Source organism: Arcobacter suis CECT 7833 (assembly GCF_003544815.1).
GTDB lineage: Bacteria > Campylobacterota > Campylobacteria > Campylobacterales > Arcobacteraceae > Aliarcobacter > Aliarcobacter suis.
Map to the genome: position 1 here is coordinate 1,784,608 of NZ_CP032100.1, position 115,343 is coordinate 1,899,950.

Consider the following 115,343-nt stretch of genomic DNA (forward strand, 5'->3'; position numbering starts at 1 on the left):
TCGTATTTTGTAGCTATTTCATTAGCTTCAACTATTTTATTTTTAAAACTATAAATAAAATTAGAGATTTCGTTGATTAGTTCTATTTGGAATCCTTTTTCACAATTATTCTATTATATCTATTATATAATGTAAATCTAAAAATTACAAAAAATATTAGGAAAAATTATGAAAAAATCACTTATCGTTTCAACTCTACTTTTAACTTCAACATTAACTTTTGCCCTAGATTTAGGAAGTATTACAAAAAGTGTTGTTGATACAGTTTCAAAAGACACAGGAATTGCCCAACAAGTAAACAATGCTACGTCATCAACTACAAATAGTAATCTTGATAATGCAACAGTTTCAAATGGGCTAAAAGAGGCTTTAAAAACAGGAGTAACATATGCTACAACTCAGCTGGGAAGTAATAATGGTTATTTAAACAATAAAGCCGTAAAAATTCCTCTTCCAAATAATCTATCAAGTGCTGAAAAATTAATCAGATCAGCAGGTGGCGATAAAATGGCTGATGATTTAATAAACTCAATGAATACAGCAGCTTCAAAAGCAGCTCCAAAAACAGCTGAAATTTTTATCTCTGCAATTGATAAAATGAGTTTAACTGATGCTCAAAAAATTCTATCAGGTGGAAACAATGCAGCAACAGAATATTTCAAAGCAAATACAACTGAATCATTAAAAAAATCAATAGCACCAATTATTCAAGAAACAATGAAAGAAAACCAAGTTGCAGGTTATTATGAAAGTGTTAATAACTTATACAAATCAAATGTAAAAGGTTTAGTTGATAATAGTGGAGTTATGGGAATGGCAAAAAGTTTTGGAGTTGATTCTTATATTCCTGGAAATTCAAATGAAAGTTTAGATGAATTTGTTACAAACAAAGCAATCGAAGGATTATTTACAATGATTGCTCAAAAAGAAGCATCAATTAGAACAAATCCTACTGAACAAACAAGTTCAATTTTAAAACAAGTTTTTGGGAAATAAGATTTTTTCTTAATCCCCACTATGAAGAGCAAAATAGCTTTTCATAGCGTTGTTTTTTACTAAACTAAGATTTAAATCTATAAAATCAATTTGATTTTTTTCAAATTTATAAATATAAGTTTTATCAAAATTCTTCAATAAATTTTCATAAAGCTCACCTTTTGTATCCACAATAAAAACTTCTTTGTTTATTTCATAAATATAAATAACATTTAAAATATATTGTCCATTTATTTTGTAAACCAAAAATTCATAATGCGCAAACTCTTTTTTTTCTAATAAATCCATAGAATAAGCTTTTATATTCTCTTTTAATAAATCTTTAAAAAAAGACAAAGCTTGACCATTCCATGAAACATCATCATCAGTATGAATATACTCCACATGAATATTATCAGCTTTCAAAGTATAAGCTTCAAGAACATAAGAATCATATCTTGTTTTTGTTTCGATATTTAAAACTGGAAATTTATAAAAATTATCTGAATCTATTTTGAATTTTAATTCATTTTCATCAAGGCTAAAATAAGGTCTTGATAGTTTTTTTATTGTTTTAAAAAATGAGTTGAAAGCATCAATAATCATGCCCATTTTGGAACCTTTTATTTTAGTATACTATAGTTTAGTAAGTAATTGTAAAAGAATTATGTAATAGTAAAAAATTATTCTAACTATTTGCAAACTTTTCTAAAGAAACACCCTCAAGTCTATAACCAATCCATTCAGTTTTTGCAACTGCCCCAAAACTTTCATAAAATTCTCGAGAAGGAGTATTCCAATCCAAACAAGACCATTCAAATCGCCCACAATTTTCTTCAATAGCTTTTTGTGCCAGATATTTTAAAAGAGCTTTTCCAGCACCTCTTTTTCTTTTTGATTCACTAACATATAAATCCTCAAGATAAATACCTTTTTTGCCAAGCCAAGTTGAGTAATTGTAAAAATAAACAGCAAAACCAATAGCAATTCCGTCTTCTTCACAAATCAAAGCATATGCTGTTGCATTTGAAGAAAAAAGTGATTCTTCAATCTCTTCTGCTGTTGTTTTTACTTCATTTGGTGCTTTTTCGTAAATGGCTAGTTCCATTATGAAATTGAAGATTATTTTGGAGTCTTTTGGGGTTGCATTTCTTATTTTTAGGGGCATTTTTATTTCACTTTTATATTTTATCTTTATATTCTGCACACATTTCAATACTTTTATATTCAGGGAACTCTTTTTCATATCCTTTTTTCAAATATATTAAAATATTAGTTATTAATTTTATTGAATCATCAAGCTTTAAAATCTTTAAAGGATTAGGTACAACATTACCATCTATATATTTATCAGGTCTTTTTGTATTCTTAGTCATTGCAGTAAAAGAATTTGAATATAAAGCAAGATTTAATTGTAGGAAATGCAAATCTTGTAATATTTTATTATGCATGATGGATACTAAATCTTGGGTGGAAATTTTAGATAACGAATTATTAATTTCAAATAATGTTTCTATAAACCTATCATAATCAAGATAAGAAATTTTTTCATTTCCTTCTTCATTTTTTAAAGAAATCAATTTCATTTTTATTAAGCATAATTGAAAAAAGACACTTCTAACTTTATTTGAATGTTCAACATTTTTCATTTTTATGTTTATATCAATATTTAATATAACAGAATAAGATGCTAAAAGAGCAGAAACTAATATGCCAAGTGCGCCAACAAGATTATTATTTTTTTCCCAATTATTAGTAACTAAAACAATTACTACTATTAATAAAATAAATGCAAATGTTCTCAAAAACATAACCATATACTCAGATGGTATCATATATGAAGTAATTTTTTTCATAGTTTTCCAATAATAAATTTAAAAGTATTGTATTCTTTATGAACTATGAAGATAATTAAATTAGATATTAAAAAACTAGCCCTCTAAATATTTAAAAGAGCTAGTTGTATGAGGATTCATCAAGGCGCATAACAGAAGATTTATGCAAATAGCTCTTTTAAAGAGCTTTTGCTGTAATTCTTGATAATCTTTTCGCAAACGCAACTGTATCAGTAATTTCCATACCTTCACTTAGTTTTGCTTGGTCTAATAAAATCCAAGAAACATCTTCGATTGTTGATTCATCTGCACAACCGTTTAATTTTTTTACGATTTCATGCTCTGGGTTGATTTCTAAGATTGGAGCTGATTCTGGCATTGCTTGTCCCATTGCTCTGAACATATGAGCCATTGCTGCCATTTGAGCATCTGCTGCATCTTTTACTACGCATGATGGAGACTCTGAAAGTCTATTTGTAACTTTTACATCTTTAACTGCATCACCTAATTTATCTTTGATTTTTTTAGTGATGTCTTGGAATTTTTCTTCAACTTCTTTTTTTGCTTCTTCTGATTGTTCTACTTTTGGAGGTTCACAAGCTGTGATGTCTTTGAATTCCCAATCTTTGTAAGCACCAATTGTTGGAGTGATGATTTCGTCAATTTCTTTATCATCTAAGATTAAAACTTCGATATTATTTTTGTTATAAGACTCTAATAATGGTGAACTTCTTAAGATTTTTTCATTATCTCCAACGATATAGAAAATTGCTTTTTGTTCACTATCAGCTCTTTCTTTGTAAGCTTCCAATGAAGTCATTTTTCCAGCTTCTGCTTTTGATGATTTGTATCTTAACAACTCTAAAATTGTCTCTTTATTCATATGGTCTTGATATACACCCTCTTTTAAAGGTCTAATATATTGAGCTACAAACTCAGCATATTTTTCTTCATCTTTTGATAATTTTTTGATTTCAGCAAGGATTTTTTTAACACTTCCTTGTTTGATGTTTGCTAAGATTCTATTTTCTTGTAAAATCTCTCTTGAAACATTTAATGGTAAATCTTCAGAGTCAATAATTCCTCTTACGAATCTTAAATAAGTTGGTAATAACTCTTTTTCATCATCAGTAATAAACACTCTTTTAACATATAGTTTAACACCACTTTGAAAATCTGCTCTGTACATATCCATAGGAGCTGTTTTTGGGATGTAGAAAAGTGTTGTATATTCGTTTACACCTTCTGTTTTTGTGTGAATTGTAAGCATTGGCTCAGATGAGTCATGAGAAATTGATTTATAAAATTGATTATAATCATCTTCTTTTAATTTTGCTTTTGGTTGCATCCATAAAGCTGTTGCTTCATTGATTTTTTCATGTTTTCTCTCAGTTGTTTTTGATGGTTCTTTGCCTGCTTTTTTGTCTTCTTCACTTAAAGTTTCAGTCACTTCTTCGTTGTAATTTAAGAAAATTGGATATGCAATATGATTTGAATATTTTCCAACAATATTTTGAATTCTGTGTTTTGAAGCAAACTCAGATACTTCATCATCTTTTAATTTGATATAAATAACTGTACCATTTGACTCTTTTAGTGCAGGTGCTAAATCAAACTCACCTGTTCCATCACTTGACCATTTATACGCAGTTTCTTCACCAGCTTTTTTAGAGATAACATCTACTTTATCTGCTACCATAAATACTGAATAAAAACCAACCCCAAATTGACCGATTAAGTTTGAATCTTTTTTTGCATCACCAGTTAGTGCTTCAACAAATGATTTTGTACCTGATTTTGCGATTGTTCCAATAGAAGCTATTAAATCAGCTTCATTCATACCAATACCATTGTCTGAAATTGTTAAAGATTTATCAGCTTCATCAAAAGAGATATTAATCTCACCTTTCCAATCTGCAAATGATTCTTTTAAAGACTCATCAGTTAGTCTAACATAGTTTAGTTTGTCGATTGCATCACTTGAATTTGATACAAGCTCTCTTATAAAAATCTCTTTATTTGAATATAAAGAGTGTGTCATTAAATGTAATAATTGTCCTACTTCTGTTTGAAATTGATGTTTTGCCATTTCTAATTTCTCCTATAATTTATTTAATTTTAGAAGAGAATTTTATCGCAACTTTATAAAAGTAAGCTAAAGTTTTTGTTTAGATTAGCACTTTTTTGTATTGAGTGCTAATTTAACTAAAAAAAAGTTCAAAAAAGATAAACTCTATTTTTAAAATCAAGGATTAAAAAATGAATAAAGATACCTTTTTAAACGACTTACAAAAAATATATGACTTTTTAAACGATGAAAAAACACAAACTAATAAATTAATAGCCCATCTTGAAAATGAAGAGTTTGATAAACTAGGACTCATTGATGATTTTGCAAAGGCTTTAAAACTTGAAATGACAAGTGATTTAAGATTTGCACTTGTTACTAGACTTGTGAATCTAAGGGATGATTCTTTGGTTCAAGTTTTAAAAAAACTTGAAAAAAATGAAAAAGAAATTATAGATTTACAAGAGAAAGCTTATGGTTTTGTAAAAGAGTATTGGCACGAAAAACATACAAAATTAATAGATTTAATAGTTCAAAATAATCTTTTAACTCCTTTTTATAGGGAAGTTTTTATAGGTGTTTATAATGTTGGACTTCAAATGACAGCATGGCAAACTTCTTGGACAGCACATATTATAAATGGTGTAAATAAAGATTTAATGGCTAAATTTGAAGGTGATGAATCAAAAATTATGAAATATCTTGAAGATGAAAAACTTTTTGATTTAGGACATGGAGGAATCACTGCTGATAGATGTTACTCTGCTTTAGTTAAAGATGGTGACAAATACAAATCTCAAGCATATATAAAAGCTTTCAAAAAAGAAACAACTGAAGTTGTAGATGCACTTGAAGAATTTGCAGATAAACTAATCGAACTTGAAGATGAAATCTATAATCAAAAATGGGATTATGTTTTATATATTCAAGCACTTATTAAAGCCTTTAGTGAAGACCGAACTGATGAACTTGTGAGTAAATGGGCAGATGTAGATAGAGCTTGGATGAAAATAAAAACTCCAATTCAAATCGGACATCCCTTAGAATATTATGAAGACCACTTTAGAAAAGCAGTTGCGCTTGAATGGGATATTAGACTTACAAATCCAAAATTTGCACAAAATGACCATAGAGTAAATAAAATAAAATCAGCATTTGCAAAAATCTATTCTAGTTTTGAGTCAAATGAGAAAAGTGAACAATATAAAAAAACTTATGATTTTTCTTTAAAATCACTTGATAAAGTGCAACTTTATGTTGGACGACCAGCGCTATTTTTTGGGGCTGAATTTAATGGTATGTTTTCAGCTCAAGTTGTTCCAAATGATGAAATTGTAAGTTTAGAAGAAGGTAAAAAAATCTTTGCATTTTCAGATGAGATTTTACAAACAAGCCGTGCAAAACCATTTTTAAAACTAAGTTCTGAAATCTTTGGACAAGAAATCTTAACAAAAGATAGAACATTCCTTTTTAATGAAACTGCATCTTGGCATCAAGTTTATGACATTAGCACAGTTGGGCATGAATATGGACATATTTTATGGTGTGATGATGAAACAGAATCAGTTATGAATAAAACTGGAAACTTCAAAAATATTGAAGAATTCAAAGCAACAACAGGTGGATTAATTTCATACTTTTTAGACCAAGATACAGATGAACTTCACTTAAAATCACAAGTTTTAATTGACCTTGTAAAAAGAAGTGTTGGACTTATTGGTTGGATGGAAGTTGATGAAGTTCAACCTTATTATTGTGAAGGGTTAATTCACTTAAATGGACTATTTGACACAGCTGTTTTAGCTTGGGATGAAGAGAATAAAAAATTAAACATTGATTTAAGTGATGAAAAATATGAAGCTTTAAAAGCTTGGTATATAAAAAATTATACAGCGTTAGCAAAACACTATTTAGACAAAATTGATGCAACGCAATTTTTAAATAAATATGCTTCTAAAACAGAAAAATATTTTATGCCAAATAATCCAACAATAAACTCATTTGTAAAACATTATTTCAAAAGATACCAAGAGATTGGGCAAGAGTTAGATACAGTTGATAAAAAAAGTAATTATATAAAATAAGAGATTTTCTCTTATTTTAACTTCTTTGTTATTTTTTGAATAATCCTTTGACAATAGCAAATATTTTTGAAATTCCTAAATATATTTTAGATTTAAAACTACTATCTTGATTATTTAGATATTTTACTATTTCATAGTTTCCAAACATTGAAGCAAACATTATAGGTGTTGTTCCCATTCCATTATTTTCATAGATATTTGCACCTGCTTTTACCAAAACTTTCACAATATCTATATAACCTTTAAAACAAACACCTGCAAGTGGTGTTTGTCCTCTATCATTTTTTTTATCAACATCTGCTCCAAAAAGAACCAATAATTCAGTTGTTTCAATATTTCCATTATAAGAAGCTAACATTAGTAAGCTATTTCCTTTATGGTCGCATAAATTTACAGGCATTCCTGAACCTAACATCATTCTTAAGTCTTCTGTCATTCCTTGTCTTGCAAAATCTAAAGCCACAATTTGAAGTTCTTCATATCTTTTTAACTCTTGTTCTGTTGCTTCCATATTAGATTCCTAAAGCTTTTTTAACTCCGCTCGCATAATCAGGATGAACTTGCTCAAAAAGTGAAATTTGTCTATCAACAATATTTCTTGGAACTCCATCCATAGCAGCTGCAATATTACTAAATAATTGTTCTTTTTGACTTACACTCATAAGATTAAACAATGCAGTTACTTGTGAAAAATCATCATTTCCAATTCTGTGATTATATCTATCAGCTACATTTCCAGTTTCAAATGCAGGTTCTGCAAAACTTGCATCTTCAATAGGTCCACCAAAACTATTTGGCTCATAATAAACATCTGTTGGTTCTTTTATTTCATAATTCATACTTCCATCTGCATGATAAGTATTAACTTCAACGATTGGTCTATTTACTGGCAACATTTCATAGTGTGTTCCAACTCTATATCTGTGAGCATCTGGATATGAGAAAATTCTTGCTTGTAACATTTTATCAGGTGAAAAACTGATTCCAGGAACTACATTTGATGGTGAAAATGAAGCTTGTTCTATTTCATTAAAGTAGTTTTTTGGATTTTCATTTAAAGTCATAACTCCCACTTTTATCATTGGATAATCTTTATGAGGCCAAACTTTTGTTAAATCAAATGGATTAAAACTACACTCTTTTGCTTCTTCATTTGTCATAATTTGAATTTCAAAACTCCATTTTGGAAAATTCCCAGCTTGAATATTTTCAAATAAATCCCTTTGATTTGATTCTCTATCTTTTGCAACAATTGCTTCAGCTTCGGCATTTGTAATAGTTTCAATTCCTTGAAGAGTTTTAAAATGGAACTTAACCCAAAATCTTTCACCACTAGCATTTATCAAACTATAAGTGTGAGAACCATATCCATTTACATGTCTATATGATTTTGGAATTCCCCTATCTGACATTAAAATAGTAACTTGATGAAGTGATTCAGGGCTTAAAGACCAAAAATCCCACATTGCAGTATTGCTTCTCATATTTGAGTGGGGATGTCTTTTTTGAGTGTGAATAAAATCAGGAAATTTATAGGCATCTCTTATGAAAAATACAGGAGTATTATTTCCCACTAAATCCCAATTTCCCTCTTTTGTATAAAATTTAAGCGCATATCCTCTTACATCTCTTTCGGCATCAGCAGCACCTCTCTCACCTGCAACTGTCGAGAATCTAAGTAACATCTTAGTTTTTTCGCCCTTTTGTAGAACTTTTGCTTTTGTGTATTTTGAAATATCTTCTGTAATTTCTAAAACTCCAAAAGCTCCGCTTCCTTTTGCATGAACTACTCTTTCAGGGATTCTTTCCCTATTTTGGTGAGCTAATTTTTCTATTAGTTGATAATCTTGTAAAAGAACAGGACCTCTCTCTCCTGCTGTTAGAGAATTTTGATTATCCGAAATTGGATTTCCAGCCGTTGTAGTCATAGTTTTTTGCATAGTTTTTTGCATAGTTTTCTCCTTAGTTTATTTGAGGATAATTATTTTCCTCTAATAAACTTATTCTATACCTAAGAAACTTAAACTCTGATTAAAAAATATACATTTACTTGATACTAGGACTTATGCTTTTCCAATCTTCTCTTAACTCTTTTACAAGACTAAATCTATCATTTGGGTTTGCTAATTCACCATATTCATAAGGAGTTACCACAACTAAACCACCTTTTAACAGACTTGTAAAAGTATTTGATTCAATTTTTGAACCAGAAAAAATTGAGAACTTCATTTCAAATCCACTTATGTCATAAAACTGTGAATTTTTTCTTATGAATTTTGTATATTTATCAAAAATCAAACAATCAACTACAACTTTTGAGCCATCTTCACTTAAATCTATTTTACTAACTTTTCCAATTTGTACATTTTTATAATAAACAGGAGCATCTACATTTACACTTGAAGCTGTAATATCATCTACTTTAAATACTGTTCCAAAGTGAGATTTATCAACTGATGGTTGTCCTTCTAATCCTTCAAATTTTGTTTGAACAATTTGATTATCACTTTTTATAACTCCAATATTTACAGCCATAATTGTAGAACCAGCATTTGCAACTTCTTGAAGTGAAATTCTTGGTTTTTTCAAATAATAAACAGTTCCAGCTTTTGCAAAAGAAGCAAAATCACTATAAATCAAAGCTTTTACTTCAACTTGTTGTTTTTCATTTAATCTTACATTTGTTACTTTTCCAACATTTACACCTTTATAAGTAAGTTGAGAAAAGTTTGCTTGTAGACCTTCAACGTCATTGAAAACTATAGTTATACTATTTGTAGAATTTTTCATTTGATCTTCAGAAGCAAATATTTGTGGTTTTTCAAATGATACAGTTGAATCAGTATTAAGTTCAATTGAACCATCAATTAATGAAGAAAAATTATCAACTTCAAATAAAACTCCACTTAAACTAGCATTTAAATTTACTGCTGCTTTTTTATAAAATCTACTTTTATCAGTTATATACTTTTTAAAAGGAGAATAGATAAATAAACTAACTTTTGATTTTCTATCATCAAATTTTATATCTTTTACAAAACCTATTTCTTGATTTTTGTACATAATTGCCATATCTGGTTTTATTTCAAAATCATTATAAAAATCAGCATTTATTACAATTCCACTATTACTAAATCTATTTAATTTCTCCACATCTTTAAAAGAACTATATAATTTAAACTCTTTTTTTGTAAGTTTATCATCTATTTTTTCTGATATAAGACCAATTGCTCCATTTAATAAAGGTTCTATTCCACTATAATTTATATTTAAATTTAGACTTTTCATCTCAAAAAGTTTTGAACTCATATCATAAAAAAGATTATTATCATTTACTAAATCTTTATATTTTTCATCTATTGAAATAGAAATCTTTACATTTTTTAAATCAGCTGTTAAAGCATAATTTTCAACTCTTCCTATTTCAATATTTTTATAATAAACCTTTGATTTATTGGTAATTGAATTTAGATTTTCACTTAAAAGTTCTATTTTTATATTGTTATTACTACTATTTATATCTTTTTTATTAATTGCTGTAAAATTACTTTTAAAATCACCTTTTTTATACTCTAAAGATACAAAATTTCCTTTTATTATATTTCCTAAATTTTTAACTCCATCCAAAGAAAAAGTTGGCTCTTCCACGAAAAATTTAGTTTTATCTGTCAATAAATATTTATACTCTTGATAAATAAATGCTTTAGTATTTAAAATATCTTTGCTTAATTTTACTTCACTAATTTTTCCTATTTCAATACCTTTAAAAATAATTGGAGTATTTTCTTCTATCCCATTTACATCAATAAAATTTATATTAAAAAACTCTTTACTTTTTAAATCATCTTTTTTTCCATATAAAATATACGCTTCATCTTTTGAAATTTTTTCATCCTCTTTATTTGGAGTAACAACAGTAACTCCTCCAACTAAAGCAGAATATAAAGAACCAACTTCGATATTTAATCCACTAGCGCCATAACTAACTTTTAAAGCTTCATTTATTACAAACTGTGAACTTCTATTTACCAAATAATTAAATTTATCATAAATATAGGCTGTAAAATAAACTTTCTCAAAAATAAACTCTTTAGCAATAATCTCACCTATTTGAAATTTATTATAAAAAACAGGAGTTCCAACTTCCACATTATCTTTGTCATTTGCAATTAAGGAAATATAATATCCATCATCGTCAAATTCATCATTTGGTTGAGTATCTAAAGCATTAAAAAAATATTTAGAAGTTCCTTTATCATACTCTTCTTGAGTTTTAAAAGTTGGTGATAATTCTATTTTATAACCACTAATTAAAGTATTTAATCCTGAAATTTTTGTAAGAGAAACTGTAGGTTTTTTTATCCAAAAAGAAGAACCTTCACTTGCCACATATTTTGAAACTTCATTATCAACTAAAATATTTACTTTTACACTTTTTAAGTCTTCATGCATAGAAATTTTTGTTACTTTTCCAAGTTGTAAACCTTTGTATTCTAAAGTAGTAACATTCTCTTTTAAACCTTCTGCACTTTTGAAAATAACACTAATATTAGTACCTTTTTTCATATAAGATTCATAAGCAATCCAACCTAAAATTGCCAAAATAATTAATGGTAAAATCCAAATAAATGAAACTGGTTTTTTATCTTCAATTTTTGGCTCGTATACTTGTTGTTCTATTATTTCCTTACTCATCCCAAATAATCCTTGTGTCAAATCTATTTGCTGCTATCATTGTTAAAATTACCATTAAAGCAAAAGAGGTTGCAGCGATTCCTCCTTTTATATTAAAAATCTCATCAAGTTGTACTATTGAAGCTAATAATGCAACCACATAAATATCAATCATTGACCATTTTCCAATGGCTTCGATAAATTTAAATATTAATATTTTTCTATTATTTTGCATTTTTACATTTATTTTTAAACTTATAAAAATAAAAAGTAAACCAACAAGTTTAATCATAGGAATTACAACACTTGCAGTAAAAATTACAATTGCAATAAAATAACTCTCCATATCCAAAAAACTAATAACACCTTCTAAAATTGTACTTTCAACTTTTACTCCAAGTCTTGTTACTTCCATTATTGGATAAACCATAGCAGGAATATAAAGTAAAATTGCACAAATAGTAAGTGCTAGAGAAACTTGTAAAGAATTTTTTATTCGTTTTCGTACCATATGATTACATCTTGTACAAACAAAATCATTAAAATTCTCTTTTTCATACATTTTATGACAATTTTTACAAGATATTAAAACCATTTATTCACCAAATACACTTTCGCCTACAAATTTTCTGTTTGACATATAAAAACAAAAAATATAAGCCAACATAATATAAAAACCAATATCAAATTTTGTAGAACTTACCATTCCTATTAGTTTTATATATGTAACAATAATACTTATTATAAAAACTTCTATAAATCCCCAATGTTTGAAGAAATGAAAACTATCATGAAGTAAAGTATCAGTAAAAAGTCTTATTTTTGTTTTTTCTTGAATAAAAGCAAATATAATAACTAAAGAGTTCAAAATAGGTGCAAGGATGATTGTAAAAAAAACTACAAAGGCTACAAAAAAGAAATTTTGTTCTAAAAGAATAGAAACTGTTCCAATTAAAGTAGCTTTTAGTTCATTTTCATTTATATTCAAAGTTATTATTGGATAAACATTTAAAATTCCAAAAAGTAAAAGTGCTGAAATTGCATAATATAAAGAGTCAAATGAGTGTTTATTTTGAGTTTTTAGTTTACTATTACATCTTGGACATCGTTGAGTTGTACTTATGTTATTGTGTGTTTTTATAAATAATCCACAGTTATAACACTCTATAATCTCTTCAATATTTTTATCCATAAAATCCTAACTCTTTTTGTTTCCGCATTCTAACATAGTAAACTTTTTTTCATTCTAAAAACTCTTTAAAATTAAATATATTGTATTATTGCAACGCAATTATGCAAATAAATAATATTTTTTTAAAGGTTAATAAAAATGCAATTTACTATAACTCAAGCACAATTAGGACAAAGACCTCCTGTTGTAAAACCACTACCTGAAGTTTTAAAATTTTTAGGTGAAGAAAAAATGAGAAAACTAATCTCTGACCACTATGATTTGTTAAGAGTTAGTAATATAAAAGGATTATTTCCACCAAGTGATGAAGGCTTTGAATTAGCAAAAAAGCATTCGGCTGATTTTTTTATTCAAATCTGTGGTGGACCTGATTATTTTAATCAAAGTAGAGGAGCTCCTATGATGGCAGGACGACATGCTGCTTTCAAAATCACTCCAGAAGCGAGAATGATTTGGCTTGAATCCTATATCAAAGTGTTAGAACCTATTGATATGCCTGATGATTTAAAACAATCTTTTTGGAACTATTTAGATATTTTTTCAATTTGGATGGTTAATACTGCTCAAAATTGATAAAAATGGGCAAATCCCATTTTTATCAATTAATAATTTTTTTCATTCAACTTTTTCGCAACTTTTTATACATTAATAATATTAAATTAACTTTTTTTTGCTAATATTTTGAAATACACTTTTCTAGGATTCATTATGAAAAAAACTTTTAAAAATTATATCTTTTCAAGACAAATAATTTTAGTTTCATTAATTTTTTTAATCTGCTTTATCTTTAGTACTTATTTACATACAACGCTCACAAAACAAGAAGCCTTAAAACATTCAAAAGCAATATCGAATCAAGTTTTTTCTTCAATGTACCAAGTAATGAGAAAAGGTTGGAGTAAAGATGATATAAAATTGTTCACTAAATCTTTAGAGAAAAATTTTGAAAGTAGTAATTATGAAATAAATCTTTATAGAGGAGAAAAAGTTAGCCAACTTTTTGGAGATATTGAAGAAAAAGCAAAAGATGCAACTTTAGTTGATGTATTAAATGGGAAAATAGAAAAACTTGATAGTTTTGAAAATAATATTGTAAGAAATATATTGCCATTAAAAGCTACTACTGATTGTAAATCTTGTCATGTGAATGCACAAGTTGGTGATGTTTTAGGAGTTTTAGAAGTAAAACAAGATTTAAACTCTATCTTTTTAGAATCTAAATATCAATATATTGCATTTTTCTTAATCATTGTTCCTATATTTTATATTCTTGCTTTCTTTTCATCAAGATATACAACAAAACCTATAATACAAAATTTAAGTCTGTTTAATAATAAAGTTAAAAATATAAATTCTGTACAAGATTTTAAAGCTTTTGATTCAAAAAATATTGATTTATATTTTGAAGAATTTAATCAAATAGTTCATAATGTAGATTTAATGGCTGACAAATTAAAAGGTGTTGCCGTTGATAAAGAGTTATTAGAGTTTGAAATAAAACTTTTAGACAAATTTATTATTACTTCTGATGTTGTAAAAGATTGGAAAGAGTATATTTGTGATTTATTAATTGAAATAAATAAAATCATGGAAACATACACTTTAATGACTATTTTTAGAGTTGGTGAAGATCAGTTCGAAGTTGATATTTTTTGGTTGGGAACGCCCCAAGACCATCAAAAAGAAGTTTTTGAAGCTTATATAAATAGAACAATAAAAGACTCTGAATATTTCAAAGAAATGACTGATTTTACAATAAAACATGTAGTTGCAGATAGAAATAGATGTTTAAATGAATTAGTTGAAGATGAAATAGAATATCGTTCAAAATCTCTATTTTTAGATAGTCCAAAAATTGGAGGAATTGTTGGAATTGGATTACAATCAGTTTTTGCAAGCGATCCTGTTAGATATATTGTAATTGACTCTATTTTAACAACAATGGCAAATCTTGTGGGTTCAGTAAAAGCAATCCACAAATATACTCAAGATTTAGAATATTACGCAGCACGTGATCCCTTAACTGATTTATTTAATCAAAGAGTATTTAATGACATGATGAGTTATGAAATAAAAAGAGCAGCACGTCATGAATATCCTTTTGCTTTAATGGTTATTGATTGTGATAATTTTAAACCAATTAATGATAATTTTGGTCATGCCTTTGGAGATAAATTTTTACAAACAGTTGCAAATATTCTTGAAGAAGAGAAAAGAGATGAAGATATAGTTGCAAGATACGGAGGAGATGAATTTACAATTATTCTTCCTGAATGTGATGAAAATGGAGCGCAAACAGTTGCAAGTAGAATCTCAAAAAGAATAGAAAGTGAGAAATTAATTGCTCCTGATGGATCAAAAGTTGGAATAACTATTTCTGTTGGAATTTGCGTTTATCCAATGCATACTTTATCTCAAAAAGACATGTTTATAATTGCTGATTATATGATGTATCAAGCAAAAGAAGAAGGAAAAAATGGTATTAAAATTCCAAATGAAAAAGATATTTCTAATATCTTAAAAACAAATCAAGAAAAATCTTCATTACTAATTAGAGCTATAGAAAATGATGAAATTTATCCATATTTTCAACCAATACAACCAGCTTCTTCAAATAATGATTTGGTGATACATGAACTTCTAATGAGAATTCATCAAGATGGAAAAATAGTTTCAGCTTATGAATTTATAGAAATTGCAGAAGCAAGAGGATTAATAAATACTATGGATTTAATGGTAATTGAAAAAGCTTTTAAAGAAATTCAAAGAACTCAATATGAAGGAATTTTATTTATCAATTTATCTCCAAAATCTTTGATTGTTGGTGACTTTATCAATAAAATAAATAACTTTGTTAATAAATATAATATCAAAAAAGAAAAAATTGTATTTGAAATTACTGAACGTGAAACTGTTAAAAACTTCTCTTTATTAGAAAAATTTGTACATAATTTAAAAGCTGATGGTTATAAATTTGCAATTGATGATTTTGGTTCAGGATTTTCATCGTTTCACTATATTAAAAAATTTCCTATTGATTATGTAAAAATTGATGGAGATTTTATTATAAATATTAATAAAGATGAGAAAGATAGAGCTTTTGTAAATAGTATTGTAACTTTAGCTAAAGAGTTGAAAATACATACAATTGCAGAATTTGTAGAAAACCAAGAAATAGTTGAAATTTTAGATGAACTAGAAATCGATTATTATCAAGGTTATCATATTGGAAAACCAAGTGACAAGTTTATCTCTTTAAAATAAGAGATAAACTTTAGTTTCCAATAGCTAAAGCATATAAAATCATAGTTTGTTCTTCAATAAATTCACAAACTTCATCATCATAATAAGCCCCTATTCCACTACATCCAATATCTAAATAGTTTGAAGCTAAATATAATCTATGACCAATAATTCCAGCTTTTTGATAAGCTTCTTGATAATTTCTACTTTTTGATGTTAAAAAAAATGTAACTGCACTAGATTTTCCTAAATCTTGCTCTAAACATAAATATCCAGCCTTAGAGTTAAAATCTCCAGTTTTTATAAGTTCACCATTTTTATAAAGACCTAAAACTAAACCTTCAACCCTATTTACAGTATAAAAAATATCAACATCTTCATCACAATCACTTTTTATAGCTTGATTTATAACATTCATTATTGATTCAAATTGAAGTTTAGAAATACTTTGTTTAGAAAATTCCCTAATAGATCTTCTTTTAAAAATCGTATCTTGAAATCTTTGTTTTTGAAAATTAAAAACAGCACTTTTTTCTTGAGCTTTTTTATCTATTATTTTTAGACTATATTTATAAGCATTCTCAACTAAGTCATTTTTTTCAAAAAAACTAATATTCTCTTCTATATAACTTGCCCCATCAAGAGTTGCAATATCCAAAATAAAATCTATTTTTTCATTTTGAATTTTATCTCCCACAATCACTATTGAAGTAAAAAATTCTTTTTCATCAAAATGAAAAAATTCATTTAACTCTTGTTTTGAAAAATCATATAAAATCTCAAATTTCTTATCAAATAAATAAGAGCTAGCTTCCATTGTTCCAAGTAAATGTCCAGCATCTAATAAACAATATCTAAATGCCCTATTTTTGTATTTCCAAGAAGATCTAAAATATATTGATGAAATAAAAAAAATAAAACCATCTACACTGTAAGTTAATCCTAAAAGTTTTTCTATCCCTTCATTGTTTTCAAATGTTTTTAATAACACAGCACTTGAAGAACCAACTTCTAAATGATAAATTCCATCTTCAAAACCATCAACATTTCGTACTTGAAAATAGACTTCATTTGGATATAAAGCTCCAGCACTTGGATTGATTCTTAAATAATATTCACCTGATGGATAACTTTTTTTTGCACTAATCCCAGAAATTAAATACAAAAAATTATAGTTTTGTGTTGAAGAGGTTAAAGGAACTCTTTTATAATCTTTTGAATAAAATTTAAACTTATTTGGAGGATTATTCCAATCTACTCTATTTGGATTTGTTCGTATTGAGTTGTATGAGTGTTTTGTGTTTTGGTGGTAGCTATTTAGAGCTATTAGCATAAATAAAATTCAACTTTTAAAAGTTGAATTTTATTGCAAGATTTGATATATCATAATCATAATCTCTTGGTGAATCATTCATAGTAACTGTTCTATAACTTCCCTCAAGTGCTACATTTGAAGTAAGTCTATATTCTAACGAACCACCATAACCAAGACCTGTTGCAGAATTATTATCAACAGTTTGAGCAACACCTGTTCCTAAAATAAATCCTGTTAAATTTTCTGCTATTTCATAACCTGCTCTTAAATCCATATCAACGCTGATAGCTTCAACTCCACTTCTAACATTTCCATAAGATAAGCTATTTCCAAAACCTAAAATAATTCCATTATTTAAAGTAGTATTTGATGTATATCCAATTCCATATTGTGTATATCTATCACTTTTAATTTTTGCAGAACTTGCTCCAACTGATACTTTTGTATCAAATCCTTCTGCATTTAGTAATGATGTTAAACCAGCAATTAATGTAATAGCTAATAATCTTTTTTTCATTATTTTTTCCTTTTTTACTCTATTTATCATTTTGATATTTCTTATAGTATATATTATATGAACTTAATAATAGTTGGTATTGCTTATTTTTAGGCTATTTTTTTGAGATTTCTAATAGCCCTAGAAAAATCTAGCGCTATTATTATTTAGTTTTTAGTAGCGTTTATTCCTGATTGTTCTTGTGTTCCTACATAATCAGCTGAAGTAGAAGTTGATTTTAAATAAGCAAAAATTCCACCAACAATTAAACAAAAAATCACTACAAGTCTTACTGTATTTCTTTTTTGTTTTGATTCATTTCCATTATAATCATCAATCTTGTCTAAGCTAGGTTCACCATTATTTAATTTACTCATAATAACTCCTTTTTTTATACATTAAACACATAATACTCTCTTAATGTTAACTTTTAGTTAATACAATATTAAACAGTAATTTTAAAGATTTTTGCTCGTAATAATTTTTCTAAATCCAAAGGTTTAACTTCTATATCAAGTCCCCTTTTACCACCACTTATAAATATAGTTTCAAAGTTTTTTACGCTTTCATCTAAAACTGTTTTAAGAAGTTTTTTTTGTCCCAAAGGTGAAATTCCACCAAGTAAATATCCAGTTACTTTTTGAGCTTCGTCTTTGTTTGCCATCACTGCTTTTTTTACACCAAAAGCAGATGCAACATCTTTTAAAGAAAGTTGATTTGCAACAGGTAAAACACAAACAGCTAACTCTTTTGGAGCGAGTTCCACAAGTAAAGTTTTATAAACCTGATTAGCATTTAATCCTAGTTTAACGACAGCTTCATCACCAAAATTTGTACAAGCTGGGTCGTGGTCATATTTATGTATTTTAAAATCACATTTATTTTTTTTGAGTAGATCAATTGCAGGTGTCATTTAAGTAAAATCTCCTTTTTATTATAAGAGTTGTTTTATATAAAAAAGGAGATAAACTTATACTTAATTATCAATAATTATTTATAAAATTTGAGCTTTTATACTCTCACACCATTGGGCTATTCTACCTTTACTTAAATCAGATTGGTTGTCTTCATCAAGTGCAAGCCCCACAAATTCATCATCAACTACAGCTTTTGAAGAGTCAAAATCATATCCCTCAGTTAGGGTATGTCCAATTATATTTACACCTTTATTTATTAGTTCTTCGTAAATCAAACCCATTGCATCAAGAAAAGTATCAGCATAACTATCTTGATCACCTAGTCCAAAAAGGGCAACTGTTTTACCTGAAAAATCGATTTTACAAAATTCTTTCCATTTTTCATCCCAATCATCTTGAAGTTCACCATCACCCCAAGTTGAACTTCCTAAAATAATTTTGTCATATTGTTCAATATTCTCAAAACCATCATTTGAAATATTTACTAATTTAATATCTTTACTTAAATTCTTTCGAATTCTTCCTGCACTTTTTTCTGTGTTTCCTGTACTACTTGAATAATAAATTACCGTTGCCATTTTTTTCCCTTTATTTTAAAATTGAACCCAATGAATATGGTATTAATTTAATCGTATAATCACCACCTAAATCAAGCTCTTTAACTTTTATACTTATATGTTTATCAAAATTCTCATGTCGTGGATATACTAAATAAACTTGTCTGCATTCATCACTTTTTATGCATTTTATTGCTCGATTTATATGTGATGTGATACCTTGAATATTATCCTTATCTAAGAACTTCCAATAAGGATAAACTTTAGTTGCACTACTTCCTTGTGGGTAAATAGTGATTTCATCTTGAAGAATTTTTACTTTTCTATCTGATTTTAAGTCTTTGATTTTTTTTCCAACAAATTTATGAAATACATCTTCTCCATTTAAAAATATTTTAAAATCTTCACCTTCAAAGTTTTCAATAATTTTTATTGCTAAATCTAAATTACTTTTCTCATTCAATTTTAAATAAGAGATATTTTTATCTGCTTTTTCTATAAAATTGTTGATGATATTTGTTTTGTAAGTGTCAATTTTGAATATTCTTGAAGAGTTAAATTTTTTTGGTAGTAAAGAGTATATTTTTGCTCTAAAGATTGAGAAAATATTTTCAGTTTTTGTATAGGACAACTCTTTTGATGTAAATTGTTCTTTACAACATACTTTCATGTTATAAAATCTCAAAAACATAATTCTTTGTTTTTCAATAGAACCAAATTTGTCAAATGATGGTAAAAATTCATCAAGTATAGAAAATCCAAAAGTAGACATCATCTCTCCTTGTATATTATTGATAATCAATATCAATAATATTAGGATAAAGAAGTTTAATAATTACTTAATATTGATAATCTATATCAATTTATATTAAAGGCTTTTTCGATTATAATTATTCCGTTTATGACTACACTTAACTTATGTTCTCCTACAATATGTTTTCTTGTAGTCATATTTCTAAAACTCTGCTTTTTTATAAACTTTTTTGAATTTTCTTTAAAATTATTTTGACTTATCATAAATATCTTTTTACTATATTTTTCTTTTTGTTTTAAATAATCTATCATGTATTCAACTCTTAGATTTCCTAAACTATTTTTTGATATAAGTTCAAATGAAAAATTCAAATCTTCACCTATTTTTACCTCTTCATCACAAATAAAATTTATAATATTAATATGATTTTGTTCTTCGTAATCAAATAGCTTTAAAACCTCTTTATCACCTTTTTTCAAAAGTGTTCGAGAACCATGTTTACAAATCCAATCAAGTTCTTTTGAAACTCCAAGATTTTGTTTTATAAACTCAATAACTAAATGTGGGTTATCTTTTGAAATATCATTTAGATTATTTGCAACGGACTTTCGTACATATAAACTTTTATCATTTTTCAAAAGTTCAATTATTTCAAGTGGTTTTGTTGGATTTTGTTTAAATAAGGGAAGTGCAATAGCCCAAGGAAGCCTTGGGCGACAACCTTCGCTGGCAAGCCTTCTTAAATGTTCATTTGAACTTTGACTCCAAAGTTTCATTTGATTTATAGTTTCATTTTCATACTTTAAAATAAATTGCCTAATTGCAAACTCACTACTTGAATTTATAGTAAAAACTTCCAAAGCTTTCATAGACTCAGAAAAATTATTTAGCCCAAAAACCTCAACAAAATCTTGAAAAACCATAGCTTCAAGACCAGTAAAATCATCTTTTACTTTTTTTAATATTTCAAGTTGTTTATCGTATGAAAAAGGCAAATATTTATTTAAAGTAAAAGAAATATGTCTCATTCTTTGCTTTAGTTCTAAATCTTGCCAAGTGTTATCAAAAATAGAGTTTATAAAATCTTCTTTTTCAAAATCTGAGTAAATTAAAAAAAGTTTGTTTGCAAGTTTTTCAATAAACTCTTTTGAATATAAGTTTTTTAGTTGTTCTGCCATATTTTGTCCTAATTTAATTTTTTTATTACTTCATCAATATCTAAGTTCATCTTTGAAAATGCGAACCATTTTTTATCCAAATCTTTAAGACTTACTCCTATATGAGAAATCTCTTTTTTATCAATTGTCAAATTGAAGTTAATTGATTTTGAACTATATCTAAAAAGATAATTTTGGATTTAAAATATTGCAGATTGTTATGTTTTATTAAATCTTTTATTCTATTTTAATTCTTTTGAAATATATTCTTGTATTATTATTTTAATCGAAAACCTTTATGGTTTTCAAGAAAAAATTAAACATCCTAAAACACTATTTTTCTCTTATTCTCAATCATATACGGATACTCCATATGCTTCGCTGTTGCTTTTGCAATTTCTTCTCCAAAATATCGTTTCACAATATGTAAAGCCATATCAATACCCGCTGAAATTCCTGCACTTGTGATAATATTCCCATCTTCTACAAAATGTTTATCTTTGCATACTTTTACATTTTTAAATTCATTTTCCATTCGTTCCAAACTTTTCCAATGAGTTGTAGACTTTACTCCATCAAGTAGTTTCGCATTTGCTAAAATCAATGAACCTGTACAAACAGAAGTTAAAAGTTCAACCTCTTTTGCTTTTTTTAATACAAAATCTAAAACATTTTTTTCATACATCAATTTTCTTGTTCCCATTCCACCAGGAACTATTAAAATATCAAGTTTTGGACATGATTCAAAATCATAATCAGAAATAACTTTCATCTTACCAGTTGTAGTTATTGGTTCTTTTGTTTGTGCTATTAATTTTACATCAAAAGGTGAAATCGTCTCTGTTCTTTTTGATTCATCAACTCTTGTCACACTTAACACTTCAAAAGGACCACAAAAATCTAAAACCTCAATATCATTGAATATAAAAATTCCTACTGTTTTTTGCATAAGTTTTCCTTGATGTATATAAATATTAAAAGCATTATATTATTTTTTATTTGATTATAACTTTTCAATTAAATCCTCATTATTCTATAAAGAATTTTCGAATTTTGAAAATATATTTTAATTTATATGGAAAAGTTTGAAATATCCATAGCCTGTGGATTTAGAGTGAGAGACTAATTCATTCATAATTATTTATATGACAAGGAAACAAACACATAAATATAAATCCACAGCGCTATGAAGTTAAGTTTATAAGAGTTTATAAACTTACGCATGAATTTAATTCTTGGAGGAAAATAAAATCCATGCGTAAATATATAAAGAGAGAAAACTCTCTTTATATTTTAAAATTTTATATTCATAGATATAGCAGCACTTCTAGGATCACCTAAATTAGTACTACTTCCCCAATACTCTTTATCTGTTAAATTTTGAACATTTAAATTAAATATTGTAGGGTATTTATCGAATTTTGTTTTATATCTTAATCCTGCATCATATAATGTATAACTTGGTAGAACATCTGTATTCTCTTCATTTGCATATTTCTTACCAGTATAATATGCTCCTGCTGTTAGTGCTAAACCTTTGATTTGTTGTATTTCATACTCAGTATAAATTTTTGCCATTTTTGAAGCAGCATCTGTCGGTTTTTTACCTTCTAATGTAGGATCTGTTGCTTTTTCTACACTTAAATCCATTAATGTTCCACCTGCAACTACTGTAAAATTATCTGTTACTTTTCCCGTAATTCCAAGTTCTATTCCTTCATGACTTTGTTCACCATCTTCAGAATAATTTATTTTTCCATTTGAATCTGTTTTTTCATACCAATTTGCTTTTTCAATTCTAAATAATGCTCCTGTTAATAATACTTTTTCATTTAAACTATATTTTGCACCAATTTCATACTGTTTACTTTTATATGGGTCTAAAATACTTCCAGGATTATTATAACTCTGGTCATTTGGAACTTGATCTCCTTGTTCTAAATTTTCTATATAAGTAATATAAGTTGTCAAATCTTCAAAAGGTTTATACATAAGGGATAGGGTTGGTGTTAATTCCGATTTATCATATGCATAATTTGAAGGATAAAATATACTTTTTATAGTTGCATAGTTTGCCCCTACTAAAGCACTCCATTGATCATTAAAAACTATATCATCTCCTATTAAAACATTATTAAATTCTAGTTTTTGTCTTGGTTTTAATGGTTCTGCACCTACAATTCCATTATTATCCCAATCAATAGAAGAAGGTTCTGATAAATTCTTAAGTTCATCTAATGTCATATCTCTATTAATTGTATAAAATGTCCAGTTATCAGCTCTTCTATGATATTTAGAACTTTCTGATGAGTAACCCATTGTTAAATTATGATTAATATCTAAAGTTTCAAATTTTGAATCTAAATAAACGCTTCCACCATATGTAGTTGTTTCTTGCCAAGCATTTTTAGTATAACTAGTTCCTCTCCAATAGTTTGTTGGGTTTTGTAAAGCTATATTATCTTGTAGTACAATATCAAGACTATCTCCTCTATGCTTTGTTTTTTCATAAGATAGATTTGTTCTTAAAGTAAAAATATCATTGATATTCCAATTTACACTATTTTCAACAATATCTGCTTTTACTTCATTTTCTATCCAATCGGGAGAATAACTTTGATTTTTTATAGTAGGACGATTTATTACTGAGTTAAAAACAGTATTAGCACCTTTTTCAAATAAAGCTTTATGAGAATATTTTATATCCGTATAAAAATTGTCAGTTGTTTTCAAATCAAACACAAAACTAATTGCTTTTTGTTCAGTATTAGTAGTTGAAGGAAGTTCTCCATTTTGATAAAGAGCATTTATTCTATATCCAAAAGTATGATTATCATCAAATTGTCCACCTAAATCTATATGTGAAAAATATGATTCATCACCATAACTACCAATTGTAACAGTTCTTAAATCTTCTGTTGTAGGTTTTTTAGTTATATAATTAACTGCACCACCAACTCTTCCTCCTCCATATAAAAAGCCAGTTGCTCCATTTATTATTTCTACTTTTTCAATATTTTGCATCATTGGAGTAGATCTATAAGCCATAGAATGAGGGACACCATTTACAAGAATACGAGGATTAAATCCTCTAATTACAGGAAGAAATGAATCACTAGCTGGAGCTGATTTTGTCGCTGTTTCTTGAGTCGTTGGATTCATTTTAAATATTTGATTCATATCTTTTGCAAGTGAATTTGATATAAGTTCTTGAGAAACTACACTCATTGAGTAAGGTGTATCTTGTAAACTTCTTTCTCCCCAGAGTCCAATACCTGTTATATTTTCTACTAAATATCCATTTTCTGCACTTCCACTTTTATATACTCCATCAGTTACAGAAATTTCTTCTAAAACTGTTCCAGTACCAACTATTATTTTCTTTTTTATAATAATCGCACCATCTTCTATAACAGCTTCTAAACCACTATTTTCTAGTATTTTATCTAAAGCATTTTTTGTTCCATTTACATCTTTTATAGCATTCGAAGTTTTGCCATCTAAAAGCGAACTGTTTGCAATATATGGGGTGTTTGATTTTTTTGATATTAATTCAATTGCCTCTTTTAAAGACTGTTTTTCAATCGAATATGAAATATCATCAGCATAAACAGTTGTGCAGATAAGTAAAGCAACTACTGGACTTAACAAACTTTTCTTAAACAAATTCATCTAATCTTTTCTCCTTGTGTATTATAAAAACAATTTCGATAATCATTCTTAATTACATAAGACAAAAAAACTATTAAAAAGCGGACATCATTTTTAATTTTTTTTAGAAATTTTTATATTTTTATCATTTTTATCAATTTTTAGAGGATAAATTTTGCTAATTGTTTTTAAAAATATTTCCAATTGAGTTGAAGAAAACTCTGCAGTTATAAGATAATTTTCCACTTCTTTTGAGGAAAATGAAGTTGAAATATCATTATATTTTGAAAATTCATCAAAAGCATCTTTTAAACTTACTTTATTTAAACTAATTAAATTTTCTCTCCAAAGAGCTATCTTTTCTGGATTGATTTTTTCTTGATTATTTATATTTCCTTGAAAATTTGAATAGGTTATACTATTTTCTTTAGTAAGCAGTTTTTCATTTTGTTTATCAAAAAAATATGAAGAAAAATAGGTTTTTACAATACCCTCTTCCACATTTATAGTTGTAATATCTTTTTTATGTATTACTTCAAACTTTGTTCCAACTACTTCTATATTTATATCACCACTTTTTATGATAAATACTCTATTTTCATCTTTTGCCACTTCAAACATAACTCTTCCATTATTTAAAGTTACTTCTCTTTTTCCTTTATAAAACTCTATATTTAGATTTGTTTTTGCATCAATAAAGATACTTGAACCATCGGGAAGTTGTTGATTTGCTAGATTTGTTTTATCAGTTTGAAAAGTTTTTGAATATTGAACAGCAAAATTATTATCATAAATTTTAAAAGCTGAAAAACAAACTATTAGTAAAATTGCAGCTGCACTTGAAAAATATCTTGTTTTTTCTAAAAATCTAATTTTTCTAGCTTCTTTATGGGCTTGCTCACTTAAAATCTGGGCATTTTCTTTTGATATTGATTTAGCCATTTGATGTACTAACTTCATTCGATTATATGCTTTTTGGTGTTCTTGATTTGATTCAAGCCAATGTTTTAATTCTTGTTTTTCAAGCTCATTTAAGCCCTCTTTCTCACAGGCAAGCCAATAAATTGCTTCTTCTTTGATTTTAGTTTTGATATTCACTTAAAATCCTCTCTTTTCTAGTTCTTCTTCAACTTTTATGGTGGCTCTTTTTATGAGTTTTTCAACTGCATTTGAGCTTATTCCTAGGATTTGGGCTATTTCTTTTCTACTGTAACCATCAATAGTATATAAAATAAAAGCTTCTTTTGCTCTTTGTGGTAAGTCGTTTATTATTTGCATAAAAATCTTTTCTTGGTCTTCTTGAATTAAAATTTCTTCTGGTTGTTCATATATAGGTGAAAGATGAATGTTTTCTTCATATATTGTAGTTTGAAGTTTTTGATTTTCTAAAGCTTGATTTATAACTATATTTTTTGCTATTTTATACAAATATGCTCGTTCATTATTTATCTTAAATTTCTCTTTTATTTCAAGAACTTTACTATAGGTTTCTTGGATAATATCTTTAGCTTTTTCTTTATCACCTACTTGTTTTAGGGCAAAGTATATAAGTTCATCGTAATATTTGAGCATCAACATACCTGAAGTTTTTTGAGAAACATTATCATAATGTTTCTTAAAAATATTTTTGCAAATATACTACCATGACAAGTAAACTCAAAATTAACTTTACTATTTCCATATTTATCCTATAATTCAAAATAAAATAACAGAATAATATTAGGGAAAATAATGACTTATAGAACTTTAGAAGAAGAGATAAAAGTATTAGAATTAGGTTTGCCACCACTTGAGGGTGATGGTTTTATTGGTGGAAGGTTAGATCCAAAGGAAGCTAGTTTAGTTTTAGTTCCTGTTCCTTGGGAAGCAACTGTTTCATTTGGACAAGGAACAGCAAAAGCTCCTGATGCTATGAGAATCACAAGCCATCAACTTGATGTAGAAACTTTTCATTATATTAAGCCATACACAGCTGGTATTGCGATGCTTGAAACAGATAAAAGTTTATTAAAACTAAGTCACAAAGCTAGAAAAAAAGCTTTAAAAGTAATTGTTGCTCTTGAAGAGGGGAAAACAAATAAAAAAGCTTTAAACTTTGTAAATGAAGCTTCGGTTACTTTAAACTCTTCAGTTTACGAAAAATCTCTTGAACAAATCAAAAATGGAAAATTTGTAGCTGTTGTTGGTGGAGATCATTCCTCTCCTCTTGGACTTATAAAAGCTTTAAGTGACACACAAACTGAATCTTTTGGGATTTTACATGTGGATGCTCATCACGATTTAAGAGAGGCTTATGAGGGTTTTACTTATTCTCATGCTTCTATTTTTTTTAATACTATGAATGAGTGTGAAAAAGTAAGTAATTTAGTTCAAGTTGGAATCAGGGATTATAGTAAAGAAGAAGCTACTAGAATGGCAAATTATGGGCAAAAAGGTGCTTGTTTATATGATACAGATATGCAAGCACAATTGGCAAGTGGTAAATCTTTAGAAGAAGTTTTTGCACCATACATAAACCAACTTCCACAAAATGTTTATTTATCAATTGATATTGATGGTTTAGAGCCATTAAACTGTCCAAATACAGGAACTCCTGTTCCTAGTGGTTTAAGATATGGGGAGTTAGAACATCTTATATTTATGATTGTAAAAAGTGGGAAAAATATCATAGGTTTTGATTTATGTGAAGTTGGAGATAGTGCTGATGGTTGGGATGCAAATGTTGGTTCTAGAGTTTTATACCAACTTTGTGGGGCATTATTGGCAAGTCAAGGGAAAATCCAATACAAATAAAAGTAAGTTTTAAAACTTACTTTTAAACGTCTTTTGATAGTTTTTTATATAATTCAATTATCTCATTTTTTTCTAATTCTCTTTTTAATTTATCAGTTTCTTCTTTGATAATATGTCCAAATTTTATAGCTTCATCTTTATTCATTTCAACACCCAAAAACTCGCTTATAATAAAACTAGCTCCGCCTTTTCCTGATTGAGAATTAATTCGTATGATTTTTTCATAATCTCGATTTATATCTTTTGGGTCAATTGGTAAATATGGCACATTCCAATATTTATGTTCTTTACTTCTATAAAAATCCATTCCTTTTTTGATTGCATCTTGATGACCACCACTAAAAGCTGTAAATATCATTTCACCAACATAAGGATGTCTAATATGTGTTTTTATTTGTGTTGTTTTTTCAAAAAACTCTTTTACCTCATCTATAAATGCTAAATTTAATTTTGGCTCTATTCCTTGTGAATAAATATTAAAAGCAAAAGTTATCAAATCCAAATTTCCAGCTCTTTCACCATTTCCAAATAATGTTCCCTCAACCCTATTTGCACCAGCAAGTACAGCCATTTCTGCACTTGCCACAGCGGTTCCTCTATCATTGTGTGGATGAACACTAACTATCAAATTTTCTCTATCTTTTAAATTCTTACACATCCATTCTATTCTATCAGCATAAATATTTGGCATACAAGCTTCTAGGGTATTTGGTAAATTTATTATCATTTTATTTTTTTGAGTTGGTTTTACTACATTTATCACTTCATTACAAATTTTAACTGCAAATTCTAAATCCGTTTGAGAAAAACTTTCAGGCGTATATTCATAAATAACCTCACCTTCAAAATCTTTTGTTAATTCAATTAAATACTTCATTCCTTCAACTGCCATAGAGATAATCTCTTCATCAGTTTTTTGAAAAACTACTCTTTTTTGAAATTCATTTGTTGGATTATAAAGATGAAAAATTCCTTTTTTCACCCCTTTCATAGCTTCAACACTTTTTTTAATCCACTCTTTTTTAGCAGGAATTAGTACTTGAATAAATACATCATTTGGGATTAAATCTTCTTCTATTAATTTTCTAGTGAAATTAAAATCCGTATCACTTGCACTTGGATAACTAACTTCTATATTTTTAAATCCCATTTTAACAAGCCAATTAAAATACTCTATTTTTTGCTCGATAGTCAAAGGATTTATTAATGCTTGATTTCCATCTCTTAAATCAACACTACAATAAATTGGTGCTTGTGTGATTTGTTTATCTGCCCATTCTCTGGTGATATTTTGGACAATAGGATATTGTTTATATTTTTTAAAACTCATGGTTTTGCTCCGATTATTTATTTTATTTTTTAGATTATATTTGATTGAATGATTAGAAGTTTAAGAGGAAGAGGAAAGAAAAAGAGATAAATTGTTTTGAAATATTTACACTCATACTAGACTCCTTTTTTTGATTTTGCAAATTATAACAACAAAAAAAATTTAAATCTTGTACAAAATTAACATTTTGAAAAAATATGTTTTTGATACTCTTTTGGGGTGATTTGAAAGATTCTTTTAAAACTTCTATTTAAGTGGCTTTGGTCGAAAAAACCGCTGTTTTGTGCAACTTCAATAATCGGCATATTTGAAGATAAAAGTTCTTTTGCCTTATGAACTTTTTTATTTAAAATATATGAGTGAATAGGAAGTCCGAATTCTTTTTTAAATACTCTTATCAAATGAACAACACTTAAATCAAATTTTTTTGCTAAATCTTCCAAAATAAACTCTTCAAGATAGTTTTCATCTAAATATTTTTTAATTTTTAGGGGTAAAGTTGATTCGATTTGTTCATTATTTGATTTTGATTCAAATGGAAAAAGTATCAAACAAAAAGATAAAAACAACTCTTCTTTTTCAATCAAAGATATTTTATTATCCAATAAACAATCACACAAATTTATAAAACTTTTGTAAATATTTTTTTGTTTGATTATTTCATAAGAAAAACTAAAATTGATATTTATATTTTTTAAATACTCTTTTTGCAAATACAAAACATATCCATCTTTTGACTCTTTATTTATAGTAGCACAATGGGGAATATTGTTGTTTATAATACCTATTTCATTTGGTAAAAGCTCAAGAAAAGTATCATTAAAAATCAAGTTTAATGAACCTTTTTTAATAGCAGTAATTGTCAATTCTTCATGCAAATGCATTTTTGTACAATCAGGAATATTTTGTACATATCGTAATTCTAGGAAGTTAAGTTTTGGGTTTTTAAAAATATCTGATTTCATATATTAAAAAGTATGGAAAGTTCCATACTTTTTCTCTTCTTATGCTAAATTTTCTTCTACAAAATTCCAGTTTACAAGTTTCCAGAAATTTTCTAAATATGCAGGTCTTGCATTTCGAACATCAATATAATAAGCATGTTCCCACACATCACATACTAAAATAGGTTTTAGATTTTGAGTTAATGGATTTGCTGCATTTGAAGTTGTAACTATTTTTAAGTTCTGATTTTCATCTTCAACTAACCAAGCCCAACCTGAACCAAATTGTCCAATAGCTTTTGTTGTAAACTCTTTTTTAAACTCTTCAACTGAACCAAAAGCTTTAACTAAAGCTGCTTCAACAATTGCGGGAATTGCACCTTGAGTTGGTGTTAAACCTTTCCAAAAAAAGTCATGGTTATAAACCTGAGCTGAATTGTTAAAAAGTCCGCCATCTGATTCTAAAATGATTTCAACTAAAGTTGAATTCTCAAATTTTGTACCAGTAATTAAATTGTTTAAGTTATTTACATAAGTTTGGTGATGTTTTCCATAGTGAAACTCTAAAGTTTCCTTTGACATAAGCGGTTCTAGCGCATCTAAAGTATAAGGTAAAGTCATTAATTCGTGTTTCATTTTATATCCTTTAATAATATTTTTCCAACTATTGAGGATACTATCTTTTTGATTTTATTTGACTTAGAATAATATATTTATAAAAACTCCCAAACCTCAACACCCATAAATTTAGTCCTAACTTTTACAAGTCTTAAAACATCTTTCTCTTTTAATTTTGAAGTATATGACTCTTCAAAAAATTCATCTAAAATATGATTTAGACTATGTGCTAAAACATTGTCATTTATTGAAGTGTTTTTGTGGGTAAAAAAATACTCTTTATAGATTTTTATTGCAGTTATTTGGCAACTTTCAAAAAGATGTTTATCATCACAAAAGATTGCTAATTGGGAAGTTTGCTTAAGTGAAGAATTTTTATAATCTGAATTATTAAGTTCTTCATATCTTTGAATGAGAGTTTTATAAACACAAAGCATATCCATTAGTTTATACATTTTATAAAAATATCTTACATTTTTAAACTCATTGATTTGGTCAAAATATGATAAGTATTTAAAAGAAGCAATTGTAGGAATAAATTCAAAATCATAAGGACAAGCATCAATAATTCTATAAATTAACGCTTCTAAATCGTCATTTTGGTTTATATCTTCTAAAATCAACTCTTCGTTTATATAAGAAGTTTTGTTTATAATTTGATTCATTTTTGCTCCTACAAGTTTTGTAGTGCAATTGAGGTTCCGCTAAAAAAAAGATAGCTAAAAAGCTATCTTTTTTATTTTGAAGTGTTAAGCAAATGCAGGTTCTAAGAAAGGAATAATTTGTTTTTTTCTTGATAAACAACCATCTAACCAAACTTTATTATCTTCAAGTTTACAGTTAAATGCTTTTTCAAAAATTGAATTATCATCACTAGCTACAAGAACTTCTGAACCCTCTTTGATAATGTCAGTTAATAAAAGAGCAACTGTGTGAAGATTGTTTTCTTCTTTTACTTTTTTAATATCTGCCATTAATTCATCTTTGATATCATCAAATACGCTCCCATCAACAACTTCAAGTTGTCCAACACCTACTTTTGTTCCGTGCATATCAAAGTTTTTATAATCTCTCATAACAAGATCTCTAATTGGAGTTCCTGCAACTTGTGATTTTACTTTGAACATTTCCATACCAACAGCACCAAAATCTTCGATTTCACAGATTTTTGCTAATTCTCTAACAGCTTTAATGTCTGTATCTGTACATGTTGGTGATTTAAAAATAACTGTATCAGATAAAATCGCACACATCATAATTCCAGCTATATCTTTTGGTATCTCAACTTTATGAAAATCATACATCTCTTTTACGATTGTATTTGTACAACCAACTGGTCTTATCCAACACTCTAATGGAGCTGAAGTTGTAATATCACCTAGTTTGTGGTGGTCAACGATCCCCACGATTGTAGTTTTATCAAGCTCTTGTGGAGCTTGAGCTACATCTGAATAATCAGTTATAAATAACTCTTCACCAGCAAATGAAGTTTTAAGAACAGGTGCTTCAAATTCAAATCTATTTAAAATATATTGAGTTTCTGGATTTAATTCGCCTTGTCTTGCAGGAGTTGCTGGTCTTCCTATTTTATTTAGTAAATATGATAATGAGATTGCTGAACAAATAGAGTCAGAATCTGGAATAATATGTCCACATGTATATAAAGCCATTTTATAAAGTCCTAGTTTAAATTTTTCCCATTTTATCTAAAGTTAGGTTATTTTAATTTTAAATAAAATAATTAGTCTTTATCTTTATTGTGTACTAATTACCACTTCATTTCGCCTTTTGCCACTTTTGCACCTAAACTTAAATCAAAACTATCTTTATCAAAAGATGGATATTCTTTTTCCATAATTTCAATCAACTCTTTTGAATCTTTAGATTTAAGAACAGCATTATTAAACGAAGTAATATAATTTTTTGTAAATTCTATTGCACTTTTATCATTTTTACTTCCTGATGCAGAATGGCTTGGAATTACAATTTTTGCATCAAGTTTATCCATATCATTTAATATATCTAACCATCTTAATCTATCTTCTTTTGTTGGATTATCAGCCATCCAAACATGTTGTTTATCTACTACATTAATACCACCAAAAATTGCTTTTATTGATGGAACCCATACATAACTTTTTTCAGGAGCATTTGAATCTAAACCAACAATTTTCAACTCTTTATCTTCTAATTTAATAGTATCGCCTTTTAAAAGCTCAGGCAAAATCACAAAATCAGGAGCATTTTTTCCTAATTTTGGTCTCCAAGTTTCAAGTTTGTTTTGATAAGTTGCAACAATATGTTCTATTGTTGGTTTTGTTGCATAAATTTTTGCATTTGGAAAAGCTTGAGCAATAACTGGAAGACCAAAATAGAAATCTGGGTCTCCATGACTTATATATATAGCTTTTAACTCTTTTTTGCTTTTTAAAATTTGTTCAACTACTTTTTTTGCATCTTTTTTTGTGAAATGTGTATCTATTAAAACAGCATCCTTTTTTCCCATAACTAAAATAGAAGCTAAAGAAAAACCATCTTCTCCCGCTCTATAAATCTTATATTCTAATTGTTCACTTGCATATGAAAGAGTGCTTAACAAAAACAATAAACTTACTAATTTGATAAATGCTTTCATTATTTTTCCTTAATACCTTCGATTTCAATATTTAATTTCACCATTTCACCAACAGCAACTCCACCTGCTTCTAAAACAGAATTATATTTTAATCCATAATCAAATCTATTGATTTTTCCACTTAATGCTAAACCAACTCTTGTATTTCCCCATGGATCTTTTATTGTTCCATTATTTTCAAAATCTAATTCAACATCTTTTGTAATTCCATGAATAGTAAGTTTTCCAAAGGCTTTGTTATCTTTGATTTTTTCTAATTTAAAAGTAATATTTTCATATTTTGTTATATCAAAAAAATCATCACCTTTTAAATGATCATCTCTTTTTTTATCATCTGTATTAATTGAAGCAACTTCAATAGTTCCAACTAAAGACTTGATAGTATTTGTTTTTTCATCGTATTCAAATGTTCCAGTAAAATTATCAAATTTTCCTTTCAAATTTGAAATCATCATATGTTTAACTTCAAATCCTACATTTGAGTGTGATTTATCAACAGTATATGTTCCTGCAAATAGTGTTGAAGCTAAAAGTGAACTTGTAATAACTAATTTTCTAAAATTCATATTAATCCTTTTTTATTTTATATTTGAAATCCTATCAAACAAAAACTCAAATTTAGTTTACTAGTAAAATACTTTTAAATTAAATGTAAAGTTCTTGCATAATTAATTTTATTTAACTATAATTCTTTTATGAATATAAATGAATTAGAAATAGATATACAAAAAAATAAAGAGCGCTCACCAGAAACATTTAATGAAATAGTAAATATTACTCTTCCATTTTATATGTTTTATAGAAAAATGTTTGGTGGTGTATCAAGGTTAGAAGAAGATAATTATCAAATAACACACAGCGAGATAGATGTTTTGTCTTCTTTAAAAATATCAGGAAATGAAGAATATATATTAAGTCCTACTAGATTAAATGAAAGATTACTATTCACAGCAGGAGCTATTACAAAGGTCTTAAAAAAACTTGAAGAAAAAGAATACATCGAAAGATTGGATAATAAATTTGATAAAAGAGGAAAACTTGTAAAACTTACTCCATTAGGTAGAGAAGTTCACGATAAAGTTATGAAAGATATTTTAGAATTTGAAGAAAAATGTTTCTCTTCTTTAAATGAAGAAGAGAAACAAACTATGAAAAATCTTTTTATTAAATTATTAAAATCTTAATATCCTAACTCTTCATCAACTAAAATGATGATAATTCTATCTTTATCATCAGCTTTTACCCATGAAAATTTATTTGCGATATTATCAATATTATGTTTTGGTTCTTTTCCAAATGAAATTGCTTTTTTATTCATTCTATCTATATTTTTAATAGCAGCAACTTCCATAACTCTTTTAAAACCAAGTTCTAAATTTTCAACAATTTTATTAACACCAACAATTAATAAAACATTTGTAGGTCCATAAGAAAAAGCAGCAACTCTGTTTCCACTACCATCAGCATTTACAAGCTTTCCATCTTTTGTCAAAGCATTTGTACTTGTAACAAAAATATCAGAAACTAAACCTTGTTTTCTTCTTTTTATATTTTCATCCATAGAAATACCATCTTCATATTGGTTAAACAAAGTAATATCTTTTTTATTAAGTAAATAATCCAATAATCCAATTTCAACAACACTAACTGAACCACCTAAACCTACACTCATTCCTGATTTTATATATGTTTTTGATAATTCCAACGCCTCTTCTTTTGTTTTTACAAAATGTGCGTCATATCCACATGATTTTAAAATTTGAATCAATTCTTTCATGGTAAGTATCCTATTTTTAAATTGGCATATTATTCAATTATTAAGCTTAATCTTTTAGTAAAAATTGTCCTATACTTTTATCTTTTTTAAGTTTTGAATGATCAATAACAACTCCATGCATAGATAAATAAATTCCATTTTCAATAGGTGCATTTAAAAATCCAATAGCTTGTGAAAAATTCATAGTAGCTTCAACTTCATCAATACTCATAGGAACCATCGCACCTGTAAAAACTATCTTTTTACTTTCAACTTTACCATCAATAAATTGGGCTGTTAAATCAACTGTATCCGTTCCATGAATAATGATTATTTTATCACTTGTACTATTTTGTATCTCTTTTAGAATAGTTTCTCTATCTTCTTGTGTAAACTCCAAACTATCTTTTGAAACTATATTTTTAATGTCAAATTTCACATTAAAACAAGATTTTACAATCTTGTCTAAAGCGATATTATCATTTGGAACTTCAAGTTGTCCCTTGATTGGGTTATATCTTTTGTTAAAAGTTCCACCTGTATTTAATACAGTTATTTTCATTTTGTTTCCTTAATAAAATTATTTACCATATTTTCAGGTTTTAATAACTCATCTAATTCCTCTTTTGTAAATAACTTTTGTTCTAAAATAATGTCATAAACTCTTTTATTTGTTTTAAGAGCCTCTTTTGCCAAACTAGAACATTTTTCATATCCAATAATTGGATTTAAACAAGTTACTATAGTTACAGAATTTAAGATATTTGCCATACAAACATCTTCATTTGCTGTGATTCCTTTGATACATTTTTCACCCAAAGAATAAAATGCTCGTCTCATCATATTAATTGAAGTAAAAAGTTTATAAGCAATCAATGGTTCAAATACATTTAATTGTAATTGACCATGTTCACTTGCCATCGCAATAGTCATATCAGCGCCAATTACTTCAAAAGCTACTTGATTTACAACTTCAGGAATTACTGGATTTACTTTTCCAGGCATAATAGAACTTCCTGGTTGTAATGGTGGAAGATTTATTTCATTAAATCCAGCCCTTGGTCCTGAACTTAAAAGTCTTAAATCATTACAAATTTTTGATATTTTTATTGCAACACTTTTTAACATTCCTGAAATATGAACAAATGAACCTGTATCTTGAGTAGCTTCAATTAAATCTCCAGCACTTATATAATCAACACCTGTAACTTCTCTCAAGTTTGAAATAACTTTTCTTTGGTACGAAGCTTTTGTATTAATTCCCGTTCCAATAGCAGTTGCACCTAAATTTACCTCTTTTAAAAGAGCTTGAACATTTCTTAATCTATAAATATCATCATCAATCATAACCGCAAAAGTTTTAAACTCTTGACCTAAAGTCATAGGAACAGCATCTTGAAGTTGTGTTCTTCCCATTTTTAAAACATCTTTAAACTCAATAGCTTTTTCTTCAAAACAATCCCTTAGAAATCTCAAAGCATCTTTTAATTTATAAATTAATTCATGAAGAGTAAGTTTTATTGCCGTTGGATAAACATCATTTGTAGATTGGCTCATATTTATATGATTATTTGGATGAATAAATTCATAAGAACTTTTTGGTTTACCCAAAATCTCTAAAGCACGATTTGCAATAACTTCATTTGCATTCATATTTGTAGAAGTTCCAGCTCCACCTTGAATTGGGTCAACAATAAATTGATCATGAAATTTTCCATCAATTATTTCATTACAAGCTTGAACTATTGCATCTTTTTGAATATCAGTTAAATCACCTAATTCAAAGTTTGTCAAAGCACAAGCTTTTTTAACTTTTGCAAGGGATTTTATAAAATTTGGAAACAAAGAAATATCTGTTTTTGTAATATTAAAATTCTCTTTTGCTCTTAAAGTTTGAATTCCATAATATTTATTTAATTCAATTCTTTTTTCACCTAAAAAATCTTTTTCTATTCTGTATAATTTTTCCATAATAATCCTCTTATTTAATAATTTTCAATTCATCTTAAAATAATATACAACTAAAGTGTATAAAAAGTAGTTTTTTTAATTTTGTAAAGTATACCCCTCTTGAGGTATATTTTTGATTACATTTATTGGTATTTTATGTCTTAATTCTTTAATAAATGATTTTAAAGCATGGGTTGTCATTTCTTTGTCATTCCAAAGTTGAAATTCTATTTCTTCATATTTTAAAAGTGAACCTTTTTTTTTGTATAAAAGCTCCAAAAAATCTTTTTCTCTTTTTCTCAAAGGAATAATTTCACTTCCTTTATAAATCAATTCTCTTTTTTGTAAATCTAAAATTAAATTCTCGCATAATGAAATTGGTTTTATAGCTTTTATTAAATATTTTTCTAAAGCCTCATTTAGTTTTTTTGTATTTAAAGGTTTTAAAATAAAGTGATTAATATTTAAATTAATTAGTTCCATCAAATACTCTTCATTTGAATAAGCTGTTAACATTATTATCATAGTTTCTGTATCTGTTTCTCTAATTCTTTTTACAAAATCTAAACCATTACAATTTTTCATTTGTATATCAGTTAAGATAATTTTGGGTTTATAATAATCATATAATTCATAAGCTTCATATCCATCTCTTGCTTCATAAACCTCATTAAAATAGTATTTTAAAGTACTAACAATCATTTCTCGAATACCATCTTCATCTTCGACACATAATATTGAAATATTTTTTAACTCTTTTAATAACTCTTGTTGCATAATTTATCCTGCAATTATGATTTTGAAAACTGCACCTTCTTCATCATTATAAACACTAAGTTCTCCACCCATATTTCGCTCAATTATAAGTTTTGAAATATAAAGCCCAAGTCCCGTTCCTTTTGATGAATCTTTTGTACTATAATATGGATCAAAAATCAATTCTTGATTTTTTTCATCTATCCCACCTGCATTATCTTTTATAGTTATGATTGATAAAACTCCTTTAGAATCTATACTCATATCTATTCGTGGATTTTTAATCTCTTTTTCAACTAATATATCTTTTGCATTACTAAGTAAATTTAAAATAACTTGTGCAAATTCCGTTGGATAACCGTAAACTTTTTTATCATTTTTTATATTAACATTTAACTTTATTCCAAAATTTTTTAAAGTTGCATCTATAATATTTATAGCTTTTGAACAAGCCTGAGAAACTAAAAATTCCTCTTTTATTTTATCTGGTTTATAAAAATTCCTAAAATCATCAATTGTATTTGACATAAATTCAATCATTTTATCGCTTTTTTCAATAGCGCTATAAATATGATTTTCATCAACTTTCTTAAATCTTGTTGCAGTTTCTAATTCCATTAAAATACTCGATAACTGAGTAAGTGGTTGTCTCCATTGATGGGCAATCATACTAATCATTGAACCAATTCTTGCAAGTTTTGCTTGTTCTAATATCTTTTTATCTTTTTGTTTAGCCTCTTGAATTCCACATTGAACTTTCATAAACAAACTATCATTTAAAGCTTTTAAATCATCTTCCCTATTTTGAACCTGCTTTTTATATTTTTTTATGACATCTTTTATAATTGAAATCATAAGAAAAGAAAAAAATGTCATAAAAATAAGAACAACAAAAGAAACAACAATTATAAAATCTGAAAATAACTCTTCTCTTTTTTTTTGTTCCTCAATTTTTTCTTTAACTAACAAATCTAATGTTTGATTATCAATATTTGTTTTAATATAAAGTTTTTTATACTCATCTAAATCTAATTGGAAATTACTTTGCGAAAGTTTTAAATTATATGAAATTGAAAGAAAAGAGATAAATAAGATGCAAAAGAGAGGCATAATAACAGTAAAAAAAGGTATTCCTTCTTTATTAAACATAAAAAACCTTCCGTAATAATTCTAAATCTATAATGTCTAAATATTACTTAAAAGTGTTAGGAGAAATATTAAATATTCCTCCTAAAAATATATAAAAACTAAATTTAATTAATCTTTTGACTTCTTGTCATTAATATTATCAACAATCTCTTTCCACATCTCTTTTTCAAAATTAAACTCTTCATAATCGTTATATCTAAGAACAGGTGTTTTGCCCTCTTTTATTTGTCTTTCATAACCTTTAATTAATTTTAATACTGGTTTATATAATAAAGTAATAACTATCATATTAATAATTGCTAATAATCCCATAGTTAAATCTGCAAAGGCGAAAATAGAACTTAAATCTTGGAATGAACCCCATACAACAAGTAAAATACAAGAAATTCTAAAAATATTAAACACTGTAATATTTCCTTTGCTAAAGAAATTTAAACTATTTTCAGCTAAATAGTAGTTATAAATCATTGAAGAAAAACCAAATAAAAATAGTGCAAATGTAATAAAATATCCACCCAATGGTCCAATATGTTCTATTAAAGCATTTTGAGTTAATAAAATTCCTTGAACACCAGTTACTCCTGGCGTATAAACACCTGATAGAAGAATAATAAAGGCTGTACAAGAGCATAAGATGATTGTATCGATAAATACTGAGAATGATTGAACTATTCCTTGTTGAACAGGATGTGCAACATAAGCAACAGCTGCAACATTTGGTGCACTTCCAAGTCCAGCTTCATTTGAGAACATACCTCTTTTTGCACCTTGTAAAATAACTGCTCCAATTCCCCCTGCTATTGCAGAACTTGGATTAAATGCCTCAGTAACTATCATTGTTATTAACGATGGGATTTCACTTAAATTTAAGGCAATAACAACAAGTGCAATTAATAAATATCCTAAAGCCATTATTGGAACAATAACTTCTGACATTTTAACAATTCCCCTTACTCCACCAAAAATTGTAATTCCAAAAACAATACTTAATACAATTCCACTTACCCAAGTTGGTAAATTAAATGATGCTTCAAATGAAGTAGAAATAACAAATGATTGAGTTGCATTAAATGCAAGTCCAAAAGTAATTAAAATTAAAATAGAAATTACTATACCTAACCATCTTTGACCTAAACCTTTAGTGGCATAATACGCAGGACCACCTCTATAAACACATGAATCTAATCCATCTTTTTCTTTGTATAATTGAGCTAATGAACACTCAAAGAAGCTTGTAGCCATTCCAACTAAAGCAATAACCCACATCCAAAATACAGCACCTGCTCCACCAAGAGTAATAGCAACTGCAACACCAGCGATATTTCCAACTCCAACACGACCAGAAACACTTAGCATTAATGCTTGGAATGAACTAATATGTCCATCTTTATCATGCACAGTACCTTTTAAAATATTGAACATTTTAAAAAAATATCTAAATTGAACAAATCTAGAACTAATAGTAAAAAAAACTCCAAGAGCTGGTAGTAAATATATTAAAATATTTCCCCAGATAAGATCATTTAGAAATGTGTTAATTTCTGCAAACATTTTATCTCCTTAATTTATATATAGAAAACTTTATCATCTCTTAGAGTGTTAAAAGTGTGTTTTATAAACTTACAGAGAAAATTTGAAGAAAAAAAAACTGAAACAAAAAAGTTTCAGTTTTATTAAGATTTTAAAAGAGATTATTTTTTTAATTCTTTAACTATTTTTATTAAATAATCAGCAGAGTTTTTAGCACTTGATTTTAAAAATTCATCAAAATCAAATCCAGCATCCATATCAGCACTATCAGAAATAGCTCTTAAAATAAAAAATGGAATATTTAAAGCATCACAAACAACTGCAACACTTGCCCCTTCCATTTCTAGTGCATCTGCTTTAAAAGTATTTTGAATAAAATCTTTTCGTTCACTTGAGTGAACAAACTGATCACCAGTTGCAATAGTTCCCTCAATCACTTTTAAATTATTTTCATTTGCAACTTTTATTGCTATTTCTCTTAAATATTTAGTAGTTTCAATAAATACTTTTCCTCCTGGCACATATCCATTTGGATGACCAAAAGCTGTAATATCTAAATCATGTTGACAAAGTTTATCAGCAATTATTAAATCACCAATTTGAAGTTCAGAATTAATTCCACCAGCAACTCCTGAAAAAAGTAATGTATCACACCCAAATTTTTCAATCATTGTAGCAGCTGTTAAACTTGCAAATACTTTTCCAATTTTTGAATAAGCAATTACAATATCTAAATCATTATATGAAACTTCGTAATATTTATTATTAGCAAATTCAACAACATTTACTTTTTCAAAGTAAGCTAAAAGAGGTTCTATTTCCTCTTCCATTGCACCCATAATTGCTAATTTAGTCATTTAATTCACCTATCACTGCTTCTAATGTTTTCATATCTGAAACATTTAAAGTAGGTTTATCTGTAATTTTTTTGTTTAAACCTTTTAAAACTATTCCATTTCCAAATTCAATAAACAAATCAACTTCATCACTATGAGCTGTAATTGATTGTTTATATTTTACAGGTTTTGTAAGTTGAGAAGCTAATAAATCAATTGCTTCATCTTTTGTTGAGTATGCTTTTGTACTTACATTTGAAATAACTGGCATAAACTCTTCTTTTAAGAATTCTTCTAAATAAGGTTTTAAATTTTCAACAGCACTTCTTAATAATTCACAATGTGATGCAACTGACATATCTAGAACTATTGCTCTTTTTGCACCAGCTGCTTTAAATACATCAACTAAAGACTCTAAATCAGCCTTAATACCTGCAAGTACAAGTTGTCCATCCATATTATAGTTTGCTGGCCAAACTTGTTTCCCAAGCTCTCTTTGTTCAAGACATACTTTTTCAACAGTTTCATCATCAATTCCTACTAGTGCCATCATACCAGCACCTCCACCAGAACAAGCTTGAGTCATAAATAAACCTCTTTTATGAACTAATTCGATAGCATCTAAATAATCAATTGCACCAGCAGCTACTAAAGCTGAAAATTCACCCAAAGAATGACCTAAAACAAACTCTGGTGTAATATTACACTTTTCTTTAAAAATTGCATTTGCTATTGAACTAACTAATAAAATAGCAGGTTGAGTAAATTCTGTTTTTCCTAAATTTTCATTTTCTTCAAATAAAAGTTTTTCAAAATTAATACCTAATCTTGTACTTGCTTTTGAAATCATATCTTTAGCAATATCACTATTTTCAAAGAAATCTTTTCCCATCCCTATAGTTTGACTTCCTTGACCAGGAAAAATAAAAGCTATTTTTTTCATGTTGAGTACCTCTTTGTATATAAATTAAATAAATTAGTTCAAACTAAAACCATTTTTTAAAGTTAAAAATTAACCCTAAAAAATAGTTTTGCCCAAATGTAAAGATACACTTGGGCAAATAATTTATATTTTGATTATATAAAAAGTAATTAGTGACAACCACATCCACCATGAGAATGTCCGTGTTCTTTTTCTTCTGTTCCACAAGAACCACCACCATGAGAATGAGAGTGACCTCCGCCACCACAACATCCACCACCCATAGCAGCCATACCACCAACAACACCTGTTTGAACTTCTTCTTCAGTTGCATCTCTTAAAGATAAAATTGCAACAGAGAACATTAAAGTTCTTCCAGCCATTGGATGATTATAATCAATTGTAACTTCTGCATCACTAAATGATTTAACTACAACTTGTACAGTTTCACCATGTTCTCCTGTTCCATATAAAGACATACCTGCAACTAATTCAATACCAGCAAATTGCTCTTTTGGTAAAGTTTGAACAGCTTCCTCATTATATTCACCATAAGCATCAACAGGTTGAACTAAAACATCTGCTTCTTCATTTGCTGACATTTCAATTAATTTTGATTCAAGTCCTGGAATAATTTGCCCTTTTCCTGAAATAAATTCTAAAGGAGCTTGACCAACATTTGTATCTAATTGCTCACCAGTTTTTGCATCTTTTAATGTATATTCAATACCTATAACTTTTGACATAATTTTTCCTTATTTAATATTTTATAATTTTGATAAATTTTGTTTTGCTGTTTTTGCTTCATTTGAACTTGGATAAAGATCAATTAAAGTACTATAAAAGCTTTTTGCGTTATCTTTATCTTTTGTTTTCTCAAATGAAATAGCGCTATGCAATAATAATGTTGGCATATAAGCTGCTTTGTCGTTCAATATAGCAGATTTTTTGTAATGACTTATTGCAAGGTCATATTTTTTTCTCATATACCAATTTTGTGCTAAATAAAAATTTACTTCAGCTGGTTTGTAATTTGTCTCAAGAAGTTTTTCATATTTTGGTGTTGATGCACTATAATTTTTTGAATCGAAATCTTGTTTTGCTTCTTTCATTAAATTTAGCTTATCTTCTGGAGTTGTTAATTTTTTAGCAGATACTTCACTACTTGCTGTTGAATCTACAGCTGTTGTATTAGCATCTAATTTTGTTGTAGGAGAAACTTGAGAAGTTTTTATTCCTGCAGCTTTTTTTAAAGCTTCAAACTCTTCTCTTGTTATAAATTGTTGCATATTTTTTTCTAATTCGTTAGAAGAAACATACTCTGAATTGATTTTATTAACAGCCGCTGTTAATTTTGTTAGCGCAGCTTTCAATCCGTTAACTGTTTCAGCCAACTGGGCATCACCACCTTGTGAAGATGCAGGAATATTACTATTAGAACCTAAATCTGAAGACGTACCAACTCTTTGCATTAATTCATCAACTTTTCTTGAAGTTGTATTTAATTTTGCTGAATCACCTTCATATGTAGATTCTAAGCCTTCTAATCTATTTTTAATAGAATCAAGTAAAGAATTAATATCACCAACTTTTGATGTCAATGAGTTTATACTTGCTTGATTTTTTAAAATGTGTTTTTCAGATGAATTTAGTCCATAAGAACCATTTTCACTAGAATCATTCGATCCATAAACCGAAACCTCTTCGGCTACGGTTAATGAACTTACTATTAAAAAAGATAGAAGATACTTAGTCATCGAAATTATTTACTTAATTCGTGTTCAACTCTTCTGTTTTTTGCCCAACAATCTTTAGTTTTCTCAGTACAAACTGGAGAACTTTCACCTAAAGAAACTAAAGCAACATTAGCAGTAACACCATTAGCAACTAATACATCTTTAACAGAGTTAGCTCTTTTTAAACCTAATGCATAGTTATACTCATCTGATCCCCACTCATCTGTGTTACCAGATACAGTTACAGTTGTATCAGCAGTTAATGCAGATAATTTAGTAGCATTTGAAGTTGCTTTATCTTTGTTTTCTGAAGTTAAGTTATATTTGTCAAATGCAAAATATACATGCTCAATTAAAACTTTTTGACCATTGATCATATAATAATTACCATTTGCAGCTTTTTCTAAAGCTGAAAAACCACCATCAGAAAGGTTAGCATCTGCATTTGTATTTACAGATTCTTGAGCTCCGTTATCAACATTCATATCAGCATTTTTTTCACTACAACCTGTAGAGAATAACATTGCCGCAACTAGTAAAGAATAAACACCTAATTTTTTCATAATTTTGTCCTTGAAATAAAATTTGCTGAAATAATACAAGAGTGAACCTTAATTATTGTTTATAAAATAAAAATCTAGAAAAACAAAAATAAATAAATGGAATTAATCTAATCTCATTTATTTATTTTTATTTTTAATTGTTAGATTTATTCTATATAAATAACTTTATAAACACTATAAAATAGTACATATTTATAATAAATAATATTTTAAAATAATTTTATAAATAGAATATATATTAAAAATCAATTATCATACTTCTACTATTTCTAATATATTAAAATTAGAAAAAATCATTAACAACTCTAATATTATTTGATAAAATCTTTATTTAGTCGATTATTTGTTCTATGCTACAATCACTAATTATAAAAAGATTTTTTTTATTTTAATTTTTAAGTATATTAATTGTAACTTATTGATACATTATCATATGTTAACAAATGAATAATTTATGAAAGGAATTTATAAAAATAGTAAATTGATTGTATTAGGAAATATATAAGTTAAGAGAAATATTGATTATTAACTGTAAAGCTTTATAATTTATATAAAGCTTTACAGAACTATAGAAATTACCAATCTATAGATTGAATTCTTTTACCTTTTAATGGGAATAAAAATGATTTACTATACGACAATCTTATGATTCCTATAGAACTAGATCCACCAGAAGTTTTTATAAACAATAATGTTTCTCCATCTGTAGAAAACTTAGGAAACTGATTAATACCACTTGAAGTTAATCTTTTCATACTATCTGTTTTTGTAGAAATTAAATATAAATTAAAGCTTTTATCACCCATTTCATTAGAAGAGTCTTTACTACTATATACAATATTATTACCAAAAGCCGTAGCTGAAGAGTTATTATTACTATGATAAACTAATCGCTCTACAGAACTTGAATTAATACCTTGTGCAAAAATATTAGGATTTCCTAATCTATCAGAAACGAATACTATTCGTGTATCATTTTCAATAAAATGACCACCAACATCAATTCCTCCAAACTTAGTTACCTGAGTTTGTTTTTTTGTTCGAGTATCATATACGAAAATATCTGGTTGTCCAGTAGGAGAAGCTGTAACTAAAAGCTTTGTACCATCTGCATTAACATCTGAACAAGCTAACATACCATCTGATTCCATAATAATTTCTTTACTTCTATTATAAATATTTAATTTAACCAAAGTTGGTTTTTTATAATTATAAGTTGTGTAATAAATAGTTTTTTGTTCTTTATCCGCCCATTTAGGGAAAATATTTAAACCACCAGTAACAACAGTTTTCTTATAAGTTAAAGTATAATCTCCTATCATAATATCAGCAGAACCCGAAGCTGTATATGTAGAAAATACTACAAATTTTTCCATCCAATCAATACTTGGAGCTTTAAAAAATGCATTAGTTGAAATAGCTGCTTTATGAGCTAAAAAAACATATCTATCTTCTTGTGTAGTTGCGAAATTTTTTTCCAAAAGTAGTGTTCTAGAATTTATATCATATAATTTTGTCATCAAAGTATAAGAATCAGCTTCTTTTTTAGCAGACAAATTTAAATATAAATTTATTCCTTGATTAGATAAACCTATAACATCAGGCATATTTTCATATGAAGTTACGCTATTTACAGAAACAACTTCAAAATGACCACTTACAGATAAATCATCTGCTAAACTCTTTTTAATTTTGTTTAAAGTTTCAATTTCCAATGTATCACTTGCAACTGAAACTAAAATTTTTGGTAAAGCATTAGTTTTTTTTACTACTTCCAAATTTGCATCTACTTGTGCAAAAACAGAATTAATCACTAATGATAACAATAATAATATTTTATACATATATTCTATCCTTCTGATTTAAAATCAACATTAATTCTTATATCTTTATCTTTTGTAGGCTTAGGATAAGCCAAATTCTTTTGTTCTTCTAAAAAAGCTTTTAAAGATGAATCAAAACCTTCATCTCCTGAATTTGTAACAACACGATAATCAAATCTTCCATCTAAATCTATCATAATTAAAACTACAGCTTTAAGTCCTGTACCAACTGGGTTCCAAACAGATAATAATTCATGTACTTTCGAGAAATATTCATCAGTTTCTTGACCTTTGTTAGAATTACTACTTTTTACATTTGTTGCTGTTTTTTCATCTTCGAGTAATTTATCAATTTTAATATTATTTGATTTTTTCTCTTTTTCAAATTTTGATTTAAATCTTTTTGGATCAATAGATTTTTCAATATTATTAACTTCTTCTTTTGTCACAGTTTTAGCTGTTTCTTTTACGTTAGCAAACAAAGATTTTAAGTCTGGTTTTTTTTCATTTGAAACAGAAGCTTCTTTTTCTTTAACAGCTTCTTTTTCAATTATTTTTTCAGTTTTTTTCTCAACCATCTTTTTTTCTGCTTTTTCAGTTATCATATCAAGTTCTATCGTAGTCGATGTAGGTTTGATATCATAAGTCTTTGGAACAGGACTGAATAAGTAAAACATTAGCAAAGCACAAATGAAAATATAAAATGAAAATGCAATTATACCAGAAAGTATAAACGAAAAATTATTTTGCATCAATTATCCATCAGTTACTAATGAAACTTTAAAAAAACCAGCTTCTTTTACTGATTTTAAAACAAACATAATATCATCATATTTTAATTCTTTATCCGCTCTAATATGAATAGGAGTATTTTGATCTTTTCCATTTGCAAATAAAAGAAAACTATCTGTAAAATTTGCTATATCAACTTTATTTTTATTAAGTGTAACTATTCTATCTTTAGTAATAATAATATCAATTTTTTGTACGTCTTGTGCTTGTTGAGATTTACTTCCTGTTGGAAGATTTATTTGTTCTTCAAATTCTATTACAGGAGCTGTAACCATTAATATTGCTAATAAAACTAGCATAATATCAACTAAGGGTGTAATATTTAATTCTGGTTTATCATTAAAATCATACACTGGATTAACCCTTAGCAATTAAAATTTGCGCTTGTGCCTTAAGATAAATATTTAACTCATATATCTTTCTTGAAAGTATTTGATGGAAAGTATAAGCAAATATAGCAACAAAAATACCAGCTGCTGTAGCAACTAATGCTTCACTAATTGCAGGTGCAATAATAGAAAAAGCAACTTTTGATTGATTAGCAAACTTAGCAAAAGACTCTAATATTCCAATAACTGTTCCAAATAGACCAATAAAAGGAGATGTAGAAGATATGATTGCTAACCATGAAATTCCAGAACTTGCATCTTTAATTATATTAATTTCGCAAGCGTATAATAGTTCTTTCGAACTAGTATTATTTGTACACTTATTTAGTGCAGACAACGATGAAAATCTAGCTTCTCTTGATGTTAATGCTTCTAATGACTTCACTTCATTTTTAATTAATGCAGTCACTGCAAAGTATCGATAAAAGAAAATCCAGATTGTAACGATTAGATAAATTGACAAAAGTGCTAAAACTATATAAGTTATAGCACCACTATTTGCCAAATAATTTAGTATTGTAGTAATCATTTTTTATGCGAATGAATTAATTTTTGCTTCAACAGAAGCAACAGAGATATTCGAATCTTTTACAGAATTAACTAATGCTTTTGCAGCTTCAATATTTTTAGCTATTTCTGAATCTTTTCCTGATGTTAATGCAATAGCGCCATCTGCTAAAACATCAACTGATTTTTCATCTACTTTAACATGTCCCCAGTTAATAGCAACTGCTTCAGTAGAATTTGCTTTCTCAATAACAATTACACCAACTGTTAATGAAGAAATCAATGATGAATGTCCTGGTAAAACACCGAACTCTCCCTCTTTTCCAGGGAGAGTTACAGTTTTAACATCATCATTGAAAATTTCTCCATTAGGTGTAACTATTGATAATTTAATTGTATCCATGTTATGCCTTAACGGTTTTGTTATTTCATTTTCTCAGCTTTAGCAAGAACCTCGTCGATTCCACCAACCATATAGAATGCCATTTCAGGAATGTTATCATATTTACCAGCTAAAATTCCTTGGAATCCAGCAATAGTATCTTTTAATTCAACATATTTTCCTGGGCTTCCAGTAAATACTTCTGCAACGAAGAATGGTTGAGATAAAAATCTTTCAATTTTTCTTGCTCTTGAAACAACAAGTTTATCAGATTCTGATAACTCATCCATACCAAGAATTGCAATAATATCTTGTAAATCTTTATATTTTTGTAATACAGATTGAACACCTCTAGCTGTATTATAATGCTCAAGACCAATAATATCTGCATTTAAAATTCTTGAAGTTGAATCTAATGGATCAACTGCAGGATAAATACCTTTTTCAGCAATTTTTCTGTTAAGAACTGTTGTTGCATCTAAGTGAGCAAATACAGAAGCTGGAGCTGGATCTGTTAAGTCATCAGCTGGAACGTAAACTGCTTGAACAGAAGTAATAGAACCTTTAGAAGTAGAAGTAATTCTTTCTTGTAATTTTCCCATTTCTGATGCAAGTGTAGGTTGATATCCAACAGCTGAAGGAATTCTTCCTAATAATGCTGACATTTCAGAACCTGATTGTGCAAATCTAAAGATATTATCAACGAACATTAATACGTCAAGACCTTTTTCATCCCTAAAGTATTCTGCCATTGTAAGACCAGTTAATGCAATTCTATTTCTAGCACCTGGTGGTTCACTCATTTGACCATAGCATAATGCAACTTTATCAAGTACGTTTGAGTCTTTCATCTCATGGTAAAGGTCATTACCTTCTCTTGTTCTTTCACCAACACCAGCAAATACTGAGTATCCTGAGTGTTTAAATGCAACGTTGTGGATTAATTCCATGATGATAACTGTTTTACCAACACCAGCACCACCAAATAGTCCAACTTTTCCACCTTTTGAATATGGTGCTAAAAGGTCAACAACTTTGATACCTGTTTCAAACATTTCAGTTTTTGTTGATTGCTCTTCAAATGAAGGAGCAGATCTATGAATTGACCATCTTTCAGTGTCAGCAGGAATTGCTTCACCTTCATCTACTGGATCACCAATAACATTGAAAATTCTTCCTAAAACTGCTTCACCAACTGGAACTTTAATTGGTCCACCAGTAGCAATACACTCTTGACCTCTAGTTAAACCTTCTGTCATATCCATAGCGATAGTTCTAACTCTACCATCACCAATATGCGCAGCAACTTCTAATACTAATCTGTCTTTATTAGCATCTGCTAATACTACATCAATAGCTTCATTAATTTCTGGTAAGTATCCGTCGAACTCTACGTCAACAACCGGACCCATTACCTGAATAATTTTACCTTTCATACGGGCAGCTCCTTTATTAAATTATTTTAATGCTTCAACACCACTGATAATTTCTATCAGCTCTGTTGTAATTGCAGCTTGTCTAGCTTTATTATATTCAACTGTTAAACTATTAACTTTCTCTTTTGCATTCTTAGTTGCAGCTTCCATTGCTTGCATTCTAGCACTATGTTCTGCAGCTAAAGAATCAATCAAAGCATAATACATATTGAAATCAATATATTTATCAGTTAATTCATTTAATACTTCTTCATCATCATCTGGCTCAATATCTAACATAGATTCTGAATCTTTTACTTCTGCAAGATCTAAGCTAATTGGTAATAAATCTCTAACTCTAATTTCTTGAGTTAACATATTTAAAAAACCATTATAAACAACTATTACTTTATCAGTAACTTCATTTCTAAAATCTTCAACAACAGCATGAATAAACTCAGCAGCTCTATCATACTCAGGAGCAGAAGATAAATCAGAAACTCTTTGCTCTAAAGCAACACCTTGGAAAGAAAAGAAATCAACACCTTTTCTTCCAGCAGCTCTTAATCTAACTTTTGTACCTTTTGCTTCATATTCAGCAATTAATTTACTAACTGTTTTAATTGTTGCCATATTAAAACCACCGCAAAGTCCTTTATCAGCAGTTACAAAAACAATATCAATTGTTTTTGGTGCATCATTTTGTACAAATGCTCTGCCAATATTTCCTTCGTCTTGAACTTTGCTAACTCTAGCAGCAATATCAGAAAGAACTTCATTTATCTTTCTTGCATAACTTCTAGCTTGTTCAGATAACTGTCTAGTTCTAGTAAGTTTTGCAGAAGATACAAGCTTCATAGCTTTAGTAGTCTTCTGAGTATTTTTAACACTACCTATTTTTAATTTTATCTCTTTTAAGTTAGCCATTGACTAATCCTTAGTTTGCACTAAATACAGTTTTAAACTCTTCTAATGCAGCTTTTAATTCTGCTTCTGTATTATCATCAATTTTTTGAGATGATTTGATTGTATCTAAAATGTTTGAATATTTTTGTTCAAAGAACGCATGTAATTCAGCTTCAAATCTTACAACATCACCAACAGCAACATCATTTAAGTACCCTTTAGTACCAGCATAAATAATAACAATTTGTTTTTCAATAACTAATGGTTTATTTACACCTTGTTTTAATACTTCAACCATTCTTTGACCAAGCTCTAATTCTCTTCTAGTAGCTTCATCTAAATCTGATGCAAATTGTGCAAATGCTTCAAGTTCTCTATATTGTGCAAGAGATAATTTTAAAGTACCAGCAACTTGCTTAGTAGCTTTAATTTGAGCAGCTCCACCAACTCTTGATACTGATAAACCAACATTAATAGCAGGTCTAATCCCTGAGTTAAATAGGTTAGTTTCTAAGAAAATTTGACCATCAGTAATTGAAATAACGTTTGTTGGAATGTATGCAGCAACGTCTCCAGCTTGAGTTTCAATAATTGGTAATGCAGTCATAGACCCAGCACCTCTTTCATCACTCATTTTTGCAGCTCTTTCTAATAGTCTTGAGTGTAGATAAAATACATCTCCTGGATATGCTTCTCTACCTGGAGGTCTTCTTAAAATTAATGACATTTCTCTATATGCAACAGCATGTTTAGATAAATCATCATAAATAATTAAAGCATGTTTTCCATTATCTCTAAAGAATTCACCAATAGTAACACCTGTATATGGTGCTAAGAATTGTAAAGCAGCAGAATCAGCAGCAGAAGCATTAACAACAATTGTATACTCCATAGCACCTGCTTCTTCAAGCGTTCTTACAACAGAAGCAACAGAAGATGATTTTTGACCAATAGCAACATAAATACAAACTACGTTCTCACCTTTTTGGTTAAGAATTGTGTCGATTGCAACTGTTGTTTTACCAGTTTGTCTATCACCAATAATAAGTTCTCTTTGCCCTCTACCAATTGGAACTAATGCATCAATTGCTTTAATACCAGTTGTTAATGGTTCATGAACAGATTTTCTAGCCATAATTCCAGGAGCTTTTTCTTCAACTAATCTAGTTTCAGAAGCTGCAATTGAACCTTTACCATCAATTGGTTCACCAAGAGCATTAACAACTCTTCCAACCATTGCATCACCAACTGGTGTTGATAAAAGTTTTCCAAGTCTTTTACAAGAAGTACCTTCTCTTAGACCTTCACCTTTTCCAAGAATAACAATACCAACTGAAGATTCTTCTAAATTTGAAGCAAGACCTCTTTCACCATTTTCAAACTCAACTAGTTCCCCAGCCATAACATTTTTTAGACCGTAAACTTGAGCAATACCATCTGCATAAGAGATAATCTTACCTGTTTCATTTACATCTACATTTAATTCAAAGTTATCAATTCTTTCTTTAATTATAGAACTGATTTCATCAGCTTGAATTTTTGCACCCATTCAATTTCTCCTTTGTAAGTTCTAAACTGCTTTTAAAATATGATCTATTAACTGTGATTTTAATCTCTCTTTTGAAAAAGAAATTTCAACTCCTAGTCCATCAATATCTACTTTAATACCATCATAATCACAAACATTTTGTGATAACGACAATTTAACATCAAATTTTTTACTAAATTGTTTTTCAATTGAAGATACATAATCACTTGATAATTCAAGATTTGTATAAACAACTCCAACATAACTATTATTCATTTTTGCAATTTGAGTATTAAGCTCTTTTGCAATAAATGGTAATAATCCCAATCTTCTTTTTTCCCCAAGTAATTTGATAAAGTTTTTAAAAACTTCATCATTCGCTCCATCTGCTAAAGTGATAATAAAATCTACTTTTGCACAATCAGCAATCTGAGGAGAAGAAACTATTGAATTGAATTTTTCATCAGCAAATGCTGAAGAAATAACATTTAGCTTACTGCTAATAGTATTAATAATATCATTATTTCTACCATCAACTAATGCTTTAACATATCTTTTTGCTACTAAATCATTCATTATGCTACCTTTTTAAGAACAATATTTGCTAACTCTTGTTGAGTTAATTTAATATTTTCAGAACTTAATAGCTCTTCAAGAACTTCAGTAACAACTTCTTTTTTAGCTTTTGATGTTTCAACTTTCATCATTTCTTCTAAATTTTTATTTAGATTAATAATGTCTGAATCTACAGCAGTTGCAACTTTTTGTTTAACTGAATCTATATCAGCTTTTGCACCTTCAACAATTTCAGTAGCAATTTTTTTTGCTTCTTCTAATTTCTTTTGTGCATCTTTAACTTTATCTTGAGAAGCTTTTAAAGTATCTTGTACTTTATCAAGTTCTGCTTGAATAGATAAAGATCTTTCAGCAAAAAATGCTTTAATTTTATCAGCAAGTAAATACCATAAAATTCCAGCAAATATTATAAAGTTAACGGTTCTTTGTACTATATCAGTCTCAACCGCACCTTCGTTTGCAAGTAATGCAACAGGAGCTAAAGCCAACCCAAGTAATAACATTCTTTTCATATTCTCTTCCCTTTAAATTGAGCTAAGCTTAGCTTTTAGGCTCTCATTAAATTGAGGCATAGAAGATACTAAAGAATCTTTTAAAGCTTTAGTCTCGTCTTGTAAGTTTTTAGCAAATTCCGCAGATTTTACTTCTAAATTAGATTTAGCACTTGCAAGTTTTGCATCAGCACTATCCTTTGCTTCCTTATAAGCTTGTTCTCTAATTGCAGCTGCCTCTTTTTTCGCTTTAGCAATAATATCATTTGCTTCGGCTAATAAACCATCAACATCTGCACCGTTTGATTTCGCATCTTCTAAATCTTTTTTTATAGAAGCTGTTCTATCATCCATATGCTTAAGTAATGGTTTGAAAAGACAACTGTTTAGTCTAGCAACAACTAAAAGAAAGATGATACCAGAGCTAAGCAATAATACAGGACTTATGTCTAACATTCATTCCTCCATATTTTTTACAGTTTAGTTTAACTAAAACTCTATCATTTTATCAAAACTAACTATAAAATTATATTAAAAGAAAATATTAGGTTACATTTTTTTGGATAGTGTTACGATTGGATATTAAAGTAGCTAATAATTTTATCTATTTCTTCTTGTGAGTTAAATTCTATTTTAAAATAATTTTTTTCAACTTTTACTTTTAAATTATTTTCTTTTAATTTTTCAATGATATTGTTAAGAGGATTGAAGTTATATGTATCTTTTGGTTTATCTTTTTTAGGTTTTTCTATATCTTTTTCTTTTAATTCTTTTACAATTTTTTCAGTTTCTCTAACTGAAAGTTTTTGACCAACTATTGAATCACAAACCATTTTTTGTTCATCATTTGTAAGTCCTAACATAATTTTTGCATGTCCTGCACTAATTTTGTCACTTGCTAAAAATTGTTGTACATATGAGTTTAATTGTAACAATCTTAACGTATTTGTAATAGAAGTTCTGCTTTTGAATACCTTTCGAGATAACTCTTCATGGGTAATACTATGTTCATTTAGTAATTGTGCGTAACAATATGCAAGTTCTATTATATTCAAATCATCTCTTTGAATATTTTCTATTAATGCCAATTCTCTTAACTTAAATTCGTCAGCATCAATAATAATTGCTTTAATTTTATCCATATTCGCAAGTTTATGAGCTCTTAATCTACGCTCCCCTGCAACTAATGTATAAGTACTATCTTCATTTTCAATTACAACTATAGGTTGTAATAAACCATGTTCTTTAATTGACTCACTTAAATCATTTAATTTTTCTTCATCAAATATTTTTCTTGGCTGATTTGGATTGGCTTTTATTGCAGTTACATCAATTTTAAAAACGCCTGATTTGTTACTTCTAGTTGAATTCTCATAAGCTGATTCAACTTCGCCTAATAATTCTCCTAATCCTCTACCTAATGCCATAATATTTTCCTATTAATAAAAATTAACTAACCTGCAATTGCTCTTGCTAAATGTGTGTATGCTTTAGTACCACTTGAGTTTGTATCATATAACATAATTGGTTTACCAAAACTAGGACTTTCCGCTAATTTAACATTTCTTGGTATAACTACATATGAATTATCATCAATTTTGAATAATTTATTCTCAAAATGTTGTGCTAAATCTGCAAATACTTGTTTTGATAAATTATTCTGAGCACTATACATTGTTGGTAAAAAACCTCTAATTTGCAAAGATTGATTTATTGTTTGTTTTACTAATTTTATTGTATTTAATAATTGAGCTAATCCTTCTAATGCAAAAAATTCACATTGGATTGGAATTAATACAGATGTTGATGCACTTAATGTATTTATTGTTATTGGACCTAGAGCAGGAGGTGAATCAATAATGATATAATCAAAATCTTTTTTTACAGGGTCAATTTTTCTTTTTAAAACTAATTCCCTTTCTTTAGTATTTTTATAAAACTCTTTTTCAATTCCAACAAGTCCTATATTCGATGGAGCTACTTTTAAATTCTCAATTTCAGAATCTAAAATAATTTCGCTCAGTTCTTTTGTACCTAACATTACATGGTAAATATTATATTCATAAGTATCCCTATGAAAACCTAATGAAGTCGTAGCATTTGCTTGAGGATCTGCATCAATTAATAATACTCTTTTACCTTCTAATGCAAGTGCCGCACTCAAATTTACAGCAGTTGTAGTTTTACCCACACCGCCCTTTTGGTTAGCTATTGAAATAATTTCTGTCATCTTAAACTAAATACCTTTTTATTGTTTACTTGTATTGAACCATCTTCATTTAACATCACATTTTGAAGAGAAACTTTTTGATTGTCTATGGTTGTTTGGAACTTTTTGCTATGCTGGAATTCTATCTTAAAATCACTAAATATTTGCTTCCAAAAAATCTTTTTTTCTAATTTAGAAAAATAACTTTTTAACATATCATCTATATCAACATTTATATCAAGTTTTCCAAAATCTTCACTAACACTTTTTAAATTTATTCCTATTCCACAATAAATTAGATTTTTTGAAACAGTAGTAATAGTTCCACCGATTTTTTTATCTTCTATATAAAAATCATTTGGCCATTTTAGCCAAACAAAAGAACCCATCTGCTTCAAAACATCTTTTAAAAGATAAGAAAAATATATTGAACTACTTTGTAAAGGTAAATCATCAGGCAAAAATTCTTTATCAACAACAAAAGAGAAAAAAATATTACCCTCTTTTCCTATCCAAGAATTTCCTCTACTACCAATTCCTTGCGTTTGAAAATCACAAAAAACACATAAAGGTTCACTATAACTATTTTCTAAAATATAATCTTTTATATATCTATGAGTAGAATCTATTTCTTTTAATTTTATTATTTTCATATTTTAATTATACATAATAAAAATAGAAGAGTTTATTAAATATAATCCAACTAAAAAAGGTCATTATGTTAGAGCCAATTTTCCCAATTGCAATTTATTTAATTTTAGGTTACACCTTTAAAATAATTTATCATGATAATTCTAAACAACTAATTGAATTTATAATTTATTTTTCACTTCCAGCTATTGTATTTTCTAAAATTTATCCTTTAGTTCTTGATGAAAAAATATTAAATTTGATTTTAATGTTTATCTCTTTTATTCTTTTTAATCTTCTTCTTGCTTATTTTGTAGGAAAAATGATGAAATTAAATCGCGTTTTATTAGCTACTTTTATGATTATGGCTACTTTTGGGAATACATCATTTATTGGTTTTTCATATATTGAAGCATTTTATGGAGAAGATTATATTGTTTATGGATTGATTTATGATTTATTTGGCTCATTTTTGCTTTTAGTTTCAGTTGGAATGTTTATTATTACTTGGGGAGCGGGGAAAAAGAATAATATTACTCATATTTTCAAAAGTATATTTTTATTTCCGCCTTCAATTATGTTTTTAATAACTATTCTTGTAAAAAATTTTGAGGTTCCAAACTTTTTAATATTAACTTCACAAACTCTTGGTTCAACACTTGTTCCAATTGCTATGATTGCAATTGGAATGAAATTAGAACTAAAACATATTTTTGCAAGGTTTCATATTGTTTCAGCTGCAATGATTTTAAAAATGATTGTTGTTCCAATAATTGTATTAATAGGTTTTCACTATTTTTATGGCTTAAATCAAACTTGGGTAAAAGTTACAATAATTGAAGTTGCAATGCCACCAATGACAATGGCTACAGTTTTAGCAATAAAAGGTGGGTTAGATGAAAAAGTAGCTATAAACTCTTTAGTTCTAGGAGTTTTATTGAGTTTATTAACAATAAGTTTATATACATCTTATTTAGCGTAAATATACGCTAAATAAGTATTGAATTTATTTCTAATCTTTGACCTCTAATAAAATCAACAGAGTTTATAGCTTTTTTAGAAGGTGCTTGTAAAGTTTTAATTTTTAAACTTCCTTTTTCACATCCAACAATAATAAAATCATCTTTAATTTCTAAAATCTGACCTTGATTATTGATAGATTTTTCTTCATTTAATTCAATATCTTTTATTTTTAATTCTGATTCTAAAAAAATACCTGGCCAAAACGAATAAGCTTTGTATTTTAAATAAAGTTTTTTAGCATCAATAAAATCAACTAAACCATCTTCTTTTTTGATTTTTTTACAAAAACTTACTTCTGATTCATTTTGTTTTATTGGTTTTATATTTTCATAATTATCTAAAGTTGTAAGAGTAAGTTTTGCAGCAATTAAAGATAATTTTTCAAAAGCTTCTGAAACTTCCATTGTTGGAGTTATTTTTAAATATTGTAACCCTAAAATATCTCCACTATCAAGACCTTCTTCCATAAGCATAGAAGTTACTCCTGTATAATAATCATCATTTAGAATTGATTCTTGAATAGGACTTGCACCTCTATATTTTGGTAGTAATGAAGCATGAAGATTTATACATGGAGCAATATCTAAAATCCCTTTTGGTAATATTTGCCCATAAGCTGCAACTATTATAAAATCAGGTTTTAACTCTGTTATTTGTTTTGTAGCTTCTTCATTTCCTCTTAATTTTAAAGGTTGAAAAATTGGAAGATTTATATTTTCATCAATACAATATTGTTTAATATGAGGAGGAGTTAAAAGTTGCTTTCTCCCAACTGGTTTATCAGGTTGAGTAAATAATCCTACTATTTCATACTTACTATCTAATAATTCTTTAAATATCGTAGTAGCATAATCAGGAGTTCCCATAAATAAAATTCTTTTACTCATAAATATTCCTTCATTTTTTTGCTTGAAAAATTGTTCCACTTTTATGATTTCCATCAACTAAAAAATCATAAGCATTCGTTAAATCAAATCCAGAAGATAAATACATTGGAATATCTCTTTTCATTAAAAAATCTGCTGCTTTTAATTTTGTAACTATTCCACCCGTTGCAAATTCTGAATTTGCAGAATGTTTCATTTCTAATGCTTCAGGAGAAATTTCATAAACATTTTTTTGTAAAACTGCATCATCAAATTCTCTTGGATTTTTATTATAATATCCATCAATATCAGATAAAATTGCTAACATATCTGCTTTAAAATAATAAGCAACATGAGCTGCTAGTTGGTCATTATCACCAAAAACTAACTCATCAGTTGCAATTACATCATTTTCATTTATAATTGGTAAGATTTTATTCTCTAATAAAATTTCCATAACATTTTGAGCATTTTTAGTTCTTTTTCTTGAATCAAAATCATCTGCAATAAAAAGCATTTGAGCACAAGTGATATTATGTTCTTTGAATCTTTTTTTATAATTTTTTAGTAATAAAGGTTGCCCAATAGCTGCTAGTGCTTGTTTATTTGCAACTATCTTTTTATCAAGTTTTAAAGAAGTATATCCAGCTCCAACAGCTCCTGAAGAGACTAATATCACTTCAAGATTTTTGTCATTTTTTAATTTTGCAATTAAATTAACTAAATTTTCCATTCTATCAAGAGCTAATTGTCCGTCTTGAGTTAGAACAGCAGTTCCTACTTTAATTACTAATCTTTTCATCTTTACCCTGTTCTAATAAATTATATAAAGCAAATCCAAGTGGTTTTAAATTTAATTTTGTTAAAGATGAAATTGGTAAAACAAAATATGGTTTTGTATTATCAAATCTTGTATAAATTAAATCTTGTATAAAATATGGAAGTTCTCCTTCAAATTTGAACTCATTTGATTTAGTAGTTTCTAAACCAATATCTTTGATAAATTTTTCTATATCATCTTCTAAAGTTTCACCCAAATATCCATCAATTTTACTTAAAACTATTGCATAATTTCTTTTTGCTAGTTCACCTGAGAATTTAGCAACTTCTTCTTTTAAAACTCTATATTGATCAATCATTGTTCTGTAGTTTGCAACATCAATTACAAATAAAAGTGTTTTTGTTCTTTCAATATGTTTTAAAAACTCTAAACCTAAACCTCTTCCTTCACTTGCACCATCAATGATTCCTGGAATATCAGCCATTACAAATGAATTATAATTTCCAACTTCTACTACACCTAATTTTGGAGTTAAAGTTGTAAATTCATAATTTGCAATTTCAGGAGTTGCATTTGAAGTAACAGATATTAAAGTTGATTTCCCAACATTTGGATAACCAACAAGTCCAACATCAGCAATTAATTTTAATTCTAATCTAATACTTCTAACTTGTCCAGGAAGTCCTGGTTGAAAATAAGTTGGTCTTTGATTTCTTGAATTTTTAAAGTGCACATTTCCAAGTCCACCTTTTCCACCTTCTAAAAACAGAACTTTTTCGCCAAGCTCAATCAAGTCAAAAATAACTTCATTTGTTTCATCATCAATAACTTGAGTTCCAGGAGGAACTATTAAAACCAGTGATTCTCCTGACTTTCCAGTCATTCTTCCACCTAAACCTTGTGCTCCATTATCAGCTTTAAAATATTTTCTACCTTTGTAGTTTGATAATGTATCAGTATTATTGTCTACTAAAAAATAAACATCTCCACCTTTTCCACCATCTCCACCATCTGGTCCACCTTTTACAACAAATTTTTCTCGTCTAAATGCTGCACATCCCTGTCCACCTTTTCCAGATGTAACTGAAAATCTAGCGCTATCTATAAACATATAACTTTCCTTTTAATAAATAATTAAAAACTAAAAGCAAAATTCCAACTTCTACTGTTAACTTTTAATTAGTTATGTTAATTTTTAAATAAAAAAAGGGTGTAGGCAAAAGCCATACACCCTTTAAAGAAATCAATTTTATCCAGAATTACGAAGCGTAAACTGAAACTTTTTTTCTCTTTTTATCTTTAATTTCAAATTTAACAACACCGTCAATTAAAGAATAAATTGTATGATCTTTACCCATACCAACATTTTGACCTAAATGTACTTTAGTACCTCTTTGTCTAATAATGATATTACCAGCTCTTACAACTTCACCACCGTATTTTTTAACACCAAGTCTTCTACCAGCTGAATCTCTATTATTCTGCGTACTTCCCTGACCTTTTTTGTGAGCCATAGTTCTTCTCCTTAACTTATATTATGCTATTTGCTTATGCAGCAATTTTAGTGATTCTAATTTTAGTGAAGCTTTTTCTGAAACCTCTTTTTAATTTAGAATCTTTTCTTCTTCTTTTTTTGTAAATGATTACTTTTTTAGCTCTATTTACACCAGTACCGTCTAATACTACAACTGCCTCAACTTTTGCATTTGCAACAGCATCGCCAGTTTTTAACTCACCGTTGTTTACTGCTAAAACATCAGTAATCTCTAAAGTTTCTTTTGCAGCTAAACCAGTATAGTCAACATCTAAGATATCACCCTCAGAAACTTTATACTGTTTTCCACCACATTTGATAATTGCGTACATCTTTCTTCCTCTAATTCAATTCTATATGCTAGGTTCATATTTTGTCATACTAACTCTATTTTTCGAACCGGAATAGTATCTTATTTTAGTTTAAACTTTCTTTAAGCCAAAGGTTTTTAATGATAATCATTTGCTAAAGCTATTGCATCAACCATTATCATTGAATTTTTAGGCAAACCTTTTACCGATATTGTACTACGTGCTGGTTTATGATTACCAAAAGCTTCAGCAAATATTGTGTTTACAACTCGAAAATCTTCTATATTTTCTAAATATATTGACACTTTTATAACTTTTTCCAATCCACTATTGGCATCTTCTAATAATGTTCTTAAATTAGATAGAACTTGTCTAGTTTGAACTTTAATATCTCTTTCTAGCATTGTACCATCCAATGAAATAGGTACTTGACCTGATGTATAAATCATTCCATTTACTTCTATAGCCGGTGAATATGGACCTATTGCTAGAGGTAAATTATCACTTGCAATAAATTTCATTTATTATCCTTATTTTTTGTAATTGATTGAATTCTACAAAAAATAAACTGCTAATTAAATAAATTTTAAAAATTAATTATTAATTATAAATTATAACTTACTAATTTTCCTAATTTTAATTGATAGATATTATCTTTGATTTTTCTAATTAAATTTGCTTTTTGTTTAAAATCTAAGCTATTATCATAAGAAATAGCTGTTAATTTATTTGTATAAAATTTATAAACCAAAGTTAATAACTCTTGATTTAATCTTTCATCATCATAATTTTCAAGTTTTTCATTTAAAACTATTGAATTTAATGAAATATTTTCTATGTCTGTTAACAATAATTCAAACTCATTTTTATGAGCTTCAAACATAGAAGAATCAACAATATCTAACACAGAATCTAGTCTTTTTGGTTTTTCTAAAATTGATTTTATTATACAAAGTTCAGCAATATCGATTTTTGTTAGATTTGGTTCATAAGTTCTTTGTTTATTTGAACTTATTTTCACTAAATTTTCTCTAATATTTAATTTCTGAGCTAAATATCTTTTATATTCATCTTGATTTAATAAACTTAATGTTTTTAAATATTCATTAGCTTCAGTTAAAGCTTTTTGTTTTTGATTTGGATCATTTATATCATATTTTGAAATGATATAATTTATTGCATAAGGTATATAAGAAATTGGATTTGAAAAAATTTCATTTAATTCATTTATTCTTCCATTATTTACCATATCAGCAGGATCCAATCCATCTGCAAAAATAATAACTCCACCTTCAAACTCACTTTGACTTAACATAACAGAAGCTTTAAAAGCAGCTGCCAGTCCTGCTTTATCTCCATCATAAGCTAATATTACTTTTGGTTCCCCTCGTCTAAGAAGAGGTAAATGTTCAGTTGTGAGTGCAGTTCCTAAAGTTGCCACTGCTGTATTAAAGCCAGCTTGATGAAGCATTATTACATCTAAATAACCCTCGCAAACTATAATTTGATTTTTTTTATATATTTGCTCTTTTGCTAAATGATAACCATATAAAAGTCTTGATTTATTAAAAAGTTTTGTTTGTGGAGAGTTTACATATTTTGCATTGTGCCCAGTAATTGTTCTTCCACCAAAACCTACAAGTTTTCCAGTTATTGAATAAATAGGGAAGGTAATTCTTTCTATAAATCTTGAATATAAACCATTTGTTCCATTATCAATAACACCTAAATCTATTGCATCATTTAAATTATAATGGTTTGATTTTAAAAAATTTATAGTATCTATTGAAACTGGCGCATAACCTATTTCAAACTTTTCAATTGAAAATTCTGATATTCCTCTTTTATGAATATACTCTTTTACATTTTCATTATTCACAAAAAGTTTTTGATAGTATTTATTTACTTCTTCTAAAATTTTTGTGTCTTGTTTTATCTCTGTTGTATTTTCATAATCTAAATTAAAATTATACATTGAAGCTAATTTTTCTATTGTTTCAGGATATGATAACTTTTCATATTCCATTACAAATTTTATAGAATCTCCACCTACTCCACATCCAAAACAGTGATATATTTGTTTTGCTGGACTCACTACAAATGAAGGTGTTGTTTCTCCATGAAAAGGGCAACATGCTTTAAAATTTGCACCAGATTTCTTTAATTCTAAGAATTGAGAGATTACATCAACAACATCAAGATGGTTTTTTAGATTTTCGATTGATTCTTTTTTTATCATAAAAGGATTATATCTTTTTATTATTTTATATGAACTTTTATGTTAGTATTCAAACCTAACGATATAAATAATTAAGGTTTTTTATTTGGATAATATAATTTTAGAATATAGAGATCCATTGTTTGGAATCATCTTACTTGTAGCACTAATTTTTTTAATATCTTTTGTTACTTATTCATTTAGTATTTATAAAGAAAGATTAGCAAGAAAAGATTATAGAAAACTATCTTTACGATTTGAACTAGGAAAATTAAAAGAAGAAGATTATGTTCATTTATATAAAACTTACAATTTACCATTTGATTCAATTTTACTTTTAGCTTCATCATTTTTACATAAAGGTGATTATAATAAAGCTATTTCTGTTTATTTAACTTTACTTGAACATGTAAATGATAGGGTAAAAAAAGAAGAACTACTTGAACTTTTAGGAACTACATATTTTAAAGGTGGCTTTTTACAAAGATCAAAAGAAATTTTTTTAAGAATCCTAAAATTCTCTCCAAGAAATAAAAATGCTTTAAATCATCTTTTATTAGTTTATGAAAAATTAAAAGATTTTCATAAAGCAAAAGAAATAACAACTTGTTTAGAAGAATTAGACAAAGATATGAATGTAGATAAAATCTATTTAGATTCATTGATTATTTTAAACGATTCAATACTTTCTTATGAAAAAAGAACTGAACTTTTATATGAAATTTTTAAAGAAAATAAAATGATAGAAAGAATATTTGCTTCTTTTTTAATTCAATTTAATAAACCATTTTTTTGGGAACATATAAAAGAGTTTGATTGTTCAAAATATATTGATGTAGTTTGGTATTTAAATTTTGATGATATTGATTTTGATAAAGTTTTGCAAAATGAATTTTTAGTTGAATTATATAATGCAAAAGGCTATTTAAATACTTTAAAACATAGCAATGATTTTGATTTTGATATTTTGATTTTAATAAATCAACATGAACATAAAATAAAAGCTTCATTAGATTTTGAGTTTATTTGTACTACTTGCAAACATTCTCACCCTATTTTTGATACAAGATGTCCCCATTGTCATAATATTTTAACTCTTAATGTTAAACATAGACTAACAAAATCATTTTATACCTCTAATCAATCTTTACAATAACTCAAGTACAACACTTTCATAATAAAAGATGTGATATACTTGCGACACTTTAAAAAATCAAAAAAGGAAATATATGAGTGATTATTCAAAATTAGAAAAGTGTTTGGATTATCAGTTTAAAAATAAAGACCTGATAATCGAAGCACTTACACACAAAAGTTTTAAAAAACCTTACAATAATGAAAGACTAGAATTTTTAGGAGATGCTGTTCTTAACTTAATTGTTGGAGAGTATCTTTTCCAAAAATTTCCTAAATCAAATGAAGGTGAACTATCAAAAATTAGAGCATCTTTAGTAAATGAAACAGGATTTACAAGACTTGCAAATGAAATAAAACTTGGTGATTTCATCTACATTTCAACTGCTGAAGAAAGAAATAAAGGAAGAACAAAAGCTTCTATTTTATCTGATGCATTTGAAGCTATTATGGGTGCTGTTTATTTAGAATCTGGTTTAGAAGTATTAAAACCTATTATTTTAGATTTACTTGAAAGATCTTATGACAAAATTAATCTTGATGTTTTATTTAGTGATTATAAAACAGCTTTACAAGAAATAACACAAGCAAAATTTGCTTCAATTCCTGAATATAAAATCGAAGGTTCTTATGGACCAGATCATAAAAAAGAGTTTGAGGTTTCAATTTGGATTGACGGTGTTAATTATGGAAGTGCAAATGGAAAAAGTAAAAAACTAGCTCAACAAGCAGTAGCAAAAATTGCAATTGAAAAACTAAAAGAGGACTAAAACTAAATGAATACTTTTGGACATAGATTTAGATTTACAACTTTTGGTGAATCACATGGAAAAGCTCTTGGATGTATTGTTGATGGAGTTCCAGCTGGAATAAAAATTGACGAAGAATTCATTCAAAATGAGATGAATAGAAGAAAACCAGGACAAAATAAATATGCAACATCAAGAAAAGAAGGTGATGTTGTAGAAATTCTTTCAGGTGTTTTTGAAGGAGTTACTACTGGAACTTCAATTTCAATGATTATTTTTAATGAAAATCAAAAAAGTAGTGATTATTCAAATGTAAAAGATTTATTCCGTCCAGGTCATGCTGATTTTACTTATTTTAATAAATATGGAATCAGAGATTACAGAGGTGGAGGAAGAAGTAGTGCTAGAGAAACAGCAGCAAGAGTTGCAGCTGGGGCAATTGCAAAACTTATGTTAAATGAACTTGGTATTAATGTACAAAGTGGTATTTGTGAAATAGATGGAATAGAAGCAAATAACTATAATTTTTCAAAAGTTAGTGAGTCTGAAATTTTTGCACTTGATGCAGAAGTTGAACAAGCTCAAAAAGATGCTATTTTAAAAGCAAAAAACTCACACAATAGTGTTGGTGGTGTGGCTCTTATAAATGTAAAAAATGCTCCAATTGGACTTGGTGAACCTTTATATTTTAAACTAGATTCTCAAATAGCAAATGCAATGATGAGTATAAATGCTGTAAAAGCAGTAGAAATTGGAGATGGGATTTTAGCTTCAAGAGTTTTAGGTTATGAAAATAATGATCAAATAAGAAAATCTGGTTTCAAAACAAATCACAGTGGTGGAATTTTAGGTGGCATCTCAAATGGTGATGATATAAATGTAAAAGTTTATTTCAAAGCTACTCCGTCTATTTTTATAGAACAAGAAACTGTAGATGTTCATAACAATGAAGTAAATTGCCAATTAAAAGGAAGACATGACCCTTGTGTGGCTGTAAGAGGAAGTGTTGTAGCTGAATCTATGATGGCTTTAGTTCTAGCTGATATGGTTTTATTAAATATGTCATCTAAAATGGAAAATGTTAAGAAGGTTTACTCTAAATAAAGATTTATTTAAAGTTTTTTATATATACTTTCATCTTAAAGCAACTCTTTGGTCAAGGGTTGCTTTTTTTATTGTCTTTAATTTGTGAAATAACATAAAAGACATAATTACAATATAGTAAAAGTTTGCTATAATCGGACAAATCAAAGAAAAAAAGTTTGATATAAAAAGGAAGTCAATGTTTAAAATAATTTCAATTATTTCTGTAGGAATTTTAATTGCAGGATGTTCATCAAAAGAAGTTCCAACAGGACCAAGATATAATGTAGATGTAATTAAAAAAAATGATGGTTACATAATTAAACCTCTCCAATATACATCAGCAAAATTAATGTCTGGTATTAAAAGTTTAAATAACGATGTAACTCCAATTATTTTAGGAACAGATAATTGTAGAATTTTAGGTGAAGCAAAATCAACTGATAAATATATTGCAAGTACAAAAATTTCTAAAATGAATTGTACAATTGATGGTGAAGAATACGAGTCAAGAGATGTTAAAGCTTGGGTTATGAAAGATAACTATGTTGGTATAGATTTATCTAAAAAAGAAGTAGAAAAAAGAGATGATCAAAAATCAAGTGAAACAGATTACAAACAAAGTTTATATGGATTAAATCCTGGACAAGAAGTAAAAATATTTATTGAAGAAGGAAGTTTAAATAAACTTTAAAAATAAAAAGCAACTCAAAATAATTGAGTTGCTTTTTTACTTTTAATTTATTGCTGCATCTAATGCTTTTTTAGCATTTGGCCATCTATTATTTGCGTTTAACATAACCATTAATATATCTTGATTACCTTTTTTAGCTCTCGCAATTAAACAAGCTCCCGCTTTATTTGTATATCCCGTTTTTACACCTACTACATAAGGATCATCTTTTAAAAGTTTATTACTTGTAGTAAAAAAATATTTTTTATTTGTATTCAATGCAGAAAAAGAGTATTTATCTAATTTAACTATAGAATTGAATGTTAGATTTTTTATTGCGTATTCAGTAAGTATCAATAAATCTCTAGCTGTTGATCTGTGATTTCCAGCATCAAAACCACAAGGATTTGTGAAATTTGTATTTATCATACCTAATTGTTTTGCTTTAATATTCATCATATTTACAAACAATTGTTTGTTCCCTTTTCCTAAATAAATTGCAATAGCATTTGCTGCATCATTTGCAGATCTAATCAAAGCTGCATGAACTAAATCTTTTAAATAAAATTTTTCACCAACTTGAAAATTTGCAATTGTAGGTTCAACTTTTTTCATTTCAGCTGTAATAGTAACTACACTATTCATTTTCCCACTTTCAATAGCAAGCATTGCAGTCATAATTTTAGTTAAACTAGCAGGACTTAATCTTTGATTTTCACCTTTTGTAAATATCAATTTCTTTTTATTTAGATCTTTAACGATTATTGAATCTAAATCTTTTTCAATTTTATGAAAAACATCTGCACTATCTGAAAACAATAAAGTGGGGATAAACATAAAACATAAAACCGCTAATAAAAATCTCATAATACAACCTAGTTTGAAAATTACATTTAATTAAAAATGTTTTTTATAGTCTAAATACAACTTAAAGTAATGTAGTATACTACAAGTAAACTAATATTAAATATAAATAATTATAATTATTTAAACTCTTTTTTTAATTCTTCAAGTCTTGCTATTCTATCTTGTGTAGTTGGATGTGTTCTGAATAAACTTCCAAGAGTTGTTTTTAATCCTGAAAATGGATTAATAATAAACATGTGTGCTGTTTGTTCTGTTGCATTATGAATTTCATGTCCACTTCTTGCATAATTTTCAAGTTTGGCTAAAGCACTTTGAAGACCAGCTGGATTTTCAGTCATTCTAGCAGCTCCTTCATCAGCCATAAATTCTCTACTTCTACTTACTGTCATTTGAATAATTGATGCTGCAAGTGGCAATAAAATAGCCATTGCTATCATCATAATTGGATTAGAACCTTGTTTATTATTTCCACCAAACATAGCTCCAAATTGCATCATATTTGCAATCATTGCTATTGCTCCAGCAAATACAGCGGCAATTGTTCCAATTAAAATGTCATAATGTTTTATATGTGATAATTCATGGGCAATTACTCCTTCTAACTCTTTTTCATTTAACATTTCATATAAACCCATTGTAACAGCAATAGCTGCATGTTCATGGTCTCTTCCTGTTGCAAAAGCATTTGGAGTATGATCAGGTATTAAATAAACTTTAGGCATTGGAAGCCCTACTTTTTGTGTTAATCTTTGAGTAATTCTATAAACAGGATGTCTCGTATCTTCAATAGGTGTTGCATTATAATGTTTTAAAACTTGTTGGTCCGAATAATAATAGGCATAAAAATTCATACCACCAGCCATTAAAAATGCTATTAACATCCCACTTGTTCCACCAAAAGAGTAACCCAAAAATACAAATATAACAGTAAGGAAAGTAAGTAAAAAAACTGTTTTGATTTGTTCCATTATATTCTCCTAATTTTTTTGTATTCTAACAAATATTAGTTAATAAAAATTAAACTAGATATTGTTCAAAATTGACTCTTTTTGATATGGAACTTTTGCACTAGGAGTTACTTTTGATGTACTTTCTAAGTGAACATCTTGATCATCAAAAAATATATCTGCACCAAAAGCTTTTACAACTTCATATTTATCAACACCACCTAAAAAAAATGCTTCATCAAGTCTTACATTCCAGTCTGAAAGTGTTCTTATTACTCTTTCATGGGCTGGTGAATTTCTTGCAGTTATTAAAGCTGTTCTAATTGGAGTTTGTTCATGTGGATATTTTGCTTGAATATTTGAAATAAGTTTTAAAAGTTGAGCAAATGGTCCACTCTTCATAGCATTTGAAGCATTTTGTTTTTCATAAGCTAAAAATGCTTCTAAACCTTGTGTTTTATAAACTATTTCTGACTCTTCTGAAAATAAAACAGCATCACCATCAAAGGCAATTTTAACTTGATTTGAGTGTCCATTTTCTTTCTCTTCATAAGGTAAAATCCTAGCAGCTGCAATTCCCTCATTTATGGCATTTTGAACATCTTGCTCATTTGCTGATAAAAACAAGTCTACTTTAAAAGGTTTCAAATATTTAGATATATCATCTCCCCCACTCCAAGCTGACCTTTGAATATCAAGTTTATATTTTTCTATTGATTTTGTAATTCTAAGACTTGTAGCAGAATTATTTCTTGACATAATTATTACTTCAACTTGTTTATCATTTGGAAAATCATCATTTATTTTTAAAAGTTTTTTTACAAGTCTAAAAGCAGTACCTTTTTTTGGTAATAAATCTTCATTTTCTATTTGATATTTATAATATTCATCAAGACCTTTTTCCTCAAAAATCTTATTTTCATCCTCAAGATTAAATAATGCTCTTGAAGAAATTGCAATTACTAATTTTTTATTTAAATCATATCCCAAAACTGAACCTTTTATTTTTTAATTGTGTAATCATAAAACTAATGTATGAATAAAGTAGCTTATTTTATATAAAAAGAAGCAAAAATAACTTAAAATAAATTATTATTTTTTAAATTAAGAGAGAAAATGAAAAAACTTTACATTGTAAGACATGCGCAAAAAGAAGATGAACAATTACAACAAGATGACTATGACAGAGAGTTAAGTCCAGAAGGAATTAAAAATGCAGAAGGTATGTCAAAAATCTTTGCCTCAAAAAACTTACCAATTGATTTAATAGTTGCAAGTCCTGCTGCAAGAACAAAAAAAACCGCTGAAATATTTGCTGAGGCTCTAAAATATAACAAAACCGTAATGTTAAATGAAGTCTTATATATGGCTTTTGTTAATGAGTTATTAGAAACTATTACTTATACTTTTGATACTGTTGATTCAATGCTTTTAGTAGGACATAATCCATCATTAACAGCCCTTGCAATTACACTAGTAGGATTTAAAGAAAAATTCCAAATGGGTGCTATTATGGAAATAGATTTTGATTGTGATTCATGGATTGATATTTGTAAAGAAAATGCAAAACTAATTTCTTATGAATTTCCAAATATGTAATAAAGTCAAAGAGACTTTATTACTTAATCTAGATTTTTATTTAAAAGAACAACTGAAGCTAATTGTGTTAACTCTTTTATATTTTCAGATGTAATTTGTGGATTATCTCCAATAACAGAACTAAATATATCAGTAAAGTTTTCTCTTGCCCAAGTTCTTAATTCAGTGGCTGTCATATATTTTTTTGTAGAAATCACTTTACCTTTTTTACTAGTAACAGTAACTTTTGCACTATCACTATTTTCAAAATTTCCTTTTATTCCATCATTATTTGAAATTTGATATGTAACTGTTGCATCATATAATTTTCCTTTTACAACTGAACCATTATCAACTACTTTTCTTGGAAAGCCTGTTGCTTTAAAAAAACCATCCCATTGGTCAGCTAATAAATTAGTAATTCCAAAACTTATAAATAATAAAATTAATATAAAATATTTTTTCATTTTTTTCCCTATTTAGTGATTATTTACCTAAACAAAATTCACCAAACATAACATCCAACATTTGGTCATTTTCATAAGGTCTTGTAATTGACGAAATTTGTTCTAATGCTTCAGTTATATAATGAGCAAAAAATTCTAATTCGCCAGAATCAAGTGGATTCTTTGATAATTCTATATTATAAAGTGTATTTTCAACAGATAAAATCTGTCTTTTTGAAATCAATGTCATCTCATCACTATGAGTATTTGAATCTAAAATAATTTCTATTTTTTTAATCAAAGGATTAATATCTTCTTTAGTTGATAACTCTATAAAATCATCTATTTTTGTTTTATCAAAAAGATTTTGTAAATCTGATTTATTTAAAACTTTTAAGATTTGTTTATTAGAATTTTCTTCTATTAATTGAATTATTTTTTCATCTTCATCATCACAAACTTTACTATTATCAAATAAAGCTATTACAATATCTGCTTCATTTATTGCTTGAATAGATTTTTCAATTCCTATTTTTTCTATAACATCACTTGCATCTCTAATTCCAGCAGTGTCCACAATCTTTATAATGTGTGTTCCAATTTTTACAGACTCTTCAATAGTATCTCTTGTTGTTCCTGCAATATCTGAAATAATAGCTCGGTCATAGTTTAAAAGCTTATTTAAAAGTGAAGACTTACCAACATTTGGTTTTCCAATGATTGCTACTTTAAAGCCTTCAATCATTCCCTCTCTTCTTCTACTTGCATCCAAAGTATTAGATAATTTTACGATTATTTTTTCCATTTTATTTTTGATTTGCTCAAAAATATCTTTTGGTAAATCATCTTCTGCATAATCAATTGAAACTTCTGTGTAAGCTAACATAAAAAGTAAATCTTCTCTTATTTCATTTACAAAATGAGTAAGTTCACCTTTTAGTTGTCTTGCCAATAATTTTACAGCATCTTCACTTCTGGCTTCTATAATTTTTGAAATTGCTTCTGCTTTTGTTAAATCTATTTTATTATTAAAAAAAGCTCGTTTTGAAAATTCTCCAGGATTTGCAATTCTAGCTCCATGTTTTAAAGCTTCATTTACAAGCATATTTGCAATTGCAACTCCACCGTGACATTGAAACTCAATTACATCTTCACCTGTAAATGAGAATGGTGCTTTAAAATATATAACTAATGCTTCATCTATTACTTCATTATTTATATCATACAATGAAGAAAGAGTTGCAAGTCTTGGTTGAAAAGTTGTTTTTTTTGAAATTTTTGTAGCAATTTCAAGAGCATTAACTCCTGAAATTCTAACTATTGAAATAGAGCCAATTCCATTGGCTGTTGCAATTGCAACAATTGTAGCATCATCAAACAAGATTAAATTTCTCTTGCTCTATATTCATTAACAAGTACATATTTATCGCCTCTAACATTTGTTTTAACAGCAACATATTTGTCAGGAAACTCTTCTCTTAATTTTTTTAAAGCAATATGAACTAAAATACCATCTAAAGGTTTAGTTTTAAATGTACCTTTTTCTTTTATTATTTCTATAATTGGTTCAAGATATGTATAAATTGCTTCTTCTTGATTTTTCAAAAATTGTGCAACTTCAAGTCTTAACATTAAGCCATATTTTTCATTTATCCAATTAAATAAAATATATGATAATGCTTTATATCTATAACCTTCTTTTCCAATTAATAAAGCTGAATCTTCACCTAAAAACTCAATATATAAAGTCTCTTCATCATAAAATTCAACATTAATTCTATCAAGGCAATAACAAGTATTATCAAATAATAAATGAATCCCTTCTTCAACTTCTTTTAAAATTTTTTCTTTATCTTTTTTAATAATTATTTTTGAAATTTCACCTTGTGATTCTTCATAATAAAATTTATCAAAAATTCTATCTTTAGATTCAACTTTTGGAACACAACATGAAGATTCATTTTTATCTTCTTTTTGTAAAAGATTTCTTTCTTCTTTTTGATTTGAATATTCAATTCTTTCTGATACTTCTTGAATTCTTACATCTTTGTTTTTAAAAATTTTTGTTTCTTGAACATATGTTCTACAATTATCTTTAAAACAAACTTGTATAATGGCATTTTTTTTACCAAAACCAAGAAAACCTTTACTTGGTTGTTGGATAACTTCTATTTCTAATTCAGTAATAGAACAATTAAATTCCGCAGTGGCCAATTCATAGACCTTTTCTAGACAATTCGCTTCAAACTTTTTCATATTAAGTTCCTAATTTTTTTCAGCTCTTTTTCTTTCGAATATACTATTAATATAGTATTGTTGACCGATTGTAAATAAATTATTTATAAACCAGTATAACGTAAGTCCTGCTGGGAACCATAAGAAGAAGAATGTGAAAACAACTGGTAAAAATTGGAATATTTTCTTTTGCATTTCATCTTGCATAGTATTTGGTGTAATTTTTTGTTGTAAAAACATTGTAACACCCATTAAAATAGGTAAAACAAAATATGGATCCATCTCAGCTAAATCGTGTACCCAGAAAATCCAATCTGCACCTTTTAATTCAATAGCATTTAATAAAACTCTATATATTGCAAAAAATACTGGAATTTGTAAAATTAATGGTAAACATCCACCCATTGGATTTGCACCATGTTTTTTATAAAGTTCCATCATATGCATAGATTGTTTTTGTTTATCATCTTTATATTTAACTTGAATTTCTTTCATTTTTGGAGCTAAATCTTTTAACTTTTGCATAGATACCATACCTTTGTATGATAAAGGATAAAGTACTAATTTAATCAAAATTGTTAAAATAACAATTGTCCAACCCCAATTTCCAACATAACCTTGAATAAATTGTAATAATAAAAACATTGGTTTTGCAATAAATGTAAACCAACCATAATCAATTACATCAATTAATTCAGGATTTAAAGCATTTAAATCTCGATGATTTTTAGGTCCAATAAATCCAGAAAAAGATACATCCGTTCCTCCATGAATAAATCCTTGTGGATTTGAAGAAGTATCCGGCATTAAAGTTACATTTAGTGATTTGTCAAAATTGTAAATAACTGTTGCATAATATCTATCAAAACTAGAGATAAATTTTGCTCCAACAATATTTTCATTTTTATCTGAATCACCATCTTCAATTGTTTTTAGTGTATTATCATTTAATTTTGATATAAATCCATGAACTGCATACATATCAGCTAATACATTTGGTCTAAATCCATTTGTAATAAAAAACTGTTTGTCATTTGTCGCACTAACATTTAAATCATAATGTCCATCTGAATAAATAGTTAATTTTTTTGTTAAAACTGTTCCATTTAAATTTTGAGTTAAAATAAGTTCTTGAGTAGAAGTTGTAGCATCAACATTTGAAGAACTTGCAATCACTGAAACTTTAAAAGCCTCTGTATTTAAATTTACATCTGCAAATCTAATTTCAAGTGGTCTTAATTGGTTTGCTTCAAATAGTTTAATTTGATTACCATTTTCGTCTTTATATTTCTCTTCAAGTAATGTAACTTGAGCAACTCTACCTAAATTATCAATTTCTATAATATTTTTAGCTGTTTTAATCACAGAAACTATTTCAGAACTTGCCACAACTTTTGATGATAATGCATCAACTGATTTTGACATATTTACTGGATTACCATTTACATCAGTTGTTAGCATTTTTGCATCAAGTGCATTTACTTCTGGAGCAACATTTTGCTTTTGTGCTTGTTCTTGTTTAACAAGGGCTGCTTTGGCTTCTTGTTGTGGTTTTAAAACCAAAAACTCGTAAGCTATGAAAAATACAAAAACTACCAATGTCATAATTAACATTCGTTTTTGCATACCGTTATTTTGATTCATGTTGTTCATTCTTTTTTTTCCACTCCCGATTCTTTACTACTAAATACTTACCATTTTCTAATGGAATATACCAATATTTTATTTTGATTTTTTCAAAATTGATATTTTGATTTGCGTTTAACTTAATGATTGGATAATCAAATCCACCATCAAAAAGTTGATTACACTTTAATATTCGCGTTATTGTAAAATAAATCGCCTTAAAAAAAGTATTATTGTCCAATTGCCACAATGCATACTGGGAACAAGTTGGATAATATCTGCATGATCCGAAAGATAAAATTGTTAAATATTTTTGATAAAATCTTATCAAATATTTAAAAATTGTTTTCATTGTAAGACTTCTAATCTTTTTAATGCAAAATCAAAATCTTTTTTTAACTGTAGAAAATTTTTATCATGTAGTTCAATTTTTGCAACAAATATATAATTACCAATTAATAATTGTTTTTCATAAGAAGCAAATAAAGCACGCATTCTTCTTCTTGCTTTATTTCTATTCACAGCATTTCCTACTTTTTTTGAAGTAACAAAAGCAGCTTTTAATGTAGGGCTAGAACTAAAAAAAGCGACAAAGCTGGTGGTGTGCCATCTTTTGCCGCTTTTATATAGTTTGTTAAAGTCTCTCGAACTATTAAGTCGATGTTCTTTATTTAAACAGCTAATTTATGTCTACCTTTAGCTCTTCTTGCGTTAATAACTCTTCTACCATTTTTAGTAGCCATTCTTACTCTGAACCCGTGAGTTCTTTTTCTTGGAGTATTGTGTGGTTGATACGTTCTTTTCATCTTAGATTTCCTCTATATTCACTAAATAAGTTGGGGATTATAGTTAAAACTTACTTAAATATTCTTTAGTTTATTTTAACAATTACTTCATTATCTACAACATCAAAGTCAATAGTGCTTCCTTCACCTATTTTATCTTCTAAAATTAAATCAGCTAATTTATCTTCAACTATCTCATAAATAGCACGTTTTAATGGTCTTGCACCATAAACTGGATCAAATCCAATTTTTGCAATATACTCTTTTGCATTTTGTGTTAAAGAAATTTTTATATCTTTTTCTTCAACTTTTTTCTTAATATTATTAAATAAAATATCTACAATATTTGTAATTGCGGCTAAATTTAATTGCTCAAAAATTACAATATCATCAAGTCTATTTAGAAATTCTGGTCTAAAATGATTTTTTAATTCATTTAAAACAGCTTTTCTTCTCTCTTCTTTATCAGAAATTTCAATTATTCTTGCACTTCCAATATTTGAAGTTAAAATAATAATTGTATTTTTAAAATCAACTGTTACACCTTTGTTATCAGTTAATCTTCCATCATCTAAAACTTGTAATAAAATATTAAATACATCAGGATGAGCTTTTTCAACCTCATCAAATAAAATTACACTATAAGGTTTTCTTCTAACAGCCTCTGTTAATTGACCGCCCTCTTCGTACCCAACATAACCTGGAGCTGCACCTACAAGTCTTGAAACAGCGTGTTTTTCCATATATTCACTCATATCAAATCTAATAAGTGATTTTGGGTCATCAAATAAGAATTTTGCTAAAGTTTTTGCACTTTCAGTTTTTCCAACTCCAGTTGGTCCTAAAAATAAGAAACTTCCAATTGGTCTATTCGTTTCACTTAGTCCAGCTTTATTTCTTTTTATTGCTCGGCTAATTGCTTTTAATGCTTCATCTTGTCCTATTACATCTTTTTTTAGAACTTCTTCAACCATTAAAACTTTTTGTTTTTCTGAGTCCATCATTTTATTAACAGGAATTCCTGTCCATCTTGAAACAATACTTGCAATTGCTTCTTCATCAACAGAATTTCTTAAAAGAGTTCCCTCTTTTTGCATTCTTTTCCATTTTTCTTCATTCTCTTTTATTTTTGCTTCTAAAGTTGGAATTTCTCCATACTCTATTTGAGCTGCTTTTTCAAAGTTTGATTCTCGTTTTGCGATATTTGCTCTATTTTTTAATTCATCAATTTTTACTTTTAACTCACTTGTTATGTTAAAAGTCTCTTTTTCATTTGCAAATCTTGCTTCTAAATTTTGTTTTTCTTCATTTTTATCGGCAAGTTCTTTTTCTATTTGAACAATTCTTTCTTCATTTTTTTTGCCCTCTTCCATTTTTAGAGCTTCTTTTTCAACATTTAAAGTTTGAATCTCTCTTTTTATAGAAGATAAGGCATTTGGTTCACTCTCAATTTGCATTTTAAGTTCAGCCGCTGCTTCATCTATTAAGTCAATTGCTTTATCTGGTAAAAATCTATCTGTAATGTATCTATTTGATAATTTTGCAGCTGCAACCAATGCACTATCATTTATAGTTACATTATGGTGAGTTTCAAGTTTTTCTTTTATTCCTCTTAATATTTGCAAAGCTTCATTAACACTTGGTTCATTTACATTTATTGGTTGAAATCTTCTTTGCATTGCTGTATCTTTTTCAAAATACTTTCTATACTCTTTTAAAGTTGTTGCACCAATTGTATGTAATTCACCCCTTGCTAATGATGGTTTTAAAATATTAGCTGCATCCATAGAACCTTCACTTGCACCTGCTCCAATGATTGTGTGAATCTCATCAATAAATAAAATTATATTTCCAGCTTTTTTAACTTCATCAATAACTGATTTTAGTCTATCTTCAAATTCACCTCTATATTTTGCACCTGCAATCATTGAACTCATATCTAAAGTAATTACTCTTTTATTTAATAGTGATGTAGGAACATCTTTATTTACTATTTTTTGAGCAAGACCTTCAGCGATTGCTGTTTTTCCAGTTCCTGGTTCTCCAATTAAAATTGGATTGTTTTTTGTTTTTCTAATTAAGATTTGCATCATTCTGCTGATTTGTTCATCTCTTCCAATAACTGGGTCAAGAAGTCCATCAATTGCTTTTTTATTTAAATCTATTCCATATTTATTTAAAGCTTCAAGATTTTCATCTCCACTATTACTATCAATAGTTTTCCCAGCACGCATTGCTTCAAGTTCTTTTTTTGCTTCTTTTAAATCTACATATTTTCCTAATACATCTTTGATTACAGAAGAATCAAGATTTGAAATAAGCCATGTATCAACAGCTATAAATTTATCTCCAAAACTTGCCATTAATCCTTCTGCATTTTGTAAGGAAGAAAGAAGATTTCTTGATAATTTTATACTCTCTTTTGTAACACTTGAAACACTTGCTAGTTTTGAAGTATATGATTTTGCTTCAAGTTCAATTGCTACTTTATTTACATTCATTTTATTTAATAACTGATTTAAAACCGAATTTGTATTTGATAACAATGCCCAAAGTAAATGTATTACTTCAACCTCTTGGTTTTTATTGTGTAAAGCTAAAGCTATACTTGAGTCTATTGTTTCTGTAAGTTGATTTGTTAGTTTTTCAAAAATTTTATTCATATCTAGCACTCCTTTAATTTAACTGCTAATAAAATTATATCACTTGAGTCAATGATTGTCAAGTTATATAATATAATCCTCTAAATCCTGATTTTCTTTTATTGGTAAAACAATTACTAAAGAGCATCCTTTATAATTTTTTTTATCTTTAATAAATTCGATATTTTTAGCATAAATACTTCCTTTCATATGTTCAACTACTATTTGGTGGGACATATAAAGCCCTATTCCTGTTCCTTGAGATTTGTGTTTTGTTGTAAAATAAGGATCAAATATTTTTGAAACTATTGTTTCATCAACTCCACCACCATTATCATTTACTTCTATAACACATCTTTTATTTTTAATAAAAGTTTTAATATTCATAAATCTTGCATTTACATCTTGTGTCATTAAAGCATCTTTTGCATTATTTATAATATTTACCAAAACTTGTAAAAATTCATTTGGATAACCATTTATAATCAAATCTTCATTTAAATGGGTTTCTACTTGAATATTATGATTTTGTATACTTGATTTTAAAAGTTTCAACACTCTTAAAATACTCTCATTTATACAAAAGTCTTCTATCATTTTATCTGCTTTAAAAAAATTTCTAAAATCATCAATAGTTTTTGATAAATATTGAGTGTTTTCAACTATTAAATCCAAGGATTCATACAATCTTTCATCACTAATTTGATTAAATTCTTTTTCAAATTTGATTCCACTAGCACAAGTACTAATTACACTTAATGGTTGTCTCCATTGGTGGGCAATATTTCCTATCATTTCTCCCATTGATGCCATTTTTGATTGTTGAAAAAGTAATTTATCTTTAGCTTTTAATTCTGTTATATCTATAATTGTTGAAAGTTTTACTTTTTTTCCATTTAATTTAATAAATTTTTCTTGTCCTAAACAAGTATGTTTTATCCCTTTTACAATAATATCAAACTCATAAGGTAAAGTATTTTTTTTATAATTTTTTATTAATAAATCTTTATATTTATCATCAATAAATTCTAATAGATCTTTTCCTATTAGCTCACTTTTAGTATTTAATTTTAGAAATTTTATAGCGACATTATTTGCATCAACACATATTCCTTTATCATGTATTACTATAACTTCCATTGTTGAGTTAAATAAAGATTTAAAACTACTCAAAGATGCTTCTAGGGAATCTTCTCTTTTATCTATTTCTATTTTCATTTTATTAAAACTATTTAATAAAATATTAAATTCATTGTAATATGATTTTCTGATGTCAATATTATAATTTCCATTGGCAATACTTGCTGTAGTTTGTTGTAAATCATCAAAAGATTTAAAAATTCTTTTTGAAATTTTTAAAGATAAAAGTGTTGCAACTATTACAAAAGTTATCATACTAAAAATCATTCCAAAAATAATACTATTTAATGATTTTAATATAAGTTCATAACTTTCTCGTACAACTATTTTCCAACCTGTTTTTTCAATAGAAGTATAAGTTCCGTATTGCTCATTTTCAAATGAATTTGAATAAAACATTGCAAAGTCATAAGGTTCTAAAATATCAATCAATTCTGTAAATACTTTTTGACTTTTTTCGTTAAATCTTTGTAAAACTAAATCAGGATTATTTGGATTTAAAATTACAGTTCCACTACTATCAAAAATTTTAACCATATGAGTATTATCTTGATTTTTAAATCTTGAAATGAAATCAGAAATTTCTTTTAATTGAACCATTAAAACAACTACTTTATCATCAAGTCTAAAACTGTATGAAATTGCTGCTTCTTCATCAACTGTTGATAAAAAAACATTTGACCAATAATCATCATTTTCTTTAATACCTTTGAAATATTCTTGATTTGAATAATCAAAACCTTTATAAATTTTCAAATTAGTCGCAGCATAAAAATCTTCTATAATTCCATCTTTATTTAAGACTAAAATACTAGAAATATTTGTATTTGTATCAACAATATTTTTTAACAATGTATTATTATCTTGATAATTACTTTTTATATAAAAAGAGATTTTATATATTTTAGATAAAAACTTATCCATTTCAGATTCAATTTGATACAAAATTTGTTTTTGATTATGCTGGATAATATTTAATTTAGAAAAATAAAAGTTTATCATTGCTATTAATCCAACACTAATTGCAATAAAAATTGAAAATGATATTAAGATTATTAAAATCTCTTTTTTTAAGCTTTTTTCTTTTCTCATTCTACTTTTTCAAACTTTCCATTTACTACTTTAAATGTATCAAATTTCCTAACAACATCCCCATATTGGTCAAAAACAATAATATCCTGCAAACCTTTGAATTCTTTTTTTATTAATAAATTCTTCTTAAGTTCAGTTTGCTCTCCCATTTTTAGAAGTTCAATTACAACTCTTGCTAATTCATAACCTTTTGAAGCGTATAAAGAGGGTTCTATATTATATTTGTTTTTAAATTTGTTAGAAAAATTAATAAAATCTTCACTTTTTGAATTTTCATCATAATCAATATTAAAAATAATTCCTTCACTATATTTCCCTGTATTTTCAATAAAAGCAGGTGTCATAGCCCATTCAGAAGAGGCAATTTGTGTCTTAATACCTTTAATTCTGAGATATTGAACAACTCTTGATGCATCAAGGGAATTTGCACAAATCAAAACTAAATCTGGATTTAAATTATTTATATCAAGAACTAAATCATCTAAATTCTCATCTGTTTTAGCATATTTTATAAAATTTTCACCGCCATTAGATATAAAACTTTTTTCAAAATTTTCTAAATAATCTTTTGTATATGTAATATTACCTGGGTCGTAAATTCCATATATTTTTTTATAATTATTATCTTTTACATATTTTGTAAAAGTTGAAAATCTTTGTTCATTATTTGCCACATGAACTCTAAAAAATTGATCATCAATTCCTGAAAATTCATTACTAGCAGATGCTGCTGAAATCATAAACATATCTTTATGCTTATTTATTATAGACATAGAAATTTTTGACATACTACTTGTCACATTTCCCATAACTATTTTTATACCTTGATTTATAAAATCATTTACAATTTGCCTATTTACTTCTTCATCTTTTTTATCGTCTTTAAAAATAAGTTCAATTCTTTTTCCATTGATTTCATATTTTTCTTCTTCAAAAGCTAAAATAATTCCATTCATCATAGGATTTCCTAAATCAGAATATTTTGCAGTTAAAGCCCCAACAAAACCAATTTTTATAAGTTCTTTGGAATTTTTGAAAAAGAATAAAAAACAAACTCCTGCAAATAGGGCTATTGTAAGAAATATATAAAGCTTTTTCATAAAGATTCCAATCAAAAAGTTTTCTATCTCATTATATAATTTTTTTATATAAATGTTATAATTAAAAAAATAATTATTTTTATAGGATTTTAAATGTTATGTGGAATTGATGAAGCAGGACGAGGACCAATTGCTGGACCGTTAGTTGTAGCTGGTGCTATTTTAGAAAAAGAAATATTTGGATTAAATGATTCAAAAGTTTTAAGTGAAAAAAAAAGAGAAAAACTTTTTGAAGAGATAATTGAAAAGTCAAAATATCATATAGTTTTTACAGATGCAAAAATAATCGATGAAAAAGGTTTGAGTTTTTGCCTTAAAAATTCTATTATGGAAATCATGGAAAATCTAAAAAATAATTGTAATTTGTTTTTAATGGATGGAAACACAACTTTTGGAATATCAAATTTAACTTGTAAAATAAAAGCAGATGCTACTGTTCCACAAGTAAGTGCTGCTTCTATTTTAGCAAAAGTTAGCCGTGATAGATATATGCTAAATATTGCAAAAGATTTTCCAAATTATGATTTTCATAAACACAAAGGTTATGGAACAGCAGCACACGTTGAAGCCATAAAACAATTTGGAAGAAGTAGTGAACACCGATATAGTTTTAGATTAAAAGCTTTAGGTGAAGAAGATATTGGAGTTCAAAAGAGTCTATTTTAGACTATTTTGAAACTTCTCCAATATGTTTTTCAATAGATTCTATTTTGGTTTTTAATCTATTATCTTGTCCTTTTCTAATATCAAATTTTAAAGTTGCATAAACTCTATTACAACCTAACTCTTCTAATTTTAGATAACATTTTTCTACTAAAGATAAAGCCTCTTTTAAAGTATCTGTTTCAATTATTGTAGCCATTGCAGTTAGTTGATAACTTGCTCCACTTTCTCTTATAATTTTTATAACTTCTGATACTTCTTTGCTTTTACTTTCGCTTTTATCAGTAGGAAACATAGACATTTCTAATAATATTGACATATAAATAATTCCTTTAAATACAATGTATTGATTTAGTTGTTGGATTATAACATAGCTATTTTATTAAATTCTTATATTAATTTTTTTGACTATAAATTATACAAATAGCTTTTAAGGAAGTATATATTTTTTATTTATAATTTAAAATAATTTTGATAACATATATTAGAATTAAATAAAAGGATTAAAATGCAATTAGAAGTATCTGCTGAAGTAATATTATCTCAATTAGGATATTCAAAAAGTGAAGCTTCACTAAAACAAGCTGAAAAAATGATGGAATCAACAACAAATTTTGATAAATTTGCAAAACACATTTTCACACTAAATGATCACCTAAAAAAAATGAATGCTTATGTAGGTCTGTCTAACAAATCAAATCATTTAAAAATCAAATGTGATGAAAATGACTCTGAAGAAATTTTACAAGAATTTCACGAAGAAGTTTCACATTGGGCTAATAAATACAATGTGAACCTTGAAAAAACAGATAACAAACACGTTTACTATATTTTAGGAAGTAATTAAAATATCTTTTTATAACTATGACAATAAGGCATCTTTTGGTGTCTTTCATAGTAATCCTGGTGATACTCTTCTGCTTCGTAAAATGGCACTAAATCATGTAAAGAAGTAGCAACTTTAAAACCTTTTTCTTCTAGCTGTAAAATTAACTTTTCACTTATAGTTTTTTGTTCGACATCGACATAAAAAATTGCAGATAAATATTGGCTTCCAATATCTGGACCTTGACCATTTGTTTGAGTAAAATCATGTATTTCAAAAAATAATTTTGCCAATGCTTCAAAAGAAACAATAGTTTCATCATAAGTGATTTCTACAACTTCTAAATGACCTGAAAATCCTGTACAAACCATTTGATAATTTGGATTTTCTATATGTCCACCCATATAACCAGAAATTGCAGATTTTACACCTTCTAATTTTTCAAAATGATACTCAACTCCCCAAAAACAACCCGCTGCAAAATATGCTTTTTTTATATTTTGATTTTCCATTTTAATTCCTATTATCCCTTATTAACATTACTGTTTTATTTTCACCTAATATTTTTATATCAAATAATTCAGTAGCTTTTATTAATTCTCCTAATTTTTTATATCCATAATTAATAGGGGAAAAAGATGAATTTTGATTGATATATAAACCAACAGCAGCGATATTTGACCAACCACTATCATCAGAGGTTTGTTCTGCTGCTTTTCTTAAAAGTGCTACAAGTTTTGTATCTTTTCTTAGTTGTACTTTTGTTAATTTATTATTATTTGAACTAGCACATGCCACATCTTCTTTTGTATAATCAAAGAGTTTTTCCACATAAATAAACTGCGAACAAGCATTTACGAATGATTCAGGAGTTTTATCTTCTCCATATCCATAAACTGTAATTCCATTTGATAATATTCTTGAAACCACAGGAGTAAAATCACTATCACTTGTTACAAGAGCTAAAGCTCCAAGATTTCTAGTATAAAGTAAATCCATAATATCAATAACCATTGCAATATCACTTGCATTTTTACCTTTTGTGTAAGCAAATTGTTGGATTGGTTTTATATTATATTTATGTAAAATATCTTCCCAACCTTGAAGTCTTTTATCTTTCCAGTTTCCGTAGGCATTTCTTATATTTATAGTTCCATATTTTGATAAATCATTTATAATACTATCAATATATTTTGCACTTACATTATCACAATCTATAAGCATTGCGATATTTATTTGAGGAATATTCATGCTTTTGCTTCAAAATTTAATGAAATAGAGTTTACACAATGTCTTGTGTCTTTTGAAGTTAATCTTTCACCTTCAAAAACATGACCTAAATGCCCACCACAAGAGGCACAAACAATCTCTACTCTTCTTCCGTCTCTATCTGGAACTCTTTTTACAGCTCCTTGTATTTCATCATCAAAACTAGGCCATCCACAACCTGATTTGAATTTATCTTCTGATTTATAAAGTTGCGCATCACATTTTTTACATGTAAATATTCCTTCTTCATAAAAATCATTATACTTTCCAGTAAAAGGATATTCTGTTCCTTTATTTTCTATTACATATTTTTCTTCATCGTTTAATTCATTATAATTCATTATATATTTTCCTTTTTATTTATCAAATCTTATTATATATTTTATTCCATTTTGCATTTTTTCAACACTTAATAATCCAAAATTTTTCTCTACAAATACTTTTACTAAATAAAACCCCAAATCGAAATCTTCATTTTGATTATAGTTATTTGCATTATCACTGTAAATTATATAAATTGATTCATTTTTATCTTCAAAATTCACATCTATTTGCTTTTTTTCTACAATTTCATTTAATTTAAAATTCTCTATTGATTTAGCTATTAATTTACTAAAAATATGTTTTATTTCATCAAAAACAATATTTAAAGATAATAAATTATCTCCTGTTACATTCAAGTCTATATCCAAACTATTAATCTCATCTTTTAATAAAAAAAGAGCATTATCCAAAGATACTTTTAAATTTACATTCTCTTTATTTTTCTGATTATTAAAAAATTTATGAAAATCTTGCATAATTTCATCTAATTTATCCATTTCAAACAATGTTTTCTTAAATATTTCATCTTCTTTAAATTCTTCTATATTTGCCAATTTAAAATCTAAAGATTGTAAATAAAATTTTATTTTATCAATAGGTTCTCGCCATTGTAAAGATATAACATCAATCAAAGAAGCCATTGCACCAATTTTAGAGTGCTGAACAATTATTTCATCTTTTTGTCTTATTTGTTCAACTTGTTCTTTTACTATTTCATTTAAATTTGTATTTACAAGTTCAAGTTCAGTCATAACTGTTGCTAATTTTAAATGAACTTCAACTCTTTTTAGTAAAACTTCACTATAAAATGGTTTTGTAATATAATCAACTGCACCTAATTCAAAACCTTTTACAATATCTTTTTCATCATCTTTTACTGTTAAAAAGATTAATGGAATTTTTTTTGTTTTTTCATTTGATTTTATTTTTGAACAAACATAATAACCGTCCATTGTAGGCATTACAACATCAAGTAAAATCAAATCAAATTTGTTTTTTTCTAATAACTCTAAAGCTTTTTCTCCACTTTGTGCATAAATAACATTGTAATCTTTTAAAATATTCATTGCAACTTGTAAATTTTTTGGGTCATCATCTACTAATAAAATTTTATTTTCATATTTCTTATTCATATTTTAGCCTTTTAAGATTTCAAATTTATCTTCTAATTGTTTTAATCTAACATAAGAATTTACTTTAGTAATCAATTCAACTGTAATAAAAGGTTTTACCACATAATCAATTCCACCACTTTCATAAGCTTGTTCAATATCTTGTGAAGAATCTTTCCCTGATAAAAATATTACTGGAATTTTTTTTGTTCTTGCTTCACTTTTTAACTTTGCACAAACATCAAAACCATTCATATCTGGCATCATTATATCTAATAATATTAAATCAAAATCATGTTCTTTTATCAATTCAAGTGCCATTGTTCCACTTTTGGCATAAAACATTTTATAACCTTCATTTTTCAAAATATTCATTGCCATTTGAATATTTTTCGCGATATCATCTACTATTAAAATTTTGCTTTCAGTTTTCAAGTTTAGCCTTTAAATTCTCTATTAATTCTAAAAATGTATTCATTAAATAATCAACTTTTTCGATATCAAAAGCTTCTACATTTTTTATTAACTCTTTTGAGTAATCATCCAATAAATATATATCTTCTTTTAGTGCTAATTCATTTAATTTTAAAGCAAACTCTTCAATCAAAGAAAAATCTCCACCATCTTTTATATTTAGCCATTGTGGTTTAAACTCATTTTCTAACTTATTTATTACCACTTTTAGTTTTTCTAAATCAATTATTTTATGAGAGTTTTCTTCTTTTAAACTTTTTTGAATGGTTTGATATTTTAAATATTTAGCCAACTCTTCAATTAAATCATCCAAAATTACTGGTTTTCTTAAATATCCATCAAAACCATATTTTGACACTTTTTCCAAATCTTTTCCCATAACAGAAGCAGTTAAGGCAATCAATGGAATATTTTTTAATTTTTCATCTTTTTTAAGAATTGTCGCTGCTTCATATCCATCCATTACAGGCATTCTTAAATCCATTAATATCAAATTTACATTTACATTTTTTAATAATTCTATTGCTTCTTTTCCATTTTCCGCCATTATTAAATCAATATCAAAATCTTTTAAACTAGCCTGTACCAGTTTTCTATTTTCTAAAACGTCATCAACTACAAGTATCACAGCTTTTTCAAACATAATATTTGAAGCTTTTAGTTTTGAAGAGATAACCTCATCTTCCATTGAACTAACTGGAATATCTCTAAAAATTACTGTAAAAGTTGAACCTTTATTTTTTTGACTCTCAACTTTTATCTCACCATTCATCATTTTAATCAACTTTGTACAAATTGCCAAACCTAAACCTGTTCCACCATATTTTGCCACATCGTGATTTTCTTGTTGTTCAAAGGCATTAAAAATAGTTTCTAAATTTTTTTCATCAATTCCAATTCCAGTATCTTCAACACTAAAAATCAAATCTATTTTACTTTTTATATTATCTTTATAAACATTTTCAACTTTTAGTTTTATATGACCTATTTGAGTAAATTTAATAGCATTTCCAATTAGATTAAACAAAACTTGTCTAATTCTAACTCCATCCATAATTATATATTTTGGAATGGTTTTATCAATATCAACTATAAATGTGATATTTTTACTGATTATTTTAGAGTGAAAAATTGACTCTATTTCTAAAAATAAATTTGTTGGATTTAAAGATTCATTTCTAATTTCAAGCTTTCCAGCTTCTATTTTTGATAAATCTAAAATATCATTTATGATTCGTAAAAGTGCATTTCCACCTTTTTTTATAGAATCTAAATACTCTTTATGTAGTGGATTTTTTATCTCTTTGTCTAATATTTCTGTAAATCCAATTACTGAATTCATAGGTGTTCTTATTTCATGGCTCATATTTGCTAGAAATTCACTTTTTTGTTTTGATATATTTTCTGCTATATCTTTTGCTTTTTTTAACTCTTCATTTAAAGATTGAATATTATTTCGTTCTTTTTCTAACTCTTTTTGGATTTTTTCTTTTTGAGTAATTTCTTCTTTTAATGTTCGATTCCAATAAAATATAATAGCTAATATGATAATTGAAATAGTTAATATATTCCAAATCAACTCATAATCAATTTTTTGTTCATAATCAATTTTTATCCATTTTCTATATATTTCGTCTTTTTTTTCAGTTGGAATATTTTCTAATAATTTATTTAAAATAGAAACCAATAATACATCATCTTTTTTTACCCCAAAACCATAACCATAGTTATAACCAGTTGGTCCAGCTATTTTTAGATTACTCAAACCATGTTTTTTACTATAAAATTCAAATGATGGAATATCTAAAATAAAATAATCAATTTGAGAATTTGACAACTCTTTTAACCCCTCCAAAGCATTATCATATTCTTTGATATTTTTGATTTGAGGAAAATCTCTTTTTATATCTTCTATTATTGAATAACCCTTTACAGTTGCTATTTTTTTATTTGTGATATTATTAAAAGAGTTAATATAATTGGTTTCTTTGTTATTGGAAATTATTACTATTTCTGCACCAACATATTTATTTGAAAAATTCAAATATTCACTTCTTGAAGCTGAATAAGATATTGAATCAATTAAATTTATTTTTTTATTTTTTATTAGACTAAGAGTATCAGCCCAAGAATTAGTTTTTACATACTCTAATTCAAGTCCACTATCTTTAAATACTTCATTTACAATATCTGGAACAATTCCTATATAATTCCCATTTTCATCATAAAAAGAGTAAGGAGGCCAGAAAAAATCACCCGAAATTTTGATTTTTGGATTGTTTTTTATCCAAGTAATCTCCTCTTGCGTAAAATGAGCTGATTTTTCTTCTTTAAGTTCAAATACCCATTTTTTATTTATCTTCTCTTTTTCATCTTCAATAATTTTTGGCATAACTTTTTGAATAATATTAAATAAAGTCGTATTCTCTTTTAAAATAGCCATTGATAAATCGATTTTGTCAAAATCTGCTTTAAATTTTACTTCAATATTTGTATATAACTCTTTTTCAACAAAATATGAAAATACAGGCATATTTCCTATAAAAATATCAGCTTTTCCATAAGATACAAAATCAAAGGCTTCTTTATTTGATGAAGCAAAAACAAATTTTACATTTGGGTATTTTTTCATTATTTTTTCATAAACAAAATTACCCTTTTGAACCGCAATTGTGTAGTTTTGTATTTCATCAAAACTTTTAATATTTAACTCTTTTTTTGCAATAACAACAACATCTATTGTTAAATAAGGAGAAACATAATTTAAATAATTTTCTCTATCTGATGTTTTTGCAGCACAAGCTAACATATCTAGTTTTTTATCTTTGATATTTGAAATTACAGTATACCAATCACTTGCATTTATCTCAAATTTTAATCCAGTATATTTACTAATTATTTCTAAATATTCAGAAGCTATTCCTTTATATTCACCTTTTTCGTTTACATATTCAAAAGGTGGCCAATTTGCATCAACACCAACTTTTATAGTTGGATTATTTTTTATCCATTGTAATTCTTCTAAAGTAAAAAGGGATTGAGTATTTTTATCAATATTTGAAAAAAGTGTAGAAACAAAAATAATTAAAATAACTAAATATTTCATTTTAAGCCTACCTTAAAGTTAGTATAAAATTATTATAACATAAAAAGATATTTTTTCTTACGATACAAAAAACTCCTCTTCTACAATAATTTTATTCTCAAAAAGTATCTTTCCAACAAAAATATCACCTTTTTTAAATTCGCCAACGCCAGAGGGTGTTCCACTCATTAAAATATCCCCATCTTCGAAACTCAGAAAAGTATTTGCTTCTTTTATTATCTGTAATGGTTTATTTATCATCATAGAAATGTCACCTTTTTGTTTTAATTCTCCATTTATAAAAAGCTCTATTCCTAACTTTGAAATATCATCTTTGAAACTGATAAATTTTGAAAAAACAGCAGCTCCATCAAATGCTTTTGCACGCTCCCAAGGAAGACCTTTTTGTTTTAATTTATTTTGAATTTTTCTTAAAGTTAAATCAAGTCCAAAAGCAACTGCACTTATTTTATTATCTTTAATTAAAAATGAAATTTCAGCTTCATAATGACAAGAGTTTTGATTTTTTGGGAAAATTAATTTATTTGAAATTGATGAATTTGGTTTAATAAAAAATACCATTTCTTCTGGTATTTCATTTTTTAACTCTTTTATATGTTCTATATAATTTCGTCCAATACATACAACTTTTGATGAAAATATTTCATTATCATCTAACAATATTTTATTCATAATTTTTTCTTTTTTAAATAAATGTAAGCAACATTTTGATGCTTAGAATCATTAATAAACATGCGAAAACTTTTTTTACAATTTCAACAGGTAAAATATGTACTAATTTAACTCCTATTGGAGCAGTTAAAAAACTAAAAAATGCAACAATACCAAATGCAGGTAATGACACATAACCTAACATCAAATTATCTAAATTTGTGTGAGACCAACCATTTATCATATAACCTAAAGTTCCACTTATTGCAATTGGTAAACCAATTGCTGCACTTGTTCCAATTGCTTTTTTTAACTCAACATTTTGCCATAATAAATATGGAACACTAAGCGATCCTCCACCAATAGAAACCATTGCAGAAATCGCTCCTATAACAGAAGCTGAGAAAAATTGAATGGCTGGAGCAAAAAGGGTACGACTAGGTTTTGGTTTTTTATTTAAAAACATTTGAATAGAAACATAAGCCATAAAAATAGAAAAGAAAATAGCCAAAAACAATGAACTTAAGATTGAAGCTAAAAATGTAGCTAAAAATGTTCCAATTAAAACTCCTGGTGCCATCATTTTAACAACATCCCAAAGAACACCTTTTTTCTTATTGTGAGCTCTCAAACTAGAAATAGAAGTAACAACAATAGTTGCCATTGAAGTTCCTAAAGCTATATGTACAACATTTTCACTAGAGATTCCTTGAGCTAAAAACAAAGTTGTAAGTACAGGAACTATAATTCCTCCTCCACCAATTCCTAATAAACCAGCAGCTATTCCCACAAGAATACCTAATAAAACATAAGCGATTAAAAATTCAAATCCAAACATAAAACTACCTAAAATATAATTTCTTTTTATAAGAATTATAATAACACACTATCCCATAAAAATTAATATACTAAAAGATATGGTGATTATTATATAATTCAGAAAAATAATTATAGGTTAAAGAAATGAAAGATAATTTACTAATAGTTTGGACAAATGGTGATATTGAAGTAGCAAATAAATTTCCACTTTTATATTCATCCGTAATTTTAGAACGAGAATATTGGAAAACAGCCCATCTAATGCTTTGGGGATCATCAATAAAATTAGCAAAAGAAAATATTCAAATTCAAGAACAATTAAAAAAAATTCAACAAACAGGTGTAAAAATGAGTGCTTGTATAGTTTGTGTTGAAGATTACGATGCAACTTCTATTTTAAAAGAGTTAAATATAGAAATAACTCACACAGGAGTTCTTTTAACAACTGCCCTAAAAGATGAAACTTGGGCAGTTATGACTATTTAATATTTTTCTAATAAATCTTTTATAATCACAGAAGTAATTCCCCAAATTACTTCGCCCTCATATTTATAAACCCAAATCTTATGTTTTTTATTTCCCCATGGTTTTTTATAAGTATCAGGAAGTCCTAACTCTTCAACTGGGAAATAAATCTCTTTTTCTCCATTTTCATGAATTTTATAAGGATGAATTTCATGGGCTAAAGTATATTCTTCTGGTTCATTTTCTTTAAAAAAAGAGATTGGAATAAGAAGAGTTTTTTCAACTTCACTAAAATCTATTTTCATATTTTTATAGGCTTTTTTCTTTACTCTTGCCACAAAAGATTCAATAACAGCACCAATTGGAGCCATATAAGTATCAAGTTGTCCTAAAATTTTTATATCTTTTTTAACAATTCCTAGCTCTTCAAAAGTTTCTCTCAAAGCTGTGTCTTTAAAACTTTTATCAACTCCAGCTTCAAAACCACCACCTGGAAAACAAATATCTCCACCTTGTCTTATAGTTGCTGCTCTTTTTTGAAATAACAGATGATATTCACCATTCATTTTTACAAGGGGAATTAAAACTGCACTATTAAAAAATCTATCTCTTCCTAAAACATTTGGGTATTTTGGCAGATTTGATACTAACTTTTTTAGATTATCTTTTTTCATATATTTTCTTCTATATTTTTAATTGCATCTATCATTGTTTTTACTATTTTTCTTAAGTCATTTTCATTTATCGTATAAGCAACTATTGAATAAACAAGTTTTCCAAATGGTCTTATCCAAACTCCATTTTTTACACAATAATCTTGAACTTTTTGGGCATAACAATCATCAACTAACTCTATAATTCCAATAGCTCCAATATTTCTTACATCTTTTACAAATTTTAAATCTTTTGCATTTTGTAATTCTTGAGTAAAAATATTTTCAATATTTTTTACATTATCTTGCCAATTACTTTCAAGAAGTAAATCAATACTAGCATTTGCAACGCTACAAGCTAGTGGATTTGCCATAAATGTTGGTCCATGCATTAAAACACCAATTTCGCTATTTGATATAATTTCACTTACACTTCGTGAGGTAACCATAGCAGCCATTGTCATATAACCACCTGTTAATCCTTTTCCAATAGTCATAATGTCTGGTTTTATTTCTGCCCACTCACAAGCAAACATTTTACCCGTATGTCCAAAACCAGTTGCTATTTCATCGGCTATTAATAATACATCGTATTTTGTACATAATTCCCGTGCTTTTTTAAGATATTCAGGATTATAAATCCTCATTCCACCAGCACCTTGAACTATTGGTTCAACTATAAAAGCAGCTATTTCTTCGTGATATTTTTCAAATGCTTCTTCTAAAGCTTTCATCTCTTCTCCAAAATCACTTGAAAATCCTAATTTAGGAGCTTTTACAAAAATATTTTCACTTAAATATGAACCATAAATACTGTGCATCGAATTTTGTGGGTCGCAAACACTCATGGCTCCTAATGTATCGCCATGATATGCATGTTCAAGGGCAAAAAATTTATATTTTTTTAGCCCCTTTGCTTTTTGATATAAAATGGCAGTTTTTAGTGCAACTTCAACTGAAACCGAACCACTATCACATAAAAAAACACTATGAAGTCCTGTTAAATTAACAAGCTTTTGAGAGAGTAAACTTGACTGTTCGTGAGCTAATCCTCCAAACATAATATGAGGCATAATCTCAACTTGTTTTTTTAATGCTTCATTTAATTTTGGGTGATTATATCCATGAATTGCGCTCCACCAAGAGCTCATTGCATCAATTAACTCTTCTCCTGTTTGCAAAAAAATTGAAGTTTTATTTGTAGAAACAACTGGTAGTATTTTTGTTTTAGATGGAAGTGAGTTATATGGATGCCAAACATGTTCGTTGTCGATTTCTAGCCAAGTCAATAGTATTTCCTAATAATTTTATTAGGTGGATTATATCTAAAGATTATTGCAGAACAATTAAAGATTATTTAATCATTTTTTATTATATCTTCTAAAATAATTCTTGTTAAAGTACCTTTATAAATTTTATTTTTATCTTCGAAACTTGTATTTATGATATTTATTTGTCCATTCATATGTTTATTTATAATCTCTTTACACATAAACAAACCAATTCCCGTCCCTTGAGTTTGATGTTTTGTCGTAAAATATGGCTCAAAAACTTTATCGATAATTTCTTCTTCTATTCCACCAGCATTGTCTTTAATTTCAATAACAGCTTTATTATCTTCCCTAAAAATATCAATAAAAATAAACTTTTCATTCTCATTTAGAAATTCCAAAGCATCTTTTGAATTGTTTAAGATATTAATTAAAACTTGAATAAGTTCAGTTTCGTATCCACAAACTTGGATATTTTCTATTTTATAAGTTATTTGAATATCTTTATTTGAAAAATTTGGATTCATTAAATCTATTGTTTTTCTACAACATTTTTCTAAATAAAAATTTTCTTTCTCTTTTTGTGGTTTAAAAAAATATCTAAAATCATCTATTGTATTTGATAAATATTTTGAAGTATTTAAAATTGAATCTAATGTTTTATAAAAAAAATCATCATCCAAATCATTTAATTGTTTTTTTAATTTTATTCCACTAACACCCGTTGTAATCAAAGATAAAGGTTGTCTCCATTGGTGAGCAATATTTTCAATCATTTGTCCCATAGAAACCATTTTTTGTTGTTGAGATAAAAGTCTGTCTTTTTTTAAATTATCTTCAACTTCTTTTTTAATTCTAATTTCTAATTCATTATTTACTTCTCTTAATTCTTTAGTTTTTTCTTCAACTTTTTCTTTTAAAGAATTATTTACATCTCTTAAAAGTTTTTGTTTATATATAACTGCTATAAAAATTACTGAAAGTACAAAAAAGATTTTCCATAAAATAGAATAATCAAACTCTTTTTTATACTCTATTGATACCCATTTATTAAGTATTTCATCTTTTAGAAAATCATCAATACTTAAAACTGATTTTTGAAAAATTTCAAATAAAACATTATCATCATTTCTTACAGCTATTGATACTTTAGAAACTTCATCTAATTTAGCAGATACAGAAAGTTGTGTTAAATACTTAGTTTGTAGTTTATACCAAGCAGTTGAAATAGCATCAATATGACCAAAAGTTTCACCACTTAAAACTTTTTCTAATCCTTCATCAATATTTTTAATAGTTACAAACTCTAGATTCTTATACTTATTTTTTAATATATCCATCATTGCATAATCTTCAACAATAGAAACTTTTTTGTTTTTTATACTTGATAAATTATTTATAAATGAAGTTCCACTTTTTGTTAAAAGAACAAAAGGAATATCAATATATGATTTTGTAAAATTAAATTCATTTTCTCTTTCTTTTGTCTCTACAATAGATGATAAAATATCACATTTTCTTGCTTTTGCAAATGCTAAAGATTCTGTCCAACTTTTTGTAGGAACTAAAGTTATTGGTTTTTTTATTTTATTTTCAATTATACTTATATAATCAGCAACAAAACCCACAAATTTTCCATCTTTTATATCACTATATGGCATAGAATTTGGCATTACACACATTTTTATAGTATCTTTTTCTTCAATATATTTTATCTCATCTGGAGAAAAAGTAAAGCTACTTAAACTATTTATATCAAAAATAAATTTATCTAAATTTACAGCAGATGGAACTAATCCCATAACATTATATAAATCATAAATTCTTTGAATTTTATCTTTTCTAATTTCACCTAAATTTGCAGTTTTAAAATATGAAAGTTTTTTTAACTCTTTCGCTTCATATAATAATTCTTCTTTTTCTAAATTTTGAGTATTGTATTTTTCATATATTACATCAACACTCTCTTGCATATTTGAATAGGCATATTCCCAACCTTTTAGAGATGCTTTTTTAAATAATAAAACTGTATTTAAATCATAACTTATAAGATTTTGATTTGTATATAACATATCACTATACATATCAAAATCATATTTTTTAGGGTCAAAAATATTGTATTCAACACCTTTTTTCTGTAAAGTATATGGAGCTTTAGAGATATATGCAGAAATTACATCAGTATTTTTATTTATTAAATCGTCAATATTGTGAGAATGTTTTAAAAAAGTAAGGTTTTCAAGTTTTATTTTATTTGAACTAATCATGGCTTTTAATGAAACTTCGCTAGCATCATCAATAGTTGTCATTATTTTTTTATTAGAAAAATCATTTATATTATTAATACCCGATTCTTTAGTGCTTAATAAAACAAGAGGTGTTGATTGGAAAATAGCATATAAAGCCACAATATTGGGATTTTTTATTCTTTCCAAAATTAAAGTTTCACGTCCTACTGCAAAATCTATTTTCCCATCATTTACCTCTTTTGGAATATCAATACCAAAAGCAAAAGGTTTTATTTCAACATCAAGCCCCAATTCTTCATAAAAACCTTTTTGTTTTGCCATATAATAGCCAGCAAATTGAAATTGATCTAACCAAGATAATTGAAGAGTAACTTTTTTTAATTCTTTTGCAAATAAAGTATGAGAAAGTAAGATTATTAGTATGAATATAGTTCTAATTCTTTTTGAATAACTCAAGATAATCCTCTTTATGAAATTGTTAGAGTATAGCTAAAAATTATTGAAAATGTATGAAAAAAATATTTAAATAACATCATAAATTTATGATGTTATTTTATTAAAGATTAGTGTAAAAAGTGTCTAATTCAGCAGAAGGATAAAGGTATACTGTATTTATTTTTAAAAAATTATCTATTTTAATCTACTTTTCTAACTCATAATACTTTTCTAAAAAAGTTTCTACCGAGCATACAATAGTATTTACTCCAGAATATTCATAACTTGCAATTGCTTTCATACAAAATGCATAATCATTTGAAATTAAAAAACTGGTATTAGAAGCTAAAATTGCATGTTGCATATCATTGTTAGATGCTCTAAATCTATCAGTATTTTTTTTAATTTTATCAAAATCATCTGGATAATATCCAGCCCAATTCATAAGAGTATATGCCATAGATATTCCATTCTCTATTGAATCTTCAAACGAATCTCTCCAATTAAATTCATTATTTTTATTACAAATTTTTTCAATAGCCAAAACCACTTCACAACTAGGTAATTCAGAAATATTTAGACTTTTTATTGGCTCATATTCTCTAAAAGGTTTTGGACCTAAGGGAATACTATCAAATTTTGCTAATTTATTTATACTTTCTAACCTCTTATTTAATAATATTGGTAAATCCTTTTTCATTTGTTCCATGTAACTTTTAATTTGCGAAATATTACCTTTATACTCTTCTTTTAAATTATTTTCATCAATATCAATATCTAGCAAATTAATAATTTTATTTGAAAGATTTTTTATACTATCTTCTAAACTTTCACCTATTTTTTCAAAACTATTATTATTGGGAAGTCCTGATGATTTTCTAGATAAATTATCAAGAGTTAATGCCAAATTTTTAAAACCTAAAATATCATTTTCAATGTTTAAATACTCAACATAATCAATCCATATTTGGCTTGGTTTTTTATCACTAATTTTTTTGTTTTTTGGTTCAATATATTTAGCATTAAGTTCTTCTAAAACATCAAGATGTTCCTTTTTATATTCATCATTAGATATTTGATTTATTTCAGCTAGAGTTATGTGAGAATATACAACCTGAATATTAAATTTTAATAAAAAATTCTTAAATAGTACAAAATAATTATCAGCAGTTTCTTTAAGTTTCCTAGATCTCAAGTCACTTAGTATATTTTGATCTAAATAGATTAATTTATTCATTAGTACAACCTTTATAAAACTATCTGCTAATAAAGGTATTGTATATAAAAGAAGTTTAAAAATATCAGAAAGATTGATTAATAATCAATCTTTCTATTTTCTAATGTAAAAAGTGTCTAATTCCTGAAAAATATAAAGCCATTCCATATTCATTTGCCGCTTCAATAATTTCATCATCTCTGATACTTCCACCTGGTTCAATTACACATTTTACACCAGCTTGTGCAGCTGCGTCAATACTATCTCTAAATGGGAAAAATGCTTCAGAAGCTAATACAGCACCTGTAACATCAATTCCCATATCTTCTGCTTTTCTTAAAGCAGCTTTTGAAGCATCAACTCTTGAAGTCATACCCATACCAACAGCAACCATTGCAGAATCTTTTACATAAACTACACAGTTTGATTTTGTTAATGAAGCAATTTTATAAGCTATTTCCATATCTTTTACTTCTTGTTCAGTTGCAATTCTTGTTGATTTTAACTCAGAATTTCTAACTTCATCATCTGCTACTTTATCAGCATCTTGGAATACAAATCCACCATCAACTCTTTTAAAGTCAATTGCATCATTTGCAAGTTCTAAGAATTGTGTTCCTTGCTCAAATAGTTTAATTCTTTTTTTGCTTTCAAATACAGCAACCGCTTCTTCTGTGAAACTAGCAGCAAATACAACTTCTAAGAAAATCTCATTCATTTTTTCAGCTAACTCTTTATCAACTGTCCCATTAACTGCAACTACTCCACCAAAAGCAGAAACTGGATCACATTTTAGTGCTTCAATATAAGAATCTAATAATGTATCTTTAATAGCAAAACCACAAGGATTTCCATGTTTTACAATACAAACTGCTTTATCTTTTCCAAATGCAGCAGCAATTCTTGCAGCTCCTGAAATATCACCCATATTATTAAATGACGCTTCACCTTTTACAGTTTTAAATTTATTTGTAAATTGTGCATCAAACTCATATAATGCACCTTTTTGATGAGGATTTTCACCATATCTTGTATCAAATACTTTAGAACCCACGATAAATTGTTTAGCTCCAAATCCACCATTAAATCTTTTGTTCATATAATTAGCAATCATTGAATCATAAGCAGCTGTGTGTTCATAAGCTTTAATCATCATATCTCTTCTAAACTCAACTGTGTTAGTGTCATTTTTTAGGTTTTGTAAAACTAAATCATAATCAGCAACATCTGTAACAATAATTACTGAATCAAAGTTTTTTGCAGCCGACCGAACCATCGCTGGTCCACCAATATCAATGTTTTCAATAATCTCTTCAAAATCATCAGTTTTTTCAATAGTTGCTTTAAATGGATATAAGTTTACACAAACTAAATCAATTCCCTCAACACCAAGTTCTTTAGCTTGATCAAGGTGAGATTGTTTATCGCGTCTGTGAAGAATTCCACCATGAATATAAGGATTTAAAGTTTTAACTCTTCCTTCAAAACACTCAGGAAATTTTGTAACTTCATTTGCTTCAATTACAGCAATTCCTGCATCTTTTAATTTATTATATGTTCCACCAGTTGAAATAATTTCATATCCTAAAGATACTAGTACTTTAGCAAAGTTTTCAACACCACTTTTATCACTTACTGATATTAATGCTCTCATTTAATTTTCTCCTACTATATATTTACAAATAAAAAAAGCCAAACTTCCATAAAAAGAAGTTTGGCTTAAAGGTTTTAAATCTTATAAATCTTGTTCTATCACTTGTTTAAATCTATTGAAATAAACGTAACTTGCTTTTTCTAAATCTTTATAAATGTCATTTATAGAAATTTTATCCCCTGTTACTTGACCAATTTTGCTACACTCAATATTGAATGAATTTGCAACTTTTTCAAATGCTTCACAGTTTTCAGGTCTTACTTCAACTATTGCTCTACTTAAAGACTCAGAAAAAATATCTTTTGAGTCATTTAATGAAATAGAAATTTCTATTCCTTTATTACCCACAACTGCCATTTTAGAAGCACTTATTGCAATTCCACCAATGTTTACATCTTTTGCAGATTTTAATAAACCTAATTTATTTGCTTCAATAACAGTATTCCATAAAGCTAACTCTTTTTCAAAATTTACTTCTGGATGAATTCCTGCAACTTTTCCATACATTTTTTTCATATAAAGTGATGCACCAAACTCTGATTTTGTTTCACCTAAAATATATAAAATATTTCCATTTTCTTGAACACAAGATGGTAATACTTTATTTGCATCTTCATTAACTCCAACCATTGCAATTGAAGGTGTTGGGAAAACTCCCACTCCATTTGTTTCATTGTATAAAGATACATTTCCACCAATAACTGGAGTATTTAACTCTCTACAAGCTTTTTTAATTCCTTCACAAGATGCAGCAAATTGCCACATAACTTCAGGGTTCGTAGGATTTCCAAAATTTAAACAATCTGTGATTGCTTTTGGAACTGCTCCTGTCATTGCAACATTTCTTCCAGATTCCATAACAGCAGCTGCAGCTCCTAATTCTGGATTGATGTAACATAATCTTGTATTACAATCAGCACTCATTGATAATGCTTTTCCTGTTTCTTTGATTCTGATACTCGACCCATCAAGTTTCCCTGGACCTTTGATTGTATTTGTTTGAACCATTGAATCATATTGAGAATAAACCCAAGATTTATCAACAACTTCCATGTCAGAGAATAAATCATCAAATGCAGCTTGATTTGAAATCTCTTTATCTAAAGTAATATTTTCAATTCCATCTAAATAAGCTGGTTTTTTTGTTGGTCTATCTAAAACTGGCGCTTGTTCAGATACTGGTTGAACTGGAACTTCTGCACATTTTTCACCATGCCAGAATAGTTCCATATTTCCTGTATTTGTAACTTCACCAATAACAGCAACATCTAGTTCCCATTTTTCAAAGATGTCAATAACACCCTGTTCACAACCTTTTTTAGCACAAATAAGCATTCTTTCTTGAGATTCTGAAAGCATAAAGTCATAAGGAGTCATACCCTCTTCCCTTGCAGGAACTTTATCTAAATGCATAATCATCCCAGAACCTGAACGTCCAGCCATTTCAAATGAAGAAGAAGTAAGCCCAGCAGCACCCATATCTTGAATACCAATAATTAAATCAGCTTTGAATAACTCTAAACAAGCTTCTAAAAGTAGTTTTTCAGTAAATGGATCTCCAACTTGAACAGTTGGTCTTTTTGACTCACTATCTTCTGTAAATGCTGCACTTGACATAACAGCTCCACCAAGTCCATCTCGCCCAGTTTTACTTCCAACATACATTACAGGATTTCCTAATCCTTCAGCTTTTCCTAAGAAAATTTCATCAGATTTTGCAAGTCCTATTGTAAATGCATTTACAAGGTTATTTCCAGCATAACACTCTTCAAAAGTAGTTTCTCCACCAATTGTTGGAACTCCCATACAGTTACCATATCCACCAATACCAGCAACTACACCTCTTAATAAAAATCTGTGTTTTGCAGCTGTTTCACTATTTCCTTCAATTGAAGCAAATCTTATTGAATTCATATTTGCAATAGGACGTGCTCCCATTGTAAATACATCTCTTAAAATTCCTCCAACTCCAGTTGCAGCACCTTGATAAGGCTCAATAAATGATGGGTGATTGTGTGATTCCATTTTAAATACAGCAGCATATCCATCACCAATGTCAATAACACCAGCATTTTCACCAGGACCTTGAATAACCCAAGGAGCTTTTGTTGGAAAACCACTTAAATATTTTTTACTTGATTTATATGAGCAGTGCTCAGACCACATAGCAGAGAAGATACCAATTTCTACATAGTTTGGTTCTCTTCCTAAAATTTCTTTGATATTTTCAAATTCTTCAAGTGTTAAAGAGTGAGCAAGTGCTATCTCTTTAAGGTTCATCTCTTGTTTTTGCATCTTTCGCCTTAAAATATGGTTGTTATTTAGGGCGATTATATCTAAAAAGAGTTAAATTTTATTTTAATCCTCTGATAGAATTTTCACTTGATTATTTGCTATTTCTAAAAACAGCTCTTTTTTTCCATTAAATTTTACACTTGGACTTATATATTCTTCATCCATTAAAACTTTAAACATGTTTTTTCCTAATGAATTTGGATAAGGAGAAACATCTATATTTGTAAATTTAATTGTTTTATCTTCTTTTTTAGCAAATATTGATTTTTTTTGCTCTTTAAAAAAACTAAAATCTGTTTTATTTGCTCTTTTAAAATCATTAGAATAAAAAGATAAATATTCTTCTATATCTGAATATTTCCAAGCATCTTTCCATTTAAATATACTACTTAATACTAATGCCATTTCATCTTTTGTTGCTTTTTTAGAATCATTCCCAAATGTTAACAAAATAGATTTATTTAAGTCTATATTTTTTTCTAAATTTTCAAGCTCATTATTTGCTAAAGCAATACAGCCTTTTGTAAAATTTTCTCTTTCAGAATAAAGAGGCATACCATGAATCCAAATTCCTGAACCTTTTTTATCTAAACTTTGATCAAAAATATTTGGATAAGAAGTCACTAACGCAAAAGGTCCATAAAAACTATCAAGTCCTACTTTTTTTTGAATTAATTCATAAGCACCTTCAGGAGTTTTTTTGTCACCTTCAGTATATTTATCACCTTTGTTTTCACCCACAATTACATTGTTTTTCGATAATAATTTATAATCATTATCCACTTTTTCGTAAACTGCAATTTCTAATTGATTTTTTTGTGTTACGAGTATATATTTTTTAAATTCATAATAACCATAATCTACATTTTTGTCTTTTAAGTATTCCTGCCAGTATGTCATATCTTTTAACTTTTTTTCTATCTCTTTTTCAACAGAACTAATACCCTCGTATCTATATAATGTCACTAAATCTTGTGCATACATATTAAAGGCAAGTAATAAAAAAATTATAAATTTAAACAAATATTCCTCCATGTTAATCTTTAAGTTGTAGCATTGTATAATGTTTGCCCTAATTATTAAATAAAAAAGCGAATAAACTATGAGAAGAATTATTTTATCAATTATTATTTTTTTTAATTTTTTATATTCAGCACAAGTTGAAGAGCTAAATTGGCCAAAAGGAGAGACTTTTTTGACCTTTTTGGATAAATATTCAATCTCCCAAAAGTTGTATTTTGATTTGGAGAAAGAAGATCAAGAGTTGTGTTCTGAAATAACAGCCGATAGAAGATTTTATCTATATACAGATGATGATGGCAAATTAAATCAAGTTTTAATTCCCGTTTCAGATGATATACAACTACATATTTACAAAGATAGTAATAACGAATATAAATTCCAAACACTACCTATTAACTACACAGAATATACAGAAATGGTTGCTATTGAAATTACAGAATCTGTATCTTATGATATATCAAAAGCAACTGGAGATGTAACTTTAGCTGCACTGCTAAAATCAATTTTTAATGAAGGTGTAAATTTCAGAAAAATGCAAAAAGGTGATTTTATTGCCTTAGAATATTCTCAAAAAGCTTATTTAGGAAGACCTCTTGGAATGCCAGATTTAAAAGCTGCAATGGTTCAAATAGATGGAACTTCTTACTTTAGATTTAAAAACTCAAAAGACGATAAATATTATGATGAAAAAGGTACAGGATTTACAAAATCTTATTTTTTCCAAATTCCAGTAGCTTTTAAACAAATTTCTAGTGAATTTACAAATAAAAGATGGCATCCTGTTTTAAAAAGATATAGAGCCCATTTAGGAACTGATTTTTCAGCACCAGTAGGAAGAACAATATATGCAGCAGCAGATGGAAAAATAGAATTTCTTGGAATAAAAGGTGGTTATGGGAAAACTACTATCATAAATCACAATAATGGATATAAAACATTATATGCTCATCAAAGTGATTTTGCAAAAGGTGTTAAACAAGGTATAAACATTAAAAAAGGTGAACTTATAGGATATGTAGGAAATACAGGATTAAGTTCTGGTCCACATCTACATTTAGGTTTATATAAAAATGGAACTGCAATTGATCCTTTAACAGTTATAAATAAACCTAGCACCGATGGATTAGATGGAAAAGAAAGAAATGCATTTTTAGCAACTGCTCAAACTACTCAGAAAAAAATCGAAAATGAAATCAAAAAAGAAAAAAGAAACATTCCTACAAAATTAGAAAGAATTACAGATAGAAGTGAAATTAATATTTTTTAGATAAACCAATAGAAAATTCTATTGATTTATTTATGAAGTGATTGAGCAACTATTGATAAAAACTCATCTTTAGTTGTTTTATTAGATTTAAATAATCCTCTTAAAGCTGAAGTTACAGTTGTTGAACAAATCTTTTCAACTCCCCTCATTTCCATACACATGTGCCGTGCATCAATCATAACAGCAACACCTTTTGGTTTTAAGTGTTCATTTAAAGCATCACAAATTTGTTCAGTTAATTGTTCTTGAATTTGTAATCTTCTTGCAAATACATCTACAACTCTTGGAATTTTTGAAAGACCAATTACTTTTCCATTTGGAATATATGCAACATGAGCTTTTCCAATAATTGGTAACATATGATGTTCACATTGAGAATAAAATTCTATATCTTTTACTACAACCATTTCATCATTTGTTGAAGTAAATAAAGCCTTTTCAATTATCTCTTTTGGGTCTTGTTTATAGCCACTACACATAAATTCATAAGCTTTTCTCACTCTTTTTGGAGTATCAATTAAACCTTCTCTGTTTATATCTTCTCCAACGTGTTCAAGCATTTTTTTTATGGCATTTTCAAATTCTATTTCGCTACTCATTAAATTCTTTTTCCTTTAAATTTTTTTATATAATTTTTAATATTAAATCCAACCTTTTTTCTTAAAAATCAGAATCGGTGTAATTGAAGCAATTACCATAAATACCACAGATATTAAATATCCATATTCCCAATGAAGTTCAGGCATAAAATCAAAGTTCATTCCGTAAATACTTGCAATTAGTGTAGGTGGAAGGAAAATTACATTTACAATTGTAAATATTTTTATAACCTTATTTTGTTCAATACTTAATATACCAATAAAGATATTTTGTAAATAATCAAGTCTTTCAAAATTAAAATTCGTATGGTCAATCAGAGACTTAATATCCTTTAACATAATTGGTAATTCATGTTTATCATCCACAAACTTTTGTGATTTTAAAAGTGAATTTAATATTCTTTGTTTATCCGTTAAATTTTCTCTAATTTTCATATTTAAATCTTCAAATGTAGAGATTTTTTCAAGAATCTCTTCATCATCATTTGAGTAATCTGTAAATACGTGTTTTCTAATTTTTGTAATCTCTTTTGATAAATTCTCAATAGTATCAGCATCGGCATCAATTCTAATATCAATAATTTGACAAAAAATTGAGTAACCTGTTTTAAACTCTCTTGGAGAAATCAAAAGTTTTTTTGTAAAGGTATCGAAACTTTGTAATTTTTTATATCTAACAGAAATTAAAAGTGACCCTTGTAAAATAAAAGAAACCGTTTCATTGAATGCCGATTTATTATCATTTATCAAGAAATAACTGTTTATTTCTATTCTATTATTCTCTTCCCAATATCTAGAACTCAGCTCAATCTCTTCTGTTTCTTGTTTTGTGGGAAATTGCATATCAAACATATTTTCAACAGCTCTTACTTCTTCAATAGTTGGAAGAAGCATATCAATCCAAATTACACTATTTTTATCTTCGTTGCTTTCAAGAAAATCTACTCCCTCAAAAACATTAAGTTTATTTCCTTTTTTGATGTAACAGTTAATCAAAGTTAACTCCTTTTCAAACTTTTATCATATTTCCCATATCCCATATAGGCATAAAAATCGCTAATACAATCCAAAGTATTAAACCCATAATAACTATTAAAAATATGGGTTGTATTAGTGATGTTAGTAAATTTATTTTATCATTAAATCTATTTTTATAAATCTTTTTTATCTCATCTATTGTAATAGCCAAAGAATTTGAAACTTCTCCAGTATTTATTAGATTTAAAACAATATCATCGAACATTTGTGTTTTTAAAAAAGAATCCTTGATACTTTTTCCATTTTGTAATAAATTATCAATTAAGTGCATTTTATCCAATAGATATTTGTTTTTTAATAAAATTTTTGAAGAAATGAAAGCTTTGTGAAATTCGTAATTTGATTTCAGCATAATATCTATAACTAAAAATAATTTATATAGTTGCATATTTAGATATATTTCTTTTATTAAAAATATTTTTGTTACCAAAAACTTGTCACAAAAATAGTTAAAAGCACTATTTTGTCGATATAAATAGAAAAAAAAGATAATAAAAAAGCAAAAAACTAAAAAAATTGAGAAAAGATAATTCTCTAAAATATACTGAGTTTTTAGTAACATTTTGGTTGCAAAGGGAAGTTCTTGAGTTGATTGAGAAAAAATCATTTGGAACTTGGGAATTACAAAAAAGAAAATTGATATTAAAGACAAAATAAAACTTATAATTAAAATTATAGGATATGAAATAGCTTTAATAAAATTTCTTTTAATTTCATAATTTTCTAGCAATAAATTACTTAAAGCTTTGATATTTAAAACTATATTTCCATTATTTTGAGAGAGTTTTAAAAAAGCGAATACTAAATTATTTATTTTAAAATCATTTAGATTTTCTTCTATTGGTTTTGCATTTGAAAAACTATATTTTAAAAGTTGCAAAAAATCAATAATATTTTTATCTTTTTTATTTTTAATCAAAATATCAAGGGCTTCACTAAGATTTATATTCGCTTGTAACATTAAATTTAATTCATAAAAAAGTAGATTTATTTTTTTGTCGTTTATTCTTTTTTTTCTAAAAAATCCAAAATCGAAATAGTTTTTATACTCTTTTATTTCTATTATATTTGCTGGTATTTTTTCATTTGAAAGATTTGATGTTTCAAGAATTATCTCTTTTATTTCATTTTTATTTTGGTATTTGATTTTATATTTTTTCATCAAAAACAAGCAACTTTATAAACTTCATCTAAGGAAGTTTGATTTTGTTCAACTTTTTGTTTTCCATCATCTAAAATTGTTTTAAAATTGATATTTTCAAGATAAGTTTTGAGTTCATTTATATCTGATTTTTTAAATATCATCGAAGATATTTTTTCATCAATTTTTAAAACTTCAGCAATCGTTGACCTATCATAATATTTTGTATAGTTGCACTTTTGGCATCCAACTGAACCACAAAATTTACAATAATTCAAAACCAATCTTTGAGCCATTACAAGTTTTAAAGTACTTGAGATTAAGAATGGGTCAGCTTGTAAATCTATAAGCCTTAAAATCGTCTCAACAGCACTATTAGCATGAATACTGGCAATCACTAAATGTCCAGTTAATGAAGCTTGCAGGGCAATATCCAAAGAAAACTTATCTCTAATTTCTCCTATAAAAATAATGTCTGGGTCTTGCCGAAGAATGTTTTTTAAAACCAATTCAAAACTAAGACCAATTTTAGAGTTTATTGGAATTTGACAAATTGAATCAATTTTATATTCAATTGGGTCTTCAACTGTAATTATCTTTTTTTCTTCACAATTTAACTCTTGCAAAATTGAATATAAAGTTGTTGTTTTTCCGCTTCCCGTTGGTCCTGAAATCAAAATCAAACCTTGAGTTAATTTCAAAGTTTGATTTAAAATCTCTAATAAGTTTTTTGATAATCCCAAAGTTTGAAGATTTTTATCTATATTTTTATTATCCAAAATTCGTAAAACTATTGATTCCGCTTCTAATGTTGGCATCGTTGAAACTCTAAAATCATATTTTTTATTTTCTATATTTAAAGAAAATCTTCCGTCTAATGGAAGACGGCACTGCGTCATATCCAAAGATGAAATCAATTTTATATAAGAAGAAATTAGTTTAAAAAACTCTTTTTCAAAAGCAAAAAAAGTTTTTAGTCTTCCATCAATTCTAAACTTAAATAAAACCAACTCTTTGTATTGTTCAATATGAATATCACTAGTTCGTAAATCTATGGAAAAAAATATTAGTTCTTGTAAAAATTTATCAATATATTTTTCAAAACTATTTTGAGAAATGGCTTTTAAAGCAAAGAAATATAATAAAATTTTTCTATTTATATGACTTAAAATAAATAAAAGTTCTAACTCATCAACTTCTATAAAACTTATTAATTTAGAAAAATCATCTTTTATTGTTTGTAAATTTGAAGTTTTACAAATAGCAATTTTTATACTTATATCATTTTCAGAAATTGGTAAAATTTTATTGTTTACAAAATAATCTTTATCATATTTTTCAAATAAAGAGTAATCAATTTGGCTTTTTAAAATACTCTTCATTATTTAACTCCAATATTATTTTTTTATTTTCATTTTCTAACACAACAAAATCCTTTTCTATTTGTACAAGTTTTAAATCATCGATATTTTCATCTTTTTTAAGCCAAACATCATTTATAAAAGCATATTCAGAGATAATTGCATTTATTTTATATCCTTTTGATTTTTCATCATTTTTTATTTCAAGTTTTTGTTCTAAAGCTTTATTATCAAGCTCTTTTTCCATTTTTTTAATATAAAATTTATTTAAATCAACTTCCATTTCTAATATATAATTTTCTAAATCCGCTTTAGATAAAGTCAAACTTTTTATCTTTGAGAAATTATTAATATTTTCTATTTTTTTAATAAATTTTTGGATATTTGATAAGTTAGATTTAGCTTTTAGAAGAATTATTTTTTTATTATTTGTCAAAGTAAAAATTACAATTTGATTTTTTAAAGCATAATCTTCAAGTTTTGAAAACAAATTTAAAAAAGAGTCTTTGAACTCTTTAGTTGAAGAATTAACATCAACTTTTGATTTAATCTCTTGAATATTTGAATTTTCATTTAAACTAAATTCTAGAAAAAAATAACAAAGATATAAAAGCAATAAAGGAAGTAGATATAACTCTATTTTAGTTTTAATTGAACTATTTATAAATTTATTATTTAGATAATTTAACATAAATCACCGATTCATAAATTTTTTCATTCTCAAAATAATTGATCTCTTGGGAAATTAAATTATCTTTTAATTCATTAAAAAAAGAGTAAATATCTGATTTAGAGCTAGAAAGAAGAACAATTTTTTGTTTATTTTCTTTATACTCAAAAGATTTCAAATTTAAATTATGTTTTTTAATCAGTTCAAGTAAATTGTCAAAATCAGGAGAAATTGAACTAAAATAATACTCTTTTTTTAATTTTTCAAAATTATTTTCTATTTTTATCTCATTGTTTTTTTCACTACTTATTTGATTATCATATAAATAAAAAGAGAAAGAAAAAAGTATAATTAATACATACGCTACATAAATTTTAAAAGCATAATTATTTTTTATATTAAAATTTTCAAGATTATTATTAAGGTTTTTTTCTACATATTCATTTTTTAAATCTTCAAAAGATTTTTTGTCAAGAACTTTGAAGTTATCGAGTTTTATAGAAAACTTTTTATTTATATATTCAATCAAATCTTCAATAAAAATTTGTGATTGGATACTTTGAAAATAGTAGAATTTCCCATTTTTATATAAACAAAAAAAATCATTTGTAAAATATAAATCAAATGTATTTAAATCATTTTTGTCCAAATAATATAACTCAAATATCTGAAAAATTGCATTTTTATGCTGATTAGGTAAACATAAAACTTGATATTGTTTTAGTTCAGAAATAAAATTTACATGAACAAAATCATTTTTATTTATTTCGAAATTATTGAGTTTTAAAGAAGTAAAAATAAATTTCTTTAAATTCTTATTTTCTATTTCTTCAGAAACATCGATAAATAAAGATTTAATTTCATCACAAGGAGTATAATCTGACATAAAAAATCCATTTATATAATTTATTATATTATTTAAATGAGTATATTAAATTATTGCTTAATTTAATTAGTAAAATTGTAAATTATTTTTATTGAGAAAAAGTGAGATTAAAAGAGAAAAAATTCTCTTTTAAAAAGTTACATCGTAACCTAGTTCTTTAAGACCTTGTTTGTTTTTTGTCCAACCTTTTTTGATTGAAACAAAAAGTTCAAGATAACATTTTTTGCCAGTTAATTTTTCGATTTTAAGTCTTGCATCTTTTCCTATTCTTTTAATAGCAGTTGCATCTTTTCCGATAATCATACCTTTTTGAGTACCTTTTTGCACAATTATTGTGGCTTTAATAACATCAACACCTGGTTTCTCATCAACTTTATTTATCATAACATCAGTTTCATAAGGTATTTCATCACTAATATTATCAAAAATTGACTCTCGGATAAACTCTTTAAAAATATCTCTTAAATGCTCAGTTGTCATAATTTCAGGGTCAAATAGATATGGATGAACTGGCAGATGTTTAACAACATCATTTAAAATATCAGCTTGAGTTGTTTGTTTTTTTATAGAGATAGGAATAATAGCTTCATATTTATCATTATATTTTTCATACTCTTTCATTTTCTCTAAAACTTCAGCATTTGATACAAAATCTATTTTTGTAAGTAATAAAATATGTTTTATGCCCTTTTTGTTTTTTACTAAAAAATCTTCATAGTGTGAAATTTTATCAGTAATTGGAGCTAAAAATAGAATTAAATCACAATCACCCATAGCTTTTAAAGCTTCATCAAGCATGAATTGATTTAATAGTTTTTCTGTTTCGTGAATACCTGGAGTATCTACAAATACAATTTGATCATCATTGTGCATTACAATTATGTTTGATCTTTTTCTTGTGGCATTTGCTTTATGTGAAACCATAGCAATTTTTTCACCAACAAGCCAATTTAAAAGTGAACTTTTTCCTGCATTTGGTCGCCCAACAACAGAAACATATCCGCATTTTGTCATTATTTACCTTTGTTATTTAATGATATATAATACCATAACTAAGCCAAAGGTTATCTTCTTCTAAAATTTAGGCTTTGTAACAAATCATTTTTACTAATAATTTCATTATCATTTAAATCAGCAATTGTTCTGGCAACTTTCAAAACTTTGTTAATACTTCGAAAGGTTAGTTGATAATTTAATCTAGCTTTTTCTAAGATTTTTTTTGCTTCTTCATCTAATATACAATATTTTTTTATCTCTTCTTCTGATAATTTTCCATTTAACTCTTTTTGATTTCTGCTTTTTTGTTTGATAAAAGCTTTTATTATATTTGAATGAAGTTCTTTCGAACTTACAATATTTTTATTATCACTAAAACTATCATTCATTACCACATATAAATCAATTCGGTCTAAAAATGGTTCTGATAAACGGTTTTTATATCTTTGAATTTCAAGCTCATTACATCTACACTCTTTTAAACTTGAAAGTAAATTTCCACAAGGGCAAGGATTCATAGCAGCAATAAAAATAAATTTTGTTTCATACATAGTTTTGCTATTTACCCTTGAAATAAGTATTTTATTATCTTCAAGTGGTTCTCGCAAAGCCTCTAAAATTGATTTCGAAAAGTGTGGTAATTCATCAAAAAACAAAATACCATTGTTACTCAAAGCGATTTCTCCCATCTTTGCATTCGAGCTTCCACCGCCAAATATTGAAGATTTTGTACTTGAATGATGAGGATTTCTAAAAGCTCTAATTGGAGAAAAATCTATTTCTTTAAAATCCAAAGCTTGAAGTTTTGCTTTTTCTAAAATCTCTTCTAAACTCATGGGTGGCATTATATACTGCAATCTTTTAGAAATCATAGATTTTCCACATCCAGGACTTCCCTCAAATATAATATTATGATTTCCAGCGGCACTAATCATGGCAGCATATTTAGCCATATCTTGACCAATTACATCGGAAAAATCATTTTCATAGTTTGTTTCATAATAATAAACTCCATCATTTATAGATAAAGTTTTATACTCTAAAATCTTTTTTTCATATAAAAAATTTTCTTTATTTTTTGATTTTGCAAAAATGATTGCATCTTCAAGATCTTTAACACTATAAATTTCTAAATTCTGAATATTTGATAATTTTTCAGCACTTTGTGGGCAAACTAAAACTTTTTTTATTAATCCTTGTTTTACCAAAGATAAAACTATTGGGAAAATAGAACTTGTTTCTTTTAGATTTCCATCAAGAGCTAATTCTCCAAAAAAATAAATATCTTCAAAATCAATATTTTTTTCTTCAAAAAGTGCAATTTGTAATGCAATTGCTAAATCAAAGTGAGTTCCTTTTTTATTTATTTCAGAAGGTGATAAATTTACAGTTATCTTTAGTGGTGGAAATTTAAACCCATTTGTTAAAAGTGCCGATTTTACTCTGTCTTTTGACTCACTAATACTTGTACTTATCATTCCAACTATTGTAAATGTTGGTAAGCCTTTTGTAAAAGTTGATTCAACATCAATACTTATTGCATCAAGAGTGTCTAAAGAAGCTGATTTTATAATTTTCATAATCTCACCATTTTTAATAATTTAGTAAGTTAATATATTATCTATTTTTATATAAAAACAAAATTGTAGGCGAAATGTCATTTTTTCTATATTATTAGTAGAAAATACAGCTATTATTCATTTCATTTAAAGTAGAATTACGACCTTTGAATGGGTATTCAATTAATCATTTAATTTATTATAAGGATTCTCTCAATGAATATTAAACAAAAAATTGTTTTAAATAAGTTAATAACTCTACTTGGATTTATTACTTTAATAGTTGTATCATTTTTTACTGCACAAAGTGATGTTAAAAAAATTGTAAATATTAATCTCGAATCAATTGCAAATACAATGGAAAAAAATTCTATATTTTATGCAAAACAAAATCCAAAAGGTTTTGAAAATGAAGATTTTAAAACTTTAGTAAAAGATATAAAAATAGGAAATACGGGTTATATCTACTTTCTAGATTCAAAAGGTAAAGCAATCATTCATCCAACAGCTGAAGGAAAAAATATATCAAATGAATCATTTATTAAAACAATTTTAGAAAATAAAAATGGAAATTTATCTTATACTTTTGAAGGTGAAGAAAAAATTGTTTCATATAGATATATAACAAATTGGGATGTAATAGCTGTTGCAACTATAAATGAATCTGATTTTTTAGATGATGTAATTAATCATTTTTTATATAACATAGTTTTATTAGGGTTCGTATTTATATTGATAATTGGTATTTTAGCTTACAAAGTTCTTGGTCTTATTGATTCAAATATAAAAAATTTCAATACTTATTTTGATGAATTCTTAGATTTTATAACTTTTAAACAAAATAAAATTGAAAAAAATATTGAAAAAAATGATACAGAATTTTCTCATATGATCAACCGTATTAACGAAGTTGTTGATGAATTTGACACAAAGTTTAAAGAAGATATGAAAGTAATTGGTGAAATTGTTTTAACAATGGATAAAGTTGAACAAGGAATTTTTAGATGCAGAATAAAATCTAAAACAAAAAATCCAATGATTAATACCTTAAAAAATACAATTAATCAATCTTTAGAATCATTAGAACATAGTATGAAAGATTTACAAAGAGTAACTACTTCTTATGCGAATGATGATTTTAAAGATAAAATAGAGATTCCATCAAAAATGAAAGCTAGATTATTGGCTGTAATGGAAGGGGTTAATATTTTAGGTGAGACATTAGGGAATGTTGCAAAACAAAACCTTGAAAATGGTCAAACTTTAGAAAATAATGCAACTTTAATGAAATCATCAATGCATAATTTATCTCAAAAAGCCAGTGAACAAGCTGCATCATTAGAAGAAACGGCAACTGCAGTTGAAGAAATAACATCTATTACAAGAAATAATGCACAAAATGCAGTTAAAATGGCTACATTAGGTCAAACTGTAAAATCAGCTGTAATAAATGGTCAAAAATTAGCTTCAAAAACTGCTAATTCAATGGAAGAAATAAATGTAAAAGTTACAGCAATAAATGAAGCAATTACAATAATTGATCAAATTGCATTTCAAACAAATATTCTTTCACTTAATGCAGCCGTAGAAGCTGCAACTGCTGGTGAAGCAGGCAAAGGATTTGCCGTAGTTGCAGCAGAAGTACGAAACTTAGCAAATAGAAGCGCAGATGCAGCACGTGAGATAAAATCGCTTGTAGAAGATGCTAATGTAAAAGCAAATGAAGGAAAAGCAATATCTAGTGAAATGATAAAAGATTATGAAGTATTAAATAATCATATTTCAGAAACAATAAATATAATTCAAGATGTAAGCGTTGCTTCAAAAGAACAAATGAGTGGAATTGAACAAATAAATGACACAGTTACAATGCTTGATAGAGTAACACAAGAAAATGCAAATGAAACGAATCAAATTACTTCAATTGCAACAGAAGTTTCAATCATGGCTAATAATTTAGTAAATGATGCAAAAAATAAAAAATTTAACTAAGGAAAATGATTATGTCAGCAGGACAAGAAACAATATTAGATGATTATGCTTTTTTAGTTAGTGAAACTGATGCTAAAGGAAATATTCTTTTTGCAAATAATGATTTTTGTAAAATTGCAGAATATACTTTAGACGAATTAATTGGAAAACCTCATAGTATGGTAAGACATAAAGATATGCCTAAAATTGCATTTAAATCTTTATGGGATACGGTTCAAAAAGGTGAAGTTTGGACAGGTTATGTAAAAAATGCAACAAAATCTGGTGGTTATTATTGGGTTTTTGCAACGGTTTATCCTTTTGAATCTTGTGATGGAGAAAAAGGATATATGTCATGCAGAAGAAAAGCTTCAGAAGCAGAAATAAATGCAGCCGTAGAACTTTATAAACAATGGAATAAAGAAGAGAGAAAGTAACTACATCTCTTCTCTTTTGTCCTAAGTCTAATTCTTTTTTTAACTTCACTTGCTATAATAGGCAAAAAAATCTAGGAATTTTAATGTCATCACTTATAAATTGTCCCGATTGTAACCATGAAATATTATCGAGATTAGGAACTATTTGTCCAAATTGTGGTCATACTATTGGATATTTTAATGGAGATAAAAAAAGAAAAGTTTATGGTAAATTTTTTGCTTTAACTGTTTTTGTACCTTTTATATCATTTATTACAATACTATTTACTTCACAAAATAAATATACAATATATGTAGGAATTGCTATATTTTTTTATTTAGCAATAAAATCTTGTCCTTTATTATTCAAAAATATCTTTTTTACTAAATTCGAAAAAATATTTTTTTGGTTAATTTGGATTTTATCAACTAGTTTAATATTTTCAATGATTATAAATATATTAAGAAGAGGATTTGAAGTATAAAATAAAAAAAAGATAAAAATTACTTTTTATCTTTTGTCCTTTTTTTCCACTCTTTTTCAAATTTTTTTCTTTTGATTATTGATAAATTTTCAATAAATAAATGACCTGAAAGATGTTCCATTTCATGTTGCCAAGCAACTGCTAAAAAATCTTCACATTCCATTATTTGTTTATTTCCATTTCTATCAAAATATTCAACTATGATATGTTGCGCTCTTGTTACATCTTCACTAAATCCAGGAACACTCAAACATCCTTCTGTAAAAACTTGAGTTCCATTTTTTTGAATAATCACTGGATTAATTGCCTCAATTAATTCATCTATTTCTTGAATATCTTCTTCATTTGGCAGATTTATAATTAAAACATTTAAAGGAATTGCAATTTGAATAGCAGCTAGTCCAACACCACCTTGTGCCATCATAGTATCATACATATCATCTAAAAGAGTGTGCAATTCAATGTCGAATTGCTCCACATCCTTTGATTTTAATCGAAGTAATTTATTGGGATAAGTTATAACTTCTCTAATCATAAAAACTTTCTTATTTATGCTTTGCTATAACTTCGTCAATTAATCCATAAGTACAAGCTTCATCTGAACTCATGAAATTATCTCTATCTGTATCTTTTTCAACTTTTTCAATATCTTGACCAGTTTGTGCAGCAATAATTGCATTTAAACTATCTTTCATTCTTTGAATCTCTTTCGCTTGAATCTGAATATCAGTAGATTGACCTCTTGCTCCACCTGACGGTTGGTGAATCATTATTCTAGAATTTGGTAAAGAGTATCTTTTTCCTTTTGTTCCAGAACTTAATAAAAACGCTCCCATAGAAGCCGCTTGTCCTATACAAATAGTACAAACATCTGGTTTGATATAATTCATAGTATCATAAATTGACATACCACTTGTAATTACTCCACCTGGAGAGTTGATATATAAATAGATATCTTTATCTGGATCTTCAGCTTCTAAGAAAAGTAACTGTGCAACAACTGTTGAAGCTACTGCATCATTTATCTCTCCACTTAACATAATAATTCTATCTTTAAGAAGTCTTGAATAAATATCGTAACTTCTCTCCCCTCTTCCTGTTTTTTCAACTACATATGGTATATAACTCATAATTAATCCTATCTTATTATTTTCCTAATTTTTCATCTAATAATTTAGATATAACTTTCTCTTCAATCATAGACATTTTAATTGCAGGTAGGTATCCAGCTTCTTGATATTGTTTTACAATCTCTTGTGGATTTTGTCCCATTTGCATTGCCTCATAATAAAGAACTTGCATAACTTCTTGATCAGATACTTGTACATTTTCAGCTTTTGCTAGTGCATCAATAATGAATGTAGCTTTTACAGAATTAACTGCATCTTCTTTTAATTCATTTCTCATTTCTTCAACTTTAGATTCATTCTCTCGTAAAGTATTGATTTCATCTTCGCTCATTGATCTTACTTTATTATTTAAAGCATAGTTAATCTCTTGATCAACTACAGAATTTGGTAATGCAAATTCTATTC

117 protein-coding genes and 1 pseudogene (1 of these 118 running past the window's edge) are annotated in these 115,343 nt (G+C 27.0%); 19 read left to right on the forward strand and 99 right to left on the reverse strand.

The genetic code is table 11. The features are described 5' to 3' along the window. Positions 1-168 precede the first annotated feature (168 nt). Entirely contained in the window at positions 169-996 is an 828-nt protein-coding gene (locus ASUIS_RS09220) for a DUF4197 domain-containing protein (protein WP_118886762.1), read from the forward strand. A gap of 9 nt (positions 997-1,005) precedes the next feature. Here ASUIS_RS09220 and ASUIS_RS09225 read toward each other — a convergent pair whose 3' ends face one another. From ASUIS_RS09225 to htpG, 4 genes are all read right to left on the reverse strand, one after another. Further along, complete coding sequence (locus ASUIS_RS09225; protein ID WP_118886763.1) at positions 1,006-1,587, reverse strand: hypothetical protein; 582 nt, start codon at positions 1,585-1,587, stop codon at positions 1,006-1,008. Between the two features lie 76 nt (positions 1,588-1,663). Further along, positions 1,664-2,143 carry a GNAT family N-acetyltransferase gene (locus tag ASUIS_RS09230; protein ID WP_118887672.1) on the reverse strand — a complete coding sequence of 160 codons (480 nt, stop codon included), beginning with the start codon at positions 2,141-2,143 and terminating at the stop codon, positions 1,664-1,666. A gap of 13 nt (positions 2,144-2,156) precedes the next feature. Next, entirely contained in the window at positions 2,157-2,831 is a 675-nt protein-coding gene (locus tag ASUIS_RS09235; protein ID WP_118886764.1) for a hypothetical protein, read from the reverse strand. Between the two features lie 157 nt (positions 2,832-2,988). Then, the gene (gene htpG, locus ASUIS_RS09240; protein ID WP_118886765.1) at positions 2,989-4,899 is read right to left on the reverse strand and encodes a molecular chaperone HtpG; all 1,911 of its coding nucleotides are present in this window, start codon (positions 4,897-4,899) and stop codon (positions 2,989-2,991) included. Between the two features lie 170 nt (positions 4,900-5,069). Between htpG and ciaB the strand changes: the two genes are divergently transcribed. Then, a complete protein-coding gene (ciaB, locus tag ASUIS_RS09245) occupies positions 5,070-6,962 on the forward strand; it encodes an invasion protein CiaB (RefSeq protein WP_118886766.1) in 1,893 nt (630 codons plus the stop codon). Positions 6,963-6,990: 28 nt separating this feature from the next. On the opposite strand, the gene ASUIS_RS09250 is transcribed toward ciaB, so the two are convergent. The 5 genes from ASUIS_RS09250 to ASUIS_RS09270 form a co-directional block, all read right to left on the reverse strand. Next, a complete protein-coding gene (locus ASUIS_RS09250) occupies positions 6,991-7,473 on the reverse strand; it encodes an ankyrin repeat domain-containing protein (RefSeq protein ID WP_118886767.1) in 483 nt (160 codons plus the stop codon). A gap of 1 nt (position 7,474) precedes the next feature. After that, complete coding sequence (locus tag ASUIS_RS09255; RefSeq protein WP_118887673.1) at positions 7,475-8,902, reverse strand: catalase; 1,428 nt, start codon at positions 8,900-8,902, stop codon at positions 7,475-7,477. A 106-nt stretch (positions 8,903-9,008) separates the two neighbouring features. Further along, on the reverse strand, positions 9,009-11,657 hold the full coding sequence (locus ASUIS_RS09260; RefSeq protein ID WP_118886768.1) for an MlaD family protein: 2,649 nt from the start codon (positions 11,655-11,657) through the stop codon (positions 9,009-9,011). Then, positions 11,650-12,231, reverse strand: a complete 582-nt coding sequence (locus ASUIS_RS09265; RefSeq protein WP_118886769.1) for a paraquat-inducible protein A — start codon at positions 12,229-12,231, stop codon at positions 11,650-11,652. Before ASUIS_RS09265 ends, ASUIS_RS09260 begins: the two co-directional genes overlap by 8 nt. Then, positions 12,232-12,828, reverse strand: a complete 597-nt coding sequence (locus ASUIS_RS09270; RefSeq protein WP_118886771.1) for a paraquat-inducible protein A — start codon at positions 12,826-12,828, stop codon at positions 12,232-12,234. 138 nt (positions 12,829-12,966) lie between these two features. Between ASUIS_RS09270 and ASUIS_RS09275 the strand changes: the two genes are divergently transcribed. Continuing rightward, on the forward strand, positions 12,967-13,401 hold the full coding sequence (locus ASUIS_RS09275; protein WP_118886773.1) for a globin domain-containing protein: 435 nt from the start codon (positions 12,967-12,969) through the stop codon (positions 13,399-13,401). A gap of 135 nt (positions 13,402-13,536) precedes the next feature. Next, positions 13,537-16,092, forward strand: a complete 2,556-nt coding sequence (locus tag ASUIS_RS09280) for a putative bifunctional diguanylate cyclase/phosphodiesterase (protein WP_118886775.1) — start codon at positions 13,537-13,539, stop codon at positions 16,090-16,092. A 10-nt stretch (positions 16,093-16,102) separates the two neighbouring features. Here the strand turns inward: ASUIS_RS09280 and ASUIS_RS09285 are convergent, their stop codons facing one another. The 11 genes from ASUIS_RS09285 to ASUIS_RS09340 all read right to left on the reverse strand — a co-directional run bounded on the left by ASUIS_RS09285 (position 16,103) and on the right by ASUIS_RS09340 (position 26,496). Beyond that, positions 16,103-17,404, reverse strand: a complete 1,302-nt coding sequence (locus tag ASUIS_RS09285) for a SagB family peptide dehydrogenase (RefSeq protein ID WP_118886777.1) — start codon at positions 17,402-17,404, stop codon at positions 16,103-16,105. Positions 17,405-17,420: 16 nt separating this feature from the next. Next, complete coding sequence (locus tag ASUIS_RS09290) at positions 17,421-17,903, reverse strand: outer membrane beta-barrel protein (RefSeq protein ID WP_192894432.1); 483 nt, start codon at positions 17,901-17,903, stop codon at positions 17,421-17,423. 146 nt (positions 17,904-18,049) lie between these two features. Continuing rightward, positions 18,050-18,259 (reverse strand): hypothetical protein, encoded by a 210-nt coding sequence (locus tag ASUIS_RS09295; RefSeq protein ID WP_118886779.1) that lies wholly within the window; start codon positions 18,257-18,259, stop codon positions 18,050-18,052. 68 nt (positions 18,260-18,327) lie between these two features. Next, complete coding sequence (gene ybaK, locus ASUIS_RS09300; protein WP_118886781.1) at positions 18,328-18,795, reverse strand: Cys-tRNA(Pro) deacylase; 468 nt, start codon at positions 18,793-18,795, stop codon at positions 18,328-18,330. 81 nt (positions 18,796-18,876) lie between these two features. Then, positions 18,877-19,377: a flavodoxin gene (locus tag ASUIS_RS09305; protein ID WP_118886783.1), complete on the reverse strand. Its 501-nt coding sequence runs from the start codon at positions 19,375-19,377 to the stop codon at positions 18,877-18,879. Positions 19,378-19,387: 10 nt separating this feature from the next. Then, positions 19,388-20,128, reverse strand: coding sequence for a hypothetical protein (locus tag ASUIS_RS09310; RefSeq protein WP_118886785.1), 741 nt, complete (start codon positions 20,126-20,128; stop codon positions 19,388-19,390). An 86-nt stretch (positions 20,129-20,214) separates the two neighbouring features. Then, positions 20,215-21,288: a DNA alkylation repair protein gene (locus ASUIS_RS09315; protein WP_118886787.1), complete on the reverse strand. Its 1,074-nt coding sequence runs from the start codon at positions 21,286-21,288 to the stop codon at positions 20,215-20,217. 304 nt (positions 21,289-21,592) lie between these two features. Continuing rightward, entirely contained in the window at positions 21,593-22,216 is a 624-nt protein-coding gene (locus tag ASUIS_RS09325; RefSeq protein ID WP_118886789.1) for a DJ-1/PfpI family protein, read from the reverse strand. A 344-nt stretch (positions 22,217-22,560) separates the two neighbouring features. After that, positions 22,561-24,939, reverse strand: coding sequence for a TonB-dependent siderophore receptor (locus ASUIS_RS09330; protein ID WP_118886790.1), 2,379 nt, complete (start codon positions 24,937-24,939; stop codon positions 22,561-22,563). 93 nt (positions 24,940-25,032) lie between these two features. After that, complete coding sequence (locus ASUIS_RS09335) at positions 25,033-26,016, reverse strand: FecR family protein (protein WP_118886792.1); 984 nt, start codon at positions 26,014-26,016, stop codon at positions 25,033-25,035. Further along, entirely contained in the window at positions 26,017-26,496 is a 480-nt protein-coding gene (locus ASUIS_RS09340) for an RNA polymerase sigma factor (protein ID WP_226799886.1), read from the reverse strand. A gap of 153 nt (positions 26,497-26,649) precedes the next feature. On the opposite strand from ASUIS_RS09340, the gene ASUIS_RS09345 reads away from it, so the two are divergent. Further along, positions 26,650-27,711: an agmatinase family protein gene (locus tag ASUIS_RS09345; RefSeq protein WP_118886796.1), complete on the forward strand. Its 1,062-nt coding sequence runs from the start codon at positions 26,650-26,652 to the stop codon at positions 27,709-27,711. A gap of 22 nt (positions 27,712-27,733) precedes the next feature. Here ASUIS_RS09345 and ASUIS_RS09350 read toward each other — a convergent pair whose 3' ends face one another. The 7 genes from ASUIS_RS09350 to ASUIS_RS09380 form a co-directional block, all read right to left on the reverse strand. Next, entirely contained in the window at positions 27,734-29,041 is a 1,308-nt protein-coding gene (locus ASUIS_RS09350) for a 2-isopropylmalate synthase (protein ID WP_118886798.1), read from the reverse strand. A gap of 179 nt (positions 29,042-29,220) precedes the next feature. Continuing rightward, the gene (locus ASUIS_RS09355) at positions 29,221-30,006 is read right to left on the reverse strand and encodes a helix-turn-helix transcriptional regulator (RefSeq protein WP_118886800.1); all 786 of its coding nucleotides are present in this window, start codon (positions 30,004-30,006) and stop codon (positions 29,221-29,223) included. 39 nt (positions 30,007-30,045) lie between these two features. After that, positions 30,046-30,621, reverse strand: a complete 576-nt coding sequence (locus ASUIS_RS09360; RefSeq protein ID WP_118886802.1) for a superoxide dismutase — start codon at positions 30,619-30,621, stop codon at positions 30,046-30,048. Positions 30,622-30,698: 77 nt separating this feature from the next. Then, positions 30,699-31,268, reverse strand: a complete 570-nt coding sequence (locus tag ASUIS_RS09365) for a hypothetical protein (RefSeq protein WP_118886804.1) — start codon at positions 31,266-31,268, stop codon at positions 30,699-30,701. Positions 31,269-31,352: 84 nt separating this feature from the next. Continuing rightward, complete coding sequence (locus ASUIS_RS09370) at positions 31,353-32,273, reverse strand: manganese-dependent inorganic pyrophosphatase (RefSeq protein WP_118886806.1); 921 nt, start codon at positions 32,271-32,273, stop codon at positions 31,353-31,355. A gap of 98 nt (positions 32,274-32,371) precedes the next feature. Next, entirely contained in the window at positions 32,372-33,238 is an 867-nt protein-coding gene (locus ASUIS_RS09375; protein WP_118886808.1) for an MBL fold metallo-hydrolase, read from the reverse strand. Continuing rightward, positions 33,238-33,804, reverse strand: coding sequence for a YceI family protein (locus tag ASUIS_RS09380; protein ID WP_118886810.1), 567 nt, complete (start codon positions 33,802-33,804; stop codon positions 33,238-33,240). The genes ASUIS_RS09375 and ASUIS_RS09380 overlap by 1 nt, the downstream gene beginning before the upstream one ends. Positions 33,805-33,933: 129 nt before the next feature. On the opposite strand from ASUIS_RS09380, the gene ASUIS_RS09385 reads away from it, so the two are divergent. After that, positions 33,934-34,422, forward strand: a complete 489-nt coding sequence (locus tag ASUIS_RS09385; protein WP_118886812.1) for a MarR family winged helix-turn-helix transcriptional regulator — start codon at positions 33,934-33,936, stop codon at positions 34,420-34,422. Here ASUIS_RS09385 and ASUIS_RS09390 read toward each other — a convergent pair. The 25 genes from ASUIS_RS09390 to ASUIS_RS09510 all read right to left on the reverse strand — a co-directional run bounded on the left by ASUIS_RS09390 (position 34,419) and on the right by ASUIS_RS09510 (position 56,107). Continuing rightward, positions 34,419-35,015 (reverse strand): lactate utilization protein, encoded by a 597-nt coding sequence (locus ASUIS_RS09390; RefSeq protein WP_118886814.1) that lies wholly within the window; start codon positions 35,013-35,015, stop codon positions 34,419-34,421. The genes ASUIS_RS09385 and ASUIS_RS09390 overlap by 4 nt on opposite strands. Positions 35,016-35,061: 46 nt before the next feature. Continuing rightward, positions 35,062-35,556: an asparaginase domain-containing protein gene (locus ASUIS_RS09395; protein ID WP_118886816.1), complete on the reverse strand. Its 495-nt coding sequence runs from the start codon at positions 35,554-35,556 to the stop codon at positions 35,062-35,064. Next, positions 35,553-36,965 (reverse strand): aspartate ammonia-lyase, encoded by a 1,413-nt coding sequence (gene aspA / locus ASUIS_RS09400; protein WP_118886818.1) that lies wholly within the window; start codon positions 36,963-36,965, stop codon positions 35,553-35,555. Before aspA ends, ASUIS_RS09395 begins: the two co-directional genes overlap by 4 nt. Positions 36,966-37,040: 75 nt before the next feature. Then, positions 37,041-37,721: a response regulator transcription factor gene (locus ASUIS_RS09405; protein WP_118886820.1), complete on the reverse strand. Its 681-nt coding sequence runs from the start codon at positions 37,719-37,721 to the stop codon at positions 37,041-37,043. 3 nt (positions 37,722-37,724) lie between these two features. Beyond that, positions 37,725-38,849 (reverse strand): sensor histidine kinase, encoded by a 1,125-nt coding sequence (locus tag ASUIS_RS09410; RefSeq protein WP_118886822.1) that lies wholly within the window; start codon positions 38,847-38,849, stop codon positions 37,725-37,727. Between the two features lie 108 nt (positions 38,850-38,957). Further along, positions 38,958-40,400 carry an alanine/glycine:cation symporter family protein gene (locus ASUIS_RS09415; protein WP_118886824.1) on the reverse strand — a complete coding sequence of 481 codons (1,443 nt, stop codon included), beginning with the start codon at positions 40,398-40,400 and terminating at the stop codon, positions 38,958-38,960. A 140-nt stretch (positions 40,401-40,540) separates the two neighbouring features. After that, positions 40,541-41,236, reverse strand: a complete 696-nt coding sequence (locus ASUIS_RS09420) for a 5'-methylthioadenosine/adenosylhomocysteine nucleosidase (RefSeq protein WP_118886826.1) — start codon at positions 41,234-41,236, stop codon at positions 40,541-40,543. Next, complete coding sequence (gene fabD, locus ASUIS_RS09425; RefSeq protein WP_118886828.1) at positions 41,229-42,158, reverse strand: ACP S-malonyltransferase; 930 nt, start codon at positions 42,156-42,158, stop codon at positions 41,229-41,231. The genes ASUIS_RS09420 and fabD overlap by 8 nt, the downstream gene beginning before the upstream one ends. Positions 42,159-42,307: 149 nt before the next feature. Beyond that, positions 42,308-42,886 carry an FKBP-type peptidyl-prolyl cis-trans isomerase gene (locus ASUIS_RS09430; RefSeq protein ID WP_118886830.1) on the reverse strand — a complete coding sequence of 193 codons (579 nt, stop codon included), beginning with the start codon at positions 42,884-42,886 and terminating at the stop codon, positions 42,308-42,310. A gap of 18 nt (positions 42,887-42,904) precedes the next feature. After that, the gene (locus tag ASUIS_RS09435; RefSeq protein ID WP_118886832.1) at positions 42,905-43,894 is read right to left on the reverse strand and encodes a tetratricopeptide repeat protein; all 990 of its coding nucleotides are present in this window, start codon (positions 43,892-43,894) and stop codon (positions 42,905-42,907) included. A gap of 5 nt (positions 43,895-43,899) precedes the next feature. Further along, positions 43,900-44,436, reverse strand: coding sequence for an OmpA family protein (locus ASUIS_RS09440; RefSeq protein WP_118886834.1), 537 nt, complete (start codon positions 44,434-44,436; stop codon positions 43,900-43,902). A 575-nt stretch (positions 44,437-45,011) separates the two neighbouring features. Beyond that, positions 45,012-46,280, reverse strand: a complete 1,269-nt coding sequence (tolB, locus tag ASUIS_RS09445; protein ID WP_118886836.1) for a Tol-Pal system protein TolB — start codon at positions 46,278-46,280, stop codon at positions 45,012-45,014. Between the two features lie 5 nt (positions 46,281-46,285). Continuing rightward, the gene (locus ASUIS_RS09450) at positions 46,286-47,011 is read right to left on the reverse strand and encodes a TonB C-terminal domain-containing protein (RefSeq protein WP_118886838.1); all 726 of its coding nucleotides are present in this window, start codon (positions 47,009-47,011) and stop codon (positions 46,286-46,288) included. 3 nt (positions 47,012-47,014) lie between these two features. Continuing rightward, the gene (locus tag ASUIS_RS09455) at positions 47,015-47,404 is read right to left on the reverse strand and encodes a biopolymer transporter ExbD (protein WP_118886840.1); all 390 of its coding nucleotides are present in this window, start codon (positions 47,402-47,404) and stop codon (positions 47,015-47,017) included. A 4-nt stretch (positions 47,405-47,408) separates the two neighbouring features. Next, entirely contained in the window at positions 47,409-47,969 is a 561-nt protein-coding gene (locus tag ASUIS_RS09460) for a MotA/TolQ/ExbB proton channel family protein (protein ID WP_118886842.1), read from the reverse strand. 3 nt (positions 47,970-47,972) lie between these two features. Then, complete coding sequence (gene atpC, locus ASUIS_RS09465; protein WP_118886843.1) at positions 47,973-48,350, reverse strand: ATP synthase F1 subunit epsilon; 378 nt, start codon at positions 48,348-48,350, stop codon at positions 47,973-47,975. Positions 48,351-48,370: 20 nt separating this feature from the next. After that, positions 48,371-49,765 carry a F0F1 ATP synthase subunit beta gene (atpD, locus tag ASUIS_RS09470; protein ID WP_118886845.1) on the reverse strand — a complete coding sequence of 465 codons (1,395 nt, stop codon included), beginning with the start codon at positions 49,763-49,765 and terminating at the stop codon, positions 48,371-48,373. A 21-nt stretch (positions 49,766-49,786) separates the two neighbouring features. Then, positions 49,787-50,671: an ATP synthase F1 subunit gamma gene (gene atpG, locus ASUIS_RS09475; protein ID WP_118886847.1), complete on the reverse strand. Its 885-nt coding sequence runs from the start codon at positions 50,669-50,671 to the stop codon at positions 49,787-49,789. A 10-nt stretch (positions 50,672-50,681) separates the two neighbouring features. Next, positions 50,682-52,199 (reverse strand): F0F1 ATP synthase subunit alpha, encoded by a 1,518-nt coding sequence (gene atpA, locus ASUIS_RS09480; RefSeq protein ID WP_118886849.1) that lies wholly within the window; start codon positions 52,197-52,199, stop codon positions 50,682-50,684. A gap of 21 nt (positions 52,200-52,220) precedes the next feature. Further along, complete coding sequence (locus tag ASUIS_RS09485; RefSeq protein ID WP_118886851.1) at positions 52,221-52,754, reverse strand: F0F1 ATP synthase subunit delta; 534 nt, start codon at positions 52,752-52,754, stop codon at positions 52,221-52,223. Then, positions 52,754-53,266, reverse strand: coding sequence for a F0F1 ATP synthase subunit B (locus tag ASUIS_RS09490; RefSeq protein WP_118886853.1), 513 nt, complete (start codon positions 53,264-53,266; stop codon positions 52,754-52,756). Before ASUIS_RS09490 ends, ASUIS_RS09485 begins: the two co-directional genes overlap by 1 nt. Positions 53,267-53,278: 12 nt before the next feature. Beyond that, entirely contained in the window at positions 53,279-53,701 is a 423-nt protein-coding gene (locus ASUIS_RS09495; protein ID WP_118886854.1) for a F0F1 ATP synthase subunit B family protein, read from the reverse strand. Between the two features lie 113 nt (positions 53,702-53,814). Next, positions 53,815-54,672 (reverse strand): ParB/RepB/Spo0J family partition protein, encoded by an 858-nt coding sequence (locus ASUIS_RS09500; RefSeq protein ID WP_118886856.1) that lies wholly within the window; start codon positions 54,670-54,672, stop codon positions 53,815-53,817. Positions 54,673-54,698: 26 nt separating this feature from the next. Further along, complete coding sequence (locus tag ASUIS_RS09505; protein WP_118886858.1) at positions 54,699-55,475, reverse strand: ParA family protein; 777 nt, start codon at positions 55,473-55,475, stop codon at positions 54,699-54,701. Then, a complete protein-coding gene (locus ASUIS_RS09510; RefSeq protein WP_118886860.1) occupies positions 55,472-56,107 on the reverse strand; it encodes a biotin--[acetyl-CoA-carboxylase] ligase in 636 nt (211 codons plus the stop codon). The genes ASUIS_RS09505 and ASUIS_RS09510 overlap by 4 nt, the downstream gene beginning before the upstream one ends. Positions 56,108-56,172: 65 nt before the next feature. Here ASUIS_RS09510 and ASUIS_RS09515 point away from each other — a divergent pair, with 65 nt between their 5' ends. Further along, complete coding sequence (locus tag ASUIS_RS09515; RefSeq protein ID WP_118886862.1) at positions 56,173-57,066, forward strand: AEC family transporter; 894 nt, start codon at positions 56,173-56,175, stop codon at positions 57,064-57,066. A 7-nt stretch (positions 57,067-57,073) separates the two neighbouring features. Here the strand turns inward: ASUIS_RS09515 and fmt are convergent, their stop codons facing one another. The 7 genes from fmt to dnaG form a co-directional block, all read right to left on the reverse strand. Next, positions 57,074-57,994, reverse strand: coding sequence for a methionyl-tRNA formyltransferase (fmt, locus tag ASUIS_RS09520; protein WP_118887675.1), 921 nt, complete (start codon positions 57,992-57,994; stop codon positions 57,074-57,076). Between the two features lie 10 nt (positions 57,995-58,004). After that, complete coding sequence (gene proB, locus ASUIS_RS09525; RefSeq protein ID WP_118886864.1) at positions 58,005-58,775, reverse strand: glutamate 5-kinase; 771 nt, start codon at positions 58,773-58,775, stop codon at positions 58,005-58,007. Beyond that, positions 58,756-59,865, reverse strand: coding sequence for a GTPase ObgE (gene obgE, locus ASUIS_RS09530; protein WP_118886866.1), 1,110 nt, complete (start codon positions 59,863-59,865; stop codon positions 58,756-58,758). Before obgE ends, proB begins: the two co-directional genes overlap by 20 nt. A gap of 148 nt (positions 59,866-60,013) precedes the next feature. Then, positions 60,014-60,268 (reverse strand): 50S ribosomal protein L27, encoded by a 255-nt coding sequence (rpmA, locus tag ASUIS_RS09535; protein ID WP_118886868.1) that lies wholly within the window; start codon positions 60,266-60,268, stop codon positions 60,014-60,016. Positions 60,269-60,302: 34 nt separating this feature from the next. Beyond that, a complete protein-coding gene (gene rplU / locus ASUIS_RS09540) occupies positions 60,303-60,620 on the reverse strand; it encodes a 50S ribosomal protein L21 (RefSeq protein WP_118886870.1) in 318 nt (105 codons plus the stop codon). A gap of 116 nt (positions 60,621-60,736) precedes the next feature. Next, positions 60,737-61,120 (reverse strand): Rid family detoxifying hydrolase, encoded by a 384-nt coding sequence (locus ASUIS_RS09545; protein ID WP_118886872.1) that lies wholly within the window; start codon positions 61,118-61,120, stop codon positions 60,737-60,739. Between the two features lie 83 nt (positions 61,121-61,203). After that, entirely contained in the window at positions 61,204-62,838 is a 1,635-nt protein-coding gene (gene dnaG, locus ASUIS_RS09550) for a DNA primase (protein WP_118886874.1), read from the reverse strand. Between the two features lie 85 nt (positions 62,839-62,923). Here dnaG and ASUIS_RS09555 point away from each other — a divergent pair, with 85 nt between their 5' ends. The 4 genes from ASUIS_RS09555 (at position 62,924) to ASUIS_RS09570 (ending at position 66,477) form a co-directional block, all read left to right on the forward strand. Beyond that, entirely contained in the window at positions 62,924-63,973 is a 1,050-nt protein-coding gene (locus tag ASUIS_RS09555) for a tetratricopeptide repeat protein (protein WP_118886876.1), read from the forward strand. Positions 63,974-64,046: 73 nt separating this feature from the next. Next, positions 64,047-64,721, forward strand: coding sequence for a ribonuclease III (gene rnc / locus ASUIS_RS09560; RefSeq protein ID WP_118886878.1), 675 nt, complete (start codon positions 64,047-64,049; stop codon positions 64,719-64,721). A 6-nt stretch (positions 64,722-64,727) separates the two neighbouring features. Further along, entirely contained in the window at positions 64,728-65,804 is a 1,077-nt protein-coding gene (aroC, locus tag ASUIS_RS09565; RefSeq protein WP_118886880.1) for a chorismate synthase, read from the forward strand. Between the two features lie 178 nt (positions 65,805-65,982). Then, complete coding sequence (locus tag ASUIS_RS09570) at positions 65,983-66,477, forward strand: hypothetical protein (RefSeq protein WP_118886882.1); 495 nt, start codon at positions 65,983-65,985, stop codon at positions 66,475-66,477. A 42-nt stretch (positions 66,478-66,519) separates the two neighbouring features. Here ASUIS_RS09570 and ASUIS_RS09575 read toward each other — a convergent pair whose 3' ends face one another. From ASUIS_RS09575 to ASUIS_RS09585, 3 genes are all read right to left on the reverse strand, one after another. Continuing rightward, positions 66,520-67,323, reverse strand: coding sequence for a D-alanyl-D-alanine carboxypeptidase family protein (locus ASUIS_RS09575; RefSeq protein ID WP_118886884.1), 804 nt, complete (start codon positions 67,321-67,323; stop codon positions 66,520-66,522). Positions 67,324-67,439: 116 nt separating this feature from the next. Next, on the reverse strand, positions 67,440-68,291 hold the full coding sequence (gene htpX, locus ASUIS_RS09580; RefSeq protein ID WP_118886886.1) for a zinc metalloprotease HtpX: 852 nt from the start codon (positions 68,289-68,291) through the stop codon (positions 67,440-67,442). 54 nt (positions 68,292-68,345) lie between these two features. Next, complete coding sequence (locus tag ASUIS_RS09585) at positions 68,346-69,260, reverse strand: 5'-nucleotidase (RefSeq protein ID WP_118886888.1); 915 nt, start codon at positions 69,258-69,260, stop codon at positions 68,346-68,348. A gap of 126 nt (positions 69,261-69,386) precedes the next feature. Here ASUIS_RS09585 and ASUIS_RS09590 point away from each other — a divergent pair, with 126 nt between their 5' ends. After that, positions 69,387-69,869, forward strand: a complete 483-nt coding sequence (locus ASUIS_RS09590; RefSeq protein ID WP_118886890.1) for a SixA phosphatase family protein — start codon at positions 69,387-69,389, stop codon at positions 69,867-69,869. 23 nt (positions 69,870-69,892) lie between these two features. Here the strand turns inward: ASUIS_RS09590 and ASUIS_RS09595 are convergent, their stop codons facing one another. The 10 genes from ASUIS_RS09595 to ASUIS_RS09645 form a co-directional block, all read right to left on the reverse strand. After that, positions 69,893-70,315 carry a hypothetical protein gene (locus ASUIS_RS09595; protein ID WP_118886892.1) on the reverse strand — a complete coding sequence of 141 codons (423 nt, stop codon included), beginning with the start codon at positions 70,313-70,315 and terminating at the stop codon, positions 69,893-69,895. A gap of 19 nt (positions 70,316-70,334) precedes the next feature. Next, on the reverse strand, positions 70,335-71,675 hold the full coding sequence (gene mnmE / locus ASUIS_RS09600; RefSeq protein WP_118886894.1) for a tRNA uridine-5-carboxymethylaminomethyl(34) synthesis GTPase MnmE: 1,341 nt from the start codon (positions 71,673-71,675) through the stop codon (positions 70,335-70,337). Between the two features lie 2 nt (positions 71,676-71,677). Further along, positions 71,678-72,550 (reverse strand): Jag N-terminal domain-containing protein, encoded by an 873-nt coding sequence (locus tag ASUIS_RS09605; RefSeq protein ID WP_118886896.1) that lies wholly within the window; start codon positions 72,548-72,550, stop codon positions 71,678-71,680. A 9-nt stretch (positions 72,551-72,559) separates the two neighbouring features. Next, positions 72,560-74,182, reverse strand: a complete 1,623-nt coding sequence (gene yidC, locus ASUIS_RS09610; RefSeq protein WP_118886898.1) for a membrane protein insertase YidC — start codon at positions 74,180-74,182, stop codon at positions 72,560-72,562. Next, a complete protein-coding gene (gene yidD / locus ASUIS_RS09615) occupies positions 74,160-74,507 on the reverse strand; it encodes a membrane protein insertion efficiency factor YidD (RefSeq protein WP_118886900.1) in 348 nt (115 codons plus the stop codon). The genes yidC and yidD overlap by 23 nt, the downstream gene beginning before the upstream one ends. Next, the gene (rnpA, locus tag ASUIS_RS13715; protein WP_192894434.1) at positions 74,504-74,839 is read right to left on the reverse strand and encodes a ribonuclease P protein component; all 336 of its coding nucleotides are present in this window, start codon (positions 74,837-74,839) and stop codon (positions 74,504-74,506) included. Before rnpA ends, yidD begins: the two co-directional genes overlap by 4 nt. Then, positions 74,827-74,961 carry a 50S ribosomal protein L34 gene (gene rpmH, locus ASUIS_RS09630; protein ID WP_118886902.1) on the reverse strand — a complete coding sequence of 45 codons (135 nt, stop codon included), beginning with the start codon at positions 74,959-74,961 and terminating at the stop codon, positions 74,827-74,829. The genes rnpA and rpmH overlap by 13 nt, the downstream gene beginning before the upstream one ends. A gap of 65 nt (positions 74,962-75,026) precedes the next feature. Next, entirely contained in the window at positions 75,027-77,603 is a 2,577-nt protein-coding gene (locus tag ASUIS_RS09635; RefSeq protein WP_118886904.1) for an ATP-dependent Clp protease ATP-binding subunit, read from the reverse strand. A gap of 63 nt (positions 77,604-77,666) precedes the next feature. After that, a complete protein-coding gene (locus ASUIS_RS09640) occupies positions 77,667-79,814 on the reverse strand; it encodes an ATP-binding protein (protein WP_118886906.1) in 2,148 nt (715 codons plus the stop codon). Continuing rightward, positions 79,811-80,914: an ABC transporter substrate-binding protein gene (locus ASUIS_RS09645; RefSeq protein ID WP_118886908.1), complete on the reverse strand. Its 1,104-nt coding sequence runs from the start codon at positions 80,912-80,914 to the stop codon at positions 79,811-79,813. The genes ASUIS_RS09640 and ASUIS_RS09645 overlap by 4 nt, the downstream gene beginning before the upstream one ends. A 93-nt stretch (positions 80,915-81,007) precedes the next feature. On the opposite strand from ASUIS_RS09645, the gene ASUIS_RS09650 reads away from it, so the two are divergent. Beyond that, positions 81,008-81,580: a ribonuclease HII gene (locus ASUIS_RS09650; RefSeq protein WP_118886910.1), complete on the forward strand. Its 573-nt coding sequence runs from the start codon at positions 81,008-81,010 to the stop codon at positions 81,578-81,580. A 1-nt stretch (position 81,581) separates the two neighbouring features. Here the strand turns inward: ASUIS_RS09650 and ASUIS_RS09655 are convergent, their stop codons facing one another. Further along, positions 81,582-81,896 carry an MTH1187 family thiamine-binding protein gene (locus ASUIS_RS09655; protein ID WP_118886912.1) on the reverse strand — a complete coding sequence of 105 codons (315 nt, stop codon included), beginning with the start codon at positions 81,894-81,896 and terminating at the stop codon, positions 81,582-81,584. A gap of 189 nt (positions 81,897-82,085) precedes the next feature. Between ASUIS_RS09655 and ASUIS_RS09660 the strand changes: the two genes are divergently transcribed. Further along, positions 82,086-82,424: a hypothetical protein gene (locus ASUIS_RS09660; RefSeq protein WP_118886913.1), complete on the forward strand. Its 339-nt coding sequence runs from the start codon at positions 82,086-82,088 to the stop codon at positions 82,422-82,424. Here the strand turns inward: ASUIS_RS09660 and msrA are convergent. From msrA to ASUIS_RS09700, 8 genes are read right to left on the reverse strand one after another with little or no spacing between them, the layout of a single operon-like run. Next, the gene (gene msrA / locus ASUIS_RS09665; RefSeq protein WP_118886915.1) at positions 82,421-82,915 is read right to left on the reverse strand and encodes a peptide-methionine (S)-S-oxide reductase MsrA; all 495 of its coding nucleotides are present in this window, start codon (positions 82,913-82,915) and stop codon (positions 82,421-82,423) included. The genes ASUIS_RS09660 and msrA overlap by 4 nt on opposite strands. A 1-nt stretch (position 82,916) precedes the next feature. Further along, positions 82,917-83,654, reverse strand: a complete 738-nt coding sequence (locus ASUIS_RS09670) for an NYN domain-containing protein (RefSeq protein ID WP_118886917.1) — start codon at positions 83,652-83,654, stop codon at positions 82,917-82,919. Next, positions 83,651-84,013 carry a methionine-R-sulfoxide reductase gene (locus ASUIS_RS09675; protein WP_118886919.1) on the reverse strand — a complete coding sequence of 121 codons (363 nt, stop codon included), beginning with the start codon at positions 84,011-84,013 and terminating at the stop codon, positions 83,651-83,653. Before ASUIS_RS09675 ends, ASUIS_RS09670 begins: the two co-directional genes overlap by 4 nt. A gap of 15 nt (positions 84,014-84,028) precedes the next feature. Further along, positions 84,029-85,129, reverse strand: coding sequence for a response regulator (locus ASUIS_RS09680; protein WP_118886922.1), 1,101 nt, complete (start codon positions 85,127-85,129; stop codon positions 84,029-84,031). Positions 85,130-85,132: 3 nt separating this feature from the next. After that, positions 85,133-85,543 carry a response regulator gene (locus tag ASUIS_RS09685; RefSeq protein ID WP_118886924.1) on the reverse strand — a complete coding sequence of 137 codons (411 nt, stop codon included), beginning with the start codon at positions 85,541-85,543 and terminating at the stop codon, positions 85,133-85,135. Beyond that, entirely contained in the window at positions 85,533-88,688 is a 3,156-nt protein-coding gene (locus ASUIS_RS09690) for a transporter substrate-binding domain-containing protein (RefSeq protein ID WP_118886927.1), read from the reverse strand. The genes ASUIS_RS09685 and ASUIS_RS09690 overlap by 11 nt, the downstream gene beginning before the upstream one ends. 57 nt (positions 88,689-88,745) lie before the next feature. Further along, a complete protein-coding gene (locus ASUIS_RS09695) occupies positions 88,746-89,360 on the reverse strand; it encodes a fumarylacetoacetate hydrolase family protein (protein WP_118886929.1) in 615 nt (204 codons plus the stop codon). Between the two features lie 13 nt (positions 89,361-89,373). Beyond that, entirely contained in the window at positions 89,374-90,177 is an 804-nt protein-coding gene (locus tag ASUIS_RS09700; protein ID WP_118886932.1) for a sulfite exporter TauE/SafE family protein, read from the reverse strand. A gap of 125 nt (positions 90,178-90,302) precedes the next feature. Here ASUIS_RS09700 and ASUIS_RS09705 point away from each other — a divergent pair, with 125 nt between their 5' ends. Then, positions 90,303-90,644, forward strand: a complete 342-nt coding sequence (locus ASUIS_RS09705) for a DsrE family protein (protein WP_118886934.1) — start codon at positions 90,303-90,305, stop codon at positions 90,642-90,644. On the opposite strand, the gene ASUIS_RS09710 is transcribed toward ASUIS_RS09705, so the two are convergent. The 7 genes from ASUIS_RS09710 to ASUIS_RS09740 form a co-directional block, all read right to left on the reverse strand. Then, a complete protein-coding gene (locus ASUIS_RS09710) occupies positions 90,641-91,297 on the reverse strand; it encodes an NUDIX hydrolase (RefSeq protein ID WP_118886936.1) in 657 nt (218 codons plus the stop codon). The two genes, ASUIS_RS09705 and ASUIS_RS09710, sit on opposite strands and share 4 nt — an antisense overlap. Further along, positions 91,294-92,565 carry an adenosylmethionine--8-amino-7-oxononanoate transaminase gene (gene bioA / locus ASUIS_RS09715; protein WP_118886938.1) on the reverse strand — a complete coding sequence of 424 codons (1,272 nt, stop codon included), beginning with the start codon at positions 92,563-92,565 and terminating at the stop codon, positions 91,294-91,296. The genes ASUIS_RS09710 and bioA overlap by 4 nt, the downstream gene beginning before the upstream one ends. A gap of 68 nt (positions 92,566-92,633) precedes the next feature. Next, entirely contained in the window at positions 92,634-95,252 is a 2,619-nt protein-coding gene (locus ASUIS_RS09720) for an ABC transporter substrate-binding protein (protein WP_118886941.1), read from the reverse strand. Between the two features lie 184 nt (positions 95,253-95,436). Continuing rightward, complete coding sequence (locus ASUIS_RS09725; RefSeq protein WP_118886943.1) at positions 95,437-96,468, reverse strand: hypothetical protein; 1,032 nt, start codon at positions 96,466-96,468, stop codon at positions 95,437-95,439. Positions 96,469-96,568: 100 nt separating this feature from the next. Beyond that, complete coding sequence (gene purH / locus ASUIS_RS09730) at positions 96,569-98,101, reverse strand: bifunctional phosphoribosylaminoimidazolecarboxamide formyltransferase/IMP cyclohydrolase (RefSeq protein ID WP_118886945.1); 1,533 nt, start codon at positions 98,099-98,101, stop codon at positions 96,569-96,571. Between the two features lie 81 nt (positions 98,102-98,182). Beyond that, on the reverse strand, positions 98,183-100,396 hold the full coding sequence (gene purL / locus ASUIS_RS09735) for a phosphoribosylformylglycinamidine synthase subunit PurL (protein ID WP_118886946.1): 2,214 nt from the start codon (positions 100,394-100,396) through the stop codon (positions 98,183-98,185). Between the two features lie 63 nt (positions 100,397-100,459). Continuing rightward, complete coding sequence (locus ASUIS_RS09740) at positions 100,460-101,419, reverse strand: L,D-transpeptidase family protein (protein ID WP_118887677.1); 960 nt, start codon at positions 101,417-101,419, stop codon at positions 100,460-100,462. A gap of 79 nt (positions 101,420-101,498) precedes the next feature. On the opposite strand from ASUIS_RS09740, the gene ASUIS_RS09745 reads away from it, so the two are divergent. After that, positions 101,499-102,686 (forward strand): peptidoglycan DD-metalloendopeptidase family protein, encoded by a 1,188-nt coding sequence (locus tag ASUIS_RS09745; protein WP_118886947.1) that lies wholly within the window; start codon positions 101,499-101,501, stop codon positions 102,684-102,686. A 26-nt stretch (positions 102,687-102,712) separates the two neighbouring features. Here the strand turns inward: ASUIS_RS09745 and folE are convergent, their stop codons facing one another. The 8 genes from folE to ASUIS_RS09785 all read right to left on the reverse strand — a co-directional run bounded on the left by folE (position 102,713) and on the right by ASUIS_RS09785 (position 110,957). After that, positions 102,713-103,285, reverse strand: a complete 573-nt coding sequence (folE, locus tag ASUIS_RS09750; protein ID WP_118886948.1) for a GTP cyclohydrolase I FolE — start codon at positions 103,283-103,285, stop codon at positions 102,713-102,715. Between the two features lie 42 nt (positions 103,286-103,327). Continuing rightward, the gene (gene corA, locus ASUIS_RS09755) at positions 103,328-104,281 is read right to left on the reverse strand and encodes a magnesium/cobalt transporter CorA (RefSeq protein WP_118886949.1); all 954 of its coding nucleotides are present in this window, start codon (positions 104,279-104,281) and stop codon (positions 103,328-103,330) included. 13 nt (positions 104,282-104,294) lie between these two features. Next, positions 104,295-105,485 carry a type II secretion system F family protein gene (locus tag ASUIS_RS09760; protein WP_118886950.1) on the reverse strand — a complete coding sequence of 397 codons (1,191 nt, stop codon included), beginning with the start codon at positions 105,483-105,485 and terminating at the stop codon, positions 104,295-104,297. Then, positions 105,485-106,846 carry a GspE/PulE family protein gene (locus tag ASUIS_RS09765; RefSeq protein WP_118886951.1) on the reverse strand — a complete coding sequence of 454 codons (1,362 nt, stop codon included), beginning with the start codon at positions 106,844-106,846 and terminating at the stop codon, positions 105,485-105,487. Before ASUIS_RS09765 ends, ASUIS_RS09760 begins: the two co-directional genes overlap by 1 nt. Then, on the reverse strand, positions 106,818-107,516 hold the full coding sequence (locus ASUIS_RS09770) for a hypothetical protein (RefSeq protein WP_118886952.1): 699 nt from the start codon (positions 107,514-107,516) through the stop codon (positions 106,818-106,820). Before ASUIS_RS09770 ends, ASUIS_RS09765 begins: the two co-directional genes overlap by 29 nt. Then, entirely contained in the window at positions 107,497-108,381 is an 885-nt protein-coding gene (locus tag ASUIS_RS09775) for a hypothetical protein (RefSeq protein ID WP_118886953.1), read from the reverse strand. Before ASUIS_RS09775 ends, ASUIS_RS09770 begins: the two co-directional genes overlap by 20 nt. 129 nt (positions 108,382-108,510) lie before the next feature. Then, on the reverse strand, positions 108,511-109,395 hold the full coding sequence (gene era, locus ASUIS_RS09780; protein WP_118886954.1) for a GTPase Era: 885 nt from the start codon (positions 109,393-109,395) through the stop codon (positions 108,511-108,513). A 50-nt stretch (positions 109,396-109,445) separates the two neighbouring features. Continuing rightward, a complete protein-coding gene (locus tag ASUIS_RS09785) occupies positions 109,446-110,957 on the reverse strand; it encodes a YifB family Mg chelatase-like AAA ATPase (protein WP_118886955.1) in 1,512 nt (503 codons plus the stop codon). Between the two features lie 402 nt (positions 110,958-111,359). Between ASUIS_RS09785 and ASUIS_RS09790 the strand changes: the two are divergent. The 3 genes and pseudogenes from ASUIS_RS09790 to ASUIS_RS09800 form a co-directional block, all read left to right on the forward strand. Further along, a pseudogene (locus ASUIS_RS09790) lies at positions 111,360-112,928 on the forward strand (methyl-accepting chemotaxis protein); the annotation flags it as partial. An 11-nt stretch (positions 112,929-112,939) separates the two neighbouring features. Then, on the forward strand, positions 112,940-113,344 hold the full coding sequence (locus tag ASUIS_RS09795; RefSeq protein WP_118886957.1) for a PAS domain-containing protein: 405 nt from the start codon (positions 112,940-112,942) through the stop codon (positions 113,342-113,344). 83 nt (positions 113,345-113,427) lie between these two features. After that, positions 113,428-113,808 (forward strand): hypothetical protein, encoded by a 381-nt coding sequence (locus ASUIS_RS09800; RefSeq protein WP_118886958.1) that lies wholly within the window; start codon positions 113,428-113,430, stop codon positions 113,806-113,808. Positions 113,809-113,827: 19 nt separating this feature from the next. Here ASUIS_RS09800 and def read toward each other — a convergent pair whose 3' ends face one another. The 3 genes in view from def to tig are tightly spaced (at most 16 nt apart) and all read right to left on the reverse strand, a layout consistent with a single transcriptional unit that may run on beyond the window. Then, positions 113,828-114,343, reverse strand: a complete 516-nt coding sequence (gene def / locus ASUIS_RS09805; protein ID WP_118886959.1) for a peptide deformylase — start codon at positions 114,341-114,343, stop codon at positions 113,828-113,830. A gap of 10 nt (positions 114,344-114,353) precedes the next feature. Continuing rightward, on the reverse strand, positions 114,354-114,938 hold the full coding sequence (gene clpP / locus ASUIS_RS09810) for an ATP-dependent Clp endopeptidase proteolytic subunit ClpP (RefSeq protein WP_118886960.1): 585 nt from the start codon (positions 114,936-114,938) through the stop codon (positions 114,354-114,356). A gap of 16 nt (positions 114,939-114,954) precedes the next feature. Continuing rightward, positions 114,955-115,343, reverse strand: the 3' end of a protein-coding gene (tig, locus tag ASUIS_RS09815; protein ID WP_118886961.1) for a trigger factor. Its footprint extends 913 nt past the window's final position; only the last 389 of its 1,302 coding nucleotides appear in the window; its start codon lies beyond the right edge, outside the window; its stop codon occupies positions 114,955-114,957.

Bases quoted from the DNA above. Each gene is read 5' to 3' on its own strand.
- proB (WP_118886864.1), bottom strand. From the start codon at position 58,775: ATGAAAAGATTAGTAATTAAAGTAGGAACTGCTGTTCTAACTCAAGAC.
- ASUIS_RS09505 (WP_118886858.1), bottom strand. From the start codon at position 55,475: ATGACAGAAATTATTTCAATAGCTAACCAAAAGGGCGGTGTGGGTAAA.
- ASUIS_RS09260 (WP_118886768.1), bottom strand. From the start codon at position 11,657: ATGAGTAAGGAAATAATAGAACAACAAGTATACGAGCCAAAAATTGAA.
- ASUIS_RS09660 (WP_118886913.1), top strand. From the start codon at position 82,086: ATGCAATTAGAAGTATCTGCTGAAGTAATATTATCTCAATTAGGATAT.
- ASUIS_RS09635 (WP_118886904.1), bottom strand. From the start codon at position 77,603: ATGAATAAAATTTTTGAAAAACTAACAAATCAACTTACAGAAACAATA.
- ASUIS_RS09605 (WP_118886896.1), bottom strand. From the start codon at position 72,550: ATGAAAAAGTTTGAAGCGAATTGTCTAGAAAAGGTCTATGAATTGGCC.
- ASUIS_RS09655 (WP_118886912.1), bottom strand. From the start codon at position 81,896: ATGTCAATATTATTAGAAATGTCTATGTTTCCTACTGATAAAAGCGAA.
- aspA (WP_118886818.1), bottom strand. From the start codon at position 36,965: ATGGAAAAATTATACAGAATAGAAAAAGATTTTTTAGGTGAAAAAAGA.
- ASUIS_RS09370 (WP_118886806.1), bottom strand. From the start codon at position 32,273: ATGGCTTTATATACATGTGGACATATTATTCCAGATTCTGACTCTATT.
- fabD (WP_118886828.1), bottom strand. From the start codon at position 42,158: ATGAAAAAAATAGCTTTTATTTTTCCTGGTCAAGGAAGTCAAACTATA.
- tolB (WP_118886836.1), bottom strand. From the start codon at position 46,280: ATGTATAAAATATTATTATTGTTATCATTAGTGATTAATTCTGTTTTT.
- ASUIS_RS09305 (WP_118886783.1), bottom strand. From the start codon at position 19,377: ATGGCAACGGTAATTTATTATTCAAGTAGTACAGGAAACACAGAAAAA.
- ASUIS_RS09395 (WP_118886816.1), bottom strand. From the start codon at position 35,556: ATGAAAATAACTGTATTAAATACAGGTGGAACTTTTAACAAAAGATAT.
- ASUIS_RS09440 (WP_118886834.1), bottom strand. From the start codon at position 44,436: ATGAAAAAATTAGGTGTTTATTCTTTACTAGTTGCGGCAATGTTATTC.
- ASUIS_RS09640 (WP_118886906.1), bottom strand. From the start codon at position 79,814: ATGAGAAAAGAAAAAAGCTTAAAAAAAGAGATTTTAATAATCTTAATA.
- ASUIS_RS09410 (WP_118886822.1), bottom strand. From the start codon at position 38,849: ATGTTTAATAAAGAAGGAATACCTTTTTTTACTGTTATTATGCCTCTC.
- ASUIS_RS09385 (WP_118886812.1), top strand. From the start codon at position 33,934: ATGAATATAAATGAATTAGAAATAGATATACAAAAAAATAAAGAGCGC.
- ASUIS_RS09785 (WP_118886955.1), bottom strand. From the start codon at position 110,957: ATGAAAATTATAAAATCAGCTTCTTTAGACACTCTTGATGCAATAAGT.
- ASUIS_RS09775 (WP_118886953.1), bottom strand. From the start codon at position 108,381: ATGTCAGATTATACTCCTTGTGATGAAATTAAATCTTTATTTATCGAT.
- ASUIS_RS09315 (WP_118886787.1), bottom strand. From the start codon at position 21,288: ATGGCAGAACAACTAAAAAACTTATATTCAAAAGAGTTTATTGAAAAA.
- ASUIS_RS09270 (WP_118886771.1), bottom strand. From the start codon at position 12,828: ATGGATAAAAATATTGAAGAGATTATAGAGTGTTATAACTGTGGATTA.
- ciaB (WP_118886766.1), top strand. From the start codon at position 5,070: ATGAATAAAGATACCTTTTTAAACGACTTACAAAAAATATATGACTTT.
- ASUIS_RS09770 (WP_118886952.1), bottom strand. From the start codon at position 107,516: ATGTTAAATTATCTAAATAATAAATTTATAAATAGTTCAATTAAAACT.
- rpmA (WP_118886868.1), bottom strand. From the start codon at position 60,268: ATGGCTCACAAAAAAGGTCAGGGAAGTACGCAGAATAATAGAGATTCA.
- ASUIS_RS09355 (WP_118886800.1), bottom strand. From the start codon at position 30,006: ATGAAATCAGATATTTTTAAAAACCCAAAACTTAACTTCCTAGAATTA.
- ASUIS_RS09670 (WP_118886917.1), bottom strand. From the start codon at position 83,654: ATGAATATTCCTCAAATAAATATCGCAATGCTTATAGATTGTGATAAT.
- ASUIS_RS09745 (WP_118886947.1), top strand. From the start codon at position 101,499: ATGAGAAGAATTATTTTATCAATTATTATTTTTTTTAATTTTTTATAT.
- ybaK (WP_118886781.1), bottom strand. From the start codon at position 18,795: ATGACACCTGCAATTGATCTACTCAAAAAAAATAAATGTGATTTTAAA.
- ASUIS_RS09375 (WP_118886808.1), bottom strand. From the start codon at position 33,238: ATGAAAGCATTTATCAAATTAGTAAGTTTATTGTTTTTGTTAAGCACT.
- htpG (WP_118886765.1), bottom strand. From the start codon at position 4,899: ATGGCAAAACATCAATTTCAAACAGAAGTAGGACAATTATTACATTTA.
- ASUIS_RS09695 (WP_118886929.1), bottom strand. From the start codon at position 89,360: ATGAATAAAATATTGTTAGATGATAATGAAATATTTTCATCAAAAGTT.
- ASUIS_RS09460 (WP_118886842.1), bottom strand. From the start codon at position 47,969: ATGATTACTACAATACTAAATTATTTGGCAAATAGTGGTGCTATAACT.
- ASUIS_RS09690 (WP_118886927.1), bottom strand. From the start codon at position 88,688: ATGAAATATTTAGTTATTTTAATTATTTTTGTTTCTACACTTTTTTCA.
- ASUIS_RS09795 (WP_118886957.1), top strand. From the start codon at position 112,940: ATGTCAGCAGGACAAGAAACAATATTAGATGATTATGCTTTTTTAGTT.
- ASUIS_RS09760 (WP_118886950.1), bottom strand. From the start codon at position 105,485: ATGAAAAAATATAAAATCAAATACCAAAATAAAAATGAAATAAAAGAG.
- clpP (WP_118886960.1), bottom strand. From the start codon at position 114,938: ATGAGTTATATACCATATGTAGTTGAAAAAACAGGAAGAGGGGAGAGA.
- ASUIS_RS09230 (WP_118887672.1), bottom strand. From the start codon at position 2,143: ATGCCCCTAAAAATAAGAAATGCAACCCCAAAAGACTCCAAAATAATC.
- yidC (WP_118886898.1), bottom strand. From the start codon at position 74,182: ATGAACAACATGAATCAAAATAACGGTATGCAAAAACGAATGTTAATT.
- ASUIS_RS09700 (WP_118886932.1), bottom strand. From the start codon at position 90,177: ATGTTTGGATTTGAATTTTTAATCGCTTATGTTTTATTAGGTATTCTT.
- purL (WP_118886946.1), bottom strand. From the start codon at position 100,396: ATGCAAAAACAAGAGATGAACCTTAAAGAGATAGCACTTGCTCACTCT.
- ASUIS_RS09295 (WP_118886779.1), bottom strand. From the start codon at position 18,259: ATGAGTAAATTAAATAATGGTGAACCTAGCTTAGACAAGATTGATGAT.
- ASUIS_RS09330 (WP_118886790.1), bottom strand. From the start codon at position 24,939: ATGAATTTGTTTAAGAAAAGTTTGTTAAGTCCAGTAGTTGCTTTACTT.
- ASUIS_RS09340 (WP_226799886.1), bottom strand. From the start codon at position 26,496: ATGTTGATGCTCAAATATTACGATGAACTTATATACTTTGCCCTAAAA.
- ASUIS_RS09415 (WP_118886824.1), bottom strand. From the start codon at position 40,400: ATGTTTGCAGAAATTAACACATTTCTAAATGATCTTATCTGGGGAAAT.
- ASUIS_RS09275 (WP_118886773.1), top strand. From the start codon at position 12,967: ATGCAATTTACTATAACTCAAGCACAATTAGGACAAAGACCTCCTGTT.
- ASUIS_RS09220 (WP_118886762.1), top strand. From the start codon at position 169: ATGAAAAAATCACTTATCGTTTCAACTCTACTTTTAACTTCAACATTA.
- ASUIS_RS09680 (WP_118886922.1), bottom strand. From the start codon at position 85,129: ATGAATAAGAAATATGAAAATAAAATTTTATTAGTAGATGATGACCCA.
- ASUIS_RS09575 (WP_118886884.1), bottom strand. From the start codon at position 67,323: ATGAGATTTTTATTAGCGGTTTTATGTTTTATGTTTATCCCCACTTTA.
- ASUIS_RS09590 (WP_118886890.1), top strand. From the start codon at position 69,387: ATGAAAAAACTTTACATTGTAAGACATGCGCAAAAAGAAGATGAACAA.
- ASUIS_RS09420 (WP_118886826.1), bottom strand. From the start codon at position 41,236: ATGACTAAATTAGCAATTATGGGTGCAATGGAAGAGGAAATAGAACCT.
- yidD (WP_118886900.1), bottom strand. From the start codon at position 74,507: ATGAAAACAATTTTTAAATATTTGATAAGATTTTATCAAAAATATTTA.
- ASUIS_RS09285 (WP_118886777.1), bottom strand. From the start codon at position 17,404: ATGCTAATAGCTCTAAATAGCTACCACCAAAACACAAAACACTCATAC.
- ASUIS_RS09265 (WP_118886769.1), bottom strand. From the start codon at position 12,231: ATGGTTTTAATATCTTGTAAAAATTGTCATAAAATGTATGAAAAAGAG.
- ASUIS_RS09675 (WP_118886919.1), bottom strand. From the start codon at position 84,013: ATGAATTATAATGAATTAAACGATGAAGAAAAATATGTAATAGAAAAT.
- atpD (WP_118886845.1), bottom strand. From the start codon at position 49,765: ATGAAAGGTAAAATTATTCAGGTAATGGGTCCGGTTGTTGACGTAGAG.
- folE (WP_118886948.1), bottom strand. From the start codon at position 103,285: ATGAGTAGCGAAATAGAATTTGAAAATGCCATAAAAAAAATGCTTGAA.
- era (WP_118886954.1), bottom strand. From the start codon at position 109,395: ATGACAAAATGCGGATATGTTTCTGTTGTTGGGCGACCAAATGCAGGA.
- msrA (WP_118886915.1), bottom strand. From the start codon at position 82,915: ATGGAAAATCAAAATATAAAAAAAGCATATTTTGCAGCGGGTTGTTTT.
- ASUIS_RS09725 (WP_118886943.1), bottom strand. From the start codon at position 96,468: ATGAATAAATTAATCTATTTAGATCAAAATATACTAAGTGACTTGAGA.
- ASUIS_RS09235 (WP_118886764.1), bottom strand. From the start codon at position 2,831: ATGAAAAAAATTACTTCATATATGATACCATCTGAGTATATGGTTATG.
- ASUIS_RS09225 (WP_118886763.1), bottom strand. From the start codon at position 1,587: ATGGGCATGATTATTGATGCTTTCAACTCATTTTTTAAAACAATAAAA.
- ASUIS_RS09705 (WP_118886934.1), top strand. From the start codon at position 90,303: ATGAAAGATAATTTACTAATAGTTTGGACAAATGGTGATATTGAAGTA.
- atpC (WP_118886843.1), bottom strand. From the start codon at position 48,350: ATGGATACAATTAAATTATCAATAGTTACACCTAATGGAGAAATTTTC.
- aroC (WP_118886880.1), top strand. From the start codon at position 64,728: ATGAATACTTTTGGACATAGATTTAGATTTACAACTTTTGGTGAATCA.
- dnaG (WP_118886874.1), bottom strand. From the start codon at position 62,838: ATGATAAAAAAAGAATCAATCGAAAATCTAAAAAACCATCTTGATGTT.
- ASUIS_RS09325 (WP_118886789.1), bottom strand. From the start codon at position 22,216: ATGCAAAAAACAGTAGGAATTTTTATATTCAATGATATTGAGGTTTTA.
- ASUIS_RS09490 (WP_118886853.1), bottom strand. From the start codon at position 53,266: ATGAAAAGAATGTTATTACTTGGGTTGGCTTTAGCTCCTGTTGCATTA.
- ASUIS_RS09405 (WP_118886820.1), bottom strand. From the start codon at position 37,721: ATGCAACAAGAGTTATTAAAAGAGTTAAAAAATATTTCAATATTATGT.
- ASUIS_RS09345 (WP_118886796.1), top strand. From the start codon at position 26,650: ATGACTTATAGAACTTTAGAAGAAGAGATAAAAGTATTAGAATTAGGT.
- ASUIS_RS09495 (WP_118886854.1), bottom strand. From the start codon at position 53,701: ATGTTAGACATAAGTCCTGTATTATTGCTTAGCTCTGGTATCATCTTT.
- atpG (WP_118886847.1), bottom strand. From the start codon at position 50,671: ATGGCTAACTTAAAAGAGATAAAATTAAAAATAGGTAGTGTTAAAAAT.
- ASUIS_RS09450 (WP_118886838.1), bottom strand. From the start codon at position 47,011: ATGCAAAATAATTTTTCGTTTATACTTTCTGGTATAATTGCATTTTCA.
- ASUIS_RS09500 (WP_118886856.1), bottom strand. From the start codon at position 54,672: ATGGCATTAGGTAGAGGATTAGGAGAATTATTAGGCGAAGTTGAATCA.
- ASUIS_RS09710 (WP_118886936.1), bottom strand. From the start codon at position 91,297: ATGAAAAAAGATAATCTAAAAAAGTTAGTATCAAATCTGCCAAAATAC.
- fmt (WP_118887675.1), bottom strand. From the start codon at position 57,994: ATGAGTAAAAGAATTTTATTTATGGGAACTCCTGATTATGCTACTACG.
- obgE (WP_118886866.1), bottom strand. From the start codon at position 59,865: ATGTTTATAGATAGCGCTAGATTTTCAGTTACATCTGGAAAAGGTGGA.
- ASUIS_RS09650 (WP_118886910.1), top strand. From the start codon at position 81,008: ATGTTATGTGGAATTGATGAAGCAGGACGAGGACCAATTGCTGGACCG.
- ASUIS_RS09380 (WP_118886810.1), bottom strand. From the start codon at position 33,804: ATGAATTTTAGAAAATTAGTTATTACAAGTTCACTTTTAGCTTCAACA.
- ASUIS_RS09485 (WP_118886851.1), bottom strand. From the start codon at position 52,754: ATGAATGATTTAGTAGCAAAAAGATATGTTAAAGCATTAGTTGATGGT.
- ASUIS_RS09250 (WP_118886767.1), bottom strand. From the start codon at position 7,473: ATGGAAGCAACAGAACAAGAGTTAAAAAGATATGAAGAACTTCAAATT.
- ASUIS_RS09595 (WP_118886892.1), bottom strand. From the start codon at position 70,315: ATGAAAAAATATTTTATATTAATTTTATTATTTATAAGTTTTGGAATT.
- ASUIS_RS09545 (WP_118886872.1), bottom strand. From the start codon at position 61,120: ATGAAATTTATTGCAAGTGATAATTTACCTCTAGCAATAGGTCCATAT.
- ASUIS_RS09515 (WP_118886862.1), top strand. From the start codon at position 56,173: ATGTTAGAGCCAATTTTCCCAATTGCAATTTATTTAATTTTAGGTTAC.
- ASUIS_RS09310 (WP_118886785.1), bottom strand. From the start codon at position 20,128: ATGTCTACTTTTGGATTTTCTATACTTGATGAATTTTTACCATCATTT.
- ASUIS_RS09290 (WP_192894432.1), bottom strand. From the start codon at position 17,903: ATGAAAAAAAGATTATTAGCTATTACATTAATTGCTGGTTTAACATCA.
- ASUIS_RS09280 (WP_118886775.1), top strand. From the start codon at position 13,537: ATGAAAAAAACTTTTAAAAATTATATCTTTTCAAGACAAATAATTTTA.
- ASUIS_RS09765 (WP_118886951.1), bottom strand. From the start codon at position 106,846: ATGAAGAGTATTTTAAAAAGCCAAATTGATTACTCTTTATTTGAAAAA.
- ASUIS_RS09435 (WP_118886832.1), bottom strand. From the start codon at position 43,894: ATGACTAAGTATCTTCTATCTTTTTTAATAGTAAGTTCATTAACCGTA.
- ASUIS_RS09800 (WP_118886958.1), top strand. From the start codon at position 113,428: ATGTCATCACTTATAAATTGTCCCGATTGTAACCATGAAATATTATCG.
- ASUIS_RS09390 (WP_118886814.1), bottom strand. From the start codon at position 35,015: ATGAAAGAATTGATTCAAATTTTAAAATCATGTGGATATGACGCACAT.
- ASUIS_RS09350 (WP_118886798.1), bottom strand. From the start codon at position 29,041: ATGAGTTTTAAAAAATATAAACAATATCCTATTGTCCAAAATATCACC.
- ASUIS_RS09365 (WP_118886804.1), bottom strand. From the start codon at position 31,268: ATGAATCAAATTATAAACAAAACTTCTTATATAAACGAAGAGTTGATT.
- purH (WP_118886945.1), bottom strand. From the start codon at position 98,101: ATGAGAGCATTAATATCAGTAAGTGATAAAAGTGGTGTTGAAAACTTT.
- ASUIS_RS09360 (WP_118886802.1), bottom strand. From the start codon at position 30,621: ATGAAACACGAATTAATGACTTTACCTTATACTTTAGATGCGCTAGAA.
- ASUIS_RS09570 (WP_118886882.1), top strand. From the start codon at position 65,983: ATGTTTAAAATAATTTCAATTATTTCTGTAGGAATTTTAATTGCAGGA.
- ASUIS_RS09645 (WP_118886908.1), bottom strand. From the start codon at position 80,914: ATGAAAAAGCTTTATATATTTCTTACAATAGCCCTATTTGCAGGAGTT.
- htpX (WP_118886886.1), bottom strand. From the start codon at position 68,291: ATGGAACAAATCAAAACAGTTTTTTTACTTACTTTCCTTACTGTTATA.
- rplU (WP_118886870.1), bottom strand. From the start codon at position 60,620: ATGTACGCAATTATCAAATGTGGTGGAAAACAGTATAAAGTTTCTGAG.
- ASUIS_RS09510 (WP_118886860.1), bottom strand. From the start codon at position 56,107: ATGAAAATAATAAAATTAAAAGAAATAGATTCTACTCATAGATATATA.
- rpmH (WP_118886902.1), bottom strand. From the start codon at position 74,961: ATGAAAAGAACGTATCAACCACACAATACTCCAAGAAAAAGAACTCAC.
- rnc (WP_118886878.1), top strand. From the start codon at position 64,047: ATGAGTGATTATTCAAAATTAGAAAAGTGTTTGGATTATCAGTTTAAA.
- ASUIS_RS09255 (WP_118887673.1), bottom strand. From the start codon at position 8,902: ATGCAAAAAACTATGACTACAACGGCTGGAAATCCAATTTCGGATAAT.
- atpA (WP_118886849.1), bottom strand. From the start codon at position 52,199: ATGGGTGCAAAAATTCAAGCTGATGAAATCAGTTCTATAATTAAAGAA.
- def (WP_118886959.1), bottom strand. From the start codon at position 114,343: ATGATTAGAGAAGTTATAACTTATCCCAATAAATTACTTCGATTAAAA.